General features: G+C 59.6%; 110 protein-coding genes (2 of these 110 running past the window's edge). 31 read left to right on the top strand and 79 right to left on the bottom strand.

Going from position 1 to position 115343, the window contains the following annotated elements; all coding sequences use genetic code 11:
* From nuoL to K3166_RS05785, 15 genes are all read right to left on the bottom strand, one after another.
* A protein-coding gene (nuoL, locus tag K3166_RS05855) for an NADH-quinone oxidoreductase subunit L (protein WP_221423724.1) crosses the window boundary here: on the bottom strand, positions 1-841 show its 5' portion. It extends 1151 nt beyond the left edge of the window; 841 of the gene's 1992 nt are visible here — the first part of the coding sequence; it begins with the start codon at positions 839-841; its stop codon lies beyond the left edge, outside the window.
* Between the two features lie 6 nt (positions 842-847).
* A complete protein-coding gene (gene nuoK / locus K3166_RS05850; protein WP_221423723.1) occupies positions 848-1153 on the bottom strand; it encodes an NADH-quinone oxidoreductase subunit NuoK in 306 nt (101 codons plus the stop codon).
* Positions 1150-1770, bottom strand: coding sequence for an NADH-quinone oxidoreductase subunit J (locus K3166_RS05845; RefSeq protein WP_221423722.1), 621 nt, complete (start codon positions 1768-1770; stop codon positions 1150-1152). Before K3166_RS05845 ends, nuoK begins: the two co-directional genes overlap by 4 nt.
* Before the next feature lie 27 nt (positions 1771-1797).
* The gene (gene nuoI, locus K3166_RS05840) at positions 1798-2283 is read right to left on the bottom strand and encodes an NADH-quinone oxidoreductase subunit NuoI (protein WP_090479327.1); all 486 of its coding nucleotides are present in this window, start codon (positions 2281-2283) and stop codon (positions 1798-1800) included.
* Complete coding sequence (gene nuoH, locus K3166_RS05835; protein WP_221423721.1) at positions 2280-3335, bottom strand: NADH-quinone oxidoreductase subunit NuoH; 1056 nt, start codon at positions 3333-3335, stop codon at positions 2280-2282. Before nuoH ends, nuoI begins: the two co-directional genes overlap by 4 nt.
* Complete coding sequence (gene nuoG, locus K3166_RS05830; RefSeq protein ID WP_221423720.1) at positions 3332-5347, bottom strand: NADH-quinone oxidoreductase subunit NuoG; 2016 nt, start codon at positions 5345-5347, stop codon at positions 3332-3334. The genes nuoH and nuoG overlap by 4 nt, the downstream gene beginning before the upstream one ends.
* Complete coding sequence (locus tag K3166_RS05825; RefSeq protein ID WP_221423719.1) at positions 5340-6122, bottom strand: hypothetical protein; 783 nt, start codon at positions 6120-6122, stop codon at positions 5340-5342. The genes nuoG and K3166_RS05825 overlap by 8 nt, the downstream gene beginning before the upstream one ends.
* Complete coding sequence (nuoF, locus tag K3166_RS05820) at positions 6122-7414, bottom strand: NADH-quinone oxidoreductase subunit NuoF (RefSeq protein WP_221423718.1); 1293 nt, start codon at positions 7412-7414, stop codon at positions 6122-6124. Before nuoF ends, K3166_RS05825 begins: the two co-directional genes overlap by 1 nt.
* Positions 7414-7557, bottom strand: a complete 144-nt coding sequence (locus K3166_RS05815) for a hypothetical protein (RefSeq protein ID WP_221423717.1) — start codon at positions 7555-7557, stop codon at positions 7414-7416. The genes nuoF and K3166_RS05815 overlap by 1 nt, the downstream gene beginning before the upstream one ends.
* The gene (gene nuoE, locus K3166_RS05810; RefSeq protein ID WP_221423716.1) at positions 7554-8225 is read right to left on the bottom strand and encodes an NADH-quinone oxidoreductase subunit NuoE; all 672 of its coding nucleotides are present in this window, start codon (positions 8223-8225) and stop codon (positions 7554-7556) included. The genes K3166_RS05815 and nuoE overlap by 4 nt, the downstream gene beginning before the upstream one ends.
* Positions 8226-8375: 150 nt before the next feature.
* The gene (locus K3166_RS05805; protein WP_221423715.1) at positions 8376-9593 is read right to left on the bottom strand and encodes an NADH-quinone oxidoreductase subunit D; all 1218 of its coding nucleotides are present in this window, start codon (positions 9591-9593) and stop codon (positions 8376-8378) included.
* A gap of 61 nt (positions 9594-9654) precedes the next feature.
* Positions 9655-10542 (bottom strand): NADH-quinone oxidoreductase subunit C, encoded by an 888-nt coding sequence (locus K3166_RS05800; protein WP_221423714.1) that lies wholly within the window; start codon positions 10540-10542, stop codon positions 9655-9657.
* 7 nt (positions 10543-10549) lie between these two features.
* Positions 10550-11116, bottom strand: coding sequence for a NuoB/complex I 20 kDa subunit family protein (locus tag K3166_RS05795; protein ID WP_221423987.1), 567 nt, complete (start codon positions 11114-11116; stop codon positions 10550-10552).
* Positions 11117-11129: 13 nt separating this feature from the next.
* Positions 11130-11504 (bottom strand): NADH-quinone oxidoreductase subunit A, encoded by a 375-nt coding sequence (gene ndhC / locus K3166_RS05790; RefSeq protein WP_221423713.1) that lies wholly within the window; start codon positions 11502-11504, stop codon positions 11130-11132.
* A 176-nt stretch (positions 11505-11680) separates the two neighbouring features.
* Positions 11681-13111 carry a coniferyl aldehyde dehydrogenase gene (locus K3166_RS05785; RefSeq protein ID WP_221423986.1) on the bottom strand — a complete coding sequence of 477 codons (1431 nt, stop codon included), beginning with the start codon at positions 13109-13111 and terminating at the stop codon, positions 11681-11683.
* A gap of 104 nt (positions 13112-13215) precedes the next feature.
* On the opposite strand from K3166_RS05785, the gene K3166_RS05780 reads away from it, so the two are divergent.
* A complete protein-coding gene (locus K3166_RS05780; RefSeq protein ID WP_221423712.1) occupies positions 13216-14412 on the top strand; it encodes a thiolase family protein in 1197 nt (398 codons plus the stop codon).
* Positions 14399-14806: a hypothetical protein gene (locus tag K3166_RS05775; RefSeq protein WP_221423711.1), complete on the top strand. Its 408-nt coding sequence runs from the start codon at positions 14399-14401 to the stop codon at positions 14804-14806. Before K3166_RS05780 ends, K3166_RS05775 begins: the two co-directional genes overlap by 14 nt.
* Positions 14807-14820: 14 nt before the next feature.
* On the opposite strand, the gene K3166_RS05770 is transcribed toward K3166_RS05775, so the two are convergent.
* Complete coding sequence (locus tag K3166_RS05770) at positions 14821-15288, bottom strand: SH3 domain-containing protein (protein WP_221423710.1); 468 nt, start codon at positions 15286-15288, stop codon at positions 14821-14823.
* 81 nt (positions 15289-15369) lie between these two features.
* Between K3166_RS05770 and K3166_RS05765 the strand changes: the two genes are divergently transcribed.
* Together K3166_RS05765 and K3166_RS05760 are read left to right on the top strand one after the other, a co-directional pair.
* Positions 15370-16383, top strand: a complete 1014-nt coding sequence (locus K3166_RS05765; protein ID WP_221423709.1) for a 2-hydroxyacid dehydrogenase — start codon at positions 15370-15372, stop codon at positions 16381-16383.
* 53 nt (positions 16384-16436) lie between these two features.
* On the top strand, positions 16437-16865 hold the full coding sequence (locus K3166_RS05760; RefSeq protein WP_221423708.1) for a nuclear transport factor 2 family protein: 429 nt from the start codon (positions 16437-16439) through the stop codon (positions 16863-16865).
* Between the two features lie 6 nt (positions 16866-16871).
* Here K3166_RS05760 and K3166_RS05755 read toward each other — a convergent pair whose 3' ends face one another.
* From K3166_RS05755 to K3166_RS05735, 5 genes are all read right to left on the bottom strand, one after another.
* Positions 16872-18278, bottom strand: coding sequence for an NAD(P)H-dependent flavin oxidoreductase (locus K3166_RS05755; protein ID WP_221423707.1), 1407 nt, complete (start codon positions 18276-18278; stop codon positions 16872-16874).
* 35 nt (positions 18279-18313) lie between these two features.
* A complete protein-coding gene (locus tag K3166_RS05750) occupies positions 18314-19033 on the bottom strand; it encodes a class I SAM-dependent methyltransferase (protein ID WP_221423706.1) in 720 nt (239 codons plus the stop codon).
* Positions 19030-20157, bottom strand: coding sequence for a peptide chain release factor 2 (prfB, locus tag K3166_RS05745; protein ID WP_221423705.1), 1128 nt, complete (start codon positions 20155-20157; stop codon positions 19030-19032). The genes K3166_RS05750 and prfB overlap by 4 nt, the downstream gene beginning before the upstream one ends.
* Positions 20158-20246: 89 nt before the next feature.
* Positions 20247-22763 (bottom strand): penicillin-binding protein 1A, encoded by a 2517-nt coding sequence (locus tag K3166_RS05740; RefSeq protein ID WP_221423704.1) that lies wholly within the window; start codon positions 22761-22763, stop codon positions 20247-20249.
* Between the two features lie 64 nt (positions 22764-22827).
* Positions 22828-23691 carry an N-acetylmuramoyl-L-alanine amidase family protein gene (locus K3166_RS05735; protein WP_221423985.1) on the bottom strand — a complete coding sequence of 288 codons (864 nt, stop codon included), beginning with the start codon at positions 23689-23691 and terminating at the stop codon, positions 22828-22830.
* 437 nt (positions 23692-24128) lie between these two features.
* Between K3166_RS05735 and K3166_RS05730 the strand changes: the two genes are divergently transcribed.
* Positions 24129-26840, top strand: a complete 2712-nt coding sequence (locus K3166_RS05730; protein ID WP_221423703.1) for an Rne/Rng family ribonuclease — start codon at positions 24129-24131, stop codon at positions 26838-26840.
* A 50-nt stretch (positions 26841-26890) separates the two neighbouring features.
* Here the strand turns inward: K3166_RS05730 and K3166_RS05725 are convergent, their stop codons facing one another.
* The 4 genes from K3166_RS05725 to K3166_RS05710 form a co-directional block, all read right to left on the bottom strand.
* On the bottom strand, positions 26891-27439 hold the full coding sequence (locus tag K3166_RS05725; RefSeq protein ID WP_345719142.1) for a class I SAM-dependent methyltransferase: 549 nt from the start codon (positions 27437-27439) through the stop codon (positions 26891-26893).
* Positions 27440-27589: 150 nt separating this feature from the next.
* Positions 27590-28351: a nucleotidyltransferase family protein gene (locus K3166_RS05720; protein ID WP_221423701.1), complete on the bottom strand. Its 762-nt coding sequence runs from the start codon at positions 28349-28351 to the stop codon at positions 27590-27592.
* Positions 28348-29679, bottom strand: a complete 1332-nt coding sequence (locus K3166_RS05715) for a lipopolysaccharide biosynthesis protein (RefSeq protein ID WP_221423700.1) — start codon at positions 29677-29679, stop codon at positions 28348-28350. Before K3166_RS05715 ends, K3166_RS05720 begins: the two co-directional genes overlap by 4 nt.
* Positions 29680-29792: 113 nt before the next feature.
* The gene (locus tag K3166_RS05710; protein WP_221423699.1) at positions 29793-30464 is read right to left on the bottom strand and encodes an HAD family hydrolase; all 672 of its coding nucleotides are present in this window, start codon (positions 30462-30464) and stop codon (positions 29793-29795) included.
* Between the two features lie 121 nt (positions 30465-30585).
* Here K3166_RS05710 and K3166_RS05705 point away from each other — a divergent pair, with 121 nt between their 5' ends.
* The 4 genes from K3166_RS05705 (at position 30586) to K3166_RS05690 (ending at position 33721) form a co-directional block, all read left to right on the top strand.
* Positions 30586-31368: a succinate dehydrogenase iron-sulfur subunit gene (locus K3166_RS05705; protein WP_221423698.1), complete on the top strand. Its 783-nt coding sequence runs from the start codon at positions 30586-30588 to the stop codon at positions 31366-31368.
* 1 nt (position 31369) lies between these two features.
* Entirely contained in the window at positions 31370-31840 is a 471-nt protein-coding gene (locus tag K3166_RS05700; RefSeq protein ID WP_221423697.1) for a PaaI family thioesterase, read from the top strand.
* A complete protein-coding gene (gene zapE / locus K3166_RS05695; RefSeq protein WP_221423696.1) occupies positions 31837-32952 on the top strand; it encodes a cell division protein ZapE in 1116 nt (371 codons plus the stop codon). The genes K3166_RS05700 and zapE overlap by 4 nt, the downstream gene beginning before the upstream one ends.
* Positions 32953-33022: 70 nt before the next feature.
* Positions 33023-33721, top strand: a complete 699-nt coding sequence (locus K3166_RS05690; RefSeq protein WP_221423695.1) for a pirin family protein — start codon at positions 33023-33025, stop codon at positions 33719-33721.
* Here K3166_RS05690 and K3166_RS05685 read toward each other — a convergent pair.
* From K3166_RS05685 to K3166_RS05630, 12 genes are all read right to left on the bottom strand, one after another.
* Positions 33718-35616: an XrtA/PEP-CTERM system amidotransferase gene (locus tag K3166_RS05685; protein WP_221423694.1), complete on the bottom strand. Its 1899-nt coding sequence runs from the start codon at positions 35614-35616 to the stop codon at positions 33718-33720. The two genes, K3166_RS05690 and K3166_RS05685, sit on opposite strands and share 4 nt — an antisense overlap.
* An 11-nt stretch (positions 35617-35627) precedes the next feature.
* Positions 35628-36623 carry an exosortase A gene (xrtA, locus tag K3166_RS05680; RefSeq protein WP_221423693.1) on the bottom strand — a complete coding sequence of 332 codons (996 nt, stop codon included), beginning with the start codon at positions 36621-36623 and terminating at the stop codon, positions 35628-35630.
* The gene (locus K3166_RS05675) at positions 36613-37827 is read right to left on the bottom strand and encodes a TIGR03087 family PEP-CTERM/XrtA system glycosyltransferase (protein WP_221423692.1); all 1215 of its coding nucleotides are present in this window, start codon (positions 37825-37827) and stop codon (positions 36613-36615) included. The genes xrtA and K3166_RS05675 overlap by 11 nt, the downstream gene beginning before the upstream one ends.
* A gap of 4 nt (positions 37828-37831) precedes the next feature.
* Positions 37832-38893 (bottom strand): FemAB family XrtA/PEP-CTERM system-associated protein, encoded by a 1062-nt coding sequence (locus tag K3166_RS05670; RefSeq protein WP_221423691.1) that lies wholly within the window; start codon positions 38891-38893, stop codon positions 37832-37834.
* On the bottom strand, positions 38890-39762 hold the full coding sequence (locus K3166_RS05665; protein ID WP_221423690.1) for an XrtA system polysaccharide deacetylase: 873 nt from the start codon (positions 39760-39762) through the stop codon (positions 38890-38892). Before K3166_RS05665 ends, K3166_RS05670 begins: the two co-directional genes overlap by 4 nt.
* Positions 39763-39786: 24 nt before the next feature.
* Complete coding sequence (locus K3166_RS05660) at positions 39787-40989, bottom strand: XrtA/PEP-CTERM system-associated ATPase (RefSeq protein ID WP_221423689.1); 1203 nt, start codon at positions 40987-40989, stop codon at positions 39787-39789.
* Positions 40990-41002: 13 nt separating this feature from the next.
* A complete protein-coding gene (locus tag K3166_RS05655; RefSeq protein ID WP_221423688.1) occupies positions 41003-42643 on the bottom strand; it encodes a preprotein translocase subunit YajC in 1641 nt (546 codons plus the stop codon).
* A gap of 7 nt (positions 42644-42650) precedes the next feature.
* Positions 42651-43652, bottom strand: a complete 1002-nt coding sequence (locus tag K3166_RS05650) for a P-loop NTPase family protein (protein WP_221423687.1) — start codon at positions 43650-43652, stop codon at positions 42651-42653.
* A gap of 4 nt (positions 43653-43656) precedes the next feature.
* Positions 43657-45177 (bottom strand): XrtA system polysaccharide chain length determinant, encoded by a 1521-nt coding sequence (locus K3166_RS05645; protein WP_221423686.1) that lies wholly within the window; start codon positions 45175-45177, stop codon positions 43657-43659.
* Positions 45178-45191: 14 nt separating this feature from the next.
* On the bottom strand, positions 45192-45833 hold the full coding sequence (locus K3166_RS05640) for an XrtA/PEP-CTERM system exopolysaccharide export protein (RefSeq protein WP_221423685.1): 642 nt from the start codon (positions 45831-45833) through the stop codon (positions 45192-45194).
* A gap of 161 nt (positions 45834-45994) precedes the next feature.
* Positions 45995-47221 (bottom strand): pyridoxal-dependent decarboxylase, exosortase A system-associated, encoded by a 1227-nt coding sequence (locus K3166_RS05635; RefSeq protein ID WP_221423684.1) that lies wholly within the window; start codon positions 47219-47221, stop codon positions 45995-45997.
* The gene (locus K3166_RS05630) at positions 47218-48768 is read right to left on the bottom strand and encodes an acyl-CoA ligase (AMP-forming), exosortase A system-associated (protein ID WP_221423683.1); all 1551 of its coding nucleotides are present in this window, start codon (positions 48766-48768) and stop codon (positions 47218-47220) included. Before K3166_RS05630 ends, K3166_RS05635 begins: the two co-directional genes overlap by 4 nt.
* Here K3166_RS05630 and K3166_RS13440 point away from each other — a divergent pair.
* The 4 genes from K3166_RS13440 to K3166_RS05610 all read left to right on the top strand — a co-directional run bounded on the left by K3166_RS13440 (position 48761) and on the right by K3166_RS05610 (position 51551).
* Entirely contained in the window at positions 48761-49750 is a 990-nt protein-coding gene (locus K3166_RS13440; protein WP_247714751.1) for a GNAT family N-acetyltransferase, read from the top strand. The two genes, K3166_RS05630 and K3166_RS13440, sit on opposite strands and share 8 nt — an antisense overlap.
* A gap of 39 nt (positions 49751-49789) precedes the next feature.
* On the top strand, positions 49790-50089 hold the full coding sequence (locus K3166_RS05620) for an acyl carrier protein (protein WP_221423682.1): 300 nt from the start codon (positions 49790-49792) through the stop codon (positions 50087-50089).
* 62 nt (positions 50090-50151) lie between these two features.
* A complete protein-coding gene (locus K3166_RS05615; protein ID WP_221423681.1) occupies positions 50152-50781 on the top strand; it encodes a hypothetical protein in 630 nt (209 codons plus the stop codon).
* Positions 50778-51551, top strand: coding sequence for a hydrolase 1, exosortase A system-associated (locus tag K3166_RS05610; RefSeq protein WP_221423680.1), 774 nt, complete (start codon positions 50778-50780; stop codon positions 51549-51551). The genes K3166_RS05615 and K3166_RS05610 overlap by 4 nt, the downstream gene beginning before the upstream one ends.
* Here the strand turns inward: K3166_RS05610 and K3166_RS05605 are convergent.
* The 8 genes from K3166_RS05605 to K3166_RS05570 all read right to left on the bottom strand — a co-directional run bounded on the left by K3166_RS05605 (position 51548) and on the right by K3166_RS05570 (position 60002).
* Positions 51548-52744: a class I SAM-dependent RNA methyltransferase gene (locus K3166_RS05605; protein WP_221423679.1), complete on the bottom strand. Its 1197-nt coding sequence runs from the start codon at positions 52742-52744 to the stop codon at positions 51548-51550. The genes K3166_RS05610 and K3166_RS05605 overlap by 4 nt on opposite strands.
* Positions 52741-54126 (bottom strand): NAD(P)H-hydrate dehydratase, encoded by a 1386-nt coding sequence (locus K3166_RS05600; RefSeq protein ID WP_247714750.1) that lies wholly within the window; start codon positions 54124-54126, stop codon positions 52741-52743. The genes K3166_RS05605 and K3166_RS05600 overlap by 4 nt, the downstream gene beginning before the upstream one ends.
* Positions 54119-54469 carry a hypothetical protein gene (locus K3166_RS05595; protein WP_221423678.1) on the bottom strand — a complete coding sequence of 117 codons (351 nt, stop codon included), beginning with the start codon at positions 54467-54469 and terminating at the stop codon, positions 54119-54121. The genes K3166_RS05600 and K3166_RS05595 overlap by 8 nt, the downstream gene beginning before the upstream one ends.
* Before the next feature lie 47 nt (positions 54470-54516).
* Positions 54517-56373, bottom strand: coding sequence for a dihydroxy-acid dehydratase (gene ilvD, locus K3166_RS05590; RefSeq protein ID WP_221423677.1), 1857 nt, complete (start codon positions 56371-56373; stop codon positions 54517-54519).
* A gap of 115 nt (positions 56374-56488) precedes the next feature.
* Positions 56489-57214, bottom strand: coding sequence for an N-formylglutamate amidohydrolase (locus tag K3166_RS05585; RefSeq protein ID WP_221423982.1), 726 nt, complete (start codon positions 57212-57214; stop codon positions 56489-56491).
* Positions 57214-58020, bottom strand: a complete 807-nt coding sequence (locus K3166_RS05580) for a 4-(cytidine 5'-diphospho)-2-C-methyl-D-erythritol kinase (protein ID WP_221423676.1) — start codon at positions 58018-58020, stop codon at positions 57214-57216. Before K3166_RS05580 ends, K3166_RS05585 begins: the two co-directional genes overlap by 1 nt.
* A 13-nt stretch (positions 58021-58033) precedes the next feature.
* Positions 58034-58354 carry a hypothetical protein gene (locus tag K3166_RS05575; protein WP_221423675.1) on the bottom strand — a complete coding sequence of 107 codons (321 nt, stop codon included), beginning with the start codon at positions 58352-58354 and terminating at the stop codon, positions 58034-58036.
* A 1-nt stretch (position 58355) separates the two neighbouring features.
* Positions 58356-60002 carry an electron transfer flavoprotein-ubiquinone oxidoreductase gene (locus K3166_RS05570; RefSeq protein ID WP_221423674.1) on the bottom strand — a complete coding sequence of 549 codons (1647 nt, stop codon included), beginning with the start codon at positions 60000-60002 and terminating at the stop codon, positions 58356-58358.
* An 80-nt stretch (positions 60003-60082) separates the two neighbouring features.
* On the opposite strand from K3166_RS05570, the gene K3166_RS05565 reads away from it, so the two are divergent.
* From K3166_RS05565 to K3166_RS05545, 5 genes are all read left to right on the top strand, one after another.
* A complete protein-coding gene (locus tag K3166_RS05565; protein WP_221423673.1) occupies positions 60083-60871 on the top strand; it encodes a uracil-DNA glycosylase family protein in 789 nt (262 codons plus the stop codon).
* Positions 60859-62589, top strand: a complete 1731-nt coding sequence (locus tag K3166_RS05560; RefSeq protein WP_221423672.1) for a lytic transglycosylase domain-containing protein — start codon at positions 60859-60861, stop codon at positions 62587-62589. The genes K3166_RS05565 and K3166_RS05560 overlap by 13 nt, the downstream gene beginning before the upstream one ends.
* Positions 62589-63116, top strand: a complete 528-nt coding sequence (gene moaB, locus K3166_RS05555) for a molybdenum cofactor biosynthesis protein B (protein ID WP_221423671.1) — start codon at positions 62589-62591, stop codon at positions 63114-63116. The genes K3166_RS05560 and moaB overlap by 1 nt, the downstream gene beginning before the upstream one ends.
* 42 nt (positions 63117-63158) lie before the next feature.
* Positions 63159-64244: a PA0069 family radical SAM protein gene (locus tag K3166_RS05550; RefSeq protein ID WP_221423670.1), complete on the top strand. Its 1086-nt coding sequence runs from the start codon at positions 63159-63161 to the stop codon at positions 64242-64244.
* Positions 64245-64379: 135 nt separating this feature from the next.
* Complete coding sequence (locus K3166_RS05545) at positions 64380-65627, top strand: NRAMP family divalent metal transporter (RefSeq protein ID WP_221423669.1); 1248 nt, start codon at positions 64380-64382, stop codon at positions 65625-65627.
* 39 nt (positions 65628-65666) lie between these two features.
* Here K3166_RS05545 and K3166_RS05540 read toward each other — a convergent pair whose 3' ends face one another.
* From K3166_RS05540 to K3166_RS05500, 9 genes are all read right to left on the bottom strand, one after another.
* Positions 65667-66101, bottom strand: a complete 435-nt coding sequence (locus tag K3166_RS05540) for a DUF1330 domain-containing protein (protein ID WP_221423668.1) — start codon at positions 66099-66101, stop codon at positions 65667-65669.
* A gap of 10 nt (positions 66102-66111) precedes the next feature.
* Complete coding sequence (locus K3166_RS05535) at positions 66112-66657, bottom strand: pseudouridine synthase (protein WP_221423667.1); 546 nt, start codon at positions 66655-66657, stop codon at positions 66112-66114.
* Between the two features lie 6 nt (positions 66658-66663).
* Complete coding sequence (locus K3166_RS05530; protein WP_221423666.1) at positions 66664-68268, bottom strand: long-chain fatty acid--CoA ligase; 1605 nt, start codon at positions 68266-68268, stop codon at positions 66664-66666.
* Between the two features lie 44 nt (positions 68269-68312).
* Positions 68313-71786, bottom strand: coding sequence for a DNA polymerase III subunit alpha (gene dnaE, locus K3166_RS05525; RefSeq protein WP_221423665.1), 3474 nt, complete (start codon positions 71784-71786; stop codon positions 68313-68315).
* A 75-nt stretch (positions 71787-71861) separates the two neighbouring features.
* Entirely contained in the window at positions 71862-72191 is a 330-nt protein-coding gene (locus tag K3166_RS05520; RefSeq protein WP_221423664.1) for a hypothetical protein, read from the bottom strand.
* Positions 72192-72222: 31 nt separating this feature from the next.
* Positions 72223-72702: a glutathione peroxidase gene (locus K3166_RS05515; protein ID WP_221423663.1), complete on the bottom strand. Its 480-nt coding sequence runs from the start codon at positions 72700-72702 to the stop codon at positions 72223-72225.
* Complete coding sequence (locus K3166_RS05510; protein ID WP_221423662.1) at positions 72699-73223, bottom strand: hypothetical protein; 525 nt, start codon at positions 73221-73223, stop codon at positions 72699-72701. The genes K3166_RS05515 and K3166_RS05510 overlap by 4 nt, the downstream gene beginning before the upstream one ends.
* 108 nt (positions 73224-73331) lie before the next feature.
* Positions 73332-74006: an ABC transporter ATP-binding protein gene (locus K3166_RS05505; RefSeq protein WP_221423661.1), complete on the bottom strand. Its 675-nt coding sequence runs from the start codon at positions 74004-74006 to the stop codon at positions 73332-73334.
* Complete coding sequence (locus K3166_RS05500) at positions 73999-75240, bottom strand: lipoprotein-releasing ABC transporter permease subunit (protein ID WP_221423660.1); 1242 nt, start codon at positions 75238-75240, stop codon at positions 73999-74001. The genes K3166_RS05505 and K3166_RS05500 overlap by 8 nt, the downstream gene beginning before the upstream one ends.
* A 176-nt stretch (positions 75241-75416) precedes the next feature.
* On the opposite strand from K3166_RS05500, the gene purF reads away from it, so the two are divergent.
* The 3 genes from purF to K3166_RS05485 all read left to right on the top strand — a co-directional run bounded on the left by purF (position 75417) and on the right by K3166_RS05485 (position 78066).
* On the top strand, positions 75417-76889 hold the full coding sequence (gene purF, locus K3166_RS05495) for an amidophosphoribosyltransferase (protein WP_221423659.1): 1473 nt from the start codon (positions 75417-75419) through the stop codon (positions 76887-76889).
* A gap of 1 nt (position 76890) precedes the next feature.
* Positions 76891-77601 carry an SDR family NAD(P)-dependent oxidoreductase gene (locus tag K3166_RS05490; RefSeq protein WP_221423658.1) on the top strand — a complete coding sequence of 237 codons (711 nt, stop codon included), beginning with the start codon at positions 76891-76893 and terminating at the stop codon, positions 77599-77601.
* Positions 77602-77718: 117 nt separating this feature from the next.
* Positions 77719-78066, top strand: a complete 348-nt coding sequence (locus tag K3166_RS05485; protein WP_090479507.1) for a PilZ domain-containing protein — start codon at positions 77719-77721, stop codon at positions 78064-78066.
* A gap of 129 nt (positions 78067-78195) precedes the next feature.
* Here K3166_RS05485 and K3166_RS05480 read toward each other — a convergent pair whose 3' ends face one another.
* From K3166_RS05480 to K3166_RS05465, 4 genes are read right to left on the bottom strand one after another with little or no spacing between them, the layout of a single operon-like run.
* Complete coding sequence (locus tag K3166_RS05480; RefSeq protein ID WP_221423657.1) at positions 78196-79395, bottom strand: serine hydrolase domain-containing protein; 1200 nt, start codon at positions 79393-79395, stop codon at positions 78196-78198.
* Between the two features lie 2 nt (positions 79396-79397).
* Positions 79398-80642 (bottom strand): SAM-dependent methyltransferase, encoded by a 1245-nt coding sequence (locus tag K3166_RS05475; protein WP_221423656.1) that lies wholly within the window; start codon positions 80640-80642, stop codon positions 79398-79400.
* 41 nt (positions 80643-80683) lie between these two features.
* Positions 80684-82078: a cryptochrome/photolyase family protein gene (locus tag K3166_RS05470; RefSeq protein ID WP_221423655.1), complete on the bottom strand. Its 1395-nt coding sequence runs from the start codon at positions 82076-82078 to the stop codon at positions 80684-80686.
* 28 nt (positions 82079-82106) lie between these two features.
* Positions 82107-83039, bottom strand: coding sequence for a metal-dependent hydrolase (locus K3166_RS05465; RefSeq protein ID WP_221423981.1), 933 nt, complete (start codon positions 83037-83039; stop codon positions 82107-82109).
* A gap of 46 nt (positions 83040-83085) precedes the next feature.
* Between K3166_RS05465 and K3166_RS05460 the strand changes: the two genes are divergently transcribed.
* Positions 83086-83823: a phosphatase PAP2 family protein gene (locus K3166_RS05460; protein WP_221423654.1), complete on the top strand. Its 738-nt coding sequence runs from the start codon at positions 83086-83088 to the stop codon at positions 83821-83823.
* Here the strand turns inward: K3166_RS05460 and K3166_RS05455 are convergent, their stop codons facing one another.
* Both K3166_RS05455 and K3166_RS05450 read right to left on the bottom strand, forming a co-directional pair.
* Positions 83824-84858 carry a 2-oxoacid:ferredoxin oxidoreductase subunit beta gene (locus tag K3166_RS05455; protein WP_221423653.1) on the bottom strand — a complete coding sequence of 345 codons (1035 nt, stop codon included), beginning with the start codon at positions 84856-84858 and terminating at the stop codon, positions 83824-83826.
* Entirely contained in the window at positions 84855-86792 is a 1938-nt protein-coding gene (locus K3166_RS05450) for a 2-oxoacid:acceptor oxidoreductase subunit alpha (RefSeq protein WP_221423652.1), read from the bottom strand. Before K3166_RS05450 ends, K3166_RS05455 begins: the two co-directional genes overlap by 4 nt.
* A gap of 174 nt (positions 86793-86966) precedes the next feature.
* Between K3166_RS05450 and K3166_RS05445 the strand changes: the two genes are divergently transcribed.
* Both K3166_RS05445 and K3166_RS05440 read left to right on the top strand, forming a co-directional pair.
* On the top strand, positions 86967-87917 hold the full coding sequence (locus K3166_RS05445; RefSeq protein ID WP_221423651.1) for an alpha/beta hydrolase: 951 nt from the start codon (positions 86967-86969) through the stop codon (positions 87915-87917).
* A 32-nt stretch (positions 87918-87949) separates the two neighbouring features.
* Positions 87950-88387 carry an RNA pyrophosphohydrolase gene (locus K3166_RS05440; protein WP_247714779.1) on the top strand — a complete coding sequence of 146 codons (438 nt, stop codon included), beginning with the start codon at positions 87950-87952 and terminating at the stop codon, positions 88385-88387.
* Between the two features lie 4 nt (positions 88388-88391).
* Here the strand turns inward: K3166_RS05440 and K3166_RS05435 are convergent, their stop codons facing one another.
* From K3166_RS05435 to K3166_RS05420, 4 genes are all read right to left on the bottom strand, one after another.
* Positions 88392-88898: a tetratricopeptide repeat protein gene (locus tag K3166_RS05435; RefSeq protein ID WP_221423649.1), complete on the bottom strand. Its 507-nt coding sequence runs from the start codon at positions 88896-88898 to the stop codon at positions 88392-88394.
* Positions 88899-88958: 60 nt separating this feature from the next.
* Positions 88959-90137: an RsmB/NOP family class I SAM-dependent RNA methyltransferase gene (locus tag K3166_RS05430; protein ID WP_221423648.1), complete on the bottom strand. Its 1179-nt coding sequence runs from the start codon at positions 90135-90137 to the stop codon at positions 88959-88961.
* Between the two features lie 3 nt (positions 90138-90140).
* Entirely contained in the window at positions 90141-91604 is a 1464-nt protein-coding gene (gene guaB / locus K3166_RS05425; RefSeq protein WP_221423647.1) for an IMP dehydrogenase, read from the bottom strand.
* Positions 91605-91747: 143 nt separating this feature from the next.
* The gene (locus K3166_RS05420; RefSeq protein ID WP_221423646.1) at positions 91748-92503 is read right to left on the bottom strand and encodes a 3-hydroxybutyrate dehydrogenase; all 756 of its coding nucleotides are present in this window, start codon (positions 92501-92503) and stop codon (positions 91748-91750) included.
* Positions 92504-92580: 77 nt separating this feature from the next.
* On the opposite strand from K3166_RS05420, the gene ypfJ reads away from it, so the two are divergent.
* Positions 92581-93426, top strand: coding sequence for a KPN_02809 family neutral zinc metallopeptidase (gene ypfJ, locus K3166_RS05415; protein ID WP_221423980.1), 846 nt, complete (start codon positions 92581-92583; stop codon positions 93424-93426).
* Positions 93427-93482: 56 nt separating this feature from the next.
* Here the strand turns inward: ypfJ and creD are convergent, their stop codons facing one another.
* The 3 genes from creD to K3166_RS05400 all read right to left on the bottom strand — a co-directional run bounded on the left by creD (position 93483) and on the right by K3166_RS05400 (position 97024).
* Positions 93483-94850, bottom strand: a complete 1368-nt coding sequence (creD, locus tag K3166_RS05410) for a cell envelope integrity protein CreD (protein ID WP_221423645.1) — start codon at positions 94848-94850, stop codon at positions 93483-93485.
* 132 nt (positions 94851-94982) lie between these two features.
* Positions 94983-96638, bottom strand: coding sequence for a M56 family metallopeptidase (locus tag K3166_RS13510; RefSeq protein WP_221423644.1), 1656 nt, complete (start codon positions 96636-96638; stop codon positions 94983-94985).
* Positions 96635-97024 carry a BlaI/MecI/CopY family transcriptional regulator gene (locus tag K3166_RS05400; protein ID WP_221423643.1) on the bottom strand — a complete coding sequence of 130 codons (390 nt, stop codon included), beginning with the start codon at positions 97022-97024 and terminating at the stop codon, positions 96635-96637. The genes K3166_RS13510 and K3166_RS05400 overlap by 4 nt, the downstream gene beginning before the upstream one ends.
* Positions 97025-97238: 214 nt before the next feature.
* Between K3166_RS05400 and K3166_RS05395 the strand changes: the two genes are divergently transcribed.
* Positions 97239-97871, top strand: coding sequence for a peptidylprolyl isomerase (locus K3166_RS05395; protein WP_221423642.1), 633 nt, complete (start codon positions 97239-97241; stop codon positions 97869-97871).
* Here K3166_RS05395 and K3166_RS05390 read toward each other — a convergent pair.
* From K3166_RS05390 to sdhC, 5 genes are read right to left on the bottom strand one after another with little or no spacing between them, the layout of a single operon-like run.
* Positions 97868-98749, bottom strand: coding sequence for a glycoside hydrolase (locus K3166_RS05390; protein ID WP_247714748.1), 882 nt, complete (start codon positions 98747-98749; stop codon positions 97868-97870). The genes K3166_RS05395 and K3166_RS05390 overlap by 4 nt on opposite strands.
* On the bottom strand, positions 98746-99279 hold the full coding sequence (locus tag K3166_RS05385; protein WP_221423641.1) for a hypothetical protein: 534 nt from the start codon (positions 99277-99279) through the stop codon (positions 98746-98748). Before K3166_RS05385 ends, K3166_RS05390 begins: the two co-directional genes overlap by 4 nt.
* A gap of 27 nt (positions 99280-99306) precedes the next feature.
* Entirely contained in the window at positions 99307-101148 is a 1842-nt protein-coding gene (gene sdhA, locus K3166_RS05380) for a succinate dehydrogenase flavoprotein subunit (protein ID WP_221423640.1), read from the bottom strand.
* On the bottom strand, positions 101148-101534 hold the full coding sequence (gene sdhD, locus K3166_RS05375) for a succinate dehydrogenase, hydrophobic membrane anchor protein (RefSeq protein WP_221423639.1): 387 nt from the start codon (positions 101532-101534) through the stop codon (positions 101148-101150). Before sdhD ends, sdhA begins: the two co-directional genes overlap by 1 nt.
* A 9-nt stretch (positions 101535-101543) precedes the next feature.
* Positions 101544-101924 carry a succinate dehydrogenase, cytochrome b556 subunit gene (sdhC, locus tag K3166_RS05370; protein WP_221423638.1) on the bottom strand — a complete coding sequence of 127 codons (381 nt, stop codon included), beginning with the start codon at positions 101922-101924 and terminating at the stop codon, positions 101544-101546.
* A 108-nt stretch (positions 101925-102032) separates the two neighbouring features.
* Here sdhC and K3166_RS05365 point away from each other — a divergent pair, with 108 nt between their 5' ends.
* Genes K3166_RS05365 through K3166_RS05350 form a run of 4 tightly spaced genes read left to right on the top strand, consistent with a single transcriptional unit; the run spans position 102033 to position 105277 of the window.
* On the top strand, positions 102033-102743 hold the full coding sequence (locus K3166_RS05365) for an SDR family NAD(P)-dependent oxidoreductase (RefSeq protein ID WP_221423637.1): 711 nt from the start codon (positions 102033-102035) through the stop codon (positions 102741-102743).
* Positions 102733-103686 carry a subclass B3 metallo-beta-lactamase gene (gene bla, locus K3166_RS05360; RefSeq protein ID WP_221423636.1) on the top strand — a complete coding sequence of 318 codons (954 nt, stop codon included), beginning with the start codon at positions 102733-102735 and terminating at the stop codon, positions 103684-103686. Before K3166_RS05365 ends, bla begins: the two co-directional genes overlap by 11 nt.
* Positions 103683-104585 (top strand): 50S ribosomal protein L11 methyltransferase, encoded by a 903-nt coding sequence (locus K3166_RS05355; protein WP_221423635.1) that lies wholly within the window; start codon positions 103683-103685, stop codon positions 104583-104585. The genes bla and K3166_RS05355 overlap by 4 nt, the downstream gene beginning before the upstream one ends.
* A complete protein-coding gene (locus K3166_RS05350) occupies positions 104582-105277 on the top strand; it encodes a DUF2459 domain-containing protein (protein WP_247714747.1) in 696 nt (231 codons plus the stop codon). Before K3166_RS05355 ends, K3166_RS05350 begins: the two co-directional genes overlap by 4 nt.
* Here K3166_RS05350 and K3166_RS05345 read toward each other — a convergent pair.
* Both K3166_RS05345 and ligA read right to left on the bottom strand, forming a co-directional pair.
* Positions 105274-106374 carry a serine hydrolase gene (locus K3166_RS05345; protein ID WP_221423634.1) on the bottom strand — a complete coding sequence of 367 codons (1101 nt, stop codon included), beginning with the start codon at positions 106372-106374 and terminating at the stop codon, positions 105274-105276. The two genes, K3166_RS05350 and K3166_RS05345, sit on opposite strands and share 4 nt — an antisense overlap.
* A 46-nt stretch (positions 106375-106420) precedes the next feature.
* Positions 106421-108502 carry an NAD-dependent DNA ligase LigA gene (gene ligA, locus K3166_RS05340; protein ID WP_221423633.1) on the bottom strand — a complete coding sequence of 694 codons (2082 nt, stop codon included), beginning with the start codon at positions 108500-108502 and terminating at the stop codon, positions 106421-106423.
* A 74-nt stretch (positions 108503-108576) separates the two neighbouring features.
* Here ligA and K3166_RS05335 point away from each other — a divergent pair, with 74 nt between their 5' ends.
* Complete coding sequence (locus tag K3166_RS05335; RefSeq protein WP_221423632.1) at positions 108577-109074, top strand: DUF2165 family protein; 498 nt, start codon at positions 108577-108579, stop codon at positions 109072-109074.
* On the opposite strand, the gene K3166_RS05330 is transcribed toward K3166_RS05335, so the two are convergent.
* The 5 genes from K3166_RS05330 to K3166_RS05310 form a co-directional block, all read right to left on the bottom strand.
* Positions 109071-109619, bottom strand: a complete 549-nt coding sequence (locus K3166_RS05330; RefSeq protein WP_221423631.1) for a hypothetical protein — start codon at positions 109617-109619, stop codon at positions 109071-109073. The two genes, K3166_RS05335 and K3166_RS05330, sit on opposite strands and share 4 nt — an antisense overlap.
* Positions 109620-109657: 38 nt before the next feature.
* Positions 109658-111322, bottom strand: a complete 1665-nt coding sequence (recN, locus tag K3166_RS05325; protein WP_221423630.1) for a DNA repair protein RecN — start codon at positions 111320-111322, stop codon at positions 109658-109660.
* A gap of 78 nt (positions 111323-111400) precedes the next feature.
* Entirely contained in the window at positions 111401-112588 is a 1188-nt protein-coding gene (nhaA, locus tag K3166_RS05320; RefSeq protein WP_221423629.1) for a Na+/H+ antiporter NhaA, read from the bottom strand.
* A gap of 207 nt (positions 112589-112795) precedes the next feature.
* Positions 112796-114856, bottom strand: a complete 2061-nt coding sequence (locus tag K3166_RS05315; protein WP_221423628.1) for a CapA family protein — start codon at positions 114854-114856, stop codon at positions 112796-112798.
* Between the two features lie 52 nt (positions 114857-114908).
* Positions 114909-115343, bottom strand: partial view of an outer membrane protein assembly factor BamD gene (locus K3166_RS05310; protein ID WP_221423627.1) — the 3' portion only. Its footprint extends 369 nt past the window's final position; the window shows 435 of its 804 coding nt (coding positions 370-804); the start codon falls outside the window, past its right edge — the gene reads right to left on this strand; the stop codon is at positions 114909-114911.

Below are 115343 nucleotides of genomic sequence, written 5' to 3'. Positions count from 1 at the left end.
CGAACATGGGAGACAGGCGGACCACCATGAACACGCCCGCGGTCACCATGGTAGCGGCGTGGATCAGGGCTGAGACTGGTGTCGGGCCTTCCATCGCATCGGGCAGCCATGTGTGCAGACCAAGCTGCGCCGACTTACCCATCGCGCCGACAAACAGCAGGATGCAGAGCACATCCATCGTGTGCACGTGCATGCCGAGGAAGCCGATGGTTGCGCCACTCATGCCGGGCGCTGCAGCGAGAATTTCAGGGATCGACACCGTGCCGAACACCCAGAACGTGCCGAAAATGCCCATCATGAAGCCAAGGTCACCCACGCGGTTGACCACGAACGCCTTGATGGCCGCAGCATTGGCGCTGGGCTTCTTGAACCAGAAGCCGATTAGCAGATAGGACGCGAGGCCCACCCCTTCCCATCCGAAGAACATCTGGACGAGGTTATCGGCGGTCACCAGCATCAGCATGGCGAAGGTGAAAAGCGAGAGATAAGCGAAGAAGCGCGGCTGATCCGGATCTTCGTCCATATAGCCCCAGCTATACAGGTGGACGAGAGCCGAAACGGTCGTAATCACGACCAGCATCACCGCCGTCAAAGTATCAACCCGGAGCGCCCAGTCGAAGCTCAAGGCCCCCGACTGCATCCAGGTCAGAACAGGCACAACCGTTGCTTCCGCACCGCCCATCCAGAACGAGATGAAAATCGGCCAGCTCAGAGCGCATGCAATGAACAATGCGCCGGTGGTTATGCCCTTGGCGAAAACGCTTGGAGCGCTCTTGTTGACGAGGCCCGCGATGATTGAAGCGAGCAGCGGCAGAAACACGATGACGAGAATCGATTGCACGGTCGTTTATCCCTTCATCCGGTGCGCGTCATCGACCGCAATCGTGCCGCGGCCGCGGAAATAGACCATCAGGATAGCAAGGCCGATCGCGGCCTCGGCAGCGGCAACTGTCAGCACGAACATCGCGAAAACCTGTCCGACAAGATCACCGAGGAAGGCGCTAAACGCGACAAGATTGATATTCACCGCGAGCAGGATGAGTTCGATCGCCATAAGAATAATGATGATGTTCTTGCGGTTGAGAAAAATTCCCAGCACGCCGAGCACGAACAGGATCGCGCTCACGACAACATAGTGTTCGATGCCGATCACAGCTCGATCCCCTTGCCCACTTCGGGTTGTTTCATGACGGTCGCTTCATCGGGATTGCGGCGAACCTGCTTGCCAATATCCTGGTGTCCGCGCTTGGATTTGGAAGGACGGTGCGTCAGCACGATCGCGCCAATCATGGCCACGAGCAAGATGATGCCCGCCATTTCGAACAGGAAGACATACCGGGTATACAGGAGCGCGCCGATTGCTGCGGTGTTGCTTTCTGCAGCGACTGCCAGGTCAGCGGCGGGCGGCGTGCCCAGATTGATTGCGCCGACATTATAGGCGCCGATGCCCAGCACAAGCTCTGCCAGCAGGATGAGCGCGACGACGATTCCCAGCGGGAAATTGCGCACGAACCCTGCGCGCATCGCCGCTACATCTATGTCGAGCATCATGACCACGAACAGGAACAACACCGCAACTGCGCCCACGTACACGATGACCAGAAGCATCGCGATGAACTCGGCCCCGACGATGACCATCAGGCCTGCTGCGTTGAAGAATGCGAGGATTAGCCACAGCACGGAATGCACAGGATTGCGGGCCGTGATTACCATCACGGCCGATGCAATCATTATGATCGCGAACATGTAAAAGGCGATAGTCTGGATCATGATGCCCCGGTTACGGTTGCGGCGCGGTTAGCGATAGGGTGCGTCGGCTTCAAGGTTCGCGGCGATTGCCCGCTCCCACTTGTCACCATTCGCGAGCAGCTTGGCCTTGTCATAAAGCAGCTCTTCGCGGGTTTCGGTTGCGTATTCAAAGTTTGGACCTTCAACCACGGCATCCACCGGGCAGGCTTCCTGGCAGAAGCCGCAGTAAATGCACTTGGTCATATCGATGTCGTAACGGGTTGTACGGCGGCTGCCGTCTTCACGCGGTTCAGCTTCGATAGTGATAGCCTGAGCGGGGCACACGGCTTCGCACAGCTTGCAGGCGATGCAGCGTTCTTCCCCGTTGGGATAGCGGCGCAATGCATGCTCGCCGCGGAAGCGCGGGCTCAGCGGGTTCTTTTCGAAGGGATAATTGATCGTCACCTTGGGCTTGAAGAAATACTTCAGCGTGAGGGCATGCGCCTTCACGAACTCCCAGAGGGTGAATGACTTGATCAGATGGGCGACGCTCATGCGGCGGCTCCGAAGTGGCCGGTCGCCATGAGGTAACCGGAAATGACGAGGACGAACATCAGGCTGAGCGGCAGGAAGACTTTCCAGCCAAGGCGCATCAACTGGTCGTAGCGATAGCGCGGAACGGTCGCCATGACCCAGCTGAACATGAAGAAGAAGAAGAACGTCTTCAGCAGGATCCACACGATGCCGGGCACATAATACAGCGGCGCCCAGTCGAATGGCGGCAACCAGCCACCGAAGAACAGGATCGCGTTCAGGATGCACATCAGCAGGATGTTGGCATATTCGCCCAGCCAGAAGAGCGCGAAGCTCATTGAGCTGTACTCTGTCTGGTAGCCAGCAACGAGCTCCGATTCTGCCTCGGTAAGGTCGAATGGTACGCGCTGTGTTTCCGCCAGGCAGGAGATGAAGAACATCACCCAGATCGGGAAGATCAGGGGGTGCACGACGTAGGCGTTGATGAACCCAAGTCCGAAGCCTTCCTGCGCGCGAACAATGTCGTTGAGATTGAACGTGCCAGCAAACAGCACGACGCAGACCAGAATGAAGCCGATGGAGACTTCATAGCTGATCATCTGCGCAGACGCGCGCATCGCGGAAAAGAACGGATACTTCGAATTCGAAGCCCAGCCCGCCATGATGATGCCGTATACCGACAGCGAGCTGATCGCGAGAATGTACAGCAGGCCGACGTTGATGTCCGCCAGCACGGCTGTCGCGCTGAAGGGGATGACCGCCCACGCAACAAGCGCCACCGTAAACGTCACGATCGGTGCGAGCAGGAAGATCCCCTTATTCGCAGCGCTCGGGATGATGGTTTCCTGAAGGAAAACCTTCAGACCATCAGCGAAGCTTTGCAGCAATCCGAATGGGCCGACCACGTTGGGGCCTCGGCGTAGGTTGATCGCCGCCCAGACCTTGCGGTCGACATAAATGATCATCGCCACTGCCAACATAAGCGGCAGAGCGATCAGCAGGATGCCCGAGATGGTCGCGACAAACCACGCCCACTCATAGTTCATGCCGAGGGATTGGAAGAATTCGGTCATTCCGCGGCCTCCGCCAGCTCGCTATTGCCAAGCAATTCCGACGAGCATCGCTGCATCACTTCGCTAGCGCGGGCGATGGGGTTGGTGAGGTAGAAATCCTTGATCGGGTAAGCATTCAAGATGCCTTCCGCCTTCGCCTTCTTGTCCGCTGCAGGAAGCGCGCCGAAGTTTGCAAGGCCTTCTTCGCCCAGCGCCGGAACTTCCGCGATCATCGCTGTTTGAAGCTGAGCGAAGCTGTCGAAGCCGACATCGACCTTCAGCGCATCGGCAAGAGCGCGCAGGATTGTCCAGTCTTCGCGGGCATCGCCCGGAGCAAACACGGCCTTTTCGGCGAACTGCACACGGCCTTCTGTATTGACGTAGGTCCCGTCCTTCTCGGCGAAGCTTGCACCGGGGAGAATGATATCTGCCGCATGCGCACCCTTGTCGCCATGGTGGCCAATGTAGACCTTGAGACTGTCGGCATAAGGTTCAAAATTCATCTCGTCCGCACCGAGCGCGAGAACAACCTTCGGAGCAGCCGCGGCGATGTCGGCCATGCCGCCAGATTGTGCAAAGCCGAGCATCAGCCCGCCCATACGCGCAGCGGAAAAGTGCATGACGTTGAAGCCGTTCCAGTCATCTTTCACCAAACCGAATTTGTCGGCAAGTGACAGGCCCGCACCTAATGCGCCCTTGGCAAGGGCCGCCCCGCCCATGATAATGGCTGGACGTTCTGCATTTTTGATCGCGTCTGCTGCGCCCTTTGGCAGCTTGCCAAGAACCGAAAGGTCTTCACCCAGAAACTCAGCGGGATAAGTCGTTTCCCAATGCGGACCGACCACGAAAACTTTGGCCCCGCGCTTGACCGCCTTGCGAATGCGGACATTCACCAGCGGGGCTTCCCAACGAATGTGGCTGCCAACGATCAGTATCGCATCGGCAGTTTCGATCCCGGCGAACCCGGAATTGAAATTGACCGCTGCAAGGTTGCCCACGTCGTAATCCATACCGGTCTGACGGCCTTCGATCAGCGTCGAACCACAGGCCTTGAGCAGTGCCTTGGCAGCAAACATGGTCTCACAGTCGACCAAGTCGCCAGCGATGGCCGCGATGCTCGAATTGTCGGACTCCAGCTGTTTGGCAATGGCCTTGAAAGCCTCGTCCCAACTGGATGCCTCGAGCTTGCCCCGCCTGCGCATGAAAACCTTGTCGAGGCGGCGCTTGCCAAGGCCATCGACCTGGTAGCGGGCCTTGTCGGAAATCCATTCCTCGTTGACGTCGTCATTCGTGCGCGGAAGTGCGCGCATGACTTCGCGGCCGCGGCTGTCCAAACGGATGTTCGCGCCTACAGCATCCGAAACATCGATGCTGAGCGTTTTCTTGAGCTCCCAGGGGCGCGCTTCGAAGGCATAGGGGCGCGAAGTGAGTGCGCCGACCGGGCAAAGGTCGATCACATTAGCTGAAAGCTCGTGCTCGGCCGCCTGCTCGAGATAGGTTGTGATCTGCATGTCTTCACCGCGACCGACCGCGCCGATTTCATCGACACCAGCGATTTCTTCGCTGAAGCGCACGCAGCGGGTGCAATGGATGCAGCGGGTCATGACCGTCTTGATCAGCGGACCCATGTACTTCTCGGTCACCGCGCGCTTGCTGTCGTGATAGCGGGTCGCGCCGCGGCCATAAGCCACGGACTGGTCCTGCAAATCGCATTCCCCGCCCTGATCACAAATCGGGCAATCGAGCGGGTGGTTGATCAGGAGGAATTCCATCACGCCTTCGCGCGCGGTCTTCACCATTTCGCTATCGGTGCGAATTTCCTGGCCTTCGGTAGCCGGAAGCGCACAGCTTGCCTGCGGCTTGGGCGGCCCGGGCTTCACCTCGACCAGGCACATCCGGCAGTTACCGGCGATGCTCAGTCGTTCATGATAGCAGAAACGCGGGATTTCCTTACCAGCCAACTCACAGGCTTGCAGGACGGTCGCGCCGTCCGGAACCTCGATTTCCTGACCGTCTACGGTGACTTTAGGCATCGTCGTCCTTCGTAATCTCTTCGGCAGCCGCGACCGGAGCGGTCGGGCCATAATGCAAGCGTGCCCACATACCGTCTGCAATCACGGTGCGAACCGCGGAAGTGTCGATTTCGGTGTCGGCAATTTTCTCGCCAGCGCATGTTATGAGCGCTGGAAACAGGGCTTCGATAGCCTCTTCTTCATCAGACGATCCGGGACGGCTGCGGAGCAATGAATCGCCCGCAACTGGTGCGTTCACTGTCAGGCAGTCCGAGAGGCGAGCCATCGCGATTGCCCCGGGATGGCGGCCAGCGGCATAATAGCGGTTTTCGAGATAGTCGGGAGCGTCCGCAGGTATTTCCAGCTGTTCCTTCTGGTCCAGCAGGTAGACTTCCTCTGTCATCAAGTTGCGCAGCGTTCGGAAAGGTATTCTCATGCTGATCGAAAGGGTGCCCCCCTTTGCCGCCCGTCCAAGGCAATCGGCGACATCGAGCTCACCAAACAACTCGTCAGAAGTGAGGTCATCGATCTGGTAGAAATCGATTGACACCGTATCGCTCTTCGCGAGCAATTCTCGTGACAGATCCTTGTTGCGATATACTACACAGCGCGCCACGTCCTTCTGCATCTGACGCGACTGGGTAGCGTTTGCTTGCTCGGCCTTACGCTTGAAGCGAGTGCCAATCCGTTGCTCGTCGCCCCGCATCTGCGGTTCGCTCGCTTGCGCCAATACGGGCTCTGCCACGGGCGCAGACAGCACTGCTCCGATGGACAAAAGAATAGCTGCGCTTCTCATTATTCCGCTGCCTCTGCGAACCTGGCGTTGTGTTCTTCGATCCGGCGCTCCAGCTCGGGGCGGAAGTGGCGGATGAGTCCCTGGATTGGCCAAGCCGCTGCATCGCCAAGCGCGCAAATAGTGTGGCCTTCGACCTGCTTGGTGACTTGCTGAAGCATGTCGATTTCCTCGATTGCAGCATCGCCGGTGCGCAGGCGTTCCATCATGCGCCACATCCAGCCAGTGCCTTCGCGGCAGGGGGTACACTGGCCGCAGCTTTCATGCTTGTAGAAGTAGCTGAGGCGGGAAATCGCACGGACTATGTCAGTCGACTTGTCCATCACGATGACACCTGCCGTGCCGAGGCCCGAGCCGAGTTCCTTGAGGCCGTCGAAATCCATCGGCGCGTCCCAGATTTGCTCTGCCGGGACCAGCGGAACTGACGAACCGCCGGGGATCACGGCGAGCAGGTTCTCCTTGCCGCCGATGATTCCGCCGCAATGCTTCTCGATCAGCTCGCTGAACGGAATGCTGAGGGCTTCTTCGACAACGCACGGCTTGTTGACGTGGCCGCTGATCTGGAAGAGCTTGGTGCCCTTGTTGTTCTCACGCCCGAAACTGGCGAACCAAGACGCACCGCGACGCAGGATCGTCGGGACGACCGCGATGCTCTCGACATTGTTGACCGTGGTTGGGCAGCCGTAGAGGCCCGCACCCGCCGGGAATGGCGGCTTGAGCCGGGGCTGGCCCTTCTTGCCTTCCAGGCTTTCGATCATCGCGGTTTCTTCACCGCAGATGTAGGCGCCTGCACCGCGGTGCAGGAACACGTCGAAGTCGTAACCGGACTTGGACGCATTCTTGCCGATCAGGCCAGCGTCGTAAGCTTCGTCGATCGCCTTCTGCATCGTCTCGGCTTCGCGGATGTATTCACCGCGAATGTAGATGTAGGCGGCCCTTGCCCGCATGGCGTATCCGGCGATGAGTGCGCCTTCGATCAGCTTGTGCGGGTCGTGGCGAATGATCTCGCGGTCCTTGCAGGAACCGGGCTCGGATTCGTCGGCGTTGATGACCAGGAAGCTGGGACGACCGTCCTTCGATTCCTTGGGCATGAACGACCATTTCAGGCCGGTCGGGAAGCCTGCACCGCCGCGTCCGCGAAGGCCTGAAGCCTTCATTTCCTCGATGATATTGTCGTGGCCGCGCGCGATCAGCGACTTGGTATCGTCCCAGTCGCCGCGTTGCTGCGCCGCCTTCAGGCCCCAGTCCTGGAAGCCGTACAGGTTGGTAAAGATGCGATCCTTATCGGCGAGCATCAGAAGCCTCCCCCGAACACTACGATAGCGGCGACAATCAGGATTGCCACGAGCGCCACGGTCTTGACGATGCCTTTCAGCACCTTCCACGCGATGACCACGCCGACGATCGCGAGGATGATGGTGAGCCAGTCAGCGCTCATTTCCACTCTCCCCGGTAATCGTGGTTCGCATCGACCATTTCCTTCAGCGTGGTCGGGCCGCCCTCCGGCTCACTCGTGCGTTTGCCTTCGATCTGCGTACCGGTCTTCGGCTGCTTACCCGCCGCCAACTCATCGAGGATTTCGTCGAGGCGCTCAGGCGTGAGGTCTTCGTAGTTGTCGTCGTTGATCTGGACCATCGGCGCGGTGGCGCAATTGCCCATGCATTCGACTTCCGTGAGGGTCCAGAGACCGTCTTCCGAGACATGTCCCTTGCTCATACCGCGCTTCTTGCAGGTTTCGAAGAGCCCGTCCGAGCCGCGCAGCATGCAGGGCGTCGTGCCGCAAACCTGCACGTGGTACTTACCGACCGGCTTCATATTGTACATGAAATAGAAGCTGGCGACTTCGAGCACGCGGATGACCGGCATATCGAGATAGTCGGCGACATATTCGATCACCGGCAGCGGCAGCCAGCCCTGCGTATCAGTCTCTTCACCGACCTGGCGCTGGGCAAGGTCGAGCATCGGCATCACGGCGGAGCGCTGACGCCCCTCGGGATAGCGCGCAATCGCCTTGTCTGCCTTGACGCGGTAGCTCTCGGTAAACTCGAAAGCACCCCAGCGCTCGCGCAGCTCTGGAGTATCGGGTGCGGGATTACGGTCAGCCATTTGCTTTTCGATTCCAGTTTCTCAAATAGCTCCATGCGATAGCGGTCACGCCACCCGCGAGACCGCAGCTCACAGCCGTCGTAAGATCAAATACGCGGAGGGCCAAAAGGCCGGTACTCAAACCAATCCCAAGAGTAATGAGCAACCTGGTCACCGGTCACACTCCCCGAACACGACATCGATGGCGCCGAGAATGGCGGTGGCATCAGGCAGCATATGACCCTTGCACATGAAATCCATTGCCTGGAGGTGGCTGAAGGCTGTCGGACGGATCTTGCAGCGATAGGGTTTGTTCGACCCATCGCTCACCAGGTACACGCCGAACTCGCCCTTCGGGCTTTCGGTCGCGACATAGACTTCGCCCGCGGGGACGTGGAAGCCCTCGGTGTAGAGCTTGAAGTGATGGATTAGCGCTTCCATCGACTGCTTCATCTCGGCGCGCTTGGGCGGGACAACCTTGCGGTCGCTGCTCGCGATTGGACCAGTGGGCATCTCAGCAAGACACTGCTTGATGATCTTGGCGCTCTCGTAGACTTCCTTCACGCGCACCACGAAGCGGTCATAGCAATCCGAATTGGTGCCGACGGGAATGTCGAACTGCATCCGGTCATAGACATCATAGGGCTGCGACTTGCGCAGGTCCCACGGGATACCGGCAGCGCGGATCATAGGGCCGGAGAAACCCCAGGCCAACGCATCTTCCTTGCTCACAACGGCGATATCGACATTGCGCTGCTTGAAGATGCGGTTGTCGAGCACGAGGCTCATCGCGTCGCCGAAAAGCTCGGGAAGTCGGCCGTCGATCCACTCGCCGATGTCGACCAGCAACTTCTCAGGCACATCCTGGTGGACGCCGCCCGGACGCAGATAGGCGTGGTGCATGCGCGCGCCGCTCATCCGCTCGAAAAAGTTCATGCAATCTTCGCGGAGTTCGAACACCCACAGGTTTGGCGTCATCGCGCCGACGTCCATTACGTGCGCGCCGATGTTCAGCATGTGGTTGCAGATGCGAGTCAGCTCCGCGAACAGCACGCGAATATACTGCGCACGCTCGGGCACTTCGATATTGAGCAGCTTCTCGATGGCGAGAATATAGCTGTATTCCTGCGCCAGCGGCGAGCAATAATCGAGCCGGTCGAAATACGGCAGCGCCTGCAGATAGGTCTTGTGCTCGATCAGCTTCTCGGTGCCGCGGTGCAGCAGGCCTACATGCGGATCGATCCGTTCGATGATCTCGCCGTCAAGCTCCATGACCATGCGCAGCACGCCGTGGGCGGCCGGATGCTGGGGCCCAAAATTGATCGTGTAATTGGTGATCGTCTCGTCGCCAGTGGTTGGCGATTCTTCGATTTGGAAACCCGTGCTCATGCGCAGATCCACTTGCCGGAATAGGGGGCAGAATTACCGCCAGAAAGAAGAGTGAACTGCATCATTCTGCGCCCTTCTTCTTTGCTGCAGGCTTGCGCTTGGCGGCAGGCTTCTTTTTCGGTTTAGTCGCTTTCGCGGTATCGGTCGTCTTGCCGACCCGCTTTGCCCGGCTCTTGCGGTTTTCGGTCGGTTTCGGTGGTGGCGAGTCTTTGCCGCCATCCTTTTCCGCAGGAGCATCCGCGCTGACCTTTTCGGCCGCTTTGGCGTCCGTCTTGGCGCCGGCACCCGTCTGCTTGGGGCTTTCGGTAGTCTTCGGCTCGTCGATCGGCGGCATGTCCGCTTTCTCGTCGCCCGGAAGAACGTAGTCTGCACCTTCCCACGGGCTCATGAAGTCGAACTGGCGCAGGTCCTGCGCAAGCTCGACGGGCTCATAAACCACGCGCTTCTCGTCTTCCGAATAACGCAGCTCGACATAGCCGGTGAGCGGGAAATCCTTGCGGAAGGGGTGCCCTTCGAAACCGTAATCGGTGAGGATGCGGCGCAGATCTGGGTTACCGTCGAACAGCACGCCGTACATGTCGAACACTTCGCGCTCGAGCCAGCCAGCATTGGGCCAAAGCGTCGTGACAGTCGGCACAGGCGTTTCTTCAGAAGCCGTGCACTTCACCATGATGCGGTTATTCTTGGTGACCGAAAGCAGCATGTAGACAATCTCGAACCGTTCATCACGGCTCGGATAATCGACCCCGGCGATTTCCATCAACTGCTGGTATTCGTGATTGTCGCGCAGAGTGCGAAGCACGTTTTCGATTTCGCCGCGCTTTACGTGAAACAGCAGCTCGCCGTGCTCTTCGCGAGCTTCGACCAGCGCATTTCCGATGACGCCGGAAAGCGTGTCCTTGAGCCCGTCGATCAGCGTGAAGCGGGGCGCGGAATGAAGCGTAGCCATGTCGCCCTTACCTCTCGATCGTGCCGACGCGGCGAATTTTACGCTGCAACTGCATCACGCCGTAAAGCAGTGCTTCCGCAGTGGGAGGACAACCGGGCACATAGATGTCGACCGGCACAATGCGGTCACAGCCACGCACGACGCTGTAACTGTAGTGATAGTAGCCGCCGCCATTGGCGCAGCTGCCCATCGAGATCACGTATTTCGGTTCCGACATCTGGTCGTAAACCTTGCGCAGCGCCGGAGCCATCTTGTTACACAGCGTACCGGCAACAATCATCACGTCAGACTGACGCGGCGAAGCGCGCGGGGCGACGCCGAAACGCTCCATATCGTACCGCGGCATGTTCACATGGATCATCTCGACCGCGCAGCAGGCAAGCCCGAAGGTCATCCACCATAGCGATCCCGTACGCGCCCACTGGAACAGGTCTTCCGTGGACGTGACGAGGAAGCCCTTGTCATTCACTTCTGTTTGAAGCGCGTTGAAATAGTCCTGATCCGGATGCAGCACGTCGCCCGACTGTGCCGTCGGCTGGATCAGTGCATCGCGTCCGTGCGGGCTGGAAGTCATTTGCTGGCTCATATCAGTCCCAATCCAGTGCGCCCATTTTCCACTCGTAAGCGAGGCCGATCGCCAGAATGCCGAGGAATACCACCATCGAAATCCATCCGGCCCAACCCGTCACGTCCAGGCTCACCGCCCATGGAAACAGGAAGGATGCCTCCAGGTCGAACAGGAGGAAGGAAATCGCCACGAGATAAAACCGTACGTCGAATTGGCCGCGGGAATCGTCGAACGCGGGAAATCCGCATTCATACTCGCTGAGCTTTTCCGCATTTGGAGCGTGTGCACCTGTCAAACGCGATACTCCCATCGGGAGAAACACGAATGCCGCCGAAAGTACGGCCGCAATGAACAGGAAGATCAGTATCGGTAGATATTGTTCGAGGTCGACCACGAATGATTCCTAAGCGAGGGCTTGGTTCGCGGACGCCTCTAGGCCCCTCGCGTGGCTGGTGCAAGGGTGGGAAAGGCCCAATTCCCGCATGATAGGTTGCACAAAATGCCAATAACTGGCGAATGAAGGTTCGACCGGCGATTTTCGCGAGATAACATCGCCGGTCTTCCCCAACATCACTTCATCATCTTGTCGATCGCCTTCTTCGTGGCATCGCCATAGGGCGGCTTGAAGCCCGCCAGCTTGGCAACGTCGATCTTTGGCTGGGTGTACACGCTGCGGGCGTGGCTGAATTCGCGAAAACCCTCCACCCCGTGGTAGCTTCCCATGCCCGATGAACCGACGCCGCCGAACGGCAGGTCTTCCATAGAAACATGGAACACCACATCATTCACCGTCACGCCGCCACTGATTGTCTTGGACAGGACCTTGGATTGCTCGCCCGAATCCTGGCCGAAATAATACAGGCCGAGCGGGCGATCGTGTTCATTTACATAGTTGATCGCTTCATCGACGTTCTTGTAAGTTTTGACGGGCAGGACCGGCCCGAAAATCTCTTCCTGCATCGCCTTCATGTCCTCGGTGACATTCTTGAGGATCGTGAGCGGCATCTTCCGGCTGTTGGTGTTCGAGAAATCCTCATTGCCAGGATTCACCTCGATGACCTCGGCGCCCTTGTCGCGCGCATCGGCAACCATATCCTGAAGCCTGTCGAAATGGCGATCGGTGACGACACTGGCGTAGTCGTCGTTATCGAGAAGCGTGGGATACATGTTCGCTGTTCCTTGCCACACGCCGTGGATCGCTTCGTCCTGCTTGCTTTCAGGCACATACAGATAGTCAGGTGCCAGGCATATCTGGCCCGCGTTCATCATCTTGCCCATGGCGATGCGTTCCCCCGCCTTGGCGAAGTCGGCACTTTCTCCCATGAAAACCGGGCTTTTCCCGCCAAGCTCCAAAGTCACCGGGACGAGGTTCTTGGAAGCAGCCTCCATCACCTTGCGACCTGTCGGCGTCGAGCCTGTAAATACGAGGTGATCGAATGGCAGTTCGGAAAATGCGGCGGCGATTTCGGGTCCACCAGTAAAAACGGCGCATTCGTCAGGCGAGAAGTATTGCTCAACCAACTCCTTCATCATTTGGCTGGTTTTCTCGGTGAATTCACTCGGCTTGATCATCGCCCGGTTACCCGCTGCAAATATCTGCATGAGCGGGCCGAAGGTGAGGTTGACCGGGAAATTCCACGGACTCAATATACCCACGACGCCCTTGGGTTCATATCGGACCTCGGCTTTTGCACCGAGCAGGCCGAGCGGGAACTGGACGTGGCGCTTGTCGACTTTTGCCCAGCCATCCATGCGTTTCAGGCAATATTTCCCGAAATTGATGGTCCCTACAATGTCGGTCATCATCGATTGCATCGGCGAGCGATTGCCGAAATCCGCGCTCATGGCTTTGCACAGATCCTCGGAATGATCCTTGAGCAGCTTGTTGGCCCGTTCGATACGGTCCTTGCGAAGCGCCATCGGCTCGGGCCGCATCTGATGATGGGCAGCGCGCTGTTTACGCAGAATTTCTTCCATCTCGCCTGTACGCTCGTCCGGCATCATTCTCTCCATTTGATATTGCTGCGATGCAGCACTAGATTATTGGGCAACACATAAGTCGCCATTGGCAACCGATATTCCAGAACCGAAGGATTAGCACAAGCATGACCCAGTTCTCCGCGAACGACCCGATCGTTTTCCTGTCTTACGCTCGCACACCGATGGGGGGTATGCAGGGTGCACTTGCAGACGTTTCGGCAACCGACCTCGGTGCGACCGCGGTCAAGGCAGCGGTTGAACGCTCGGGCGTCGCAGTGGACAAATTCGATCGTACATACATGGGCTGTGTGCTCCCCGCCGGTCTCGGACAGGCTCCGGCCCGGCAGGCTTCGATCAAGGCCGGCCTTCCGAAGTCTGTTCAGGCGACCACCGTCAACAAGGTCTGCGGCAGCGGAATGCAAACCGTCATCATGGGCGCAGAAGCTCTGGCCAGCGGTACCGTCGATTTCGTGGTGGCTGGCGGCATGGAAAGCATGACCAATGCGCCATATCTGCTCAAGAAGCATCGCTCCGGTGCACGTCTGGGCCATGACACCGCTTACGATCACATGTTCCTCGACGGTCTGGAAGATGCCTACGAAGAAGGCCGTGCAATGGGGACTTTCGCACAGGACACGGCGAACGAGTACCAGCTGACGCGCGAGCAGATGGACGAGTATTCAATCGAGTCGCTCCGCCGCGCCAATGCCGCAATCGAAGGCGGCGCTTTTGCTGATGAAGTCGTTCCCGTGACCTTCTCCACGCGCAAAGGCGACGTCACGGTAGAGCATGACGAGCAGCCGGGCAAAGGTCGTCCAGACAAGATCCCTCAGCTTCGCCCCGCATTCGCAAAAGATGGCACAATTACTGCGGCAACCTCGTCATCTATCTCGGATGGCGCAGCAGCAGTGGTGCTGACCCGCGAGAGCATCGCCAAGGCAAATGGCCAGAAACCGGTCGCCAGGATTGTGGCCATGGCTGCGCACGCACAGGAACCGTCGGAGTTCACCGTCGCCCCGGTCGGCGCAATTAACAAGGTCTTGGAGAAGGCCGGCTGGTCGGCTGATGACGTGGAACTTTGGGAGGTCAACGAAGCCTTCGCATGTGTCGCCATGTTCGCCATGCGCGACATCGGCATTCCGCATGACAAGATCAATGTGAACGGCGGCGGCACGGCGCTTGGGCATCCCATTGGCGCCAGCGGAACACGCATTATCGTAACCCTGCTCAACGCCCTCAAGCAGCAAGGCAAGAAGCGCGGTGTGGCCTCGCTTTGCATCGGCGGCGGCGAAGCGACAGCCGTGGCGGTTGAGCTGGTCTGATCAGGAATTGGCGCGGCAGCTTATGGGGCGATTTTACGGCATTCGAGGATTCGAAATAGCGGCTGGTTGCATCCTGCTTGCTGGATGCAACCAGATCGAACCGGAACCCGCCCCTTCGCCCGCCGCACCCTCCCCTGAAGACATCGCCGGGACGTACGAAGCGACACTGCCGGACGGAAGCCGCGTCCGGCATACACTGGGTGCGGACGGTAGCTACAGCGAGCAAGACGGCGACGGCAATCCCATAGAGATCGGGACATGGCGCCTCAACGGCGATCAGATTTGCTATGATCCAGACGGGAGCGAACCAGAAAGCTGCTTTGAAAGCGGGCCGTCAGAGGATGTCGCCAAAGTGGATGAAGCTGCCATCGGCAAGCCACCAGAGCAGCCCTAGGACTCGGAAGGGAATTAAGGTTCTCCGGCGCCCCACAACCGCTGTTGTGGAACATAGCCGGCGCGATTGCCGACTGAAAATTCGCACCATCCCTGTTCGCAATCACCCAGCTTGCCAACAACTCCGGGTTCGATCCGCCACTTGACCTTCGAGGTCGCATTGGGATCGGCGTAAATGGCACTTTCGCCCTCGCCGATAACGATGGCTCCGCGATCGGGGGTCAGGAGCCTCTGGACGACCCAGCCCCTCGTTCCATCGGGATCCTCGATCAAGCGCCAGCCTTCCATCACGCGGATGACTTTCACCGGCAGTCCCTTGCGGCGATAGACCCAGTCGATCTTGTAATCGGCGCTTGGGCCAACACGCAGGTTGAGCTCGGTCGCCCGGATGCTTGCCCAATACGGCACTTCACGTTCTTGCGCGGTGAGCGGCGTAAGCGCGGCCGCGGTAAGCAAGAAAAAGGCAAAAAGGCGTGCAAACATCGCTAATCGTTTAGGTTGACCAGCCATTGGCATCAAGCTCCGCTTGACCGTTTCCCGCACCTAAGCGTAGCGAACGGGACAATGACCTCAAATGACACACCTTCAAAGCGCCTGGATCGCACTCCGCGCGTGTTCGTCACCCGGCACCTCGATGTAAATGTCGAGCAGCGGATGAGCGATCTCTTCGATGCACGCCTCAACCCTGCCGATAGGCCGCTGGACCGCGAAAGCCTGATCGAAGGCTTGCAGCACTGTGACGTGCTGGTTCCGACGGTCACTGACCGCATTGATGAAGAGATTATCGCAGCCGCTGGCCCAGACCTTGGCCTGATCGCCAATTTCGGCGCCGGAACCGAGCACATCGACCTCAAGGCAGCGTCCAAGCGCAAGATCATCGTCACCAATACTCCGGGCGTCTTCACCGATGATACTGCAGATCTAACGATGGCGGGAATTATCGGAGTTCCGCGCCGCGTCCGCGAGGGTGTCGAGTTGATCCGCAGCGGTCAGTGGACCGGCTGGGCACCCACAGCGATGCTGGGCCGCAAACTCGGGGGCAAGAAGCTCGGGATCGTCGGTATGGGCCGGATTGGACAAGCCGTCGCGCACAGGGCGCGGGCTTTCGGCCTTGAGATCCAGTATCACAACCGAAAAAGATTGCCCGAAGCCATCGAGCGGATGTTCAGCGCTCAGTGGGTAGAAACGCTCGATGAACTCGTTGCGACCAGCGACATTCTGACGCTTCATTGTCCGGCTACGCCTGAGACCCGCGGTATGATCGATGCCCGCATCATCGGACTGATGAAAGAAGGTGCCAGTCTCATCAATACCGCCCGAGGCGACCTGGTCGATCAGGAAGCCTTGATCGCAGCGCTCGAGAGCGGGCGCCTTCTGGGTGCAGGCCTCGATGTTTTTCCTGATGAGCCAAACGTCGACCCGCGACTGATCAAGCATCCCAATGTCATGACCCTGCCCCATATCGGCAGTGCCACGCAGGAGGGCCGCGAAGAATCGGGCATCAAGGTCATCGCAAACATCCGCATGTGGGCTGATGGCCATAGGCCGCCGGACCAGGTTCTCACCGGTCTCGCCTAAGCAAAGCGACCAACCGCGTTGCATTGCAACCCGAGCATAGTATTGCTGGGTGCATGGACGAATTTGCCTCGAAAATCGAAGCGCTTGAGCACCTTTGGATGCGCGCATGGATGCAACGTGATCGCAACCAGATGAAGTCGCTTGCCTCGCGGGATTTCATTTTCCTGCTCGGCTCGACCAAGGCCGCAATTCTGGACCGCGCAAGCTGGTTGGAAGCGGCAACCACGCGCTTCAAGCTCATGGAATACCGCTTCGACGAGGTCTATGTGCGAAGGCACGGGTCCGTGGCCGTCTTCGCCACCCAGCTTACGCTGGATGCAAGAATGGGCGACACTCCCTGGACCGGCCAGACCTGGCTGATGGACCTTTGGCGCAAGTCGAAAATCAAACGTAAATGGCAGATCGTCGAACGAACGATCTCGCGTCCTGACACCGACGAAACGATGCCCGACGCGATTCGTGCTATGCAGCTCTGGCGTTGATTGGGCTCAATCCCCGGTAAGGATGCGCTCCACCAACTGCTTCACGCTCGGCGTGTAGTTGTTGGAATAGAACGGGTCCTGCTTGAAGCGATATGCAGCGTGTCCTGCGAAGGCCAGGTTTTCGTCCGGGTCTCCGCCATGGGCGATGTCCTGCAGGGTTTTCTGGATGCAGAAGCTCCGCGGATCAGCCAACCGGCCCGTTGTATGATTGTCATGGTCCTTCCAGCTCGAGAACTGGCAGTGCGACAGACAGCCCATGCAGTTTTGCTGGTCTTCACGGATTTGCTCGGCGCTTTCCGGAGTGGCAAAAACAACCGTTTCGTCTGGCGTCTTGAGTGCTTCGGTAAAGCCTTCTGCCATCCAAGCCTGCGCCTTGCGCTGGTCTCCGGGATGTACGAAGAAATATTTGGCCTTCCCGTGATCGGCCAAGGGGATCGTGCCCTCTTCCTGGTCACGCTTGAAGATAGGAATCTGGCGTTCCGACCGATGCATCAGATCATACAGGAACGGGGTCTTTACCGCGCTGGAATAGAAACCGGTCGGGCTGAATTTGTGGAGTAACACATCACCCGGCTCAACGGTTCGCAGCATGTCTTTCCAGACCTGCGGAATCGGGCTTTCCTCGGTCAGCAATGGACGAGTGCCAAACTGGAACATGATCTTGCCCAGTTCGGGATTGTCGATCCAGTCGTTCCATTCGCGCAGGAACCACACACCGCCGGCCATCACGATCGCGGTATCTTCCGACACGCCTTCTGCGCGCATCGTTTCGCGAAGCGCCTTGACGCGTGGATAGGGATCTTCGGGCTTGCGCGGATCCTCGGCATTGGAAAGACCGTTATGCCCACCTGCCAGCCATGGATCTTCGTAAACGACAGCCGCCATCAGGTGCGGGACTTTCGAATAACTCCGCTTCCAGAGCGCGCGAAATGCACGGGCTGAGCTTACGATCGGCAGGTAGTGGACGTTATACTTTGCAGCGATCTCGGCAAGTTTGTACGGCATGCCAGCGCCACAGGTGACACCGGTCACAAGCCCGGGGCAGTTTTCCAGCACACCTTCGAGAACCTGCTGTGCGCCGCCCATTTCCCACAACACATTGATGTTGATCGCGCCCTTCCCGCCCGAAATTTCATGAGCGCGCTTCACCTGCTCGGTTGCGCCGTCAATTCCGTACCGGACAAGCTGTTCAAAGCGTTCCTTGCGCGTTGCCTGCGGATAGACCTGCGGGATGGGGTTTCCATCCTCGTCATAGCTATCTGCATTGACCGCGCTGACCGTCCCGATGCCGCCAGCGGCTGCCCAGGCACCGGAGCTTGCATGGTTTGTGGCTGAAACGCCCTTCCCGCCTTCGACCAGCGGCCAGACTTCGCGGCCGCCATAAACGATGGGGCTAAGACCCTTGAAACTCATGTAATTCTCTCTCTCGTTGCGGCCCTGGCCTGCGGCTAGTCCAGTTCGATCTCGTCGGTCCGGCAAGGCTTTATGTCTTTAGGCTCTGGCCTGTTAGCGGCTGCCTTGAACTGTGCATAGTACCCCGACAATTCGGGCGCCGCCTTGAACTCGACCAATTCATATCCGACGCGGCGAAATTCGCACGACAAGAGAAGCGGATCGATGCCGTGCTGGTCGGTTGGGCGATCTACGTCGACCACGATAACCTGCCCGCCTTCGCGCAGGCTCGGCCACATATTCCACAGAAACGCGTAGGGCTGCTGAATTTCATGATACATGTGGACCATGAAAATGCGATCAAAACTGTTGGCCGGAAGCATCGGGTCGTCAGGCTGACCCTTGCGGATGGAAATGTTGCGCAAGCCTTCACGTTCGACACGCCGCCCGAGCCGCATAAGCGCATCTCCGTCAATGTCTTGCGCCAAGACCCTGCCTTTGTTCCCTACCCGGGGCGCGAGACGGACGGTGTAGTAACCATCTCCGGCGCCGATATCGGCCACCGTCATACCGGGGCCGATTTCGGCCAGATCCATGACCTTCTGGGCCTCGCCGCGGCTGTCACGGGCGTCTTCGGTCGAGAATTGATTCGAACCGATCTCCGAAACGGGTCTGTCCGGTTCAGGGAAGGTGTTGATGGCCTCATCATCGCCGACAGTCACATCGCATCCGCCCAAGATGAGCACGCAAAGGACGGTGACGATGCGAAACTTCACTCGGTATCCTCCACCTCGACCGTTTCGCCCGTTACGAGCTGGGCGAGTGCTGCGGAGATAAACTGATCGACTGCGCCGTCCAGCACATCGTCCGGATTGGGCGAAGTGACGCCGGTGCGAAGGTCCTTCACCATCTGGTAGGGCTGCAAGACATAGCTGCGGATCTGATGGCCCCAGCCAATGTCGCTCTTTTCCTGGTATTCCCCGGAAGCAACAGCCTCGCGCTCTGCCATCTCGCGCTCGAACAGGCGCGCTTTCAACATGCCCATAGCCGTTGCGCGGTTCTTGTGCTGGCTTCGGTCGTTCTGGCTCGCCACGACAATACCGGTCGGCTGGTGCGTAATGCGCACTGCGGAATCGGTGGTGTTTACGTGCTGACCGCCCGCGCCCGATGCACGGTACGTGTCGATCTTGAGGTCTGACGGATTGATCTCGATGTCGATATCGTCATCGATTACGGGATAGACCCAGACCGAACTGAAGCTGGTATGGCGGCGGGCAGAGCTGTCGTAAGGACTTATCCGAACCAGGCGATGCACACCGCTTTCGGTCTTGGCATAACCATAGGCGTTCTCACCCTTGATCAGCAGCGTTGCCGACTTGATCCCGGCCTGGTCGCCGGCCTGGTATTCCACCGTTTCGACCTTGAAGCCGCGCCGCTCGGCCCAGCGGGTGTACATCCGGAAGAGCATTTCAGCCCAGTCCTGGCTTTCCGTACCGCCCGCACCTGCATGGATTTCGAGATAGGTGTCATTGCCATCCGCTTCACCCGAAAGCAGCGCCTGCACCTTGTCCCGATCCGCACGGTCGGCAAGCTTGGCGAGGCTGGCCAGCCCTTCCTGCACCACTTCTTCGTCGCCTTCCGCATCGCCCATCTCGACGAATTCGACGGCATCGTTCATTTCACTCTCGATTTCGCGAACCGTATTTATCGCGGTTTCGAGGCGTTTCTGTTCCTGAGTGATCGCCTGTGCCTGCTTCGGATCATCCCAAAGCGTGGGGTCCTGAACACGGGCGTCAAGTTCGTCGAGCCGGCGCAGAGCGCGCTCCCAGTCGAGCGACTGGCGAACCAGTCCCAACGCGGCGGCGATACGATCAATATGAGCCTGCCCTTCGGCACGCATAGCGCAAATTCCTTGTAATCCCTTGGCCCGTCCACCTAACGCGCGAGCGCCGATTGTAAAGCGGCGGGCACCTTCAAACGGAAAGCTGTCTAGTAGAGGCCTTCGTTATCCTCGACGAAATCGCCGGCTGGTTCGTCACGACTGGACGAGTTTGACGCGCGGTCTGCCCTCACCCCTTGCCGGGCTCGGCGGATAAGCTCCAAAATCTCGGCGCGCTTTGCAGCGAGTTCATCGGAACGGGTTGAACGCGGTGGTTCCGTGTCTGGCTTGAACGCCTCCCAGATCACAGCGGCATTGGGGTCATTCGATGGAGTGCCTTCGAACACGCGCTTACCCGTACGCCTGTCGATCTTGACCATGCGTATGCCGGGAGGCGCAATAAAGTCCTGCGCTGTCCAGCGATCCTTGGTTTCCTCCACGAACCGCTTCATGATCGGCGCAGCGGTGTTCCCGCCTTGCACCCAGCCACCCAGATTGCGTGGTTGGTCAAAGCCGACATACATCCCGGCAATAATATCCGGCGTGCCGCCTACGAACCACGCATTGGTTGGACCGTTGGTGGTGCCGGTCTTGCCGAACAGTGGTAGCTCCAGGCTGCGCAGCCGCACGGCAGTGCCGCGAGTGACCACGCCTTGCAGCATGTGCACCATCTGGAAAGCTGTGCGCGGATCGAGAACCTGCTTACCCGAAGGTTCGAACCGGGGCATGGGCTGGCCGTCCCATTCTTCCATGCTGCATGATGTGCATTCGCGCTTGTCCGAACGGAAGATGACCTTCCCCCGGCGGTCTTGCACGTAGTCGATCACGCTGCCTTCGTTCTGCCTGCCCCAGTTTGCCAAAGCTGCGTAAGCGTTGACCATGCGCGCGACCGTAGTGTCGCCTGCGCCAAGTGCGAAGGAGTAATAGGGGTCGTAATCGCCTATTCCGACGCGCGCGATCGTACTGGTTACATTCTGCATCCCCGTGTCATCGGCGATGTGAACGGTCATTAGATTGCGGCTCTGCTCAAGGCCCCAGCGCAGGGTATGTTCGCCGCCGCCGCCGCCGCCGAAATTGCGGAAGCACTTCTCACCCAGCTGAGCACCCTGCCAAACGCAGAATGTCTGGTCGGGAACCTGAGTGGCGGGGGTCATTCCATTGTCGAGCGCCGCAGCATAAACGAACGGCTTGATGGTTGAACCGGGCTGGCGCAGCGCCTGTGTTGCACGGTTGAAGCTTCCTAGCCGGCTGTCGAACCCGCCCTGCATTGCCAGGATGCGGCCGGTTTGCGGAGCCTCTGCAAGGAAGGCTCCCGATACCTGCGGCACAGCGCGCAAAAGGTATCCGGAACCCGATTTCTCAGCCGCGACGACATCGCCAATTTTCAAATTATCTGGCGCGCCAGATAGGGGGTAATCTTCACCGTCGGTCAGCCCGATGGTCGGTGATGATCCGCCTGCGGTAATCACCCCAACTCGCCAATCACGGTAATTGATACCGAGGTTGGAAGACGCGAGCTGCGAATGGAGGCTGCCGTTGTCGGGATTGAGGGTCGCGAGCGGGCCGGTGTAGCCGCGATTACCGTGATAACTCAGCAATTGGGCTCTTAGCGCATCGCGCGCTGCGTCCTGCAATTCGGTGTCGAGAGAGGTTCGCACCCAGAGCCCGCCAGAGTAGACACTGTTGCCCCCATCCTCGGCCGTCTCGCCAAAGTCGTCGATCAACTGGCGGCGAACTTCTTCGAGGAAGTATCCAGCATCTGCAGACCGTTCGCTGCGTTGCTGGACGAGGCCAAGCGGTTGAGCCTTTGCGGTATTGGCAGCGGCCTGCGTGACAAAATCGTTCGCGACCATCTGATCGAGCACGAAATTGCGCCGCGTCACCGCAAGATCGCGGTACCGCTCACGCCCGTAACGCTCAGGAGCTTTAGGCAGAATTGCGAGAAACGCGGTTTCATGCAGGTCGAGGTCTGCAACATCCTTGTCGAAGTATGCGCGCGAGGCAGCCTGGACACCGAAGCTCCGCCGGCCCAGCGGAATTTCATTGAGATAAAGCTCGATGATCTCTTGCTTGGTGAGGACCTGCTCGATGCGCTGTGCGAGGAGCATTTCCTTCACTTTGCGCGTCACTGAGTACTCATCACCCAGCAGCAGGTTCTTCGCGACCTGCTGCGTTATGGTGGATCCGCCCACCGCTCGCTCGCCCGATCCGAATTTGACGGCGTAATCGACAACTGCATTGAGGGTGCCGGTGAAATCGACCCCGCCATGGGTGAAAAACGTCTTGTCCTCAGCCGACAGAAAGGCCTCGATCATCGGACGCGGAAAATCCACATACTGTAACTGGACGCGCCGTTCGCGGGCGTAGGAGTGTACGATCTCGCCATCGACGCCGCGCACAACGGTGGGCAGCGGTGTCTCATATTCCAGCAGCGATTCTGCATCAGGAAGATTGCGCGCCAGCGACGCCCACAGAAGGACCAGCAACATGACCGCTATACCGACGAGATAAGTCACCACCCGCAGGCGGCGGCTTTCGTGCCAGTTCTCACGCATCCAGCTGATAAACCGAGCCGGATCGCCGGTCAGGCGCGTGCGCACATATTCGAGATAGGTCGTGTCACTCATATTTCAGCGCGGGCCTTTAGCACGCGATTTCAGCACGGCGCCAGAACAAGAATCGCTTAAAGTGTCAGCTTTCGTCACGCCGCGAGAAATAAAGCGAGATTGCGCGGCCCATCACATCGGCAAATTCCTGCCTGCCATCCTCAGATGCAAGACGCCGCGCGTCAGCCTCGTTGGTAATATAGCCGCTCTCGAAAAGAACCGATGGGATATCCGGGGCTCGGAGGACCTTTAAGGCAGCGGATCGGCGCGGCTGCGGATGAAACGCGAGCGTGCCCTCTCCCGCACGTTCAATCAGGCGGGCGAAATCGTTTGCTTCCTGCTGACTGCGGCGCTGCGACAGCTCGACCAGAATATCGTTCACGCTGTCACTATCGCGAACAAGCTCGACACCGTTGAGGGTGTCGGCGGCATTTTCCCGGGCGGCGAATCTTGCCGCTGCCTGGCTCGATGCGCGGTTTGAAAGAGTGTAAATGCTCGCGCCTTCGACTTCGCCATGCTCCCCGGCACTGTCAGCGTGGATGGACAAAAACAAATCGGCACCAAGGCGCCGGGCCATGTCCGATCGTTCGCTGTGCAAAAGGTAACTGTCGTCATCACGGGTCAGCGCGACACGAGCGATATTTCTCGCTTCCAGCTCATCGCGCAGCGCACGCGCAAGTCCCAGCACCAGGGTTTTCTCGCGATATCCGGATGCAGTCGCACCCGGGTCAAAACCCCCATGCCCCGGATCAATCACAATCAGCGGAAGCTCGTCGCTGCCAAATACTTCGGGCAGCGTGACATCGCCGGCCACGGAAGGCAGCTCCGTGCGAAGGACCAGCCCGGGTTCTTTCCCGGCCAGGCCGCTTGAATATGCAAGTCCCACCGCCCCGGCCAGCGAGGCCAAAGTCACGAAGAGCGGGGGCAGGATTTGCATACGAAGTATCATGGTCACCAAATAGTTAAGGCTTCGTAGGCTTATTGCGCAATACAGTTGCCGTTAGAAACCCACGGTGCTAGCGCGATCATTAACGGCATGGTGCCTCCGATCGGCGCGACACACCGCGACGAAGAGGGATGCCTCCTCCGTTTCTGCCCCACCATCCCGGTGCGGCCCTTATTTGTACAGGTTGATGCAGCACACGCACTCATCCCCTTTCGCGAATGAAGCTCCGCTTGGCGGAAAGGCTTCAGCGACGGCGGGTGGAGCAATGCGAAATACGCGTTGTGCTTCGGCTGCAGACACGAATAACCGGTTGAGCAATCGCAGTGCTCTTTCCCGGTCCGCTAACGCCGCACGCCTGAACTCAGGCGGCGGATTTCACACACAATGGCGCAGCAGGAAGGTCGGGTACGCCCCGCCCCGCCGCGCATGGAGAATTATCAATGGCAACGCGCATGCTAATCGACGCGCGCCACCAGGAAGAAACCCGGGTGGCAGTCCTCAAGGGAAACCGAATTGAGGAATTCGACTTCGAATCTGCCGACAAGAAGCAGATTAAAGGAAACATCTATCTAGCCAAGGTCACGAGGGTCGAGCCTTCGTTGCAAGCCGCGTTCGTCGATTTCGGCGGCAACCGGCATGGTTTCCTCGCATTCAGCGAAATCCATCCCGACTATTACCAGATTCCCAAGGAAGATCGTGCTGCCCTGCTCGAAGCCGAAGCCGAAGCGGCTGAGGAAGAGCAACGCCTGCGCGCCGAAGAGGAAGATCGCGGTGAACTGCCTGGCGACGAGTATGACGCCGAAGATGAAAGCTCTGAAGCCCTCGCCGAAGACCTCGCCGAAGACGGTCTTGAAGAAGTCGACACGTCCGACAAGGACAACGTAGCCACCATCGAAGAAGGCCATCTCGATGGCGATGACGATGATGATGACGACAGCGATTCGGAAGAAAACGAAAAGCAGTCAGGCCGCGGTCGTGGCGAACGCGGTCGCGGTCGTCGTCAGGGCAAGGGCCGCAGCCGCGCCAAGGAAGTCGACGAAGCTCGCGCAAAGCGCATGGCTCTTCGTCGTCGTTACAAGATCCAGGACGTTATCCAGCGCCGACAGGTATTGCTCGTCCAGGTCGTAAAGGAAGAGCGCGGCAACAAGGGCGCCGCACTGACTACCTACCTCAGCCTTGCTGGACGCTACACAGTCCTCATGCCGAACAGCAGCCACGGCGGCGGCATTTCGCGCAAGATCAATTCGGCCAGCGACCGCAAGCGCCTCAAGCAGATCGTCGGCGATCTCAGCCTTCCCAAGACGATGGGTCTGATTGTTCGTACTGCGGGGCTTTCGCGCACCAAGACCGAAATCAAGCGCGATTTCGACTATCTCGCCCGCCTGTGGGACGAGATCCGCGAGAAAACGCTGTCTTCTGCCGCGCCGGCGTTGATCCATTCGGACAGCGACCTGATCAAGCGCGCGATCCGCGACATCTACAATCGCGAGATCGAAGAAGTCATCGTCGAAGGCGAAAACGGATTCAAATCCGCGAAGGCTTTCATGAAAATGCTGATGCCCAGCCATGCGCGCAGGGTGAAGCAGTATGTCGATCCCGTGCCGCTGTTCCAGCGCTATGGCGCAGAAGATCAACTCAAAGCGATGTACGATCCGGTCGTCCAGCTCAAATCGGGCGGGTACCTTGTCATCAATCCGACCGAAGCGCTCGTGTCGATCGACATCAACTCCGGTCGATCGACCAAAGAACACAACATCGAACAGACGGCGCTTCACACGAATCTCGAAGCCGCCAAGGAAATCGCACGCCAGCTGCGCCTTCGCGACATGGCCGGTCTCGTCGTAATCGACTTTATCGACCAGGAGCATCACTCGAACACCCGCAAGGTCGAGCGGGCGATGAAAGACGCTCTCAAGAGCGACCGTGCCCGCATTCAGGTTGGACGAATCTCCAGTTTCGGACTCATGGAAATGAGCCGGCAGCGTCTGCGTACAGGCGTCCTCGAAGCGACCACGCGCGAGTGTCCGCATTGTGATGGAACCGGTCTTGTCCGGACGGCAAGTTCCGCAGGCCTTTCAGCACTGCGTCTGATCGAAGAAGAAGCTGCCAAGGGCAAGGGAACCCGCATACGCCTGGGCGCCAGCACGGAAGCGGCAATCTATCTTCTCAACGAGAAGCGCAACGATCTGATCGAGATCGAAAAGCGCTATGGTGTGACGGCTGAAATCGTGCCTGAAGGCGAAGATGAAGGCGCCAAGATGAGCGTCACCAGCCACGGTCCCAAGCCGAAGGAAGCGCCGAAGTTCGACACAATCGTCGACGACGAAGACTTTGACGACGACGATATCGAAGACGAAATCGTCGAAGAAGAAGCGCAAGACGATGATGATCGCCAGAACAAGAAGCGTCGCCGTCGCCGTGGTGGCCGCGGGCGCAACAAGAACCGTGATCAGGACACCTCGGAAGAAACCGAGGGCGACGACGATGATGGGGTCTCCGAGACCTCACATGCCGATGATGACGACAGCGAGAACAAGCCCAAGAAACGTCGCCGCCGTGGCGGTCGCCGCCGGGGTGGTCGTGGACGCGGAAGCAATTCTGATGAAGTGACATCGGAAGATGCCGCAAATCTTGAACAGGTGTCTGAGCAGGTCGTCGAAGATATGGCTGTGGTGGCTGGACCCGACGGTGCCTCCGAAACAGCAGAGAAGGCCGCTGAGGAAGAGAAACCCAAGCGCAAGCGCGCCCCTCGTAAGAAAAAGGTAGTCGACGACACGCCTGAGACTGAATCCACAGACGAGGTTGCACCTGTGGAGAAGCCCAAGCGCACGCGGCGCAAGAAGGCTGAACCTGAAGCTTCAAATGCCGAGGTTCCCGCTGCAGAAGCGGAAGCCAAGCCCAAGCGCACGCGGAAAAAGAAAGTCGATGCAGAAGCGGAAACGACCGCTGAAGCACCGGCTAAGCCGAAGCGAACTCGCGCGAAAAAGGCTCCCGAAGGCGACGCAGAACAGGCCAAAGAAGCCACGCCTGTCGTTAACGCACCAAGCGAGGCGCCCAAACCCTCTGCGAAAAAAGCCGACGATGCTGACGAAAGCGCGGCGGATGGCAGCAAAGCCAAGCGCGGTTGGTGGCAACGCACTTTCGGTGAATAACTAATTGGGACCGCCCGTCACGCCTCCAGGGCTGGCGGGCGGTTCTGCCATTACACTCCAGCCCGCGTGGCTACGCCCCACTCCATCCATCCCATTACTTTCGGGGTGCGCGGGAGATAGGCTTGCCCCAACGGCGCGACGTCAAACCCAGCACCGCGCAAGGTGGAGCCTACGGTCCTGGTCAGGTGACACCCACCGGCCATGGGTTTCCAGAACGGTTCGATCCGTTCCTGCCATTCTGCCACTTTGGCATCGGGGGCGCGGCCATGCTCAAGAAACAGCAATCGACCCCCTGGCTTCAAAATGCGCCGCATCTCGCTCAGAACCTGTGCCGGCTCCTCCACGGTGCATAAGGTGTAGGTGCAGACTGCCGTATCAAACGAGCCGTCAGAGAACGGAATATCTTCGCCGACGCCTTCCCGAATGTCAGCGTCCCAACCGCGATCGGAAGCACGCTTCCGGGCTGCATCAAGCAACTTCTTGTTGGGGTCGATACCGGCAAAGCCCGTAACCCGCTGGGTATTGTAGAGCGCCTGATTAAGGCCGCCCCCGCAGCCAAGTTCAAATACTCGCCCCTCGGCCAGCGGCACAACTTGCATTCGCCGCTTTTCTATACCCCGCTGACCACAAGCCAAAGTGATCATGCGCGGCATCACGTGTCGATCGTAGAAACTGCGCACTCCCATGCGGGCCTCTCCTACCCAGTCAGGCGCTCACTATGCCTGAAAAGCAGCAGCTGAAAATAGCTTTTAGCTTGGGAACGCACCTTCTTCGAGTAACCTTCGGATATCATTGAGATCTTCCAGCTTGTCCACATCGACTGCCGCAAGCCCGTCTGGCGCTTCGACCAAGGCTGCATTGATACCCATGCGCCTGCCGAGTCTTTCGATGCCGTCTTTCATCGTCAAACGCCCGGTGGCGTATGACATGAGGGTAGCGAGCCCCAACCTTCCCACTATCCGCCATGGGCGCTTGCGATCTCCTTCGACAGCTTGCCAGCTGTCCATCGCCTTTCTCGCGTCCGGCTTTTGCAGCAGGAACAGATTGCAGCCCGACCAGGATCCATCGGCAAACTTGAGATAGGTCCTGCGGCTTTCCGGAAGCCGCTGTTCGATTTTATCACGCCGGGCCAGCATGATCCCCACATCGGCATCCGCGGGGGTTTGTTCGATCAGATACCTGATCCATGCAGCTGCCAAGAGTGCATGATCAGCGGTAGTCACAACCATTGGTGAGCCGATGGCCTCAAATGCCAATGCAGCGCTTTGGCTCGGTCCCGTGCCTGGGGGCATAATTTCCACATCGAGACGCTTAGAGAGATCGATTACCGCAGGGTGATCGCAAGAAACACCTATGCGCTCCGCCCCGGCGTTTTTGAGTGCGGTGACCACCCTTTCAAGAAGTGGTATGCCGCCAATCTCGATCAGGGCTTTGTGCGGCTTCCCTTCCGCGCCGGCCAGCGGATCTCCTCCAGGGCGAGTTCCTGCCAGCACGAGAGCCGAAAACGTCATTCTGAGGCTGCTTTGCTGCGCATTTGGCGCAAGATGATCCAGACGGTGATGCTCATGGCGAGATAGAAGACACTCATGGCCAACGCCACTGCCCAGCCAACTCCAACCGGGCCGTACGAGACAAATGCGATGATCGCTCCGATCAGGACGGCCAGCGAGAGGACCCTCACCCGAAGCGCATACATCGCGTGTCCGGTCGAATAGAGCATCGGTTCATAGGAAACGCTCGCCAATTCGAATGCAGCGCCAACCGCCAGCGGGATCAGGACGACCGCACCCTTCGCGTAATCTTCTCCGCCGATCAGGACCAACAGGGGTTCGCCAAGGAAGATCGCAAGGACGAGCACCACAACGCCGGCGAGAGCAGCTATGTGCGTGACCGTGCGCACCAGACCTTCGAAGCGGTGCGCTTCATCTGCCATCTGCGAAACCGCGAATTCTGGCAGAACGGCGCGCGCAATCAGGACCGCGAACTGTTTCACGCCTTGAGCGAGTTGGTCAGCTAAGCGGTAAAGTCCTGCCGCACTGGTGCCGAGGAAATATCCGACCGCCAGCAGCGGACCTTGCCGCACCGTCGCATCCAGTGTTGTCGCAACATACGTCACGCCAAAAAAGCCGCGCACACCTTCGTTCTCATCGAGCATCTCGCGCCATTGGCCGAAATATTTACGGTCGAATGCTTCGGGCGCCAGACGGCGAGCAGCGATCCAGTAACACAGCGCTGACAGCAGGTCGAAGAAGGCCCATGCAAACAGGAACTTGGCAACACTTGCGCCTGTCAACACGATAATACCGCTGGCGATCAACCTGCCGGTTGGAATTATCGCCTCGATATACATTCCCACGTCGAAGCGCCCCAGCACCCGGACGATGCCGCTCGGAGTGGTCAATCTGGACCACATCAACGCGCAGGCGAACAGGAAGCCCATCATCGTATATTGCGGGTTCAAATCCAGTATCTGGGCGAACCCGAAATAAAGGATCGCCGCGATCCCGCATCCTGTCACCGCACCCAGCACGTCTGCCGAAGTACAGAACCATATTAGTCGACCGAACCGGGGATGGTTTTTCTCGAGGACTGGCTGCGCGCCAAAACGTACCAATGTCTGCCAGGTCTGGAAACCGGCGACCGCGACCAGGGCCTGTGCTGTGCCGAATATCAGCGAAAAGTGCCCGAAGTCCTTTAGCCCTAGGGAACGGGCAAGGATCGCAAGGTAGAAGAAACTGCACACGGCCCCGAAGCCCTTGCCCCCGAGGATCCAAGCCAGGTTTCGCAAGATATTGGACAACCCGTCGCGGCGCTGCGCAGGTTCATTGAGCGGCTGCATGGGCGGTCCTTTGGACGAAATGTGACAAGCGTGCAATTGCGCGCTTCGAAGCAGCCGACACCGCGCACTCTGGCGGGCCTCTGGAGAGCGGAGTTACTCCCTGATCCAGCTTGTTAGCCTTCGGTACTCGGTAGTCCATAGCGCGGGTCTATCACCCGCCAGCCTCTTGCTTTCGCTTTTGCCGTCTCGGCGGGCGATCCCGTGGCGAAGATTGGTTCATCTGACCAGTCAAGCATCGGGCCATCGGCGAAACTATCGCTGACGAACCGCACGCTGCAGGCAGATCGGTCGATGCCCTCCTCGGCGAACCAGTCGAGGACTCGGTCCTTCTTGGTTTCGCCATAACAGTTGCCGCCCGGGATGGTCGAACCATCCCATCGCGTTGCGACAAGCGCTTCGAAGCCCAATCGTTCTGCGAAGCTCGCAGCGTAAAAGTCAAAGGCCGCAGTCGCAATCATGAGCCGCGCACCCGCCGCGCGGTCCTCATCCAGCAGTTGCATCGTCCCGGACATGAGGCCGGGTGCTGCAATCCGCGCTCGAGCATAATCCTCGCCGACCTCATGCAGTCTCCGAACGTCCACATTGCCGAGCATCGTTTTCATGCCAAAGCGCTTAAGCGCAGTGCGAGAATAGAGGCCGATCCGGTAGCCCACCATCGCGAGGATCCAAACCGGCATAAAACCCAGACGCCACGGCGCGACCTTGCTCGCGCCAAAGGCAAGGAAAGGCGTGAATGTCGGGCTCCGGGTCAGGGTCCGGTCGAGATCGTATATTGCAATTCGCACGCGCGACCGCTGCCATGATGAGCCCTCGCAGGCAAGGGAACCTGGAATTGCGGGATCGAACCCTTGCGCCACACGCGCGAAACGCTAGATGGGTTGCGTAAAGCAACAGGATCGCTTCGAAATGGCAACTTTCACCCTCCCGAAGAACTCTAAGATCAGCGGCAAGGGCCGTGCGCACAAAGCCGATGGCGCGGGCCGGGTGAAGAAATTCAAAATTTATCGCTATGATCCCGACACCGGCGAAAACCCACGCTACGATACGTTCGAGCTGGATCTGGATGATTGCGGTCCGATGGTCCTGGACGCCCTGTTCAAGATCAAGAACGAGATCGACCCAACGCTGACGTTCCGCCGCTCGTGCCGCGAGGGTATATGCGGGTCTTGCTCGATGAATCTCAACGGCAAGAACGGCCTGGCCTGCACGACAGCCATTGATGATCTGAAGGGTGAAATTCGCATCACCCCCCTGCCCCACATGGATGTGGTGAAGGATCTGGTACCCGATTTCACTCATTTTTATGCCCAATATGCCTCGATCCGGCCCTGGCTCCAGACGGTCAGTCCGACCCCCAGTGGCAAGGAGCGGCTGCAGTCACCCGAGCAGCGCGAGAAGCTGGACGGCCTATACGAATGCATCCTGTGCGCATGCTGCTCGACGGCGTGCCCGAGCTATTGGTGGAACTCGGACAAGTTCCTCGGGCCGGCTATCCTGCTTCAGGCCTATCGCTGGCTTGCTGACAGCCGTGATGAAATGACGGGCGAGCGTCTTGACCAGCTAGAAGACCCATTCCGGCTGTATCGCTGTCACACCATCATGAACTGCGCGAATGTCTGCCCCAAGGGCCTCAGCCCTGCCAAGGCCATCGCCGAAACGAAGAAAATGATGGCCGAACGCGCAATCTGACGTGAGGCTCTCTGATACAGTTTTCGAACACGGTCCTGATCCGGAGAATCCGGGTTGGCGTCACTGGAATCTAAAAGACGATACGCTGTTTAATGGCGCCGTGATGGGCAAGCTCATCACACGGGTCGACGACGACGGCCGCGCACGCCTGCGCATGTTTCCCGAGCGGCGTCATGAAAACCTCCAGCGTATCATCCATGGGGCGGTAACGCTCTCGCTCATCGACATATCGCTTTTCACCACGATGCATACGATTGGCACCGGCAATGCCGGACCGTCGGTGACGCTCGAACTATCCACGCAATTCGTCGGCGCAGGCGATCCTTCGAGGTCGCTGGATGCGGTTTGTGAGTTGATCCGCGAAACCGGCAGCATGGTCTTCATCCGCGGAACCGTGGTGCAGGAAGACGACGTGGTTTGCGCGTTCTCCGGCATCGTCAAGAAAATGCGCCCACGCCCCGAACCGCAATGAGCGGAATGCTCGCCCGTTACGAGCGGCTGGTAGCCGCAGATGAGCTGCAGCCCGATCCCGATCAGCGCCGTGCAGCAGAACGGCTCGACCGTCTCCAGAAAGACTTGGAGTCCGATGAGCCGGGCGGCCTCCTGTCTCGTCTGTTTCAGGCGAAGAAGACCCGCCCACAGGGCGTTTACATGTGGGGCGGCGTTGGGCGCGGCAAATCGATGCTAATGGACCTGTTCGTCGACAGCTTGTCGATCAAGGAGAAGCGGCGCGTCCACTTTCATGAATTCATGTTGCAGGTTGATGCAATGATCCGCGACGAGCGTGCCAAGGAGGCCGGCAATCCGATCGCTCCGGTCGCACGTCGCATTGCCGATGAGGTCCGCTGCCTCGCTTTTGACGAGATGGTCGTGAACAACACTGCCGATGCGGCTATCATGGCGCGGCTCTTCACGGCGCTGATTTGCGATGAAGGTGTCACCGTCGTCACGACCAGCAACCGGCCTCCCAAAGATTTGTACAAGGACGGACTGAACCGGTCGCTCTTCTTGCCGTTCATCGATCTGGTGCAGGAGGAACTGGATGTCGTTCCTCTCAACGGACCAACCGATTACCGGCTCGACCGGCTCGGAGATCTGGACAGTTGGCATACCCCCATTGGCGAAGATGCCACGGCGCAGGTTCGGGAGGCCTTCTTCCGCTTGACGGACTATGCTCCGGAAGACGCCGACAATGTGCCGAGCGGCGAGCTTGATCTTGGCGGAGGGCGCACACTTCACGTCCCGAAGAGTTTCAAAGGCGTCGGCGTATTCAGCTTCAAACGCCTATGCGGAGAAAACCGCGGTGCTGCCGACTATCTGGCGATTGCCCATGCATACCATACCGTCATCGTGGTCGGCATCCCGCAACTTTCGCCGGAATATCGCAACGAAGCGATCCGGTTCACAAAACTTATCGATGCACTGTACGAAAATAACGTGAAGCTGTTCGCTGCGGCAGCAGCAGCGCCGGAAGATTTGTACCCCTCGGGTGACGGTTCATTCGAGTTCGAACGCACAGTCAGCCGCCTCAAGGAAATGCAGAGCCAAGACTACATGGCGCGGGGCCACGGCCAAGGCACTTGATCGAGCTGAATGTAACCCTATCTCACGGTCATTCCGGCGGCTCATCATCCCCGCCGATGAGAGATTATCCATGATTGATATTCGACCTTTCAAAACGCTCGGCCACGCAGACCACGGCTGGCTGGACGCACGCCATCATTTCAGTTTCGCGAGCTATCATGATCCCGACCGCATGGGTTGGGGTAAAATTCGCGTCTGGAACGACGACACGATTGCAGCGCAAAGCGGCTTCCCGCCCCACCCCCACCGCGACATGGAAATCGTGACCTTCGTCCGGAAGGGCGCGATCAGTCACCGCGACAGCCTTGGAAACGAAGGCCGCACCGGTGCCGGGGACGTCCAGGTCATGAGCGCGGGCACGGGTATTACCCATGCAGAATTCAATCTCGAAAGCGAAGAGACCACGCTTTTCCAGATCTGGATCCTGCCCGATCGGCAGGGTGAGAAACCAGGCTGGGGCCAGCGTGAATTTCCGAAAGCGAACCGCGATGGAGGTTTCGAGATCCTGGCCAGTGGTACACCGGACAAAGACGATGCGCTTTCCATTCGCACCGACGCAAAAGTCGCTGCCGCAACGCTCTCTGCGGGTCAAAGCGCGATCTGGAAAACCGACTCCAGTCGTCACCAGTACCTGGTCGCGCCCACCGGCAAGATCAGGGTCAACGGCAAAGACGCCCAGCCCCGCGATGGCATTGCCGTGACGGGTGAGAGCGAGATTGTCGTCGAAGCGCTGGAAGACGCTGAAGTCGTGTTGGTAGACGCCGGTTAAGCGCCAGGCTGCAAGTGAACGAGCGACCGTTCGAGCATCAGCAATTGCCACAGGGTGCGTCCGTGATCGGACCGCCCGGAAATATGGTCGTCCGCAAGTCGTGAAAGCGATTTGCGGGCGAACCATCCGCTATCGACAAGCAGGCTGCTGGAAGAAATGCGCCGCGCCTCGCTTGCGAGCGGTCCTCGGAACCACTGGGCCAGGGGGGTCACAAAACCCTGTTTCTGGCGGTAGAGTATGTCTGCCGGAAGGTAGCGTTCCATTGTGTGCTTCATCAGCCACTTGCCGGTCTTGCCCCTGATCCGTTCGCGGACAGGCAGGCGAGCAGCAAACTCTATCATGCGGTGATCCAGCAAGGGTTCGCGCGCTTCCAGACCGACCGCCATGCTCGTGCGATCTGTCTTGGTCAGGATGTCGCCCGGCAGCCAGAATTTGAGATCGGCATACTGCGCGCAGTCGAGCCCGCTCCGTGCTGGTGCGTTCCGCATCAGTTGTTCGAAAGGTTGCTCCGCCCGATAGTCTCGGCGCGCCTTGAGCATTTCCTCACCAAACAGCGCAGCACGCTGTTCCGGCGCAAGGATTGCCAGCGCCCTGGCATATCCAGCCTCTCCGCTTTGCGCGAGCGACAGGAACGTGGTCTTTGCACGCAGCGGTTGCGGTGCCCAGTCGGCCTTGGGCCAAAATCGGCCGAGACTGCCGAATACCGGCTCGCGCAATGCCGACGGGATCATTGAGCGAGCCTGTTCTTCGCGCAGCTGGAAAATTTGCCGACGATACCCCGCCAGCGCTTCATCCGCTCCATCACCTGACAGAGCGACGGTGACGTGCTCGCGCGCAAGCTCGCAAACCCTGAGTGTCGGCAGTGCGCTGGCATCGGCGAATGGTTCGTCAAATATCTTGGCGATCCGGTCAATTTCGCTGAACTGGTCGGCGGACACGATGCGTTCGTGATGATCGGTATCGAACAATTTGGCGACCTGCCGGGCGTAGGTCGTCTCATCCACACTCTCGACATCGAAACCGATCGAGCAACTTGTGACCGGCCTCGTGCTGGCCTCGGACATCAGGGCCACGACCGATGAGCTGTCGACCCCGCCTGACAGGAACGCGCCCAACGGCACATCTGCTACCATCCGGCTGGTGACACCTTCCCGCAAGTGATGGAGGAGCTGCGCGGAATGATCTTCGAGACTTCCCTTCTCGCGCTCCGCAAAAGACACATCCCACCATTTCTGCGGCGCCGGCACAGGTTTGCCATGATCCAGCAGCATGAAATGGCCGGCAGGCAGCTTGTCGACATTTTTGAGGACCGCACGATGATCAGGGACATAACCCCAGGTCATGTAGTCTTCGATGGCCAGAGGATCGATCTCGCGCCGCATCAGCGGATGGGCCAGCAGCCCCTTTAGCTCGCTCGCGAATGCGAGTGCGCCGCCCGGCATACGCGCCATATAGAGCGGTTTGACCCCCAGCCTGTCACGGGCAAGGAACAGCTGTCTGCGGCCCAGATCGTAAAGCGCGAACGCGAACATCCCGTCGAGCCGCGAAAGGCAATCCGGACCCCACTTCTGCCAAGCGGCAAGGATAACTTCGGTATCGCCTTCGGTGTTGAACCTGGCGCCAGCCTGCACCAACTCGCGGCGCAATGACCGGTAATTGTAGATCTCGCCATTGAAGACGATCACCGCGCGTCCGTCAGACGAATGCATTGGCTGCGGCGAGCCTTCCAGATCTATAATCGAGAGGCGGCGATGGCCCAGTCCGATACCTTGCCCTGTCCAGACACCGGCACCGTCAGGCCCGCGATGCGCAAGCGCATTCGTCATCACCTCGACCCGCTTGGGATCGACCGGTTTCATCGTCTCGTAATGGAAAACACCCGCGATCCCGCACATGGCGGCAAGCCCTAGACCAGTCGCGCCAGAACGGCAAAAGCCGAAGTGATCAATAGGACTGCGGCGAAGACCAGCTGTGTTGCGGGTGCGGCCCGTTGACGCTGGACCAGCTCAAGGCCGGCGACCTGCGCGGCGCTGAAGCCCGCATCCTCAGGATCACGTTCAAACCAGCGCCACGCGACGCCCAAAACCATCGCAATAACAATGCCGAAGAAAAACCAGCCATAGACGACATGATCGAAGCTGCCCGCGGCCTCGGCACCGATATACTGCGCTATGAAAATCGTCGCCCATGCGCGGATGCCATTGGCAATGATCGGCACCACGATACAGGCCAACATCAGCAGGGCCCGGCTTCTCCAGCTCATGAAACACGTATGTGCCACCAGCACACCGAGTGCGACCATCGCGATCAGGAATTTCACCCCGGAGCACGCTTCCGCCACGATAAACAGGCCCGCCGGTGTATCGATATAGATACCGTCCGACACAGTATCGATCCCGCTTGCAATGGTCAGCCAGGTCGTGATGTGAGCGGTTATTGCCTGCAATTGAGGGATAATCTCGTCACCGAACGGTACCAGAAAGAACGAGTAGAAGAGCGGGAACGCAAGCAGCAGGCTCGCGCGCAGGCCCAGAATTGCAATCACCGCGCCCTGGAATGCTGTCACGGTCCCTGTCTGCGCAATCAGGTTGATATCCAGCCCACGTCCAACCGTCCAAAGGCCCAGCCCAGATACAAGCCAAAGGGCACCTGGCCACCACCCTTGCGGGCTGACCCGAGCAAGCTCTGCGCGCCGCAGCCAGGTCAACCAAGCAATAATCGGCGGGATCAGGAGGATGTGGCTATAGGTGTCTATGTTCCACCATTGATGGGCCATCTCGGCCCACTCGGCGAAGGTCACGGCAAACAGCAGCGCCCAAGCAACGGCGAGGCGCAGGCAGGCCGATTTCCACTGGCCAAGCTCGGCTTGTCCGGGTTGATCGATGGCCGCTTCAGGCAGCATCGCTCTTGCTTTGCGATGTATCGACGATCTCCGCTAAGGTGCGGTAAACTGCATCCCAGCTCATCGAATTGAGGACGTAAGTGCGGGCGGCTTGACCGAGTGCGGCTCCGTCCACCTCACCATTGTGAAGGGCCGCTAAAGCGTCTGCGAATGCCTCATCCTCGCGGCGCACCAGAAAATGGCTCCCATCGGCAGCGCCAATCCCGGTAGCCGCCTCTGGCGTCAGCACGACGGGACGAGCCATAGCCATCGCTTCAAGGACTTTGTTTTGCACCCCGCGCGCGATCGTCAGCGGCGCGACAACCGCTGTTGCGACAGCGATGAACGGGCGGACGTCAGCAACCTCTCCCCATACTGTCACATGCGGAAGCTGGCCCAATCGCAAGACTTCCGCGGATGGCGCGCGGCCCACGATGTGGAATTGCGCCGCGATTTCTCCGCCCACCTTCGGCAGGATCGACCGGGCAAACCGCGTAACTGCCGCGACATTCGGCGGGTAGTCCATCTGTCCCGTGAAGACGAAATGCGCGGCGTCTGATGAGAGCTCAGGATGTGGCTGCGTCTTTCCCGGATCGAAGAATGAAGCATCGATCCCGTTTCCGACCGCACGGATTTGTGCCTGATCATTTACGCCAATTCGATCTGCCAGCAGGCGCGCTTCTTGCTCGCTGATCAGGATCGTTGCATCTGCCAAGCCTACTAGTCGCGCCTCTTCTGCGCTCAGAAGTTCAGCCTCGCGGCGGTTGATCCACACCCGCTGACCGTCTGCCGCATAGGCAGCAAATTTCGCACTGTCGACGTCGCACAAATCCACGATCACGCGTCCACGAAAATCATGCGGCACAAACTGGCCCATCTGACCTGAAAAAACCACGATGGTATCAATCGGCCTTGTCGCCAGCGTGGCTGCGATCCAGTCGCGCAGTTTGCGGCTGTCGAATGCTGCCAAGCTCACCGGTCTTTTGGATAAGATTGCCTCCATCCCGGCAAGAGCTAGGGGCTTCGTTCGACCCAGCAGGCAATGCGAAGCGGAAACTTCTGCCAGCTGATCTTCGCAGGCACGGTCTTCCGCCGTCTCGGCAAATGTCGCGACATGGACCGGCTTGATCTGCGCGAGCGCATTGAGCAGATGGTGCGAGCGTATCTTGTCACCACGGTTAGGCGGAAACGGAATGCGGTGCGCCAGGAAAAGTATCTCGCCCATGTCTTCAGCCAAGTCCGCGGGCGATCCAAGGGCCGATCAGGTTCGCTACCGGTAGCGGCAGCTTTTTCCAAAGCTTGATCTTGGCCGAATACCCTTCATCTGTCGGGTCAATATTGCGCGCCTTCTGGCTTGAGGCAGCCCATGTCCGGTAGGTCAGCGGCTGCGGTTCGAAGCCCCAGTTCTTCTTGAAACTGTATGGACCGCTGCCGAGTTTGGAGCGGCCGAAGTCGAACTTCACACAGCCGCGTCGGCGCGCGTGACACATCAACTCGTAATACATGCGCTCGTTGGCTCGCAGACTGCGTGCCGCCAAGCCTCCTCCGCCCCAGTAAGGCATCACGGAGCCTTCATGATACAGTGAGAGAACACTTGCGATGGGCATGCCCTGGTGGCTGACGGTGAGAATGTCAGCGTCATCGCCAAACTCTTCGATCACGGCCGCAAACAAAGACTTGGGAAAGACGGGCGTACCCAGATTCCGGACGCTTTCGGAATAGCAGGCATAATGCGCAGCCAAATCCTTTGGAGAACGTCCCGTGGTTATCTCGAGATTGTTCTTCAGGCCCTTGCGAACTTCAGCGCGTGCTTTGCGCGGGATCGCGAGTAGCTGTGCTTCGTCATCGCCCGCTAAGCCCGCCTCGAACCCAGCGTGCTTGCCCTCGACGAATTGCCAATCTTCGACTGCTAACTCGCTGCGTAGTTCGATCGACGTCGCACCATGGCGCTGCGCCAATTCTACAGCTGCGGCGCAAAGCGGGGCGACCGAACCTTCATCTGCACAAAGAACACCGCCGCCGACCCCGAATCCGCTGGACACCAGCGCGCGTCCGAAAAGCGGCGAGTGAATATCGCTTAGCGGCAGCCAGCCCGTGATGGCTCCAGTCCTCTCAGTCACAAGGCCAAGTGCATTCTGGCCCGTCCCGGTTTCGATAGCGCGCAGCCATGAAGGGCGGTGAAACGCGGTACCCGAAAGCTCAGCTACGAAAGCTTCGATCCGCTGCACCTCTAACTGATCCGTTAGATCAGCTTGGCGAACGGTTTCTTGCAAGGCCAGCGGAGCGTTCACGCCGCCCAGTCCAGTGCGCGCGCCTTTTCCCGCTCGGCCAGTTCATCCATCCGGCCCCAGGCAAAATCACCGAGCAAATCGCTCAGCTTGCCGGCCATCTTGGAAAGGTTTGTGTAATGCCGCAGCCGAGAGCGTAGCGGAGCATTCGTAACGCGCGGCTGGTCCGGATCGACTTCCCATGGATGGAAATAAAAGACCGCGGGCCGCCCGTCTGTGCGGTTGACCTGTTTGATGGCCCAAGTGCTGAATCCGTAGGGCAGCACTCTGAAGAAGCCGCCCCCACCCGCTGCAAGACGGCGATTTGCAAGCAGGGCGGTCGTGACCGGGATTTCCACGAGGTCGCTTCCCGGAACCGGATTGAACGCGAACCGAGGCGCTTCCCGCCAACCGTAGTGATCGTGAACTACCGGTGCCACGCTTGAAGAATAGACATAACCGTGCTCGGCCAGCACTTCATGTGCCCAAGGGTTGCGGGCGTCGATGGAGAAGCTTGGCGCACGGTAGCCATTGATGGGAGCGCCGCCGGCGTCCTCGAGGATCGCCTGCGCTCTTGCGAGGTCTTCGCCAAATTCCTGGCGGGTAAACTTGAATACGCGCGTGTGATCATAGCCGTGGCTGGCGAGCTCGTGACCGCGGTCAACGATGGCGCGCATGGCCTGCTTGTTGCGTTCTGCCACCCAGCCAAGCGTGAAGAACGTTGCCTTCACTCCGGCTTCATCAAAAAGGTCGAGAATACGGGCGACATTGTCACCGACCCGCAATTGGAGGCTATCCCAATCCTCGCGTTTCAGCGTGTCTTCGAAAGCGCCGACTTGAAACCAGTCCTCGACGTCGACCGAAAGGCCGTTGACGATGCTGCTTTCTCCCATGGTCTGCCCCCGCCCCCAGCGCCGTCAGGCAGCTTCGCGGGTGCTGGCCGACTCGAAATAGTCGATCATCATCGCAAGCACATGCCGTAGCGAGCGTTCCTGCTCGTCGAGGCGCGCTTCGATAGCAGCCAGACGGTCACCAAGGTCACCTGGCATTTCGCCGCCATCGGCGCGAGTGGCCGCAAGCTTCTGTACTTCGCTGCGAAGCGAAACCATTTGCTTGTCCCGCTCGGCGAATGCCCCCTCAATGGCCTCGATCTGCGCATCGAGAAGGCCCTTTTGCCGCGCTTCACCATCCGCTTTAGACATTGCGGCAGGAGGCGCTGCTTGTGTGCGCGCCCTTGCGATAGCGTCGCTGGCTGGAAGATTTCGATCTGGCCTTACGCGCGGGTCGGCAGAGCCGTCGTCAGCAGATGCATCGACCGCCATCTCTTCAATGACCGCGTCGAGCATATCGACTTCAAGCACAGCCTGCTCTTCGAGCGAACCCATCAATAGCAGGCGGTTCATCACCTGGTTGACCTTGCGCGGAATACCATGCGTGGCCTTGTGAAGGCGCGGCCACACGCCGCTGGCAAATTCCGGATTTCCGGTCCAGCCTGCATGCTCTAGGCGGTGGGAGACATAAGGCTCCATCTCGCCTGGCTGCATCGCTTCGAGATGATGCGCTGCAATCACGCGCTGGCGAAGCTGTTCAAGTTCGTCAGACTGAGCGAGCAGGTGTTTGAATTCCGGCTGGCCAAGCAGCAGGGTCTGCAACAAGGGATGCGATCCGAGCTGGAAGTTCGAGAGCATCCTGAGCTCTTCCAGCGCACCGATCGAGAGGTTCTGCGCCTCGTCGACGATGAGCAAAACCCGGCGGCCTTGGCGGGCCTCTTCATGCAGGAACTGTTCAATCGCAGCGAGCGCGCTCGCCTTGTCGCCGCCGTCGACGTCGAGGCCGAAACTGCGCGCTGCAACGTGAATCATTTCTTCGCCGTCAAGCGCGCTGGTCACCACTTCACCAACAGTCATGCGGCGATCATCGAGCTTTTGTTTGAGGTGGGCGACCAGCGTGGACTTACCGGCGCCGACTTCACCGGTGATGACAACGAAGCCCTCGCCCTGGTTCAGGCCATAGCCGAGGTAGCTCAGGGCCTTCCTGTGCGTGATGCTTTCGAAATAGAACGCCGGATCCGGTGTTAACTGGAAAGGGCGCTCAGAGAAGCCGTAGAATTCCTCGTACATCGAAACGTCCTTATCAGAAATCGTAGCGCAGGCCGAGAAGTGCACTCGCCGCGCGAATATCGGCGTCGGTAATCTCGTTGTCGACTGCGTAGATAGACAGTGCAGCGCGCGCCGACAGGTTCCGCCAGACGCTTTGCTGATATGTCGCTGCACTGCCGTAGCTGAAGGTATCACCCAGATCGCCGATACCGCTGTCGAACCAATTGGCGAAGCTGTTCACCGAGAAGCTACCGCTCCAGATCGGGCCGCTCACTCCGGTCGTGATATAGTAGGATTCGTCGACGATATCATTGGCGATGGCCAGCACCGTCTCGGGCGCTGCAATGAATTTGCGGTTGTCGTAACCTGCTGCAATTCCCGCCGTCATGAGGCCGACCTGCTGGGTATAGCTGGCTGCGACACCGCGTCCGCGAAACACGGACGAGCGGACCGAGCCCAGCAGACCCGACAGGCAATTGCTGCCGATTGTCGGGCTGGTGCATCCCGTGATGTCACCGGTGATCGGATCGCGAATGACTTCGAAATCGGTAGGTAGTGCCGACAGGGCATTGGTCACTGTGCCGCCGAAGCCCTGGATGGAATCATATACTGCAATGCCCAGGTTCGAGCGACTGGTAGGCTTCCATGTGAAGCTGCCGTAATAGGTGTCGCTGTCGTACCGGCGGCCGAAGCTTGCCTGCAATTCGGTACGGCTGCTCGGGCGCCAGATAACGCCGACATCCCAAATCAAGCCATCTGCTTCATATGCGATGCGGCGCGGACTGTCGGAATCCACGAGAAAGCGGCCATCGGGGCCGATAATCGGGTTGCCTTCAACGTCGCGCACGGCATCTCGCGCAGAGACCTCGACGTTTTCCAATCCGGCCCCCGCCACGATTGCAAGCGTCGGATTAACCGGGACTGTCAAATCGCCGCGGACATAGGCATCGCGTACGCGCTGGTCGAGATTGTCGATGTCTTCCTGATAATAGCCTGCGCCCACACCGACGCCGATTGGAAACGGAACACCCACCGAGGTTGCAGCGCGAACCATCGCTGATTGCGAGATGCTTTCGTCAAACACATCCACGGCATTGCCGCCGAGTGTCACAAAATCCGGACCCTCAACACGGGTATAGCCGATACGGTAGTTGGCATCGATTTTGACGTCGTCCACGCGAGTGGTGAGAGTCGGCCCGGCGTAGAGCGCGTAGGTCTGGGAGACATTGTCATCGTCCCCTACGATTGGCGCGAGGACCGAGCCCCCGGCACGATCGACACGCGTCCTGCTGGCGAGCGCACCGGCTTCGATCTGGAGGGTGCGCGGCACTATCGCGGTATAACCGCGGACAATGCCGGTCAGAGTATCATTGTCGCGAGCATTCTCGTTCCAGGCAAAATTGCGCTCATAGCGAAGCGCGACGGCGGCCCCGCTGTTGCGGCCGCGAATTTGCGCATCCACACCGGCGGCCAGCTGGGTGTAGGTGACTAGCTCGTCGACCGGGTAAAACTGCCAGGTGAATATCTGGGACGCCTCGATATACGGATCGATGCGCGTGCGGTCCGCCTGCTGAGCCGAACCCCGCGAACTATCTTCATCTCCCATCTCCTGCGCCGCGGCCGGAGAAGCAAAGGCGAACGCGAGAATCGCTGCCAGGTTAGTGATCCGCTTCATCGCCAGATCACTCCCCATATCCGTAATAACTGCCGAACTTTCGCCCGCTTGGGCTGAACGTGGCGTCGTTGAGAAGGAGGCGGATGTCGGGGCAGGCAGAGAGGAGGTCGATTGCATCCTCCAGGGCAACCTGTCCCGTGGAATCGGCGCGAGCCACCAGCAATGCTTGCCCGACATGCTTGGCCAGTTCGCTAGCCGGAGTTGCGGCAAGCGCCGGAGGACTGTCGAAAACAATCATACGATTGGGCGCGCCGCGCGTCAGGCGGTTCAGCACTTCCCATGTGCGCTCGCTGGCCAGATATTCGCTATCACGGCCAGTCCGCGCACCAGCGCCTAGGACCCAGAGGCCGGGTATATCGGTCCCCACGACATGATCCTCGACATGGGCCGAAGGGTCGGCAAGCACGTCCATAAAACCGGTATCGCTATGAAGCCCGAGCTTCGAGAGAATGGAAGGTTTTCCGAAATCGGCGTCGATGAGCAGGACTTCGCCGTCACGTTCGGCGGCCATCGCCAGAGCAAGGTTCAAAGCGCAGAACGTCTTGCCTTCGTTCGGATGCGGCGAACATACCAAAACCCTGCGCGAAGCGGCGGAGCCCTCGACCTTGGCAGTCGCAAGAACCTGCCGTTTCACAATGCGGAATTCTTCAAGGAGCCGCGACGCGCCGCCATCCGGATCAATCAGTCCCTGATCTCGCAGCAATTCGCGCGCAACTGTTTGTCTGTCGCCAGAGAAAGCCACTGCTGGCACTTCGGCAGGTCGTTCCAACTTCGTAGGCGTGTTTGCGGAAGGCGACGGAACCGGTTGATCGGCAATCGCTGGTTGCTCAGTTACTTTTCGCTTCGAAGCGAACTTCTTCGCCTTGTCGCTCTCCAGCATGACGGGAACCGCCGCCGGGGAAAGGTTGTCGAGACCAAATGCGTCGCTCGCCTTTTCGAGAAGCGAAGCGCGTTTGGCCGATTTTTCCCGATCGTCGGCAGAGATATTGGTGGGCTTGTTCACGCTCATCTCCTCAAGCCACCGAGCCGACTTGGATGATCTCGACCAGCAGCAGCAGAAGACAGATGCCCGCCAAGCCTGCCGATCCGGCCAGGAATTGCTTCAACCGAAGTTTCTCAAGGATGCGGGTTTTTTCCGTTGGCGAACGCGAAACCGTGCCGATTACCGGCAGCTCCAGCGCTTTTTCCAGGCGCTCGGCAGTCGTGAAGCTCGAACGGAGCAAACCCAACATGAACGCAATCCCTGCTCCGGCGAGCAGGCCCGCCAGAAGAACCCCAATCAGCAATATCGGTCGGTTGGGGGCTGCAGGCTTCTGCGGCAGGATCGGCGGATCAATGACGTCGAACTGGAAAGAGTTGCGATTGGTCTCGTAATCTCCCCGCACGCGCATCCTCTCGCGGCTTTGAAGAAGTTCGTCGTATTTCTCTTTCTGGACTTCATAGTCGCGGCTGATACGGCGCGCTTCAGCCGCTACGGCGGGTTCCTGAGCCTGCGATGCAATCAATGCGGAAATATCGGATTGAAGAGCGACCTTACGTGCCTGCAACGCTTGCACGTTAGCCTGACGTTCGGTCCGTATCGAGACGAGCGAGCTATATGCCGGGTTGAGCGAGCCACCAGCATCCGCAGGTTCTGCAGCCGTCTGGCGACGAAGTGCTTCGACCTGCCGCGTCTGAGAAATCACGTCGGGGTGGTTGTCAGTCAGTCCGCGGGATCTCATGCTCGAAAGCTGTGCCTCGGCCTGCATCAATGCACCGCGTGCGCCGCCGCCCGAACCGGGCATGACGATTGTGCGCGGCGTGCCGGCAATCTGACCGTTGATTGCTGCTAAAGCGCTTTGAGCGGCAGAAATATCGGCATCCACATTACGCATTTCACTGCGCATGTTCTGCAATCGCAAAGCGCTGGCCCCCGCTCCCACAACAGCTTCTGGATTAGCGGCTTCAAACGCAAGGCGGCGTTGCTCGATCGTCTCGAGCTCTTTCTTGCGCTCTTCGAGCTGCTGCTCGAGGAAGATCATCGTCTGCGCCACGTCTCCGCGGTTGTCGGCGATGTTCTGTTCGCGGAACAGGTCGATCATCCGCTGGACGACTTCCTGGGAAAGCTTGGCATTTTCTGCGTCAGACAAGCTGCCCTGCCCGATGGTCGCAGTGATTTCGAACAGATTGTCCTGTTGCAGGCTGACTCGGATCTTGTCCGACAGGTTGGCGATCGCCGACTGCATCTCGATATCGGTCTGGACCTTGTCACCTAGCTGGGTCGACCGGATGATTTTTTCCAGATTGTTCGCGCTGGTCAGGGTTTGGCGGACGCGAGTAATCGCCTCTTCACCGCCGTTGGCAATGTCGAGTTCCTCACCCAGTACATCGTCAAGCTCGACGAAAATGCGGGCGCGGCTCTCATAGCTGTTCGGGATCATTGCCACGGCCAGCCATCCAAGCACGCAAACGGCCCAGGCCACCGCCAAGGCTATCCAGCGGCGGTTCCAGATCGTGTGCAGCGCGCTGCGAAACTGGTCGATAATGTCCTGCATGCCCCCGCTCTTCCTTAGAAGGCGCTTTCGGGAATGATGATGACGTCTCCGGGACGCAGCAGAACATTGGCGTCGCTGTCGCCCCGCTTGAGCAGATCAGTCAGGCGCAGCGCATATTCACGCTGTGTGCCCGCCTCCTTATCGAAACGGATCAGCTTGGAACGGTTGCCCGCGGCAAATTCGCTCAATCCACCGACCGAGATCATGGCATCAAGCACGGTCATGTTTGCACGGTATGGAAGCGAAGCAGGCTTCTCTGTCGCACCGACAATGCGAATTTGCTGACTGAAGGTGCCAGCAAACTCGTTTACGATGACCGATACAAGCGGATCTTCGATATACTGGCTCAGCTGGAGACGGATATCTTCTTCCAGCATGGACGGCGTTTTGCCGACGGCTGGCAGATCCTTGACCAAGGGGATCGTGACACGCCCATCAGGACGAACCTGGATCTTCTCGGCCCCGAGTTCGGGATTGCGCCAGACGTGGATGGTCAACTCGTCGAGAGGACCGATTACGTATTCTTCGCCGGGCTCTTCCTGCAAGGCGACAAAAGTCGCCGGTGGCAGTTCGTCACCGCCGGTGGTCGCGCAGCCGCCCAGCGAAAGGCCGGCGCAAAGCACGGCAATCGAGGCAGTGAAACGGATCGAACGCATTCGCAAATTCCCTGTCGTAACCTGCACGGCACACACATTGCACGCCGCGCACTATTCCCAATTTCACATGCCGTGTTGCCGGAAAAAGGTGAACATACCGTTAGTCATAGGTGTCGGAAGCCGCGGAATCGCTTGGCTTTACCACGAAAATCGCAGGCGTCTCAAATCAGGACTTCTTTTGCAGGCCCTTGTCCAAGAAATGCGCTTGGAGAGGCGCTGGCGCCGTATGCACCGGCGCAGAACACGGCAACGAGGTCGCCTACCTCGGCCCGGGGCAGATGCGCCTTGTCCGCCAATCGGTCCAGCGGAGTGCACAGGCAGCCGACAATGTTAGCAATTTCAGTAGGTTCTGACCCGAAGTGCGATGCGATTGCTACCGGATAGTTCCGCCTTACAACGGTCCCGAAATTGCCCGACGCCGCCAATTGATGATGGAGGCCACCGTCAGTTACGAGATAGGTCTCCCCGTGGCTTACTTTCCGGTCGATGATCCGCGTCAGGTACACCCCAGCCTCGCCCACCAGATACCTGCCAAGTTCAATGAAAAGCTCCGCGCCATCGAGGCTTTCTGGTAGATTCTCCAGTCTCTTAGAGAGCGAATGACCAACAGATTCTATGTCCAGTGCGGTGTCACCGGCGAAATAGGGAATCCCGAAACCCCCGCCCATATTGAGTTTCGGCAGTTTCAATCCTGCCTCTTTGGCAATCCTGTCCGCCAGATCGAGGATATTGTTCTGAGCCTCAATTACGGCATCCGCCCCTAGCGCCTGGGATCCGGTAAAAATGTGTAACCCGCGCCACTCGCAGCCTGCATCGGTAATTTCCTTCGCGAGTTTCGGCACACGTTCCGCATCGATTCCGAAGGGTTTCGCACCGCCACCCATTTTCATTCCAGAGCCTTTGAGCTCGAAATCGGGATTAACCCGGATCGCAAGCCGCGGTGTGATGCCAAGCCGCTCGCCAATGGCCAAGGCGCGCGCCGCCTCGTTTTCGCTTTCGAGATTGAGGGTTGCTCCGGCAGCAATCGCAGCCTCCAGCTCCGCATCCCGCTTTCCGGGCCCGGCGAAACTGATACGCTCGCCTGCGATACCCAGTGCCTGGAGTATTTCGAGCTCTCCGCCCGAAGCGATATCAAGCCCTTCAACTTCTTTGGATATGAACTCAAGAAGTGGTGCAAAGCTATTGGCTTTTATAGCATAATTGACCTTTATCCTGCCCGGCATAGCGCCCCGCAGGTGGGCCATTCTTTGAGCAATCAGGTCTTTTGAATAAACGAATAACGGAGTCCGGCCCGCCTCTTCGACAAGCTGGGAGACGCGCCTCCCACTGATCGCGAGCTCGCCATCAATTGCCGAATAGCCTTCGGGAATCGGACCCACCGGTTTCATGCCCCAAGTTCCTTTGCCAGCGCAGCGCGGTCAATCTTGCCGTTGGGATTGATCGGCATCGTCTCACGCCAATGAATGGCGTGGGGTTGCATGAAATTGGGTAGCTCACGGGCCAAGAGGCGCTTCAGTTTCGTTTCCACACCTGCCTCCTCTGCAGATTTCGCCCTGAGGACAAGGTGGATCGCTTGGCCAAGCGCGTAGTCAGGGACGCCGATTGCGACCGCTTCAGCGACGAGATTGGTCGCCATGGCAGCGCTTTCGATCTCGTGAGGACTTATTCGGTTGCCTGAGCTCTTGATCATCGCATCGCGGCGGCCGACAAAATACAAAAGGCCATTCGCATCACGCCGAACCCGGTCGCCCGACCAGACAGCAGTTCCCCCGTATGCCGAAGCAACTGGAGCGGGTCTGAACCGCTCCGCAGTACGCTTTGAGTCATTCCAGTACCCTTGCGCCACCAGCGGCCCGCAATGAACGAGTTCCCCCTCCGCACCCGGTTCGGCAATCTTGCCCTGATCATCAATCACCAGGATCTCTGCGAAAGGGATCGCTGTCCCCATAGACGTCGGATGCTCCATCACCAGATCCGGGTCGAGAAAGGTCGAGCGGAATGCTTCGGTCAGGCCATACATCGGAAAAATTCGAGTTTTCGGGAATATACCGCGCAAACTTGTGATCAATTCGGGCGTCAATGCGCCGCCGCTATTAGTGATCCTCCGCATCGAGCGGCTCGCATCTTCTGACCATTCAATCTCGCACAGTTGCACCCACAAAGGGGGAACTGCAGCAAGCGTGGTGACGCGATGCTTTGCACAGGCTTTCGCCACGTCTTTCGGGAACAGGTAATCCAGCGGCACGGCGCAGCCACCGGCGTACCACGTGCTGAGCAATTGGCTTTGCCCATAGTCGAAGCTTAGCGGAAGCACCGCAAGCGTTACATCGTCGCTGGCCATGCCGAGGTAATGGGCCACGGAAACGGCGCCGAGCCAGAGGTTCGCGTGACTAAGCATCACGCCCTTGGGCCGTCCGGTAGATCCGCTGGTGTACAGTATGGCGGCAAGATCAGCCGGATCATGGCTGGATGGTTTGAGGGACCGTCCGTGATCCACCGCCATCGGAAAGATATCTTCTTCGGAAACAAGTTCGCAGCTGTCCGCTGCATCGCCGACCTGAAGCGATTTCAGGCGGGCTGGCGTGGCAATCAACCCCGCTGAACCGCTGTCCTCGAGGATATGGGCCACCTGCGCGCGCTTCAGCAGGGGATTGATGGGAACATGAACTACCCCTGCTCTGGCCGCCGCCAAAGGCATCAGGCAGGTCAATTCACCCTTGGCTGCCCATGTTGCAATGCGCTGTCCATGGTCGAATCGATCCGCAAGCCATCCAGCGAGGAGGCTGACTCGCTCACGCAGCTCGCCGAAAGTCAGCGTCCGATCGCGAAGCACCAGCGCCCGCGCCTGTGCATCGCCGCGCTCCGCCAGTTGATCCAGTGGATAGGGCATGGGATCAGGCTGCAAATTTCCGGTCGGGGGATATCCGGTGGTCATCAGTGTCAGCTATCACGACACCGTTACGAAACTGCAAGAGGTGTCGCATGAACCCGCGGGACCTTTCGACCGCTTTGATTGGTATGCGCTTTTACAGGATTACGGGACCAGGCCGGTAATCGCACTGGGTGAAAGCGAATACAGGCGGGTCGCGCTTCCTCTGATGGAAGGCCCCAACGGCCTGGAAAGCCTGTCGAACTGGTTCACCTTCTCCTGGCGGATTTGGGGCAGCAATGACGAATGGGCTGACGAAACGCTTAGGGCCATCGCAAGGGACCTCAGGAAACGAACCCGTCGGATCGATCTTCGACTTGTGCCTGGAGAAGACGATTGCGTGGACCGTCTGCAATCAGCGTTTCGGTCGGCCGGCTGGATGGTGTTCCGCAAACCCTGCGATGAAAATCATATCCTATACGTCGATGGTCGAAGTTTTGCCGAGTACTGGTCCTACAGATCCGGCCAGATGCGCACTACCCTCAAGCGTAAAGGCAAGAAGGTCGATATCGAGATAGATACGGTATTTCATGAAGATAATTGGCGTATTTATCAGGATATCTACGCCAAAAGCTGGAAACCTTCCGAGGAACGAGAAGACCTCCTCGAAGCGTTCGCTCGCCGCGAAGGCGAACTTGGGCACCTGCGTCTCGGCATCGCGAGAGCAGATGGCAAACCGGTCGCCGCGCAATTCTGGACCGTGGAGAAGGGCACCGCCTACATCCACAAGCTTGCCCATATCGAGGAGGCGAATCCGCTGTCGGCAGGCACGACTTTGACTGCCGCCATGTTCGAGCATGTAATAGACACTGATAAGGTGACCCTGGTCGACTTCGGCACAGGCACTGATGCATATAAAAGCGACTGGATGGAGCATCGCCGACCACGCTACGCCCTCACCTGCCTCGATTGGCGCCAGCCTTCGTCCTGGGGCGCGATCATCAAGCAGTCCATACGCCGCCTTGCACCGCAGAAACTGCGCAGCTAAGGCGACAGCCGCTTTTCAGCAGGGAATGTTTTGATACCTATGTCCGAGACCGCAACAGCCGAGGCCACCGGGCCGAGCCGCAGCTCGATCGATACGACGCTGCGCGGTATCTTGTGTGACGTCCTGGCGCTGGATGCGCAGCAGGTCGAGGAGTTTGACGGCGACACCGGCTTGTTCGGACACCTTCCCGAACTGGATTCCATGGCCGTAGCGACGCTTCTGACCGAAATGGAAGATCGTCTTGCGATCATCATCGAAGATGATGACGTCGACGGTGAAATGCTGGAAACATATGGCGGCCTACTGGCCTTTGCCGAAGCCAAGATCATCGAAGGCTGAGCCGCAATCATATGTACGAAAGCTGGCCTGCCCCCCTCTGTGATGGTGGGACAAGCGAGGAAATGGCTTACATCGCCAAAGGTTCTGGCTCCAGCAGACTGTTGATACTCCCGCCGCTATTCGATGAGGCCAACAAGCTGCGGCGGCTGCTTTTCGGGGTCGCGCAGCAATTATCCGAACAACACATCACCAGTGTCATTCCTGACCTTGGAGGCTGGAATGAAAGCCTTGCCGCCCAGGGCAATCAGACGCTTTCGGGTTGGCAGCATGCCGCACAAGCGGCAGCTGTCCAATTCAATGCTACTCACGTGCTTGCGGTACGCACGGCGTCAATTCTGGCGCCTCGGTCCTTGCCAGGCTGGGTCTACGCCCCTGCCGCTCCTTCCCAGACGCTTCGCACGATGGCCCGCGCGCAAAGTCTTGCGGCAAGCGAAGCGGGCTCTCCGCGCAGTGCGTCGGAAATTGTCGAGACTGCCGCGCGCTCTGGCGGTCTGATTGCTGGCTGGGACCTTGGAGGGGACATGGTGCGCGAATTGATTGAAGCGACGGACGCCACCTCGGCAACCCACGCAGAAATCGCACATGCGCAAGTCGCCGGAAGCCCTCCTTGGCTACAGTCGGAATCATCCGACAGCGCCAGGCAAGCCGCGTCAATCGCTGCCATCATCGCAAGCGAGCTCGCAGCAAAATGAGCCGCCACCACCTCGCTTTTCATTGTAGCGGACTGAACCTCGCCGGGACGCTCGACAATGCACCGGGCACGTCCGGATTGCTTATTGTGACGGGCGGTCAGGAACCGCGAGCTGGTGCCTTTGGCTGGCAATCTCGCCTCGCCGCAGAAGTGGCCAAGGCAGGCTTTCCGGTGTTCCGCTTTGATCGCCGCGGGATTGGCGATAGCGACGGTGAAGACCGCGGCTATCTCAAGTCACGCAAGGATATCGCGGCGGCCCTGCAATCTTTCCGCGCCCTTGCCCCGCAAATGTCACGTGTGGTCGGTTTCGGGAATTGCGATGCCGCAACTGCGCTGGCGATCGCAGGGGGAGCGGGTTGCGACCGGCTCGTGCTGAGCAATCCGTGGACACTTGCCGATCATGATGATGCGTTGCCCCCGCCCTCGGCAGTTCGCTCGAGGTATCGCGGTAAGCTGGTCGACCCGAGTGAAATCTGGCGTCTGCTGACCGGCGGAGTGGATTTCCGCAAGCTGAAGAATGGTCTCAAACAGGCTTCCAGTATTGGGACCAGTACATCGCCGCTGACCGAGGAAATGAAGGCCGGCCTCGAGGCTTTCAGTGGGCAAATCCGGTTCCTGCTGGCCGAGAACGACCGTACAGCACAGATCTTTGCAGAGCACTGGGGTCCCGATGAGCGGATACATCTCTGCTCGGGTTCAGGGCACTCCTATGCAGAGCCGCACGCGAGAGAATGGCTGCTAGCCCAGGTCTTGGAAGCGCTGCGCCGCTAGCGGGTAAAGAGGCTGGTCAGCTCGACGTGGGTCGACCAGCGGAACTGCCCGACGGGACGCAATTTCTCGATCCGGAAGCCCGCCTCGACCAATGTCTTCGCATCGCGCCCCCAACTTGAGGGATTGCAGCTGACATAGACCACACGGTTTACCTCGCTCGCTGCAATTTGAGCGACCTGTTCCCGTGCTCCTGCTCGCGGCGGATCAAGAAGAATGGCCGAGAAACGCGAAATCTCGGCGCTCTCCAGCGGATTGCGGAACAAGTCGCGGTGCATCGCGTGAACCGGCAACCGGCGGGCATTTGCCGCGCCCTTGCAAGCCAGATGGGCATCGCGGGCAGCCTCGACCGCCAGCACCTTGGCAGGATCGGCGAGTGCAAAAGCAAAGGTTCCGAGACCTGAAAACAGGTCGGCAATAGTCTGCGCACCGCTTAACCAGTCGCGCGCATCGGCAAGCAGTGCAGCTTCTCCGTCGCGGGTCGGCTGCAGAAACGCGCCAAACGTCAAAGGCACCGCGACCCCGCCCAAGGTCACCGTAACCGGTTCGGGCTCCCACACCGTTTCAGGTCCGTAACCCTGGTCGAGCGAAAGGCGCGCCAGAGAATTGGCTTTTGCAAATTCCAGCATTTCTTCGGTTGCCTGAAGTCCAGAAGTCTCGATGCCCTTGATCGCGCAATCGATCCCTTGGTCCGCCAGGGTCAGGGCAATATCAACCGGACCCTTGCCGGCATATTTCGCGATCAGATTGCGACATGGCGCGACCAGCGCGAACAGTTCGGGTGCGAGCACAGGGCATTCCCGCATATCGACGATCCGATTGCTGCGTCCTTCGCGGAAACCAAGGACAGCGCCCTTGCCCGCCCGCTGGCCATGCAAAGTGGCACGGCGCCGGCTCAGTGGCGGGGACAGGTGGGTCGCGAGCAGTTCGCCAACCTCCAGGTCCTGGCCCTCCGCAGAGAGCGCAACCCGCTCCGTCACGAAGCGGCGCAACGCATCATCGTCGGCTTGCTGCAACTGGCAGCCGCCGCACTTGCCGAAATGACGGCAGGGTGGCTCGACATGGTGCGGTCCAAGCGTGATCGAACCGTCCGGCGCGACGACGTCACCGGTGACCGCTCCGGAGATATGCCTGCCAGACGCGGTGACGCCATCACCCTTGGCTGCAATGCGCAATATCGTCTCAGTTTCGCTCACAAAAATGCTCCAAAGGCTTGCCCTACCGCGCCGGCAAGATCGCTCGCGCAAAAAGCCGGGCCTGATCTGCGCGCAGCCTCGTTATGCAGCCAGACTGCCTCCTGCGAGGCTGCCAGCGGATCGTGATGATGAGCGAAGCGTGAGGCCAATATGCCGGCCAATACATCGCCTGAACCGGCGACGGAAAGCCAACTTGAGCCGCGCGGGAAAAAGATCGTCCGTCCGGACCCGGTCAGGATCGTATCCGGTCCTTTCGCCAGAACAGTCACGCCTGCCGCATCATGCAAAGCCCTCGCTCTGCCAAGTTTGTCCAGCGCCGTGACGTCAAACGCTTTGCACAGCGCCGCCAATTCGCCTTCGTGCGGCGTCACGATTATCCTGGCTGGATTGATGCCAGACAAAGATGCCCTGTCGAGCAGGTGGAGCGCATCTGCATCGATGACGCAGCGTTTCCCGCTTGAAAGAACAGCCTGCAATTGTTCGCGTGATTGCCGTGTCCGGCCGAGCCCCGGTCCGGCCAGAACACAGCCTATACGCTCGTCAGACAGCAACTCATCAAGATCGCCCGATTCCAGAACCAGATCAGCGGGAGCATCAGGGTGCGAGTGATCACCAAGCAGTTTTACGTAACCGGCGCCTGATCGCATCGCTGCCATGCTCGCAAGCAGGCCAGCGCCCGGCATTTCACCTTCAACAACAGCAACCAGACCGCGCTTGTATTTGTGCGTGTCAGCAGCCGGTATTGCGAAGGATGGGCGATGCGATAGCTCGGCAGCCCCTTCCATCATCGGCAAAGCGAGCGGGACAAGCCGTTTGATGCCCATGATAGCGGCTGCCGGCATCAGGAAATGTGCCGGTTTCCAGGCGCCCAATGCCAATGTCAGGTCATAATCAACGCATGGGCCTAGCAACTTGCCATCATCACTCGCCACCGAACTGGGCACATCTATAGCTATTTTAAAACAATTAGATGACTTGAGCTCTTCAAGCAATTTCGTGAAGTCACCGCTGACTTCCCGATCAAGTCCATAGCCAAACAGGCAATCCACCACGACCGGTGCCGCAAGCGATCCGCTGGGTACCACGGTGCCCCCGAATTTCGTCTTCGCCGTCGAGGCAGTTTCGGTCTTAGGATCGATGGGCGCGATTACCGTTACGTTGTATCCGTCCATCCGCAGGGTTTCGGCAATCACATAACCGTCGCCGCCATTGTTTCCGGGTCCGCAAAGGACCGTCACCGGGCGACCCGCAGCCATCCGGCTTACCCATAGCGCAGCGCCTGTGCCAGCGCGGTGCATCAATTCCCACTCACTGGTGCCATGGTCCATGACGGCTTGCTCGGCCGCCCGCATCTGAGCGACGGTCAGGACAGGATCACTCATCAAGCGGCTCTTTCCACCTGTACCGGTCACCTTCGATGGTCAGCACGACCCAATCTCCATCCCGCTCACTCAAAGAAACGGCTGCTCCGTCGTGAGCCTCAAAACCGGTCGGACTCTCAGAAAGTGCTAATAGACGAAAGCCGCCATCCGGATGACGGACCACGAACTTCGTGTCGGTCCCGGCCTCCGCTTCAACCAAAAAGCATTCGGATGAAAATTTCTCCGTCCCGCCGAGCGCGCATTCGACCGAGACGCCGCCCTGCTCGGCGACCTCTGGTGCTGGGGCCGGTTCGGATGAGCACGCGCCCATCCAGATTGCCGCGAAAATGACTGTTTTGCGCATGAACCACGCGCTGCCACTTCAGCGTCTCGATCGCAAGCTTGTCGGCCTTAGCGCCGCTTCAGCTGAGAAACATCGCGGATCGCACCCTTCGCCGCAGATGTCGTCATTGCGGCGTAAGCCTGAAGGGCTGGCGAGATCGCCCGGTCCCGCTTGCTCACAGGCATCCAGGCCGTGTCTCCCTTGGCATCCATTGCCGCGCGGCGGCGATCCATTTCCGCGTCGCTGACGGCAAGGTGGATAGTGCGGTTCGGGATATCGATCTCGATGCGGTCACCATCTTCCACCAGCGCAATTGCGCCGCCCTCAGCTGCTTCTGGAGAGACATGGCCTATGGACAGGCCGGAAGTTCCGCCAGAAAACCGGCCGTCGGTCAGGAGTGCGCAGGCCGCACCGAGGCCCTTCGATTTGAGATAGCTGGTGGGATAGAGCATCTCTTGCATCCCGGGCCCGCCGCGTGGTCCCTCATAGCGGATCACGACGACATCGCCCTCGACCACCTGCTCGGTCAGGATAGCGGTGACGGCATCGTCTTGGCTTTCATAGACCTTCGCAGAACCGGTGAATTTGAGGATGCTCTCGTCCACGCCGGCGGTTTTAACAATGCAGCCGTCACGGGCGATATTGCCATAGAGCACTGCCAGGCCGCCATCCTGACTAAAAGCATGTTCTGCGCTGCGGATCACACCATTTTCGCGGTCGGTATCCAGCGATTCCCAGCGACGCGACTGGCTGAACGCAGTCTGCGTGGGGACGCCGCCCGGTGCAGCGGAGAAGAATTCGCGAACCTTGTTGTTCTTGGTGCGACCGATGTCCCAGTCATCCAGGGCATCGCCCATCGTTGGGCTGTGGACCGTGGGAAGCGCGGTATGCAGCAAGCCAGCTTTCTCGAGCTCACCAAGGATCGACATGATCCCGCCCGCACGGTGCACGTCCTCCATGTGAACATCGTCCTTGGCCGGGGCTACCTTGGACAGGCATGGCACCTTGCGGCTCAGGCGGTCGATATCTTCCATGGTAAAATCGACTCCAGCTTCGTGCGCAGCTGCGAGCAGGTGCAAGACGGTGTTGGTCGAACCGCCCATCGCTATATCGAGGCTCATCGCATTCTCAAACGCTTCAAAACTCGCGATTGTCCGGGGCAAGACGCTCTCGTCGTCCTCCTCATAGTACCGTTTCGCGAGAGTGACGACGAGCCGCCCTGCCCTTTCGAACAAGCCCTGCCTGTCGGCGTGGGTCGCGAGGGTCGAGCCATTGCCCGGAAGCGACAGCCCAAGCGCCTCGGTCAGGCAATTCATGGAATTTGCCGTGAACATCCCTGAACACGAACCGCAGGTCGGACAGGCCGAGCGTTCGATTTCCAGCACCTGTTCGTCGGTATAGGATTCGTCGGCCGCCGCGACCATCGCATCTACGAGATCGAGCGCCTTTTCCTTGCCGTCCCAGACCACCTTTCCGGCTTCCATTGGACCGCCAGAAACGAACACGGCCGGGATGTTGAGGCGCATCGCGGCCATCAGCATGCCAGGTGTGATCTTGTCGCAGTTGGAAATGCAGACCATCGCATCGGCGCAGTGGGCGTTGACCATATATTCGACGCTGTCTGCAATCAGATCACGGCTGGGGAGCGAATAGAGCATCCCGTCGTGGCCCATCGCGATGCCATCATCGACTGCGATGGTATTGAATTCCTTGGCGACGCCGCCCGCTTGTTCGATCTGGCGAGCTACCAATTGGCCCAGATCCTTGAGGTGAACGTGTCCCGGCACGAACTGGGTGAAGCTGTTGACCACGGCAATGATGGGCTTGCCGAAATCTTCGTCCTTCATGCCCGTCGCGCGCCATAGCCCTCGGGCGCCGGCCATATTGCGGCCATGGGTGGTAGTACGTGAACGATAGGCAGGCATGGCAATCCTCGCGGTCTGGAGCTTTCACTCCTAGCAGACAGATCACCGGAGCATAACGGGTATCACGCGGCAGAATTACCGCAGATTGCCCAAGCTCGCCTTTAGACGCCGGAAGTCAGACCTCGAGAGCGACACGCCCCATGACGTCGGCAAGCATGACCGCCCAGCGGGCCTGCCCGGCCTTGTTGGCGATATGGTCCTGCCGGATCTCGACAGTGCAATAGGGAATGCCTGCGGCCTCCGCATGACGGTCCATTGTCGCGTTAAGCTGCTTGCCCGAATATGGCACGTTGTCGCCCACGGTGAGGCCCTGTTCCGAAAAGAGCCTGATTGCATGGCGGGCCGCCCGATCATCCTGGTTGTGAAGCAGCGACACTTCCCACGGCCGCTCTTCATCGCTTGTTTCAAGTGATGGCGTAAAGCTATGTAAAGCTACGATCATTCGCGGCTTGGCCTTCTCGATCAATTTGGACATGGCTTCGTGATATGGCCGGTGGAAACGATTGAGGCGATCTTCCACGTCCGCACCGATGTTCCCGGCAATCAGACGGCCATCGCTTTCCGTCGGGACAACGGCGCGATCATCTTCATTGCGGTGGAAATCACAAACGAGCCGGCTGACGCAGGCGATGTGAGCGGGGATACCGTGCCGCCGGGCCAGCCGGTCGGCAATACCTTCCACCCCGATGTCGACAGCGATATGCTGGTCAAGCAGCGAGCGGTCGATGCCAAGTTCGATATCGTCAGGCACGAAATTCGATGCGTGGTCGGCTACACAAAGTAGACCGCCGGTTCGCAGGTCGTCTGTGCCGACCTGGCGATAGGGCAAATTGTCGATCATCATCGAAGAGCGCCTCTTAATTGCCACCATCCCGGCTGCTTTGCGGCAATCCAGTCGGCTGCCGCATCTCTGGCGGCAAAATCCTTGAACAGCGCAAAACACGTCGCGCCCGAGCCCGACATACGGGCGAGGAACGGGTCTGTTCCGCGCAGTTCATCAAGTACCCGGGCAATAACTGGGCAAAGTTCGATCGCGGGCGCTTCAAGGTCGTTGCGCCCCGCCTTTGCAATTTGAACCACCGTGCCGCCAGGCATTGGCCCGCGGTCCTTGCCATCCCATTGCTTGAACACAGGTCCCGTGGCCAAAGCCTCCCTAGGGTTCACCAACAGGACCGGGGTGCCGGCTAGGCTATCATCGGCACGCTCCAGATGCGTGCCGATCCCTCGGCCAATGCAAGTCCTGCTCTCGATACAGGCCGGAACATCAGCCCCCAAGGAGGCCGCACGTTCCTGCCAATCTTCCGGGAGGCTGAACATCTCACGCACGATGCGGAATACCGCTCCAGCATCCGCCGAACCGCCACCAAGGCCCGCTGCAACCGGCAGGTTCTTCTCCAAAGATACTGAAAGGCCGCTTGCTCGCGGCAGCTTGCCAAGCGCCTTGGCGACAAGATTATCCAGTGGATTGTCGAGGGCCGAAGCAAACTCGCCGAAGTTCTGCACCCGGTCCACATCGGCAATCGTCGCTGTCAGGACATCGCCTGAATCGACGAACGCGAAGACGGTTTCCAACTCATGATAGCCATCCTCGCGCCGCCTGCGGACATGCAGCGCGAGGTTGATTTTTGCGTAGGCGGTTTCGTGCAAGGTCTTTCCGGGCTCAATCAATTACAGCAGAATCTTCGCGCCAGATGATGCGGTCGCCCCAATACCTGATGCTTTTCGGTTCAGGCGAGCAAATGATTTCGAACCAGAAAACGTCGTTCCAAATCTCTTGAGTCCCCGAAGTGATGCCGCAGACACTTAGACTAGTGCCCTCCTGCTCGGCGATTTCTACGCCCCACCACATTTCATGCGAGGCAATATTAACGCGGACGAGGCCATCGTCCCACTCACCACGAGGCACGTAGCTAGCGGAATAGCGCCCTTCAGGACCTTCAAAGCTCGCTTCGAACGGTGGTGGGAGCGGAATACGTGCCATCTCACATATTCGGATAGTTCGGTCCGCCGCCGCCTTCGGGCGTGGTCCATTCGATGTTCTGGTTCGGGTCCTTGATATCGCAGGTCTTGCAGTGGACGCAGTTCTGCGAATTGATCTGGAACCTTGGCTCCTGGCCCTCTTCCTCGATCCATTCGTAGACGCCTGCCGGGCAATACCGCGTCGATGGTCCGGCGAATACTTCCAGCTCGCTTTCTCGCTGCAATTCACGGTCGCAGACCTGTAGGTGGACTGGCTGGTCCTCGGCATGATTTGTATAACTGTAGGCGACGTTGGTCAGGCGGTCGAAGCTGAGCACGCCGTCGGGCTTGGGATACGCGATCTTCTTGTGAAGATCGGCACGCTCGAGCGTTTCATAGTCTCGGTGGTGCTTCATCGTGAAGGGAAGCCCGATCTTGAGCGTTCGCATCCACATGTCGGCTCCTGCCAGGATCGTACCGATATCGCCGCCGAATTTGGCCACGGCGGGCTGGGCATTCTTCACCAGCTTGAGCTCATCCGCGATCCAGCTTGCTCGCACGGCGGCATCATAGTCCATCAGCTCAGTATGCTCGCTTCCCGCGGCAACAGCGCTAGCTATGCTTTCGGCTGCCAGCATCCCGCTCTTCATGGCGGTGTGGCTGCCCTTGATGCGCGGCACGTTCACAAAGCCAGCCGCACAGCCGATCAGCGCCCCTCCCGGGAAAGCAAGCTTCGGGACACTCTGCCAACCACCCTCATTAATGACGCGTGCGCCATAGGCCACGCGCTTGCCGCCTTCGAGCAGTTCAGCAATCGCCGGGTGATGCTTGTAACGCTGGAATTCCTGATACGGCGAAACGTAAGGGTTCTTGTAATCAAGCGACGTCACGAAGCCGATCGCAACCTGTCCGGCGGCCTGGTGGTAGATGAAACCGCCGCCCCACGTATCGCTCTCCGACAGGGGCCAGCCCTGCGTATGGATCACCTTGCCCGGCTCGTGCTTGGCGGGATCGACGTCCCACAATTCCTTGATTCCGAGGCCGTATACCTGCGGCTGGCAATCCGCCTCAAGGTCGTATTTCGCCTTCATTTTCTTGGTCAGGTTGCCGCGGGCACCTTCTGCGAACAGTGTATACTTGGCGTGGATTTCCATCCCCGGCTGGTAATCGCCCTTGTGACTGCCATCCTCCGCGATGCCCATGTCCTGCGTGACGACACCGGTCACCGCACCCTTATCGTCGAACAAGACTTCCGATGCGGGGAAGCCCGGGAAAACCATGACGCCCATACCTTCGGCCTGCTCGCCCAGCCAGCGCGACAAGTTGCCAAGCGATCCGGTGTACTTGCCCTTGTTCGACATGAAGGGCGGCATCATGAATTCTGGAAGGTCGGATTTGCCGTTGGCGGACAGAACCCAATGATGATTTTCGGTCACCGGCGTTTGCGCCATCGGGCAGTCCATATCGCGCCACTCGGGCAGGAGTTCGTCCAAGGCCTTGGGATCTACGACTGCGCCCGAGAGAATGTGCGCCCCGATTTCGCTGCCTTTTTCGAGGACAACGACTTCCAGTTCCTCGTTGATCTGTTTCAACCGGATCGCCGCAGCGAGGCCGGCAACGCCGCCCCCGATGATGACGACGTCGCAGGGCATGGATTCACGTTCGCTCATGTCTCTCTCTTTTCGTCGCTATTCGCTTGCGCGATGCCTTGATTGTTGAGGCGTTCGAGGTCAAGACCTTGAGCAGACGGATGATGGACGAAAACCCCTCACAAAACGGCGATTTTGCCTCTGCCGACGCGCTCGAAGCTGCCTTCGACTGGTGGCGCGAAGCGGGTGTCGACCTGGATTATTCCGATGAGCCGTCAAGCTGGCTAGCTGAACCGGAAACGGAACAGGCCGTAGCGGCGCCCAAGCCCGTCAAACGGGTCGAGGAACCAAAGCAAACGCCAATTGAACGTGCGTTTGAGAAAGCGCCCGCAGCCGGGACGATCGGCGGCACTCCGGACGCGTGGCCGCAAGACCTGGCAAAATTTCGCGAGTGGTGGCTGAGCGAGCCTTCACTGGCTCCTGCGGGACCCGAAGGTCGGCTTCCTCCGCGCGGAGTCGCTCAATCGCGTCTGATGGTGCTGGTCGGCGAGCCATATGGTGATGATGGCGATGCATTGCTGTCGGGAAGCGCCGGCCAATTCGCCGGTGCAATAATGCGCGCCATGAACATCGCGCCCCATGAGGTGTATCTGGCCAGCGCCCTGCCCGCTCCCGCTACGCTTCCCGAATGGAGCGAGCTTGCAAGCGGCGGCATGGCCGCAATCACCAAGCATCATATCGCGCTTGCCGCTCCCCAGCGGGTGCTCGTGTTCGGACGCGGACTTGCGCCCCTGTTCGGAATTCCTGCGCAACAGTCGCACGAACCGGTTGGGATGGACATCGGCGACAACACAGTACCGCTGCTGCTTGCGCCCGACCTCGCCGAACTTTCTCGATCGGCGCAGCGCCGCCGCAATTTCTGGAACCGCTGGCTCGAATGGACCACATGATCAAACGCCTGCTCCTAAGTGCAAGCGCGGCTGCAATTGTCGCTGTCGCCCCCTCTGCTGCTACCGCGCAAGGCTCCGACAGCCTTGCCTATTTTACCCGTTCTCATTCGGCAGCCCTGCCGCAGCTTCTCTCGCAGGAAGATCGCCTGTATTATGCCTCGTTGTTCGAGGCGATCGAAAGCCGGAACTGGGACCGCGTCGAGGTGATGCTTTCCCAGCGCGGGAGCGGTCCACTCCACGGCTCGGCGCTGGCCGCGTATTATCTGCATCCTGAAAGCCCGCGCATTGAACTGCCCAGAATAGAAGCTTGGCTGAATAGCTATGCGGGACTCCCCGAGGCTGAAGGCATCATCCGTCTCGGCCAGACCCGCGGCCTGCAAAATGCGCCCTCTCTCCCAGCGGAGCGCCAGCTCATCCGGCAGCCCGGTTCCACCAAGCGTATCCGCCCCCGCTCGGTCGACGACGGGACCATGCCCGAGCCGGTGAAAAGTGCGATCCTCGAGAGGATTTCCAATGACGATCCCGACGGCGCAAGGTTACTTCTGGACGGTGTCGATGCCTCCCTCTCGCGCGAGGCCCGCGCCGAATGGCGGCAGCGGATCGCGTGGTCCTATTACATCGAGAACCGCGACATCGAAGCCTTCGGGATGGCCCAGCTTGTCGGTCAGGGTTCAGGAGCCTGGGTTGCGGAAGGCGACTGGGTCGCTGGTCTTGCCTCATGGCGTATAGGCGACTGCGCAACCGCCGCCGACTTTTTCCGCCGGAGTGCCGGAGGTTCTACCAATTCATCGCTCACCGCCGCTGCCCACTACTGGGCAGCGCGCGCATTGATCAGGTGCCGCGAACCCGACAAGGCAGATGAGCAGCTACGCGGCGCTGGACGCTTTTCCGAAACACTTTACGGAATGCTGGCGCTTGAGCAATTGGCGCAGCAACTGCCCGGCGACCATGCTTCCCCGGACCTCACCTCGCAAGACTGGCAACGCCTGAGCACCCAGAGCGCAGTCCGCGAAGCGGTGATGCTCGCTGAAGTCGGGCGGCGTGACCTGGCAGATGAAGCGCTTCGCTGGCAGGCTCGCCGGGTTTCGCCCTCCGATTTTCCTGCACTGACCCGGCTTGCCCGTGCTCTGGGCTTGGCACAGACACAAACCTTCATGGCCTATAACGCGCCGCGCGGCGCTGCTTCTCCGCCAAACCTTCGCTGGCCGGTCGCGTATCATCAGCCATCGGGAGGCTGGAAGGTGGACCCCGCCCTCGCCTTCGCTCACGCGCTTCAGGAATCCAATTTCCGGGAGACGGTCGTCAGCCCTGCGAATGCGATCGGTCTCATGCAGATACGTCCCATTGCTGCGCGAGAATACGCTGCATCGATCAACATGAGTTCCGGCGCAGATCTCAAGGATGCCCGCGTCAACCTCGCTTTTGGACAACGCGCGCTGCAGGCTCTGGCGGAGGCGGGATACACTCGCGGTCATTTGCCCAAGGTAATGGCAGCATACAACGCGGGGCCGACACCTGTGGCGCGCTGGAATACCGAGATCAATGATCAAGGCGATCCGCTGCTCTGGATGGAATCGATTCCCTATTGGGAAACGCGCGGATATGTCTCGATCGTGATGCGCAATTACTGGATGTATTTGCGCCAGGCCGAAGCCGTCGCCGACAGCCGCACTGCGCTGGCCCAGAATGATTGGCCCCAATTTCCAAGGACGCGCTGATGGCGATTGACCAGACACTCGCTTTCAAGCCAATCAATATCGCGCTCCTGACCGTTTCGGACAGCCGGCAATCGGACGACGACACTTCCGGCGATATTCTTGCCTCGCGGATCGAAGCGGCTGGTCACACCCTTGCTACCCGCGAAATCAGCAAGGACGACAAGAACGAGATCGCCGCGCACCTCCATCGCTGGATTGACGATGACCAGATCGATGCGATCATCACGACCGGTGGGACTGGCTTGACGGGCCGCGATGTCACACCCGAGGCGCTTGACCGGGTAAAGGACAAGGACATTCCCGGCTTCGGTGAATATTTCCGCTACATCAGTATCGAGAGCATCGGCACCAGCACGATCCAGAGCCGGGCATGTGCAGTGCTTGCGCGGGGAACCTATATATTCGCGCTTCCCGGTTCGAACGGCGCGGTCAAAGATGGCTGGGACAAGATCCTCGCGCACCAGTTGGACAGCCGGCATCGGCCCTGTAATTTCGTCGATCTGATGCCGCGCCTGCAGGAACGCTGATACCCCTTCCGGAATTCTTTTGTTCCATGTATGTTCTCATGCATGGAGCCAACCAACGAATCGCCAATTTCAGGCCGCGGCGCGCAATCCGCGTCTGTTCCAACGCGCTTCGGATTGGCCGAGCGCGCGGTAGATGGTGATTGGCGCGATCATATGGAGGCGCTGGACGGTCCGCCGACAAAACTGCGCACCTTCGTTACGGAGGAGAAGCCCAGGACCATCCTCAGCTTCAACCAGTCGCCCGACATCTTCTTCGATCGTTCGATCAATGCCTATCGCGGGTGCGAGCATGGCTGCGTCTATTGCTTTGCCCGGCCGACGCACGCCTATCATGACCTTTCCCCGGGTCTCGACTTCGAGACTCGGCTTTTCGCTAAGCCAAACGCGGCAGAGCTGCTGCGAGCAACGCTGGCGAAGCCGAAGTACAAGCCCAAACCCATTGCGATAGGGACCAACACCGATCCCTACCAACCGATTGAGCGGCAATATCGCATCACGCGGCAGCTGCTCGAGGTGTGCCTTGATGCCCGGCATCCGGTAACCATTACAACCAAATCGGACCGGGTTATCGATGACCTCGATCTCATTGCTGATATGGCCAAGCGGAGGCTGGTTGCGGTCGCAATCTCGGTAACCAGCCTCGACCCCAAGCTTTCCGGCAAACTGGAACCGCGCGCCGCTTCCCCTGCCAAGCGGCTCTCTGCATTGCAAAAACTGGTGGAAGCAGGCGTGCCGACACACTGTTCGGTGGCACCGGTAATTCCTGCAATAACCGACGAATTCATGGAAGAAATCGTCCAGCGCGCTTCTGCAATCGGTGTCGAGAGCGTGGGCTGGATTCCATTGCGCTTGCCACACGAAGTGGCCCCGCTATTCCGCGAATGGCTGTCGGTCCACTATCCCGAACGCGGGGATAAGGTCATGAGTATCGTGCGTTCAATCCGCGCCGGGAAAGACAACGACCCTAACTTCTTCACTCGCCTGAAACCGACTGGTGTGTGGGCCGATCTTTTCCGCGCGCGGTTCCGGGTCGCGTGCAAGCGGGCAGGTATGAGCAAGGCGAAATTCGAGCTGGATTGCACGCAATTCAGACCTCCTGCGGTTGGCGGGCAGCTGCGCTTGTTATGAATTCTTGATTGGGAAACGCCAAATAGCCGACAATACTCTTGAATCTGAACAAGACTGATTGCCTATAACGTCTTTCGCAGTCTACGCTTCCCAAGTTGCTTGGTCGCTCAGCAAACCTAATTCTGTGGGGGCACTATGAAATTTAGCGACTGGCAACGAGCTGCCGGGCCGGGACTGGTCTTTTCAGGCTCGGCTATCGGTGTATCCCATCTGGTCCAGTCCACGCGGGCCGGAGCGATGTTCGGGCTGGCACTGGTATTGGTGATCGTGCTGATCAACTTCCTGAAATACCCTGCCTTTCGGTTTGGGATGGATTACGCCCATGCAACCCGCAAAACCATTATCGGCGGGTACCGCGAACTGGGCGTATGGGCGGTTATCCTCTATGCCGTAACATCGCTGACCATCGCACCCATCGGCCTCGCCGCGGTCAGCGCGACTACGGCGGCCATCCTTGCAGCCGTTACCGGATTGGACCTGCCGATCCTGCTGCTGGCAGTAATGGCAATCGGAGCGACCTTGATGCTGCTAATGATCGGCGGTTACGGCTGGCTTGATCGCGTCAACAAGCTGCTCATTGCATTCCTGACCGTGGCCACGATTGCAGCTTCAGCAATTGCACTTCCGCGCGTTCAATTGCCAAGTCTGACGAATTTCGAATGGATGGCCGACCCGCTGGCCCTGATGTTTGTGGTCGCGCTGGCGGGCTTCATGCCCAGCCCCATTGGCCAATCGGTCCAGGTTTCATTGTGGACTTTAAAGTCACAGGAGAAAGAGGAAGAGCGTGACCGGCTGCCGGTCAAAACGATGAGGTCGGGATTCCTCGGCTCCTATTTGCTCACCGGCTTCCTGGCTGTCTGCTTCTGCGTCATGGGTGCAGGGGTCATGCATTCCGGGAATGTTGCTCCAGAATCCGGCGCTGCGGACTTGGCGGCGCAGATCATCAATCTTTACCGTGAAACTCTTGGCCCGATACCTGCGTATCTGGCGGCAATTGCTGCCCTGTGCGTCATGGCGACGACCATGATCGCGTCATTCGACGGCGCCGCCAGAGGGTTTGGAGCAGTCCATCAGGAATATTTGGGAAATGTCGGGGGAAGAGCCTCGGAGCGCAGCTACGCAGTTTTCCTCGGTCTGATCGCAGCGCTCACAGTTCTGATCCTGGCTTCGATGATGCAAAGCTTCAGCGTCTTCATCGATCTTGTTACGTCGATCTACTTCGTAGTGGGACCCGTCATCGCGCTGCTGAATCACCTCGTGATCACCCGCTGCGACATGCCTGACGATGCGCGGCCTAGTCGGGCGATTAGGTTGCTAAGCCTCAGCGGTATCGTGATTATGTCGGCGATGGCTATCGTGTTCTTTGTCCTCAAGTCGAGCTGAAGCAAAAGGGCGCAGTCCCCTCGCCGGCAGCGCCGACGATCAGCCGAAACCCTCACCAGCGGAAACAGGCTTGAAGCGCACCAACCTGCTATCTGTTAGTGCCGCCGTCCGGTTGACCACTGCCTTCTGGTAATCCGGGTCCTTGATCATCTCGAAGAAAGCGCCCGAGTTGGGATACTGCGCCACGAACCCGTCGTGCCAGTGCATGTCTTCCGGCCCTGTTACAACCGTCTCGAACGTGCCTCGCCAGACAATGCTGCCGCCTACGCGCTGGAAGATCGGGCCGCTGGTCTTGCCGTATTCCTGATACGCGCGGCGACCGGACCAGCCATTTCCATGATGCAAGTGCCCTTCCGGATATTCGGCCTTATCGCGATACAGCAGGAGGTTGAGCATCTGGATTGGCTCGTCGCGCGGAAGATTCTTGAACGCCTCGAAATTTGCGCGGCTCGGGTCGATATAGCTCTGGCTCATCTGCCTCTCCTCATACGTCCAATTCCTGGTATTCGCCTGGTGCAATTCCCTCGACGCTCCAGTCGCCGATCCGCCAACGGATCAGGCGGAGTGTCGGCAGGCCAACTGCCGCCGTCATACGCCGCACCTGGCGATTGCGGCCTTCAGTGATTTCGAGCGCAATCCAGCTGTCCGGCACGCTCTTGCGGAAACGGACCGGGGGCTCGCGGTCCCAGACCGGCGGTGCATCGATCCGCTTGACCCGTGCAGGAGCGGTGATCCCATCCTTCAGCTCCACACCGCGCGCGAGTTTTTCCAGCGCTGCATCATCTGCCGCACCTTCGACCTGGACGAGATAGGTCTTGGCCGTCTTGTAACGCGGTTCGGCGATACGCGACTGCAGCCGCCCGTCATCGGTCAGCAACAGCAGCCCTTCGCTATCCTTGTCGAGCCTGCCAGCGGGGTAGACACCCGGCACATCGACCAGATGCGCCAGCGTGTCTTCAACACCTTCCTTGCCGCCGGTAAACTGCGAGAGCACTCCGAAGGGCTTGTTGAGCAGGATCAGGCGGCTCACTTGTGCCTACTGCACATCGGCCAGTTTGTAGTCCGAGAACCTCTCGCGCAGGTCTTTCTTGCTGATTTTGCCAGTGGCTGTGTGGGGAATGTCGTTCACGAACTCAACCGCATCGGGCAACCACCATTTGGCGATCTTGTCCGACAGAAAATTCACGACCTGCTCGGCCGAGACATCCTCGCCTTCCTTTTTTACCACAAAGAGCACCGGGCGTTCGTCCCACTTGGGATGATACATCCCGATGCAGGCGGCCTCGGCGACAGCGGGATGACCAACTGCAGCGTTCTCAAGCTCGACCGAGCTGATCCATTCTCCGCCCGATTTGATCACGTCCTTGGTCCGGTCGGTCAGTTGCAACGTGCCGTCCGGGTGGAGCATCCCGACATCGCCGGTGTCGAACCAGCCATCCTTGTCGGTCGCGTCTTCTTCGGCCTTGAAATAGCGCTTCACAACCCATGGGCCGCGAATTTGCAGAGCGCCGCTGGTCTTGCCATCGCGCGGCAACACCTTGGACGGATCGTCGAGATCGATAGTGCGCAGCTCCACGCCGAATATCGGGCGTCCCTGCTTCATGGTCTGCGTGACCTTCTCATCGAGGCTGAGGCTATCCCAGTCCCGGGTCGGACCACCTACCGTGCCGATGGGCGAAGTTTCGGTCATGCCCCAGGCATGCTGGACGCGGGTGCCATTTTTCATCAGCCGCTCGATCATGAACCTGGGCGCGGCCGAACCGCCGATGGTCGCCGCTTTCAGCGGAGGAAGATCGATGCCTTCCTTGTCGCAATATTGGAAATGGGCCAGCCAGACGGTCGGGACCCCTGCGCTGTCGGTCACCTTCTCACGCTTCATCAAATCGTCCAGCACTGCCGGATCATTGACTGCGGAAAAGACAAACTTGATGCCTGCCATCGCGCCTGCATAAGGCAGACCCCAGCTGGCCGCGTGGAACATCGGAACAACCGGCAGCATCACGGATGATGCGCTGAAATTGAATGCTGCGGGCTGGAGGCCAGCCATGGCATGCAGAACCGTGCTGCGGTGCTCGTATTGAACGCCCTTCGGATTGCCGGTCGTGCCGCTGGTGTAACAGATCATGCAAGGATCGCGTTCGCTGCCTCCGACCCATTCGAATTCGCCGGATTGTTCGCCAATCCAGTCTTCGAAAGCGGTCGTATGCTCTCCGCTATCGAAGCAGATGTAATGCTCGACCGTCTTCCAGCGGTCGCGCATCTTGTCGACGATCGGCTGGAACGCCGCGTCGTATATCATCACGCGGTCTTCGGCATGATTGACGATATACTCGAGCTGGTCATCGAACAGGCGCGGGTTCACGGTATGAAGTACCCCGCCCATGCCCGCCACGCCGTACCAGCTCACGAGATGGCGCGAATGGTTCATCGCCAGGCTGGCGACCTTGTCACCTTCCTTGAGACCAAGTGCCTGAAGCGCCTGCGCCATCTTCAATGCGTCAGTGCGGATGCCTTCCCAATTGGTCCGGGTTTCGCTGCCATCGGCCCAACGGGTCACGATCTCGCGGTCCGGGGCTTCGCGTGCCGCGTGATCGATCACGTGGGTAACGCGCATCGTCCAATCCTGCATCGCTCCGAGCATTCAGTCTCTCCTCTCGTCTCCGCCCCGCTTTCGGAGGCTGAAAATCAGCTGACGAGTCGGAGATGTGCCCCGCCGCGCCGCTTGTCCAGCTGCACCTTGGCAAGGCTCGGCACGCTTGCCAAGCGTTCGGCGAGGTCACCATCGAGCGCGAATTTACGGCCCAGGCGCATGACCGGATCCTCGTCCCCGCCAGTCCGTAGCGTCACAAGCACTTCATCCTGCCCTCCGGTGGCTTCAAGCAATTCCAGCTTGAGTGCTTCCAGTGCCTCCACGTCCAGCACATCGACGGTCATTATCATCGGCATCGAGCCGCGCACTTCGGCAAGCGGAGTGCCGCCGCGAACCGTAATCCGGGGCGGTTCGTCAGGGCTCGGGGAATCGAGCTCCACCTGAAGCAGGATGCAGGTCTGCTCTTCCGCCCATTTGAGGAACTTCTCGACCATGGTTTCTTCGAAGCATGCCGCACTGAACTGACCCGATGCATCGGAGAAATCGGCACGGACAAATGGTTTGCCCCGCCTCGTCGTACCCTTGTTCACCTTCTCCACCATGGCGGCCATGACCGCGTTCGACCGGCCGCCTGTGGGTGCGCCGCCCGACATGAGCGAAGCATAGGTGCGTGCGCCATTGGCAGAAGCGACTTCCTTCCATGCCGCAACTGGATGAGCCGAGAAATAGAACCCGAAATTCTCTCGCTCGCGGGCCATACGTTCTGCGCGCGGCCAATCTTCGACTTCTTTCAGACGCAGGGTCTCGCCCTGCTCTTCTTCCCCGCCGAACAGACCCGCCTGCCCGCTCGACCGTTCCCGTTCAGCGGCATCGGCCACTGCCAGCAGCAGGTCGGCGTTTGCGAACACTTTGGCACGGTTGGGTTCGAGCGCATCGAGGGCGCCCGCGCTTGCCAAAGCTTCGAGTTGGCGCGAATTCAGCGCGCCCTTGGGTATGCGCTCGAAAAGGTCCTGAAGGCTTTCGAATTTGCCCGACACCTCGCGTTCCTCGACCAGCGATTCCATCGCCTTCTCACCGACGTTGCGAATTCCGGCCAGTGCATAGCGAACGGCATATCCGGTATCGGTCTGTTCGACCGAGAATTCCGCCTCGGAATTATTGAGACACGGAGGGTGCACCGCCACTCCCTGACGGCGCGCGTCGTCGACGAAGATCGTGAGTTTTTCCGATTGGTGCATATCGAAGCACATGGATGCAGCGTAGAATTCTTCCGGGTAATGCGCCTTCATCCAAGCAGTTTGATACGCCAGAAGTGCGTAAGCGGCCGCGTGTGATTTGTTGAAGCCGTAGCCTGCGAACTTGTCGATCAAATCGAACAGTTCGTTGGCCTTTGCTTTCTCGATCCCGGAGACCTCCTTGCAGCCGATCACGAAACGTTCGCGCTGCACGTCCATTTCCGCCTGCACTTTCTTACCCATCGCACGGCGCAGCAAGTCTGCGTCGCCAAGCGAGTAGCCGGCCAGGATCTGGGCTGCCTGCATGACCTGTTCCTGGTAGACGAAAATCCCGTAGGTTTCCGCCAGGATGCCCTCGAGCTTCTCGTGCGGATATTCGATCGGGACCTCACCCGCCTTACGCTTTCCGAACAGGGGGATGTTGTCCATCGGGCCGGGACGGTAGAGCGAAACAAGCGCGATAATGTCACCGAAATTCGTCGGCTTCACGGCGGTCAGCGTGCGCCGCATACCTTCGGATTCCAGCTGAAACACACCCACGGTATTGCCGGATTTCATCAGCTCGTAGACGGACGGATCATCCAGCTCGAGCAGCGACAGATCAATTTCGATCTCGCGCTGCTTGAGCAGGTCGGTCGCCTTTTTGAGAACCGAAAGCGTCTTGAGGCCGAGGAAGTCGAACTTCACCAGGCCGCTGCTTTCGACATTCTTCATGTCGTACTGCGTCACGGGCATATCGGAACGCGGATCGCGGTAAAGCGGGACAAGCTGGGCCAGCGGGCGGTCACCGATAACGACGCCGGCGGCGTGCGTAGAGCTGTTGCGAGGGAAGCCTTCCAACTGCATTGCCAGATCGATGAGGCGTTTGACCTCCGCATCGCTGTCGTATTCGGCCTTGAATTCGGCAGAACCGTTGAGCGACCTTGGCAGTGTCCACGGGTCGGTCGGATGGTTCGGCACCATCTTGCATATCCGGTCCACGTGCCCGTAGCTCATCTGCAGGATACGTCCGGTATCGCGGAGCACCGCGCGGGCTTTCAGCTTACCGAATGTAATGATCTGGGCGACGTGATCGTGTCCGTACTTCTGTTGCACATACCGGATCACCTCGCCGCGGCGCGTTTCACAGAAATCGATATCGAAGTCAGGCATCGACACACGTTCCGGATTGAGGAAACGCTCGAACAGCAAACCTAACTTCAGCGGATCGAGATCGGTAATCGTAAGCGCCCACGCGACCACGCTGCCCGCACCCGAGCCACGGCCCGGGCCCACGGGAATATCATGGTCCTTGGCCCATTTGATGAAATCGGCAACGATCAGGAAGTAGCCGGGGAAGCCCATCTGGTTGATGATGCCGACTTCGTATTCCAACCGATCGAAATAGGCCTTGCGATCTTCGGCCGACATTTCGCCATATGGCTCCAGCCGCGCGGACAGACCCTTGCGCGCATCGGCTTCCAGCATCCGCGCTTCGCCTTCCACGTCGCCCGCCAAGCTGGGCAGGATCGGATCGCGATAGGGCGGCGCATATGCACAGCGCTGGGCGATAACGAGAGAATTGGCAGTCGCTTCGGGGAGGTCGGCAAAAGCCTCCTCCATCATGTGAGCGGTCTTGACGTAGCTCTCGGAATTGGAGCGTGGCCGCTCATCGGCATCGACGTGGGTCGAGTTGGCGATGCACAGCATGGCATCATGGGCCTTGTGCATATGCGGCTCGGCATAGTTGGCCGGATTGGTCGCGACCAGCGGAAGGTCCCGATCGTAGGCAAGATCGATGAGAGCTTCTTCGGCACCTTCCTCAATCTCGTTCCCGCGCCGCGCAAGCTCGATGTAGAGGCGCCCAGGGAACAAGGCCTGCAGCTTGTCCAACATGGCAACAGCGTGGGTCACCTGTCCTTCGGCCAGCAACCGGGTCACCCCGCCTTCGCTTGCGCCTGTCAGGGCGATCAATCCCCCGGTTCGCCCTTCGAGGTCTTCCAGACGAATGTGCGGTTCGAATTCGAGCGGCCGATCGAGATGCGCGCGGCTGACCAGGTGGCACAGATTGTCATATCCCTGCTCATCCTGGGCATAGAGCGGCAGGTAATCGACGATGCGCCCTTCTTCGTCGCGCGCAATGCCCAGCAGCGTACCGGTCAAAGGCTGAATGCCTTCCGCCTTGCATGCATTGGCGAACATGACCGCGCCATAAAGGCCGTTGCGGTCAGCGATTGCTATGGCCGGAAAGCCCCGCTCCTTCGCCAGCTTGGCCATTGCCTTGGGATCGATGGCACCTTCGAGCATCGAATAGGCAGACAGGACACGCAGCGGAACGAAGGGCTTATATGGCATCACGCTAGAGTAGGAATTTACACCCCGCTCGGGAAGCCGTCAGCCATGCTTATTCTCCACAGATGGAGAAGAAAATCAGTCTTCGTCAGGTGCGGCGATCTTGCGGCGCGTATCGCGGATTGTGGACCAGGCCCCGTAGACGATCAGCGCGGCAAGGAAGATCCACACCCAAGCCGGAATATTCCGTCCAGCGATTGCGAGATAGATGTAAGCCGATACGAAGCAGAACCCGGCGCACAGAGTTGGAACGACAGTTGAACGGCCTGCCCTCGCGCGCTTCACCAGCCACGCAATGGAGGCAAGGAAGAACGGTATCGCACCGACATAGATGCCGCCGAATATATATGGATTGACCCCGTATTCCGCGCCAAGCGAAAGGAACCACTGGTTGATGTCTGCAATCATGGGATGACCTTCGTCGGCAACCTGCGCCAGGTTACAGGAGCTTCTCGATATCCTTGGCAATAGTCTTGGGCGCATCGGCCGAGCCGTAACGCTTCACCACATTGCCTTCGCGGTCGATCAGGAACTTGGTGAAGTTCCACTTGATCGATTTCGATCCCATCAGACCGGGTGCCTCCGCCTTCATCCAGTCAAACAGCGGACTGGCGTGATCGCCGTTTACGTCCACCTTGCCCATTAGCGGGAAGGTCAGGCCGAAGTTCACTTTGCAGAACTGCTCGATCTCGTCAGCATCACCGGGTTCCTGGCCCCCAAACTGGTTGCAGGGAAATGCGAGGACCTCAAAGCCCTTGTCATTGTACTTTTGGAACAGCTTTTCCAGACCATCATACTGCGGCGTGAAGCCGCATTTGCTTGCCGTGTTCACCACGAGCAGGACCTTGCCGAGCTTATCGGACAAGTCGACTTCCTGGCCCTTGTTATTGGCTACGGTGAAATCGGCAATTGTGGTCATTCAGATGCGTCCTTGCGGCGGTAGATGAGATCGAAACTGTCGCTCCAGCTTAGACCGTGATCAATGCTGGATTGCCCGTGCTGACGGACAGAACCGTCGCTTTGCACCGAGTAGGTCATGCGCACAAGCTGTGCGTTGCCCTGCGCATCTTTCCCCCAATATCCGGTGAGTACCATCTTGCCCTCGTGCGGTCCTCCATCAAAGAAAACGCGGCCCGGCTGTGCGCCGACCCAGAGCTGGTGCCAGTTTCCAGTTTGCGGATCATATGCAGAAAGGCTTGTACCGTGCCCGCCGCGATAGGGCATCCATCTCTCGCGGATTGCGCAACCGGCGCTTACCTTTTCGATCTTGCTGTCTGCAATGGGTTCGCTCCCCGATGCAGGTGTCACCGTCCATTCACCGACCCAGAAGTCGAAGGCTTCGAATTGCGCACCCTCACAGCGAGGGGGTGCGGGTGCTGGCGCCGGTTCGTCTGTGCCCGTAGCTTGGGCAGCAATCAGCGCGATAGTCGCGGTAAACATCGATGGTCTCCTCCCGGTAAGGGGCTTGGCAGACCGCTACCAGCGACGATACTGCCTATCGATGGAGGAGCAATGCTGCCCTGCGAATGAACGCTTACTATGCGTTCGCTATTCCAGAACGCCTTCGTGAAGACGGACGACCCTATCCATGCGTGCAGCGAGCCGCTCATTGTGTGTCGCGACGATCGCTGCACTGCCTTCGCCGCGCACCAGGGCAAGGAACTGTTGCAGCACCTTGTCCGAAGTTGCTTCGTCGAGATTGCCGGTCGGCTCGTCGGCGAGCACGAGTGCAGGCTTGTTCGCCAAGCCGCGTGCAACGGCGACGCGTTGCTGCTCGCCGCCAGAAAGCTGGTTCGGACGGTGGGTCAATCGGTGCCCAAGTCCCAATGCGGTAAGCAGTTCGTCTGCCCTCGCCTCTGATTCTTCGCGCGGCCTGCCCGCCACCAATTGCGGCAGCACTACATTCTCGCGTGCATCGAAATCGGGCAGCAGGTGGTGGAATTGATAAACGAATCCAAGATGATCACGGCGCAGTTCGGTCCGTGCATTCGCATTGGATTTCTCAGCCGAGTGGCCGGCAATCACAATCTCGCCGCCGAAACCGCCTTCGAGCAGACCGACTGCCTGCAGCAAGGTCGACTTGCCCGAGCCCGAGGGGCCCAGCAGCGCGACAATCTCGCCCGGCATGATCTTTAGGTCGACGCCGCGCAAGACATCGATGCGCTCGCCTCCCTGCTCGAAACTGCGGGTCAGACCTTTCAATTCGACGACCGGATTATTCATAGCGCAGCACCTGTACCGGATCCGTGCTGGCCGCCTTCAATGCAGGATAAAGAGTAGCCAGGAAACTCATGACGAGCGCGAGACCAACGATCATCGCAATTTCTACAGGGTCGACCTTGGCAGGAATAGTGCTGAGGAAACGCACCTGCGGGTCCCATAGATCCGCGCCGGTCATCCAGCTGATGCCTGTAACGATCTGCTCTCGGAAAGTGAGGACCAGCGCACCCAGCAAAAGCCCGGCGATTGTCCCCAACGCTCCGACCGTGAAGCCGGTCGTAACAAAAATCTTGGTCAGGCTTCGCTTGGTCGCACCCATGGTGCGCATGATTGCGATGTCGCGAGTTTTTGCCCGGACCAGCATAACAAGGCTGGAAAGTATATTAAATGCGGCAACCAAGACCATGAAACTAAGTGCAAATGCCATAGCAACGCGTTCAACCTGAAGTGCCTCGAACAAGGTCGAGTTGATGGTCTTCCAGTCCTGGACGACTGCACGACCAGTTAAGCTTGCCGTGACCGGCTCCAGGATTTCTCCGACTTTATCCGGATCCTCCACCTTGACTTCGATCATGCCTACGGTGTCGCCAATCAACAGCAGGGTCTGCGCATCCTGCATCGGCATGACAACGAAGGCACCGTCGTAGTCGTAGATCCCTATCTCGAAGATCGCGCCAATTTCATATCCAACTTGGCGCGGGACCGTGCCGAATGGTGTCGAGCGGCCTTGCGGATTGATGATGGTAATCGTGTCACCCACTCGCGCCCCGATATTCTCGGCAAGGCGAGCACCAATCGCGACCTTGCTCGCGCCGGGCTGCAAGGCGTCCATGTTACCACTGACCGTCTTTTCGCCCAGCTCGCGCAGATCCTGGACAGTGTTTCCGCGAAGCAGGATCGCTTCCACCCTGCCATTGAAGGTGGTTAGCAGCGGCTGTTCTATGAGCGGTGAAGCCTCAGTGACACCAGGCGTTTCGCGCACTTCCTGCAAGACGTTTTCCCAGTCATCGAGCTTGCCGCCATAGGCCTGCACGATTGCATGGCCGTTCAGACCCACGATTTTGTCGAGCAATTCGGCGCGAAAACCGTTCATCACGCTCATGACAATCACCAGCATGGCGACCGACAGCATGACGACCGTAATCGAAATGCCTGCGACCAGCGCGATGAACGCCTCGCTCCTGCCCGGAAGCAGGTAACGCATGGCGATAGTCCGTTCGAATGGAGAGAGGATCAAGGCTGGCCTTGCTTATCGTTGTACGGTGCGGTTTTCACGGACCCGCGTTTAGGCACACAATTCTGGCCACGCAATGAATTGCCGCTGTCGGTCCACGATTGTAGCGCTCATCACCCTTGTAATAAGGCTGCAACATCGCCATTGGACCGGCACCGGTTGGCAGCGTGGATGGCAAGATGAATTTAACTCACCCATTCCTCGATGAGGACGGCGACAAGCTGCGCGAAGAGTGCGGCGTCTTCGGCGTCATCAACGCAGCCGACGCGTCTGCGGCAACCGCACTCGGTCTTCATGCCCTTCAGCACCGCGGACAAGAGGCCGCAGGCATCGTCGCTTTTGACGGTGCAGAATTCCGCGCCCGCCGCGGATTGGGCCATGTCGCGGAGAACTTCTCATCAGCCGACGCCATTGCGGAATTGCCTGGCAACATGGCGGCCGGTCACGTGCGATATTCAACGACCGGCGGTGCAGGCCTGCGCAATGTTCAACCGCTCTACGCAGACTTGGCGAGCGGCGGATTTGCGGTTGCGCACAACGGCAACATCTCGAACGCGGGCAAGCTGCGCGAGGAACTGGTCCAGCGCGGTGCGATCTTCCAGTCCACCTCCGACACCGAGGTCATCATCCATCTCGTCGCCACGAGCCGGTATCCGACAATCGTCGACCGGCTTGTCGATGCGCTTCGCCTGCTTGAAGGCGCCTACGCCCTTATCGTGATGACCCCGGAAGGCATGATTGCCTGCCGAGACCCGCTCGGCATTCGCCCGCTGGTTATGGGCCGCATCGGAGACGCCATCGCCTTCGCCAGCGAAAGCGTCGCATTCGACGTTGTTGGTGCTGCAATGATACGCGAAGTGGAGCCCGGCGAGCTTATCCGCGTCGATTTCGACGGTAACGTCAAATCGCTCCACCCCTTCGGCAAGCACAGCCCCCGCCCCTGCATTTTCGAACACGTCTATTTCAGCCGCCCCGACAGCTTTTTTGCCGGACGCAGCGTGTATGATGCGCGCAAGGCAATCGGCGCCGAACTGGCCAAGGAACGCCCGGTCGAAGCGGACCTCGTCGTCCCAGTCCCCGACAGCGGGGTTCCGGCAGCTATCGGATATGCGCAGGAATCTGGCATTCCGTTCGAGCTGGGCATTATCCGCTCGCACTATGTCGGTCGCACCTTCATCCAGCCTTCGGACGGCGCGCGCCACGCAGGCGTCAAGCGCAAGCACAACGCCAACCGAATGCTGGTGGAAGGCAAACGCATCGTCCTGATCGATGATTCCATCGTCCGCGGCACCACATCGATGCAGATCGTCGAAATGATGCGCGATGCAGGCGCCAAGGAGGTGCACTTCCGCGTTGCCAGTCCGCCGACGGCACACAGCTGCTACTACGGTGTCGACACGCCGGAACGTTCAAAGCTGCTGGCCGCCCGGATGGACGTCGAACCGATGCGTGAATTTATCAAGGCGGACAGTCTCGCCTTTGTCTCGATCGACGGTCTCTATCGCGCGGTGGGCGAAAAACCTCGGGTGAAGGAGTGTCCGCAGTTTTGCGATGCCTGTTTCACGGGCGATTACCCAACGTCCCTGACCGATATCGCGCGCCGCGAAGACAAGCAGAAACAACTCGCATTTCCGGTAAACAAGGTCGCCTGACATGACGAAGCCGCTCGATGGAAAGCTTGCCCTGGTCACGGGAGCGAGCAAGGGTATCGGTTCGGCAACAGCCGTTGCACTGGCGGCAGCGGGTGCGCATGTGATTTTGACCGGACGCGACGTGCGCGCTCTGGAGGCGGTCGAAGACCGTATTCACGAAGTAGGCGGGTCATCCACAATCGCTCCTGTCGACCTTGCTGAAAGCGACGGGATAGCGCGGCTGGCATCGGCCATCGCCGGGCGCTGGGACAAGTTAGATATTCTCGTTATATCAGCGGCTTATCTTCCGACTTTAACACCCGTTACGCAGATCGACGGCAAGCAATTCAGTCAGGCGATGACGGTCAATGCCCTTGCTACGCAGGCCCTGCTCGCCAACTTCGATCCGCTCCTGAAGCGCGCTGATGCCGGCCGGGTCATTGGCCTCACCAGCAGTGTTGGAGAGAACCCCCGCGCATATTGGTCCGCCTATGGCAGCACCAAGGCGGCCTTCGACAATCTGCTCGATGCCTATTCCCAAGAGGTCGAGAAGATTTCCAGTGTCCGCGTCGCAACGATCGATCCAGGTGCGACTCGCACATCAATGCGGGCAAAAGCTTATCCCGGGGAAGACCCGCAAACGGTCAAAGCGCCCGAAGAGGTTGCGAACCGCCTGATCGAGCTAATCGTTAACGATTTCCCGACTCGCCACCGAGAGCGCATCGAAAGTTAGGTTAACCAAGTTCCGCGATTATTCCGTAATCCTGTTGAGCGACACTCTACTAAATAACGCGCGCGCCTTTTACCCGGGTGTGCGGGTCGCTAAATCCAACTCGATAAGGTGCCGGACATGACCTACCAGACACAGGATCGCTACTCAGTAGCTGCCCAAGAAGACCGGTGCGCACCGCGTACCAAACTCACCATTCCTGGCCAGCTTCGCGCCAGCGGTGGCCGCGCCTTCCAGACGGTGGTCCACGATCTGTCGATTTCCGGCTTTTCCGCTGCAGCCATCAACCGGATGCACGAAGGCCAGATGTGCTGGCTTACTCTGCCAGGCCTTGAATCACTTCAGGCGCAAGTTGTCTGGTGGGAAAACTGCATGGTCGGCTGTGCATTCAGCGAGCTGCTCAGCCCGATCGTCCACGACAACATCCTCGCCCGTTACAGCGGCGAAGGGGCTTACCGCCCTTACTAATCCCTAGGGAAAGGCGACCGTGCCGACGTGTTGGCGGCGACCGCTGGGCGCTGGCCTGAACCTTCGTCCGGTATTCGTCGTCGGTGGCGGTGCGCCCCTGTGGCCTCCGCCACCACTTGGTTCGGACTGCTACTGAACCTCTGCCGCAATCATCGCGGCGATTTGCCGCGCCTTCGACCTGTTCTCACTGCTGGTTGCAGTCGGCCAATTGCTGACGACGGCAACAACAAGGTCACTTTCCGGAACCAGTGTAATCGATTGCCCAAAAATACCCTGAGCGCCGTAGGAACCCTGCGGATAGGCCCACCATTGGTACCCATAGCCAAACCCCGGAGCGTTGGGTCCGAATGAAACCTGTGCCTTGCCGGATTCTGCGAACCAGTCCGCCGGAACGACGCCCTCGCCGCCTTCCATTACGAACTGGCCAAACCGTGCGTAGTCGGACAGGCGGAGCGACAGGCAGCAGCCCCCGATATTCCCGCCGGTAAGGTCCTGCATCCAGAACATGCCGCCAGCAAACCCGGCTGGCTCCACAATCTTTTCAGCAGCATAGGCAGCAAGCGATTTGCCGGTCGCCTCCTCGACGATCAGTCCCAGCAAATTGGTTTCGAGTGTCTTGTAGACCCATTTTTCCCCCGCAGGAGCCTCTCGCTCCAAGGTGCGGGCATAGGTCACCGCCTGAGATTCGCCAGCCACCGGGGCAATCGCCAACATCTTGGCAACGTCGCTGTTCGGGTCGGAATAATTTTCATTCCAGGCTACCCCTGACGTCATCGTGGCAATCTGGCCAACGGTCACACCTTCGTAAGCGGTACCTGAAAGCGCCGGGATGATGGATGTCACAGGTGTTTCGATGCTTTCTACGTGGCCGTCCTCAATGGCAGCGCCGAGCAGCGTCGACGTAAAGCTCTTGGCAACGGAGAAGCTGGTCCAGCGATCTTCTGCGCCAAGGCCAAGAGTGTAATCCTCGAACCTGACCTTGCCATCCTGCAGAACCATGACGCCGGCTGCCTGCGTTTCATCCATGAATGCACGAATGGCCGACACGGTCGCAGCAGACATCGGCGCGCCGGGCTCAAGAACGCGCACCGCATTCGCTGGTGCTACTTCCAGCCCCGCGAACATCGATTCCATGTCGCGGAAAGCAGCCGACCTGCGGTCATCGCTCCAGAAGAGTATCGAATCGCTGGGATCGAGGCTGGCCATCTGCGCTGGCATGCTCTGGGTTACCGCTGGCGGCGGTGCATCTGCGATTTCTACCGGGCCTGAGTATGCCCCTGCGCAACCGGCAAGCGCCAGCGCGGCAATCGAAGTAAGAACCATTCGCATTCTCAATCTCCCTCTTTCACCAGCGTGACCTGGTGCACATCGATACCGCCACCACGGAAGCCGCCTTCGCAATACATCAGGTAATAGCGCCACAGATCGCTGAACTGAGCGTCAAAACCAATTGGCAACTCGCCAGCGGCTACGGCGTGATCGAAACTCTCCCGCCAGATGCGAAGCGTTTCCGCATAATCGAGAGCAAAATCGGCCTGATCTTGCCACGCGAGGCCGCGCTCCTCTGCCAGACGCCGGAATTCGTTGGTACGGATCAGCAATCCGCCCGGAAAAACGTATGCCTGAATGAAATCGGCGCTCTTGGCATACTCGTCGAACAGCTCATCACGCATCGAGATATACTGGATCGCCGCGCGCCCGCCCGGTTTCAGGTTTCGCGCGATGCAGTCCATGAATGTAGGCCAGTATTCGCGGCCGAGCGCCTCTACCATCTCCACGCTGACGATGGCGTCATATCGTCCGGCGGTATCGCGGTAATCCTGCTTGCGGAAATCGACCGCGGGATCGTGGCGCGCCCTCGCCCACTCCAACTGCTCGTCGGAAAGGCTGATCGCCGTGACGTCACTGCCTCGCGTCGCAAAGAAATCAGCCAATGCGCCCCAGCCGCAGCCAATTTCGAGCAGTCTTTCGGGCTCGCCAAGTCGTGACGCCAACGCGTCCCACTTCTTACGCTGTCCCGCTTCCAGCTCGTCACCCTCGACGCCAAGGGCGGAGGAATAGCTCATCGTCGGATCGAGCCACGAGGCGTAGAAATCGTTGCCGAGGTCGTAATGCGCAGAGATGTTCTTCTGCGCGCCCTTGTGAGTGTTGCGGTTGACGAGATGCGCCAGCTTCAAGCCGTGGCGAAAAGGCCCCTTGGCCCGTGCCGTATCGCCCAGCAATTCAGCATGCTGGACGAAGAGTGCAAACAGGGGGACCGGATCCGGGCTCCACCACTCGCCCGCTTCCCATGCCTGGTACCACCCGACCGAACCATTGCTGGCAAGCCGCACCAAGGCGTTGAAGCTGCGCAGTTCGACGGTGCATTCAAACCCCGGCGCACGTCCGCCCAGCACACGCGGGGTGCCATCGGGCAAGGTGCCATGAATGGTGCCGGTCACCATCGCATCGTCGATCTTGCCCAGTATTTTCTCGAAGCCGGGAGCGATCATCCGCGCGAGAAACCCTGGCTTGCGGGCAAAGGGTTTTGCCGCGTCGAGAAGATCGCGTCCGCGCTGGCTGGTTGGCATGTCCATAGGGTGCGCTATGCCGCGCTGTAGCGGGTGCGACAAGCCTACTAAGTTTTACTTGCCCGGTATGCTTCCAGAGCCCGTTCGCGGGCAGCCTTGTGTTCGATCATCTTGACCGGATAGTCACCGCGCAGGTCATCTGGCGGGTCATGGATGCAATCGTCGTCCATATCCGCGAGCTCCGGGACATATTCGCGGATATAATCCGCCGCACCGAATTTCACGCTCTGCGTAAGCGGCGCCATGATCCGCACAAACATATTGCTGTCCACCCCGGTTCCCGACACCCATTGCCAGTTGACGCCATTGCTTCCGTAGTCGGCATCAACAAGGCAATCCCAGAACCACTGTTCACCAAAGCGCCAGTCGATCAGCAGGTGTTTAACCAAGAAACTGGCGCAGATCATGCGGACGCGGTTATGCATCCATCCCGTCTTCCAGAGCTGCCTCATGCCCGCGTCGACAATCGGATAGCCGGTCATGCCTTTTTGCCAGCATTCGAGATCCTGCTGGATCAGATGCCCCGCATTGGGATTACGCCACAGGGTGCGTTCGTCATAGTCACGGTAGCTTTCGCGCGGATAATCCGGGAACTGGTCGATTACGTTTTGCGCGTAATCGCGCCAGATGATCTCCTTGGCATAGGTCTTCCACCCGTCGGAGCGCTTGTCTTTCAGCTTGTGCCAGACTTGGGCCGGACTGATTTCGCCCCAATGCAAATGCGGTGAGAGGCGCGAGGTGATGTCATCCGAAGGCAGGTTTCGGCCCTCATCATAGTCTGCGACATGATCTGTCCACCAGTCGAGGCGATCATGCGCGGCAGCTTCGCCGACTTCCCAGAACTCGCGAAAACCGCCCGCCCAATCGGGCTTGCTGGGGAGCAGATTCCAGTCTGCCAGATTGTCGCTTTCCGGCCAATGATCGGGCGACGAAACCGTTTGCGGTTCTCCCAGCGTGTCGCGCGGGGGCATCCGTTCGAGCATCGACTTGGAAAACGGTGTGTATATTTTGTACGGATCGCCAGATCCGGTCGTCACCGCGCCCGGGGGCAGCAGATAATTCCCGTCGTAAAGGCACAGCTTCTGGTCTTCACCCAGAGCATCTCGCAGTTCATCCTCCGCCTCTTTCCACCATGGCTCGTAGTGGCGAATGGCATGCACGCACTGAGCGCCGACCTCGTCAGCGATCGCTGCGAGCACTTGGGGAGCATCGCCCCTGCGCAGCACGATTTGTGAGCGGCGGCTGCCGAGCGACTTGCCCAGATTTTCCAGTGAGTGATGCAACCACCATAGCGATGCTTCGCCATAAGCATGATCGCCCGCACGCTCGTCATCCAGCACATAGACTGGAATGACAGGCCCAGCTTGCGCGGCGGCATGAAGGGCGGGTTGATCCGCCATGCGCAAATCGCGACGCAGCCAGACGATCTGTGGTGAAGTCATAATGTCCCCTTTTGAGAGAGAAACGGCGCTACCTCGGGCTCGGTTCCGTCCGAACTTGTGGACAGGCGCTGGCGGGAATTTGGACAGAGAACCTGTCCCGCGCGAGGGGATCATAGAAGCGCGCATCGCGGAGCCACAATGTCCCGTCTTCCTGCGGTTCGACGAATGGCGTGCGCGACCATATCAGGAAGGCATCGACCGATGCGTCCTCTGCTCTTGCACGCCGGAAATCACACCGGTCCAGAGGCACGCCGGGCAATGTCTTGTCATCGACCGTATAAAGACCATTCCCGCCGCTGATCAGTTCGCGCCTGAATGAAAGAAAAGGCGAAGGGCTGGCGATGACAATTTCAGTGCCCGTCGGACTGCTCGTGAGAGATTGTGCCGCCTGATTGGAGACCATTCCATTCACGCCAATATACCCGAGCGCCACCGCCATCGCGATCCGCGCAGGCTTCCTCCACTCCCCGCCCCGCTTCTCACGCCGTAGCGAGAACCAGGTTGCAAAACCCATCAGCGCCCATAGCCAGATATCGATGATGAACAGCGTGTCACCGTAGAACCACTTGTCTGAAAACGGTTCGAGCAGGCGGATGCCATAGACGTTCAGCCAGTCGAGTGCCGGGTGCGTGAGACAGCCGATAAAACTCAGCAGGAACAGCCATTTGAAGCTTACCGGCAAACGTCGCGCGGGGCGTTTTCCTCGCTTTGCCTGCCACCGGTCGAACCCATAGAGCAAACCGGCCAAAATCAGCGGCAACAGGACCAACGCGGGCGGCCCGTGGGTAATGCCGCGCCGGAAACCGAGGTGCTGCACGCCTTCAAGCCAGAACAGACACGCCGCGTCGATATCGGGCAAATTCGCTCCGATGATCAGGGCGGGCATTGCCAGCCCGGTCTTCTTCTTGAGTCCAGCCTGCCCGATCAACGCCCCGACGAGGCTATGAGTAAGATTATCCAGCTTTCGAACTCCTGACCGGATAGCATTGCGCTACCGTGCGTTACCCGTGCGAAACCACAAAGGCCGCACCATGCCGATATCCATCCTCAAGACTTATATCCACCGCGAACAACGCCTTTTAATTGGATTGGTTATCGGCACGGCCCTGGCGGGCGGTTTTATCAAACTCGCCGGGGAAGTCAGTGAAGGGGATACAAAGGCCTTCGATATCTGGTTCCTGCGCAGCCTGCGGGTTTCCGGTGACTTGGACACTCCGATTGGTCCGACCTGGCTGCTGGATGCGATGAAAGACATTACTGCTCTGGGCGGCGTGACCGTACTGACGCTTATCTCTTTTCTGGCAGTCGGTTTCCTGCTGGCACGTGGCCGCATGCATCAGGCGGCGTTCACTGCGCTTGCCACCGGGGGCGGTGCGGTCATGGGCAAATTGCTCAAGGACCTTTTTGCCCGTGCCCGACCCGAAGTCGTCCCTCACCTCGTCGAAGTGACATCGCTCAGCTTTCCCAGCGGACACTCGATGAACAGTGCAATCATTTACCTCACACTCGCCGTGATGATCTCGCGCAGCTTCGAAGAGCGCGGCGCGCGTATCTTTACGCTGGGCGTGGCAGCCATGCTGGTGCTGACGATCAGTTTCAGTCGCCTCTACTTAGGCGTGCACTTTCCCAGCGACGTGCTTGGCGGATGGACCGTCGGCGCGGCATGGGCACTGACAATGGGGCTTGTCGCTTCCAAGCTCCAACAGAACCGACAAATGGAACAGCCGGGTCAAGTCCCAACCTGATCAGATAGGATCCTGTCCCGTACCGCTGACCGTCCAAGTCTGGCCCTGTGCCAGCAACTTGGCGAGATTGGCTTCCTTGCCGGCGCTCGCTTTCTTGCGTTCTTCGATGACCGCATCCTCAAATGTCGGGCGCGGGTCGTCATAGAGCACGCCAAGCGCCATGGGGAACGGTCCGAATGGCATTTCGATCAGCATATGCGCGACCGAGCGATTGGTGACGTCGTGAACGATTACCCCTGCGCTTTCCCAGTCGCCATCGGTAACATCGACGACTTCAAGGCTGAGCGTCTCGCGGTTGAGAGCGATGCCCTTGGTGTCCTTGGCGAACGTCATCGGCTTGCCGTCTTCCAGCCAGAGCTGGCGGTCCTCGGCGCCCTTGGGCGCGGCGAAGTCGTCGAATACATCCTTGTTGTAGACGATGCAGTTCTGGAAAATCTCGATGAAGGCGGCGCCTTTGTGGGCGTGCGCAGCCTTGAGCACATCGGTCAGATTCTTGGACACGTCGAACCCGCGCCCGATGAAACGGGCACCGCTTCCCAGGGCAAATGCAGCAGGGCGTGCCGGATGGTCATAGCTGCCGATCGGTGTCGAAGGCGACTTGGTGCCTTCACGGCTAGTCGGCGAAGCCTGGCCCTTGGTAAGGCCGTAAATCTCGTTGTTGAACAGCATGATCTGCATGTTCACGTTGCGTCGCAGGACATGCATCATGTGATTGCCGCCGATGGAAAGCCCATCGCCATCACCGGTGATCAGCCAGATATCGAGTTCTGGATTGGCCAGCTTTGCGCCCGTCGCAAATGCAGGCGCACGGCCGTGGATCGTGTGGAAGCCGTAGCTTTCGATGTAATAGGGGAAACGGCTGGAACAGCCGATGCCCGAAATGAATACCGTGTTGGCAGGATCAGCGCCCAATTGCGGCAGTGTGCGCTGCACGGCCTTCAGGATCGCGTAATCGCCGCACCCCGGACACCAGCGAACTTCCTGGTCGGTTTCCCAATCCTTGAGCGTCGTTTCGATCTTAACGGGAGCGTTCATTTCGCACCTCCATCTGTGCTCGGAAGCTGCTGGTCGTTAGCCGGCACCTGCCCGCCTTCGTTGCCTTCGATACCATCGAAGAACTTTGCAATCTCCGCTTCCATTTCGGCGATCTGGAACGGCTGGCCACTGGTCTTGGTGAGCGGTTGAGCGTCAACAAGGAACTGGTCGCGCAGCACGGTCTTGAACTGCCCGGTGTTCATTTCCGGCACGAGCACGTGGTCGAAACCGCGCAGCAGGTCGCCGAGGTTCTTCGGCAGCGGCCAGATGTGGCGCACATGGATGTGGCTCACATCCATGCCCTTGGCGCGGCTGTTGTCGACCGCGCGGTGGATCGGCCCGAAAGTCGAGCCCCAGCCCACCACGGCAAGCTTGCCCGAAGCACCCCCGAGAGAGACTACCTGGTCCGGTACCGCGATATTATCGATCTTCGACTTGCGCGCATCGGTCATTCGCTGGTGGTTGTCGGGCGAGTAATCGATATTCCCGGTCAGCTCATGCTTCTCGATGCCGCCGATGCGGTGCATCAGGCCGGGTGTGCCGGGCTTCACCCAGGGACGCGCGCCCTTTTCGTCGCGCTTGTATGGCAGGAAGTTCTCGCCATCATTCGGCTGATCAAGGAACTGGGCCGGGAACGGCTCGAACGTGGACGGATCAGGCACCATCCACGGTTCGGCAGCATTGGCGATGTAGCCGTCGGTCAGCAGCATGACCGGGGTCATGTACTGCACCGCGATACGGCACGCTTCGATAGCCACCTCGAAGGCATCGGACGGGCTACATGCGGCAATGACCGGCATCGGCGCGTCGCCGTTGCGGCCATAAACGGCTTGGTAGAGGTCGCTCTGCTCGGTTTTGGTTGGCAGGCCGGTCGATGGGCCGCCGCGCTGCGAGTTCACAATCACCAGTGGCAATTCGGTCATGATGGCAAGGCCCATCGCCTCGCCCTTGAGTGCAATGCCCGGACCCGAAGACGAGGTTACACCCAGCTGGCCCGCATAGCTCGCGCCGATAGCGGCGCAGATCGCGGCGATCTCGTCTTCTGCCTGGAAGGTCGTGACACCGAATTCCTTGAGCCGTGCGAGGTGATGCAGGATCGCGGACGCGGGCGTGATCGGGTAGCCGCCGAAGAACATCGGCAGTTCGGCGAGCTGCGCACCGGCGACTAGGCCAAGGCTGACAGCCTCCGCGCCCGTTACCGTGCGATAGAGGCCCGGGGTGCTTGGCGTGGCAGCGATATGGACCTGCTTGAGCGGCCCCGCGAGTTCCGCTGTCTCACCATAGGCATGACCGGCATCGAGCGCCGCGATATTTGCATCCGCAATGTCGGGCTTGGATTTGAATTTCTGCTTCAGCCAGTCATGGATCGGATCGCGCGGACGGTCGAACATCCACAGCGCAAGGCCCAGCGTCCACATATTCTTGGAACGCAGGGCGTCCTTGTTACCCAGACCGAACGGCTTCACGGCTTCAATCGTCTTTTCGCTGATATCGAACGCCAGCACGTCGAATTTGCCGAGACTTCCGTCTTCGAGCGGATTGGTCTCGTAATGCGCCTTGTCGAGGTTGCGCTTGGTGAACGCGCCCGTATCGGCAATGATCAGGCCGCCGGGTTTAAGCGCGGCGAGGTTCACCTTCAGGGCTGCCGGGTTCATGGCCACCAGCACATCGGGCGCATCGCCTGCGGTGTTGATTTCGCGGCTACCGAAATTGATCTGGAATGCCGATACGCCGAACAGCGTGCCCTGGGGCGCACGAATTTCAGCGGGGAAATCCGGGAAGGTCGCCAGATCGTTGCCTGCAAGCGCCGTGGACAAGGTAAACTGCCCCCCGGTCAACTGCATCCCGTCACCGGAATCTCCGGCGAAGCGCACAACAATGGCTTCGGGGTTCGCGGGGAGGCCGCTGTGCGGCTCGGTGGCGGCTGTGGCCATCCAGTCAATTCCTTGTCGCGCACCGAGTTTCACGGTGCATTGTCATCGGGAGCGCCACCTAAGGGCCGCCCCCGCCTCTCGCAATGAAGTTTCTCTGCTAGCGACAAAAAGCGCAGTGGAAAAGCTTAGCCGACACGCTAAGTCTCTTTTTGAAACGAAGAGGAGAGATGAGCGATGGCCGACACAGAACATTTCGTGCGCGATGATGTCCGCGGGTTTCTCGATATGCTCGAGCAGATTGGCGGCAAAGGGGTCGAGGAAGTCGGCGCCGTAGAAGGCCGTGTGCAGATGAAGACGATGGGGCAGCTTGCCGAAGCCCCTCCGCGCGACCTTGCCGTGAAGAAAGATCTGTCCTGCCCCGGGCCGGCGGGCGATATTCCGCTGCGCCTTTACGACACCAGGGAAACCCGCGAAGCTGGTCCCTGTGTGGTCTTCATCCACGGCGGCGGTTTCGTGATCGGCGATATCGAAGTCTACGATTCGCTCTGCACCGAATTCTCGCATCAACTGGACCTGCCGGTTGTTTCGGTCGAATACCGACTCGCTCCGGAGCACCCCTTTCCCGCAGCGCCCGACGACTGTGAAGCAGCCGCGCGGTGGATTGCGTCGTCCCCCGAAGCGCTCGGCCGCGAGGTAAGCGGTCTCATCATTACCGGCGATAGTGCCGGTGGAAACCTGACGATCGTCACCACGAACCAGCTCGTGAACGAACCTGCAGATGTGCCGGTAATCGTACAGGCCCCGATCTATCCCGTGGCCAGCGATGTATCCCAGCACCGCAGCCTGAAAGACTTTGCTGAAGGCTTCTTGCTCACTGGTGCCGCGATGGCCTGGTTCACCGAGCAATATGGTGCCGACCCGAAGGACCCGCGCAACACTCCGATGGTTGGCGATTGTTCAAACACGCCGCCAACCGTGGTGTGCACCGCAGGCTTGGACCCGTTGCGCGATTCCGGCCGCGAATATGCTGCCCACCTTATCCAGCAAGGCACAGAAGTAGTGTATCTCGAGTTTCCCGGGATCATTCATGGCTTCACCACGCTTAGAAAGGCGATACCAAGCGGACAGAAGGACTTGGAAGCCTTTATTGATGCGATCAAATTGATGCTGGAGCGATATCGGTGAGTGAACTTGGTTACCGTCCCTGCGTGGGTGTGATGCTAGTCAACGAGGATGGGCGCGTTTTCGTCGGACGCAGGATCGACAACAAGGAAGGCGACTGGTGGCAGATGCCCCAGGGCGGCGTCGACGAGGGTGAAGACCTTGAAGCCGCAGCCTTGCGCGAATTGGCAGAAGAGACCGGCGCGCGCGCAGAGCACGTGACCATCATCGACCGCATGGCAGACACCATCCGCTATGACCTTCCCGAAGAGCTCATTGGCAAGCTTTGGGGCGGCAAATATCGCGGACAGGAACAGGTCTGGTATCTGGCACGCTTTTCCGGCGCAGACGATGATATCGACCTCGAAGCGCACGACCCGGCTGAATTTTGCGATTGGAAATGGGCTGACCCCGAACAGCTTCCGCAACTGATCGTGCCGTTCAAGAAACGCGTTTACCGCGCTGTCGTGGAGGCTTTCCGGGAACTCGTCTGAGGCGTCAGTTGGCCTGGACAGGCTGTGCTTCTGGCAGGGTCGCCTCGGCAGTCATAACGGCTGCGCGCGGCCCGGCATCTATGGCTGCCACCAGCTGCCGCGTTTCAACGCAGCTGTCACCGCACAGCGATTGCACTTGTGCCAGTTTCTCGCGCGCTTTCACAAGTGCGCCCTTCTCTGCCAGCGCTGCACCTTCGCCTGAAAGAGCTGCCAGGTTCTTTGGATCGCGCACCAGCGCTTCGCGGTAGTAGCGAATTGCCTTTCCCTGAAGGTCGTCTGCACGCGCAGCTTCCGCAAGCATGATAAGGATCGGGGTGTACCCCGGATCCAGCGCAAGGGCGGCTTCGAATGCGTCGATTGCCGCCTGCGTTTCGCCCGAAGAAAGTGCCGATTGCCCCTCGGCGATCAGTACACCCGCACGGGGTGCCGGATCACGTTCATTGCCCCAGCTGACGCTCGCCGTAAGCGCAAGCGCAAGCGAAAGAGCGGCGGCGGCGGGAGCGAAACGCATGATTGTCTCCGAAAACGACTTAGACGCAGAAGGGCGCGGACTGGCCATTTACGCAGGCTATCACGACTTTTCTGCACGGGCGATGAAAAATCCGTCGGTGCCGTCATGGTGCGGAGTAAGGCGTGTGCCCTGCCCGCGCGATACGCCGACAGCCAGATCCGGCCTACTGGCTGCAAAGTCCTCGTGTCGCGACAAGAAGGCATCGAATTGGGAAGCACCTTCTTCGTCCAGCAGAGAGCAGGTGACGTAGATCAGGCGGCCGCCCGGTCGAACCAGACCTGCCGCGAGATTGAGCAGGCGGGACTGTAATTCGGTCAGCCGCGCCAGTTCCTTGTTATCGAGCCTCCAGCGCGCCTCCGGATTGCGACGCCACGTACCGGTGCCAGAGCATGGTGCATCGATCAGCACCGCATCGGCCCGGCCGATCAGGTCTGACAATACTTCCATTTCGCGGTCAGGGTTGAGCAACCGGGTTTCGATGTTGGTCGCGCCCGCACGCTCTGCCCTCGGAGCCAGCGCCTGAAGCCGGTTCCGGTCGGTGTCAGTCGCGATCAGCTTGCCGAGATTGTCCATCGCTGCTGCTAGGGCGAGCGTTTTGCCTCCGCCTCCGGCGCATAGATCAATAATTGTCTCACCCGGCCGCGCACCGACAGCAAGGCACGCGAATTGCGAGCCTGTGTCCTGGATTTCCAGCTTGCCTTCGCGCCACTCGGGCCATTGATCGACTTGGGTGCCGGTCGGGATCCTCAAGCCATGTGGCGCTTGCGTGGGCTCTGCTTCTACCGGCAGCTTCAGGGTCGCGCGTTCGGCCTTGAGCGTGTTGACACGAATATCCAGCGGGGCACGGTCCAGCAGCGCTTCTGCTTCCACGCCGTCAATCTCCGATTTCGCGAGGCGTTCTTCCAGCCATCTCGGAGCGATGCCGTCTTCGGCCACAGGTTCGTCTTCTGACAGCACATCTGGCCCGTATTTCGATCCATCGAACACGGCCCGTATAAGCTCATCCTGCTCGGCCAGGCGGAGCATTGCAGCACGGCCTGTTGTCGGCACGGGGCCGCAGGCGCGGATGGCCGCATAGACAAGCTCGCGTAGCGCGCGCCGGTCCTTGGACCCGGCAAAGCGGTTATTGCGAAACCATTCGGCTAGGATGCGGTCGGCAGGTGCGCCTTTCGATTGGGCGGACTGGATGATCCGATCGAGCAGTTCGATAGCAGTCTGGACACGCGCAGCGGGTGTCATGGTCTAGCGCGTCGGATAGTTTGGCGCTTCGCGAGTGATCGACACGTCATGGACATGGCTTTCGGCGAGACCGGCGTTGGTGATCCGCACGAACTGGGCGCGCTTGCGCAAATGCTCGATTGTCGCGCTTCCGGTATAGCCCATGGCCGCCTTGATACCGCCGACGAGTTGATGGATCACGGCTGCTGCGGGGCCTTTGTACGGCACCTGGCCTTCAATGCCTTCGGGTACCAGCTTCTGCTGGCTGACGTCGGCCTGGAAATAGCGGTCGGCGCTGCCGCGCGCCATCGCGCCCACGCTGCCCATGCCGCGATAGCTCTTGTAGCTGCGGCCTTGATAAATGAACGTGTCGCCGGGCGCTTCTTCGGTTCCGGCAAGCATCGAACCGACCATGATCGAGGACGCACCGGCAGCAAGCGCCTTGGCCGCATCGCCGCTCGTCCGCAGGCCGCCGTCACCGATGATCGGAACGCCGTGCTTCTCAGCCGCTTCTGCGCAGTCCATGATCGCGGTCAACTGCGGTACGCCGACACCGGCGACAACGCGCGTGGTGCAGATCGAACCGGGACCAATTCCGACTTTCACCGCATCCGCGCCCGCACCGCACAAAGCGCGCGTGGCTTCGGCTGTTGCGACATTGCCTGCGATGACCTGAACCTTGCTGGAAAGCTTTTTCACCCGCTCGACCGAGCGTGCCACGTCCTTGTTATGACCGTGGGCGGTATCAATCACGACGATGTCGACTTCGGCGTCGATCAGCGCTTCGGTGCGCTCGAACCCCTTGTCGCCAACCGTCGTTGCCGCAGCGACGCGCAGGCGGCCGGTGGCATCCTTGGTGGCGTGAGGATAGGCGACCGCCTTCTCGATGTCCTTGACCGTAATCAGCCCAACGCAGCGTCCATCATCATCGACGACCAGCAGCTTTTCGATGCGGCGCTGGTGCAGCATCCGGCGCGCCTCCTCCTGACCAGTGCCAAGCGGAACGGTGGCGAGGTTTTCGGTGGTCATCAGTTCGGCCACCGGCTGATTGGGATTTTCCGCAAAACGCACGTCGCGGTTGGTCAGGATGCCGACCAGCTTCCCGCCGCGATCCGTTACCGGAATGCCGCTGATGCGGTTCGCAGTCATGATCTGCTGGGCATCACCCAGCGTTGCGTCGGGAAGGATGGTGATCGGATTGACGACCATGCCGCTTTCATACCGTTTCACCGCGCGAACGGCGAATGCCTGGTCGGCGACTTCGAAGTTTCTGTGCAGCACCCCGATGCCGCCAAGCTGCGCCATGGCGATGGCCATGTCGGCTTCGGTAACGGTGTCCATCGCGCTGGAAACGACCGGAATGCTGAGCTGGATATCCCGCGTCAGGAAGGTCGACGTATTCGCCATCGAGGGCAGAATATCGCTTTCGGCCGGACGCAGCAGTACGTCGTCGAAAGTAAGGCCGAGGGGAATGTCGAGATGTGCCACGTGGAGAATCGCCTGCCGGAAGGAATGTGGCGGCCCATGTAACGACGGAATGTGAAACTAGCTAGAGGGCGAACCCTCTAACTTGCCTGACAGCTTGTCACCACGCCCACTTCCAAGGAGAAAGGATCGGAGACAGTGGGGGCTCACTCCGCCGTCCAGCCACCATCTACGCTCCAGTTCGCCCCGTTCACATTCTGCGCCTCATCGCGGCACAGGAACACGGCCAGCGCGCCAATTTCGGAAGGCTGGACGAATTTCTTGGTCGCCTGTTTTACGAGCAGAACATCGTTGATCACCTCGTCGCGGGTCATTCCGCGCGCCTTCATCGTATCGGGGATCTGGTTTTCCACCAACGGGGTCCAGACATAGCCGGGACTGATGCAATTGGCGGTAATGCCGTCTCCGGCCAGTTCCAGCGCGATCGTCTTGGTAAAACCGTCGAGGCCATGCTTGGCCGCGTTGTACGCGCTCTTGAAGGGGCTCGCGACCTTTGAATGCGCGCTGGCGGTGTTGATTATCCGGCCCCAGCCCGCTTTCTTCATATGCGGCACGGCAAGGCGCGTCGTGTGGAATGCAGCGGTCAGATTGAGCGCGATAATCGTGTCCCACTTGTCGAGCGGGAATTCCTCGACCGGGGCGACATGCTGCATGCCGGCGTTGTTGATCAGGATGTCCACCCGGCCAATCCCGGCCATCATGTCTTCGATTTGGGAAACATCGGTGAGGTCCGCCCCGCTGTGGGTCGCCCCTAACTCTTCGCACAGTGTGGCAATCTCGTCCGCATCGCCAAAGCCGTTCAGGACGATCTGCGCGCCCTCGTCCGCGAGGGCCCTCGCCGTTGCAAGTCCGATGCCGGAAGTAGATCCGGTAATAAGTGCGCGCTTTCCTTCGAGAAACATTTCGGGCCTCAAGTGTTGTGACTAGCAGGAGTGCCATCGCGCAGCAGCGCGGCACGGTCAATTGCGGGGAGGCAGGAATGCGGCTCAATCCATTTAATACTGACAATATCAAAGTACGCTCGAGCAGCGGCGGCGCGGGCAAGGCGAGCGGCATCGGCTGCGGGACGATCATTATCGCTGCAATTGGATATTTCGTTTTCGGCCTGGACCCGATGCAAACTGCCGCCACCGTCGAGGGGATGCAGCAAAACACCCAAGTTTCGGGGACGACCAATACGAATGAGGAGGAGGTCTGCAATTCCAGCCAGTATTCGCGGGAAGCCTGCAACGGGCTCCAGTCGCTCAACCAGACGTGGAGCCGCACCTTCGCCGAACAAGGGTATTCGGACACCTTCAAACAGCCGGAGCTTGACCTTTTTAGTGGCAATGTGCGCACCGCCTGTGGCGGCGGAAGCTCGGCGATGGGTCCATTCTACTGTCCGGCAGACCAGACAATTTACATCGACACCAGCTTTTACGATCAACTTGCGAAGATGGCTGGAAACCGCGGCGACTTCGCCCGCTATTACGTCCTAGCTCATGAGTATGGCCACCACATCCAGACGCTTACCGGCGTGTCCTCTCAAATCCGGTCAATTCAGCAGTCGCGTCCGGGTCAGGCGAACCAGCTCAGCGTGCTGATGGAACTACAGGCGGATTGCTATGCCGGCGTCTGGGCTGGCAAGAACCGAAATCTGATCGAACCCGGCGATATCGAAGAGGGTATGCAGGCAGCTGCTGCCATCGGTGACGATACCCTGACGCAAGGCCGCGTTTCCAAGGAAAACTTCACTCACGGGACCAGCGCCCAGCGCAGCCAGGCTTTGCGCCTGGGCTTGCAGGGTGACGATAGGAAATGTGACGCGATCACCAACGTCGGCTGATCTGAAAATAGAGGGCGCTGACCACAGTGGCCCGCGCCCTATTACTCACGCCAGGATCACTCCGCGGACGGTTCGGGATCCGCGCGAGAAGTCGCTTGCGACCAATCGAGATTGCGGGTCGCATACATCACCGCTGCCAGCGCAAAGAACATCGCGGTCGCTCCGACGATCAACGATGCTTCTTCAAGGCTGAGCAGCACGTAAAGGCCTGCATACAGGGCCGACAGCAGCCCGCCTATGAAGCCCGCTCGCTTCCATCCGCCCAGTACAGCCGCGCTATATGCCGTGAGCAATCCGATGATCGCGAAGCTGGCGATGACATAGGCCAGCGCAAATCCGGTCATTTCGGCAAATGCCAGCAGCAACACGAAGAACAGCACCAGCCCCGCCCCGGTCAGCAAGTATTCCGCCGCCGCAACGCGCGCGCCGCCTACGACATCGAACAGCAGGAAGGCGAGGAAGGTGAAACCGATAAACAGGAAACCGTATTTTACGCTGCGATCCACCTGCGCATAGATATCGGCAGGTTCGACCAGGTTGATTGTTGCAAATGCACTTTCCGATTGCTCGGCAGCTAGGCTCTCCGGCGCGTAGGCTTCCGCTTCGCGTACGTCAGGGTCGTTGGACTGCTGGCCCAGTGCAAGGTTGCCAATCGACCAGTTTGCTGAGAAGCCCTCGTCGCCGATCTCGCTGGAATCAGGCAGGAAGCGGCCCGCGAAACCCGGATGCTGCCATGCAGAAGTGACCTTCCAGTTGGTGTCACCCCCATTCGGATTGAGAGAGAGTGCGCGGCTACCGCACAAGTCGTACGAATATTCGAGATCAAGCTCTTCAGCGTCTGACCAATCGATCATACCATGAAAACCGCCACGGCGATTGGCTAAGTCGCTACCCGGATCGAGGTTGATACGCTTGCCGCCAATCTTGACGCTGGCATCACCGCGAAGACCGCGCGGATCGGAAATGCCAAACCGGATCACCGCTTCAGACAGGATCAATTGGTCGCGGCTTACCCCGAAGCTGGAGAGATCATCGGGCAATTCGAAACGCGCCTCACCGTCCATGCCGGCCTGAAATACGACAGTTTCGTAGATTGCCTTGCGCTTACGCTCGGTATCGAGAACGGTCGAAAGTGAGTGCTGAACAGGCTCAATTACCAGTTCGGAGCGCACTTCCTGGGTTCGCATCTCGGTCACACCGTCGACGAGAACAGGCGTTTGCTTTGTGCTCAGGTAAGGCACCGCGAGCACGGGGTTTGCAACAACCTGAGGGCTGCCTGCACCTGCCGTTATAGCCTCCTGTGCTACCCGCGCCTGATGCTGGCGATCTGTGACCAGCCCGTAGACCATCAGCATCGGAATGAGCAGCACAAGGCCGACTAGGCCCGCGATGACCAATTTCACTGTGGGGGATTTGTCCCGCATCGTTTCGTCTCCTTTTCGTACGACGAAACGTGCATTGTGAGCGGTGAATTGAATTTCGGGTGAACGTTTGGCATAGACAGGGGCGCCCGGAACTTTCGTGCCGGGCGCCCCCCTCTGTCCATGTGCGCAGGGCTACTGGCGCTTCAGGTCGGAAATTTCCTCGTCAATAGCTCGCAGCGCTTCGGCGCGCTCGCTGGCGGTTAGGTTGCGATCGGCAGCCACTGCCTTGCGCGCCGATTTCACTGCTGAAAGCGCAATCCGGTTAGCGTTGGCCTCGCAGACGAACATGGTCGTCCGCCCCTTTGCATCGACTTCAGTCGCAACGATATTCGTCTTGTCCTTGCAGCGCAGGACTACCTTCGGCGCGGACTCATGAGCCAAGGCCGCTTCTGCGCGCGCTTCGGTGACCGCTTCCATCGCTTCGGCCCGGGCTTCGGCGGCATCGGCATGTGCCTCGGCAATGGAGATCGAGATCTCGCGCTGCATATTGGCCCTGCTCATCGCCGACTCGGCGAGATCAGCCTGCATTTCAGCAAGGTCGGCTTCGAGCTCGGCACGTTCCTCGGCTGTCATGTCCCGGCGATAGCGGCGCACAACCCGGCGTTCGCCGTCCTTGTCGACAATGACCTGTTGCTCCACGCGAACATCTCGGTCGATGTCGATGACCGCATCGAGGTCCTGGTCCACATCCGGCGCGGGCGGTGCTTCAGGCGGCGGCGGGGCGAGCGGAGCCGCAGATACCGGCATGACCCACTCCGGCGGCGCCTCGGGAGCAGACGGAGGGGCAGGCGCGGCCGTGGCTTCGGCAAAGCAGAACGAAGCGGTCAGCGGGACAGCCAGAAATGCAGAGGCCACAGCGGCACGGCCCGTAAGGCGGCGACGCGGCGAAATATCGGACATGGATAAACTCCTGAGACGATGGATTATCGATTTGTCCCCTAGAACTGGGCAGGCCATCGGCGCAGCGAGCGCAGGGCGCGGCGCTATTGCCGGACGGCGAGCAAAATCTGCGATTACGCCCGCATAAGCGGCGCGCTCATCGGGCGAACGGGCCGAGACGACACGGGCGTCACAATAGGCCTCCTGGTCGCGGCGCAGTGCACTCCAACCGAGCCAACCCAGCGGATTGAACCAGTGAATGGCAAATAAAGGCTGCACGGCCATATTGACCACGAGGTCTCCACCGCGGTGGTGCGAAAGTTCATGCTCGATGGCGAGATCGCGAACTTTCCGCGCCCGGCTTGCCATGAAGCCCTCGGGAAGCGCAATAACGCGGTCAATCACGCCAAATGCCATAGGGCCGGAAATTGCCGGGGTTTCGATCAAGCGGATCGAGCCGACTTCGCCAACAGGAACGGCATCTTCGAGCAGTTCGCGGCGCAGCTCGAAATAGAGCCAGAACCGGCGAACCAGCATAACGGCCGCGCCGCCAAGCCATAGCAATAGCAGCGGCGTGAGAAAGTCAGCGGGCTGCGGCGTGCTTGCGAGAACCACGGGCGCAGTTGCACTGGTGTCTGCTAGAGGCATGGCGATGGTGTCAGGCTGCAAGGCAAAGCTCGAACCCACACCTTCTACTTCCGGCGCCAGCGGACGCATCCAGCTGGGTAGCGTGAACGGCGGTATCAGCAGCCGGGCGAGCGGCAGGAACCACAGGGCATAAGCCGCCCCGGCGCCGAAATGCCGCGAGACGGGCCGCCGCAAGATCATTACCAAGGCGATCAGCACACCAGTCCAGACCAGCGTATCGAACAGGAACCAGTCCCAATATTCGCGCAAGAGATCGATCATTTCCGCATCTCCTTCAACAATGCCTCGATCTCTTCCAGATCGGCATCCGTGAGAGCTTCATTCTCGGCAAGTTGGGCAAACAGCGGGGCCGCGCGGCCGCCGAACAGGCGATCGACCAAACGGCGAGATTCGCCGCCGACGTAATCGGACCGTTCGATCAGGGGATGATAGAGAAATTTGCGCCCCTGCGGCTCTGTGCCGATCACGCGCTTCGAAACAAGCCGGCCCAGCAGGGTCTTCACAGTTGGGATCGACCAGTCATTTGCAGCGCAGACACGGTCGCAGACTTCGGAAGCCGACAGCGGACTTTGCGTCCAGAGCGCTTCCATGACTGCGTGTTCGGCTTCGCTGATCCGGTCGCCCAATGCCTGCTTGCGCTTCGTCAATTTCCCATCTCCCAGACTCGAATTTCGATTCCGACTACGTTTGTAGACGTAAAGACTACGGTTGTAAACAGTCGGGCTAAATCCCGGTTATATCCACCAAACAGCGCCCGAAAAATTCGCGCAATCGTTCATCTGTGCAGGCCGCCAGAAAATCGACCAACAGCGACCCACTGGGCAATTTCATATTGCGGCGATGTGCGTTATCCCCTCACCCATGCTCAAGCTTCTCATCGCACCGCTCGCCCTGATTTCCGCTCAAATCTCCGCTCAGGACGCTGCCGAGCCTCCTCAATATGAAACAACGCTGGTCATTCTGGAGACGACGGCGGGGGACATTACTGTGGAGCTTGAAACACAAAGAGCGCCGATAACCGCGAACAATTTCCTGCGCTACGTCGATGAGGACCGGTTTGACGGTACCGTGTTTTACCGCGCCATGACGCTGGACTGGGATGCGCCGAATGGTCTCATCCAGGCCGGTGCACAACATGATCCTGACCGGGTGCTCCCCGCCATCGCGCACGAGCCGACCAGCCTAACCGGCGTCCTGCACACCGAGGGGGCGCTCTCGATGGCGCGAAACGCTCCGGGCAGTGCGAACGGAGATTTCTCCATCATATTGCGGGAACAGCCCTTCATGGATGCCGATCCTGACAATCAGGATCCCGAACGCCAGGCAGGCTACTCCGCTTTCGGCAGGGTCGTAGATGGATGGGATGTGGTGCTCGCGATCCATGCGATGCCGACCGACCCCGAAGCGGGCGAAGGGTGGATGAAGGGCCAGATGCTTGCTGAACCCGTCACCATCGTTGACGCGCGGCGGGTAGAAGCCATTTCAGCGGACTAGCATTCCTCGGCAGTATTATCCGGTATGGGTCCGGGCGGAATGCGGGCAGCGCTCATGTAAAACGGATCGGACCTGAGCTTGTGCCCGTCGCCATACGCTTCGCCCAGAGCAGCGTAAAGCGCGGGGTCATACGCCGCCAAGTCACCGTGGTTGAGAATGCGCGTGCCATCCACCACCACCAGCCTGTTCGAATTGAACCAGATCTGGGTGCCCTCGGCCCAATATTCCTGAATAGTCGTGGTCGCATATTCGTTGAGCCACAGATCGGTCGACAGCGCGTTGGCATACGCCGCCTCGATCCGGGCAAATAACCCTGCGTCGACCGCCTGGATCGCGAACAAGACGTTGTGCGCCATCTCATGCACGAAGATCGTCTCGCCATAGTAGCGCGATGAGGGGAGGCCCAGCACGTCCTCTTCCGATCCGGCAGTGCGTTCACCCCCGATGCCGCGTGCGCGTTCGTCCCAATATTGCCTGTCTGTTTTGGCCCCGATACGCACATCATAGTGTTTCAGCTCGCACCGTGTGAGGCGGGGGTCGTCACGGGCTGGCCTGGTCCAATGCGCCTTGTCCGGGAGGTCGAGTAGCGCCTCGTCTTCAGCAATAATTGCGACGCGGTAGTCGTTGCCGGCGAGCCACGCGGCGAATTCAGGTCGATGGGAAAGCATTCCCCGCGCCATATCGCGTGCGGCGATCAGCGCCTTCGGTTCCACCTTGCTTGAGGAAAGCACCGGGATGCCGCGCGCCGAAAGGTACTGGGTATAGAACTGCTCTGCCCCTACCGATTGCGGCGGGGGAGCTACGGTGGCGCACGATGTCAGGCCCGCGGCGGCACCGATCACGATCAACTTCGATCCCAACTGGCGCAGTATCGTCACACCCCCTTCGCCCGATACCTTGCCAAATCCACTGCCATCTGTGCTGCGCGGAAACCCTTTCCTGCGAGCAGCCGCTTGAAGTCCGCCGCATGATCGAAATGCTGCAACTGGCGTCGATAGTAATTTACGTATTCGAGACCGGCGAGAGCAGCACAAACGCTTGCTGCCAAGCGGTCGGCAAAGGATGCGGAAATTGAAGGATATATCCAGCTGGCGGCAGCGAAGCCGACAGCCAAAATGCTGCCAGCCAGCAGAGGCTTGTCGAGCTTGTCAGCCAGCGCAAGGCTGGACTGCAAGTTGCCGGGCCGCCCCTCGAGAGCGTGAAGTTTTCCGCGCCAGTAGAGGCCGCCCACCAGCAAGAGCCCGCACATGGGCAGAAATACAAGCCAGGTCAGTGGGCCCAGCCCACCGCCGGTCGCATAAGCCAAATACGTAACGGCCGCTGGCACGAACACGACATTCGCCAGCTCGAGCTTCCAGTATTGCGAGAGGCGTCTGCGCAGCTTTTCGCGGGAAGTTGTTTTCCCCATACGCCGACGCCCTTCGCTCGCCCTACTCTAGTAGACCCGCTTCTTGGGTTCGATATAGTCGACGTCGTCGGTGAGCGTGTATTCGTGCACCGGACGATAGTCGATCTTCACACCGCCGCCGTTTCCGCCCCAGCCATCGAACCATGCGATGGTGTGCTTCATCCATTCGCTGTCGTTGCGATCAGGGAAGTCCTCATGCGCGTGGGCGCCGCGGCTTTCCTTGCGGTTTTCAGCCGAAGCGATGGTAACATTGGCCTGCGCCATGAGGTTGTCGAGCTCGAGCGTCTCGATGAGGTCGCTGTTCCAGATCAGCGAGCGGTCGTAGACTTTCACGTCTTCCATCCGCTTGTTGACGTCCTGTAGCTGCTTGACGCCTTCGCTCAGCAGCTTGCTGTCGCGGAATACGGCAGCGTGCTTCTGCATGCTCTTCTGCATGTCGGAGCGCAGCGTTGCGGTGGGTATATCGCCGTCAGCATAACGGAAATGGTCAAGACGCGTCAGCGCAAGATCGGCGCTGTCCTTGGGCAGTTCATCATGGCTGACGCCAGGCTTGACGATTTCCTTCAAGCGATGGCCGGTCGCGCGGCCAAATACCACGAGGTCGATCAGCGAGTTCGAGCCAAGGCGGTTCGCGCCATGGACCGACACACAGGCCGCCTCGCCAACAGCGAACAGGCCAGGGACGATCTTTTCCGGATCCTTGGGATCGCCTGCCATCACCTCGCCGTGATAGTTACAGGGAATGCCGCCCATGTTGTAATGCACCGTCGGCGTAACCGGCAGCGGCTGCTTGGTCAGGTCGACGCCGGCAAAGATTTTGCCGCTTTCGGTAATTCCCGGAAGCCGTTCGCCAAGCACCTTGGGGTCGATATGGTCGAGGTGCAGGTAAATGTGATCGCCATCGGGGCCGACGCCGCGGCCTTCCCGCATTTCAAGTGCCATCGAGCGCGACACAACGTCGCGTGATGCGAGGTCTTTCGCCGAGGGAGCATAGCGTTCCATGAACCGCTCACCTTCGGAGTTGGTCAGGTAACCGCCCTCGCCGCGCGCACCTTCGGTGATGAGTACACCTGCACCGTAAATGCCGGTGGGGTGGAATTGCACGAATTCCATGTCCTGCAGAGGCAGGCCAGCACGCAGCACCATGCCGCCGCCGTCACCGGTGCAGGTATGGGCAGAAGTCGCGGTGAAATAGCAGCGTCCATAGCCGCCCGTGGCCAGCACGACAGCATGGCTGCGGAACCGGTGGATAGTCCCGTCGTCGAGACACATGGCGATGACGCCGCGGCAAACCTTGCCGCCCGGACCGTCTTCCATGATCAGGTCGAGCGCGAAATATTCGATGAAGAAGTCCGCGTCGTACTTCAGGCTCTGCTGGTAGAGCGCGTGGAGCATGGCATGACCGGTGCGGTCGGCAGCAGCGCAGGTGCGCTGAACCGGTGGGCCTTCGCCCATGTTCTGCATGTGGCCGCCGAAGGGGCGCTGGTAGATCGTGCCGTCGTCATTGCGGCTAAAGGGCACGCCTGCGTGTTCAAGCTCGTAAACTGCCTGAGGTGCTTCGCGGACCATGTATTCGATCGCGTCCTGATCACCGAGCCAGTCGGAACCCTTGACCGTGTCGTACATATGCCACGACCAGTGATCGGGGGTGTTGTTGCCGAGGCTGGCAGCAATGCCGCCCTGCGCCGCAACGGTGTGCGAACGGGTCGGGAAGACCTTGGTGATGCAGGCGGTGCGCAGGCCGCTTTCGGCGCTGCCCATCGTGGCGCGAAGTCCAGATCCGCCAGCACCTACGACGACAGTGTCATAGGTATGGTCGATAATCGGATAGCTACGGCCGCCAATTTCAAACGTGTCGGTGCGGGCCATCAGGCGGCTCCTCCGAAAGCGAAGCGCGCGATCGATACGAGACCGAAAGCTGCGCCGCCAATTGTTACAAGGTTGAGAAGTGTAAGCACGCCGAACTTGGTGCCGGCGTTATGGACATAATCCTCGATCAGGACCTGAAGCCCCAGCCGCGCGTGCCAGAATACGCTGACAATCAGCAGCGCCAGCGCCGTGGCTGGCAGTGTCTGCGATGCCCATCCGGTCATCGTCGCATAATCGTAGGACGGCAGCAGCGCGAGGCTGACAAGCAGGAAGAGCATCAGCACGAGATTGCCGATGGCGGTGAAGCGCTGCACCAGCCAATGATGCGCGCCTTCATGCGACGGGCCCAGCCCGCGCACGCGTCCGATGGAAGTTCCGTTACCCATGGGTCAGGCTCACTTGAAAAGGATGAAGGCCCAGAACAGGGCCGTGAAGAAAATTGCGAGGATCGGCGAGAGCACGGACCAGAATTTGTTCGTGTCCAGTTCGTAACCCGCGCCGATATCCAGCACGAAATGGCGCAAGCCGCTCATCATGTGGGTGAAGAAGGCCCAGCTAAGGCCAACCAGCACGATCATGCCGATGGGCGAACCCATCAGATCAGCGAAGGTCGCATAACTTTCCGCGCCGCCTGCCATCGCGCCCAGCCACCAGAGCAGGACACCGAGGCCGACCACTGCCAGCCCATCACCGGTAACGCGGTGCAGGATGGATACCGCCATGTGCGGTCCCCATTTCCAGATTTGCAGATGCGGTGAGAGCGGGCGATTTGCCATGCGACACTTCCATAACCATGAATTTGAGCCGCCTCCTTAGCGTAACAGCAGTGCAAGGCAAGGCGTGCAGCCTCGACAAAAGGCGCAAATTTTCGAATAGCGTGATGCATGACATGCATCTTACTCACCGGCTCGTCCCGCGGCATAGGGGCTGCTGCCCGTACGGCACTCGAAGCGCGCGGCGCGAAAGTGATCGGACAATCGACCTCGGGCGAGGGTTTCGGAACTCTTGCTGCGGATTTTCGCGATCCCGATGCTCCGCATCAATTGTGGGACGCTGCACTCCGGCAAGCTGGAGGTGAAATCGATGTTCTCGTCAACAATGCGGGCCTGTTCGATCCCAATCCCATAGATCAATCCGACGAAGACTGGCTGCAAGGCTGGGAGCAGACCATGCGGATCAACCTGACCGCCTCCGCCCAATTGAGCAGGCTGGCAGTGCGGCACTGGATTGAACGGGGGACGACAGGCAGGATCGTCCACGTGGCCAGCCGCGCCGGACATCGCGGCGATTCGCCCGCGCACTGGCATTATGCGGCCAGCAAGGGCGGGATGCTGGCGATGCACAAGACCATCGCGCGGCAATATGCGGCGAACGGCATCCTCAGCTTCGCCATTACGCCTGGGTTCACCGATACCGCGATGGCGGGAGACTACTTGGACAGCCGCGGGGGCGAAGGCCTGCTGGCTGACATACCGCTGGGCCGCGTGGCTGAGCCGGAAGAAATCGCACGCATCGTTGAATTCCTCTCGCTGGACGCCCCGCCATCGCTTACTGGCGCGACGCTCGACGCGAATGGAGCCAGTTATGTTCGTTAAGGCTTTCGCCGCCGCGTTTTCCCTGTGCCTCGCTGCCTGCACTGCGGTGCCCTTGTCGGAACCAGAAAGCGCGGGCCCTCTTGCCGAGCCCTCGCCCCCTGCGGTCGTAAAAGGTCACGAAATGCAGATGGCGTTTCTCGGTGCGTGCGAACGCTGGGATGAATGGGCCAAACCGGCCCCGCCGTTCCAGTTGATGGGCAACAGCTGGTATGTCGGCACCTGCGGCATATCGTCAGTCCTCATAACAGGTGAAGACGGGCATATCCTTATCGACAGCGGCGTTCCCGAAGCCGCCCCGCTCGTGCTCGCCAACATCGCCGCGCTCGGCTTTGACGCCAAGGACATTCGCTACATCCTGATGAGCCATGAGCATTTCGATCACGTCGGCGCGCACGCAGCCTTGAAGGAGGCGACAGGCGCGCAGATCGTGGCATCGCAAAAGGCCAAGCCGGTGCTGGAAACCGGTGTGATCGCCGCTGACGACCCACAGGCCGATGCGGGACACCCGGACATGACCCCCGTGAAGGTCGATCTTGTGGTCGAGGACGGCGAAGTCCTGAGCCTCGGCCAATTGCAGGTCACAGCCCATGCCACGCCCGGCCATTCACCCGGAGCGCTTAGCTGGACATGGTGGTCCTGCTCGCTGCCCAGCGAACCGCCAGTGTGCAATCGCTTCGCCTACATTGACAGCCTCTCCGCCGTCTCAGCCGACGATTACCGCTTTACCGATCACCCCGAGATGGTGCGAGCGTTTCGAACCAGCATCGACAAGGTCCGGTTATTGCAATGCGATTACTTGGTGACACCCCATCCATCGGCCGGCTCGATGCTTGATCTGATGAGCGGAGAGTACGGCCTGTTTCTGCACAAGGGTTGCGGCTTTTATGGAGAAAGGTTGAGCCAGCGCCTCGATGAGCGCCTTGCAAAGGAAACCGCGAAATGAGCGCCTGGAAGCTATCGACCGAAGCGCCAAAGCCTGTGGTGCAGGCAGCTCTGCTCGCGCATGACGAGGCTTGGGACTTCCCCGAAGAGCTGGTGGTCTCTGGCCGGGAAATCCAGGAGGACAAACCTGATGACTGGATCCTTGAAGTCTGGCTGGAGCGCAAACCGACGGCGGCGGACAAGCGCGCGGTCACGGCGCTGTTCGAGGGGCGATCCTGCAAGTTCCAGACTGAGCAACTGCCGGATCAGGACTGGGTAACACTAAGCCAGCAAGGGGTGGAGCCGATACGCGCTGGGCGATTCCACGTTCGCACTCCGGACCACGATCCCGATCCCCAGATGGTCGATTTTGCCATTCCCGCCAGCCAGGCCTTCGGGACTGGCCAGCACGAAACCACGGCCGCCTGCCTGGCCATGCTCGACCTGATGAAGCGCGAAGGGCTGTCCGTTCGCAACCATGCCGATATCGGGACCGGGACAGGCCTGCTGGCGTTTGCCGCCATGCACCTTTGGCCCGCGGCACTGGCGACCGCATCCGACATCGACGAAGTCTGCGCCGAAGTGGTCGAGGAAAATGCCATGGCCAATGGGGTGCCCCTGGGCGGAGGGGGCGGCGAGCTCACCATGATCATTGCACCCGGCATGGATCACCCCTTGCTAAGGGCGCGCGCGCCGTATGACCTGTTGATCGCCAACATCCTTGCCGGGCCGCTGGTTGAGCTGGCACCGGACTTTGCACAGTCGATCACGCCAGGTGGCAGCTTGCTCCTGGCAGGGTTGCTGCAAACACAAGAGGCAGAAGTACGCCGCGCCTATCGCGCTCAGGGGCTTCGGCTTGCGCGCCGCGTCACCAATGGCGACTGGTCGATACTCTGGCTCCGCAAGAGCCGTGTTCGGTGAAGCGGCGCGGTGCGGTCAGGATTGCGGGCGCCCTGTTGGCCGCGCCCTTCGCACTGGCCGCGCTCTTTTTCGTGACTGCCTGGATCGGCAGCTCAGTTCCTCGCAATGCAGACTGGACGCAGGCCGAAGACGGCATCGTCATCATGATCGAAACGAACGGTGTCCACACAGGTATCGTCATGCCGGTCGTCAGCGAAGTCAAAGATTGGCGTGAGACTTTTCCTTCGGCCGGAATGCCGCGTGAAGACGGGAGAATCCCCACTCACATCGCCATCGGTTGGGGCGAGAAAGAAGTGTTCCTCAACACCCCCACTTGGGGTGATCTGAAGGCATCCACAGCATTGCGGATTGCCTTTCGCGGCGGGGAAGGCCTGATGCGCGTTGGCCACTACGTCTGGCCGCAGCCTTCTGAATATCACCGGCCGATGGTGCTGCGTCCTACTGAGTACCGAATCCTCGTATCGGAAATAGAAGCGGCCCTGCCTCCTCTGGCTGCGGGCCAAACTAGGTTTAGTCACACCAGCTTCGAGACAGGCGCGCGAAATTACGATGCGCTCGGCCGCTATACCTTGTCCAATACCTGCAATCAGTGGGTCGGCGATACTCTGGCAAAAGCGGGCATGAAGATCGGCTACTGGACTCCGCTTGCCGGCGGCGTGATGAAGTGGGTTCCGAAGCCAGAGACCCGTTAGACGCCGCTCTGGGCAGTAACGCGTTCGTGGTAGTCGACCACCGCCCTCGTCACAGATTGCATCATCTCGAAACGAGCCTGGTAAGACGTGCGTGTACGGCCGATCAATACCGCGAGGGCATACCGTTTGCCATCAGGTGCCGTCAGTACGCCCACATCGTTGTAGCCCGAATGGTCACCGGCATAGACTTGCCCGGTCCCTGTCTTGTGAGCAATCGTCCAGCCGCTCGGGACCCCGCCCTTCAGCCTCTGCGGGCCGCTTCTGGTCTTTTCGAGCGTCGACAAGATAAGCCGTGTCGATCCTTCCTTCAGCAATTCGCCCCGTGCCAACCGCGCCAGGGCCGTGGCTATACCAACCGCGCTGGCACCATCGACCGGGTCAGCCAGATAGCCTTCAAAAGCGCTCTGCCTGACCGCATCCGGAACATCGTCCCTCACATCGAAGAAGGTATTGCCGACCGAGTAACGCTGATCCCATTCTAGCCCGGCAATGGCGCTCTGTTTCGCACGTTCATCGACGCCGAACCGTACACCGCCGATCTGCTTGCGCTGGAAAAATGCCTCGACGGATTGCGGGCCGCCGATCCGGCGGAGCAAGCGGTCATTCGCCGTATTGTCACTCTGTGTGAGGGCGCGCTCGAACAGGTCGCGGTAGTCGGTGGCGTATTGCCCCTGCACCGTCACGATGTTGCGCACAGGCTGGTAGAACACTGTCAGGTCTTCGCGCCGGATGGTGACTGGCTCGGAAAGGTCCAGTTTCCCCCTATCGACACGGTCCAGCGCCGCGAGTGCGACCCACAGTTTCGTCACGCTCTGCTGGGGGAACAGAGTTTCGCCATTGAATGCCATTTCCGCACCGCTAGCTAACTCGACTACACCTATCCCAAATTCGCCAGCGAAGCCCTCCCCGATCTCGGATAACCGTGCCTCGAGCGCTTTCTGCTCTGCGCTTAGTGGCGGGGCGACCTCGACGGTTTCAAGTGCAGGAACGCTCTGTTCAACCTGCGACGCACGTTCGGCCGGCTGCTGAACGCACGTCGCGAGCAGGAAGAAGCCGCAAACCAGCAGCAGGGTGATCGTTACGAAGGGGCGGGTCACATTCAAGGGAACACTGGCCAGCGTGCAAGTTTCCGAAAAGTCTGGATTATTCTGCTGCCGCGACGATAGCGGCCCATTCCGCCTCGTCGATTACCTCGATCCCCAAGTCTGCCGCCTTCTTGAGCTTGCTGCCGGCACCGGGTCCAGCCACGAGCAAGTCGGTCTTGGCACTGACCGAGCCGCTCGCCTTGGCGCCGAGACGTTCGGCCTGCGCCTTTGCCTCATCACGGCTCATGGTTTCCAGCTTGCCGGTAAAGACGACGGTCTTGCCTGCGACCGCGCTGTTTTTCGTTTCAACCTCATATCGCGGGGGCGAAACCTGCGAGAGGATATCCTCCCAAACTTCGCGATTGTGATCTTCATGGAAGAAATCGCCCAGCGCTTCGACGACAGCGGTTCCGATACCGTCGATCGAGGTCAACGATGCCGCGGCATCTGCATCACCTTCGCTTGCTGATTGTGCAATGGTCCTCAGCGCCGGAAGCTCGTGGAAATGTTTCATCAGATCGCGCGCCGTGACCGCCCCGACATGACGGATACCAAGACCGAAGAGCAGGCGTGCAGCGTCCGGCTCGCGCCGCGCTTCGATGCTGGCAAGGAGGTTGTCGACCGACTTCTCCTTCCACCCTTCGAGCGCAAGGATTTCTTCGCGGCGCTCTCTGAGGCGGAAGATGTCGGCGGGGCTTTCCAGCCAGCCAAGAGCGAAGAACTGGTCGATGGTTTTTTCGCCCAATCCATCGATATCGAGCGCGCCCCGGCTGACGAAATGCTTGAGCCGTTCAGTCCTTTGCGCAGGGCAGATAAGGCCGCCGGTGCAGCGCACGTCGACTTCGCCGTCCTCGGCGACCGCTTCGCTACCGCATTCGGGACAATGGTCCGGGAATACGAACGGCTCGCGCGCCGCATCGCGGGTCAAATTCTCGACGACTTGCGGGATGACATCGCCTGCTCGCTGAATGACAATCCGGTCGCCGGGACGCACGCCAAGGCGTTCGATCTCGTCGCGGTTATGGAGCGTGACATTGGTTACCGTCACTCCGCCGACCAGCACCGGCGCCAGCCTGCCGACCGGTGTCAGCTTGCCAGTGCGGCCAACCTGGATATCGATTTGCTCGAGCGTCGTTTCCGCGCGCTCTGCGGGGAATTTGTGGGCCAGCGCCCAGCGCGGTGCCTTGGCAACGAAGCCGAGCCGTTGCTGGTAATCAAGCCGGTCGACCTTGTAGACCACGCCATCGATTTCGTACCCAAGGTCGGGCCGCGCCCTGCCGATGGTTTCGTAATGTGCGATCAATCCCTCTACGCTGTCCACGCGGGTGAATAGCGGCGAGATCGGGAAACCCCATTGCCGCAAGACCGCAACCATATCGTACTGCGTTTCGGCGGGCACTTGCGAAGCAGCGCCCCAGCCATGTGCCCAGAACCGCAACGCCCGCTTGGCCGTGACGCTGGCATCCTTCTGGCGCAGCGATCCGGCAGCGGCATTGCGCGGGTTCGCGAACAGCTTCGCACCGGCTTCTTGCTGCGCAGCATTTAGCGCAGCAAAAGCCTGTTTTTCCATGTAGACTTCGCCGCGCACCTCGAACACCTCAGGCGGGGTTTCGGTGACCAATTGCTGCGGTATATCTGAGATATGCGCGACGTTCGGCGTGACGTCTTCGCCCACCTGCCCGTCGCCGCGCGTGGCCGCCACGACCAGTTTACCGTTTTCATATCTAAGCGAGCATGAAAGCCCGTCGATCTTGTCCTCCGCCGTGAAAGCCACGGGATCGCTATCATCAAGCGCAAGAAAACGCCTGACGCGCGCAGCCCATTCCGCGACTTCTTCCGCGTTGAACGCGTTATCGAGGCTCATCATCCGAACCTCGTGGGTGACCTTGCTCAGCGGTGATGCAGCGATAGCAAAGCCGACCTTGCGCGAAGGCGAATCGTCACGGACAAGGTTCGGGAAAGCAGCCTCAATCGCCGCATTTCGCCGCACCAGCGCGTCATATTCCGGATCGGTGATCTCCGGCGTGTCTTCCGCATGATAGAGCCGGTCGTGATAAGCGATCTGTTTTGCCAGCCGCATCAGTTCGTTGGCCGCGTCGGCTTCGCTCATGTCCACAGGTGCGGTTTGCTTGATTCCCATGCTGCGCGCTATGCATCAGCGGAGGCACGGGGAAAAGTGCCACGCGGTCGCATCGCCAAATTGGGGGAAATTTGATGATCGATCGTATCTTGAAAGCAGGCATTACTGCGAGCGTCGGCCTCATGGCCCTGCTTTATGTTGCGCATAATATCGCGAACCTGCAGCAGGCCCATGATTTCTTCGTCTACACGACCAGCCACGCCGATCAGGAGGCTTACCCGGTTACCCTTCTGCCAGTTCCGCCGGGTTTCCTCATTGTCATCGCGATGGTTATCGTATTCGCCCTGGAGGGTGCGGCCGGACTGCTTGGCCTCTACGGGGGTTGGAAGTTACTGAGCTTGCGCAATGCCGACGTCGCCACGTTCGAAGCTGCGAAAAAATGGGCCAAGATAGCAATGGGCCTTGCTGTGCTGAACTGGTGGGGCCTGTTCCAGGGCGTCGCGATTGCAGGATATCAACTCTGGCAGATGCCGCTTGGCCAAGGGCCCTTCGATGGGTCCTGGGTTTACGGCGCGATGGCCATGATGACGCTCATTTACGTCAGCATGAGAGAGCCTGACCCGGCAAGTTAACGCGCTTCGCTGCCGGTAAGCACGATATTAAGCGGCTCTGGCTTGATCTGCCATTCGCCGCGATCGAAGTTCATGCGGTAATAGCTCCAGCCGTGCGGGCCATTGGCGTAATAGCCGCCCCATCCAAGGCACTCTGCGGGGCTGTCGCAAACGAATTCGTGTACGTCAAAAATGGCAGCCGCCTGCCCTGTATCGGTAGCGACAATGTCGAGACCGTCACGCTTGCACCGCGATAAAGGTGACAGCTCGGGAAAGCGCGCGATCAGGGCCCGCTCGACGTCCGGATCGAGTGGGCGCGGCAGCGAGTCCGAAAAATGCGGATGCACATAGCCCGCCGCAGCGCAGACAACGGGATATGGCCGCTTTTTCTGTGCGAAATATTTGCCCAGCCGGTATTCAAGCAAGGCAAGGCGCGGCCTCTGGATATTCTCGTAATAGCCGGTCTCCGCCGATGGCAGAGGTGCGGAGTAACGAGGCAGATATTGCGAGCAGGCCGCCAGAAGCCCGGCGCTCGCGATTGCGAATATTGTCCGGATCGTCGTCATGCGGGCAAAACGCGCAACCTGCCGACAAGTGCCTGCGATCAGGCTTTTTCCAGCAACCTGTCCGCCTGCGCGCGCGCTTCGGGAGTCACCTCGGCGCCGCTGAGCATCCGGGCGATTTCTTCCTGACGACCGCCATCGTCGAGCAAGGACACACTTGTCTTGGTAACCGTGCCTTCGGACGATTTGGCAATCATGTAATGCGTGTCCCCGCGCGCCGCGACTTGCGGGCTATGCGTGACAGCCAGCAACTGTCCATTGCTCGCCAACCGAGCGAGGCGTTCGCCGATCGCGCTGGCGACCGCGCCGCCGACACCGCGATCAATCTCGTCGAAAATGATCGTGGCCGCCCCGCCCTGCTCGGCCAAGGCGACCTTGAGCGCGAGGATAAAGCGCGACAATTCGCCGCCGCTGGCAATCTTGTTGAGCGGGGCAAAAGCGGCGCCCGGATTGGTGGCGATGAGGAATTCCACGCTGTCCATCCCGTGCGCGCCCCAGCGCTCTTCCGGAAGCGTTACAATGTCCGTCTTGAACCGCGCCGCGTCGAGTTTGAGCGGAGCAAGCTCGCGTGCGACCGCTTCATCCAGTCGCAGCGCTGCCGCAACACGGCTGGCATGGAGCGCCTCGGCCTCGGCCTTGTAACGATCGCCGGATGTCTTCGCCGCCTGTTCAAGCGCATCAAGCTCGGCTTCGCCGCCTTCGATGGAATCGAGTTCGCTGCGCATCTCGCGCATCTTGTCGGGCAATTCGTCCACTTCGCAGCGGTGCTTGCGGGCCAGAGCGCGCAATTCGAACAGCCGCGTTTCCGCTGCATCGAGTGCCTGCGGATCATGCTCCATCGCTTCTGCCGCGGACTGGAGCTTGTCCTCCGCTTCGCCCGCTTCGATTACCGCCCGGTCGAGGGCCTGAAGTGCTTCGGCCAACAAAGGATGTTCTTCGGCAATCCGGTCAAGCCTTCTCGCGGCGACGCGCAGGGATGCCAGGGGAGAATCCGAACCTTCCCAGATATGCCGCAGCTCTTCCAGATCGCCCGCAAGCTTCTCGCCCTTTTGCATGGAGGCCCGGGTTTCTGCGAGGCGTGCTTCTTCTCCCGCTTGCGGTTCCAGCGTTGTGAGTTCCGAAAGATGGGCAAGCAGCAGGTCCTGGTCCAGCTTTGCCTGCTCCAGCGCATTCTTCGCCTCGGCCAGCTGCTGTTCGGCGGCGCGCCATGTGGTCCATGCCTTGCTGACCCGCACAGCGTCAGCACCGGCAAAGCGATCGAGCAGCGCGCGGTGGCCGCGAGGGTTCACCAATCCGCGATCATCGTGCTGTCCATGCAGTTCGACGAGGTGGCCCGCCATCTCGCGCAGCAAGCCCACGCTGACAGGCTGATCATTGACGAAGGCCTTGCTCTTGCCATCGGCCTTGAGCTGTCGCCGGACGATCAGCGGTTCGCCTTCCTCTACGTCGATATCTGCGTCGTCGAGCAGTTCGGCAAGCAAGTCAGGCAGAGCCGCGAATTCAAAACTGGCCGTGGCGCTGGCCTTGCCTTCACCACCGCGAACAAGACCACTGTCGGCACGGTTGCCCAGCACCAGGCCTAGCGAATCAAGCAGGATCGACTTGCCCGCCCCCGTCTCTCCGGTAAGCACACCGAGCCCGCGCCCAAAATCAAGGTCGAGCGCTTCGATGAGCACGATATTGCGGATGGCCAGCCTGGTGAGCATCGCTGCACGGTCTAGACGACGTGCAAGGCTACGTCATCCTCCCTTTGTTCTTTTCGAACAGCCTTGATGCTCAGCCGGTCAAGCGAGGCTTTCCTTGAGTGCTTCTTTCGGCAGAGCCCTGCTGAGGAGGAGGTAGCCTGCGATCGCCGCGATGACCGAACCGGACAGCACCCCGATCTTCACCTGGTTCATTAATGCCGGGTCAGCGAAGGCAAGATTGCCTATAAACAGGCTCATCGTGAAGCCGATTGCAGCAAGCAGGCTCATCGCGTGAAGCTGGCGCCAGTTCACGTCTTCCGGCATTTCGGCAATGCCGGTTTTGATGGCGAGCCAGCCGAAGCCGAAAATCCCGAGCTGTTTGCCGATCAGCAGTCCCAGCGCGATACCCAGTGGGAGCGGCGCGATCAGATCGGAGAACGAAATTCCGCTCAATGAGACACCCGCATTGGCGAAACCGAAAATCGGGATGATCAGGAACGCTACATAATAGTGCAGCGCATGTTCCATCCGGATAAGCGGTTCCTGCCCTCGCGCGGTTAGCGGGATCGTCATCGCCGCAGCAACACCTGCCAGCGTGGCATGGACGCCCGATTTGAGAACGAAGACCCACAGCACGACGGTCAGGATAACATAGGGCCAGCTGTCAGCCACCTTCGCGCGGTTGAGGCCGATCATGGCCGCAAGCGTAATCGCTCCGCCGATCAGCATGTCTGTCTGGACGCTCTCGGTATAGAACAGTGCAATCACGGTGATGGCGCCAATGTCGTCGATGACGGCAACCGCAAGCAGCAGCGCCTTCAATGCGACGGGCACCCGGCTACCCAGCAGCGCGAGAACGCCTAGCGCGAACGCTATGTCGGTGGCTGCGGGAATGGCCCATCCGCTGATCGTGGTCGGATCACCCCAATTGAGTGTGGCATAGATGATTGCCGGAATGCCCATACCGCCGATTGCCATGATCAGCGGGAGCGAGGCCTGACGCCAGCTCGATAGCTGGCCGGTCATGATCTCGCGCTTAACTTCAAGACCGACGAGGAAGAAGAATACAGCCATCAAGCCGTCGTTGATCCACAGCAACAGGGGCTTATCGATAACTGCGCCGCCGATGCCGGCCACCACCGGCAGATCCAGCCACCCGCGATACAGCTCAGCCAAGGGGGAATTTGCAACGACTACGGCAAGCGCAGCGGCCACCATCAGCAATATGCCGCCAGCGGATTCCTTCTGCAGGAAGTCGCGCAGCGTAGGGGCGATAGCTTTGACCATTGACGGCTCCGTAATCGATTTGGATCGATCGGACGCCCGATGGCACCGGTAAGCTGGGAGGGAGGGGGAAAGAGCCTACCAGTGCGCATCGGTTGTCCGATGCGGTCCGACATCACGTGGGCAAGTATGCACACGCCAGAGGGGCCCGGTCCGCAGTGTTTAAATGCGACAAAATCGATCCGGTTTCAAGTGATCGAAAAAAAGTTTTTAGCGGGCGGCCAGTTTTTCGCCCGCTTTGGCGCGGGAATGCGTCCAGCGCCAGGCTTGCGTTGGATCCGACTGGTCGTCTGCGCCGGGCCATTCGATCAATGCGAAATCGTCAATGTCGATCGTCTTCTCGCCCCCATCGCTAGCGTCGGAAAACCGGAATTTCAGAATAAACCGGAAAGCCCGTGCCTTGCCCAGCGTTTCTTCAGGCCGAGTGAACGGGAGGCGAAGATCTTGCCAGTCGTCCGATGCCGACAGGCGTGCAGCGGCGACCACCTCGCCTTTGACTGACGACGTTGGCTTGTCGGTTTCGTGCGGACGGGCTTTGGCGATCAGCTCGATCTCGACATCGCGCGGCACCCTGATCCGTGTTTCCAGCGTGAAATCACGTGCTGAAACATCGCGGATATAGCTGTTGGAATAAAGGTAGGAGGCTTTCGAAGCGCCCTCAGGCAGCAGAGCCATATAGCCATCGCTCTCGGATTCTCGCCGCCGGAAATCTACCCCTGCGTTACGGCTGACCCAAAAGCGATCTGTGGCTTCTGACACGCGCGTATTCTCGAAGTCGCCGCGCGGCACCAGATTGCGCCCGTATTCGATTTCCGGATCGACGCAGGCGGGCGCAAAACTGGCAAGATGCCACGGGCCCGGCGCTTTGCACTCTGGCTCGCTTTCGCGAGGTCGCTTGTGCCAGACCACCGCATGTCCGCCAGAGCGATCGAGCTTCGTACCCATCTCTGCTGAAAGCCAATAGAGCCGCCGCAGAACCGCCTCGCGCATGGTTCCGGTGGCAGGTACCGGGCGATAGTCGAGCATCTGGATCGGCAGCACCTCGGCGCGCAGGAATTTCCCGTTCTCCAGCCATACCTTGAGGCCATAGGTCACATGGGTATGTGGATGCTCCTGGTCGAACAGGAAATTGCCGAGAGAATGGGCGATCAGACCGCCCCGGTAAATCTCGAGCCCATGAGTGACATGCGGATGGTGTCCGATTACCAGCGGCGCGCCTTTCTCGATAGCCGCACGGAACCGGGGAAGTGACATCTCGCTGGGACGGTCGGCATATTCCATGTTCCCATGGAATTGCATGATCGGCGTGTAACCCGCCTTGCGTTCGCGCCGGGTGACTTTTTCGACCACGCTGCGGAGCCCCCATGCAGCCCCGCCCTTGGTCTCGGTGGCGGTCTGGTTGGGCGTCCATGTCCCGCGCCAGCCAACAAAGCCGTAGATCGAGAGCTTCTCGGCAGCGATTTTGAACCGCGATGCGCGCTCGGCCTCCGTCACGTCCATGCCGGCTCCGGACCACGCGACATCGGCCGCGTCGAGCGCGTCAAAGGTCGTACGCAGCCCGGCATCGCGGTAGTCGGCGGTGTGGTTGTTGCCCAGCGAGACATGATCGATACCCGCCCTCGCCAATGCCTGCGGCAATTCAGGGGGCGAGAAAAACAGGTATTTCTTGGGCGCAGGCGGTCCCGGCTGCTCGGCTGCAACCACCGATTCCAGATTAATTGATGCAAGGTCGCTGTGCGCGAAATAGGGTTTGATCGCAGTGAACAGCTGGTCGAGATCCTGGTCCAACGTGACCCGGTCGAGCACCGCTTTCTCGCCGCGACGGGCAGAAAAATAGCGGCGGCCAGCCATTGAATCGCCGCCGAAGAACAGCTCCACCCTGCCCTTTTTACGCGCGACCAATTCGATCGCCGGGATCGCCAGACAGTGGCACGAATCGTCCGCTATCTCGGCATTCCCGAAAGTCTGCATGCTGCGAAAAATTCGTTCGCCGCTAATCTGGACGAAGTAGTAGGCAGACCGGGGAACGCTCGCGGCGAAGTGTCCCTGTGCATCGGTTTTCGCAATTTTACCGTTGATGCTCACATCGACCGAGGAGAGATCGATCCGGTCGCGCCTGCCGTCGAGCATCCCCTCTACAAGGATTTCCCCCGGCCGGATATCCTCTCCGCCAACGAGGGAATGTTCCGGGTGCGCGTGTGCATCCTCGGCCACCGTAAATGTCGCCAGCGCAATTACGCACACCACCCAACGAAAAAGCGCCCCCATCATGGGAGCGCCTTAGCGTAGGATATGCCTAAATTTCGTTAATCGTGATCGCGGATCAGCTGGCGCTGACGCCTGCCGCGTGATCCTCGATCAGTTCGAAAGCCTTCTCGTACCATTCGCTGCCCGGATAATTGGCACCGAGGACGGCTGCATATTTCACAGCTTCGGGACGAACACCAAGAGCGAGGCTGGATTCTGTGAGGCGGTAGAGAGCTTCCGGTGCGTGGCTGGTTGTCTGATATGTTTCGACCACGTTCTGGAACCGGATTTGCGCCGCGATCCACTTGCCGGAACGCTGGTAATATCGGCCGATTTCCATCTCCTTGCCAGCGAGGTGATCGCGCACAAGGTCAATTTTCAAACGAGCATCTGCCGCATAGGAAGTCTGCGGAAAACGGCGGTCCACTTCGCGCAGGGCAGTCAGTGCCTGCTCGGTTACCTTCTGATCGCGCTGAACGTCACTGATCTGTTCGTAATAGCTGAGGGCGAT

Source organism: Qipengyuania psychrotolerans (genome assembly GCF_019711355.1).
In the GTDB taxonomy this organism is placed as follows: Bacteria; Pseudomonadota; Alphaproteobacteria; order Sphingomonadales; family Sphingomonadaceae; genus Qipengyuania; species Qipengyuania psychrotolerans.
Note: the sequence above shows the minus strand (reverse complement) of the source record. Positions and strands in the feature narration are given on the sequence as shown.

Bases quoted from the DNA above. Each gene is read 5' to 3' on its own strand.
- K3166_RS05845 (WP_221423722.1), bottom strand. From the start codon at position 1,770: ATGATCCAGACTATCGCCTTTTACATGTTCGCGATCATAATGATTGCA.
- nuoI (WP_090479327.1), bottom strand. From the start codon at position 2,283: ATGAGCGTCGCCCATCTGATCAAGTCATTCACCCTCTGGGAGTTCGTG.
- nuoH (WP_221423721.1), bottom strand. From the start codon at position 3,335: ATGACCGAATTCTTCCAATCCCTCGGCATGAACTATGAGTGGGCGTGG.
- nuoG (WP_221423720.1), bottom strand. From the start codon at position 5,347: ATGCCTAAAGTCACCGTAGACGGTCAGGAAATCGAGGTTCCGGACGGC.
- K3166_RS05825 (WP_221423719.1), bottom strand. From the start codon at position 6,122: ATGAGAAGCGCAGCTATTCTTTTGTCCATCGGAGCAGTGCTGTCTGCG.
- nuoF (WP_221423718.1), bottom strand. From the start codon at position 7,414: ATGCTCGCCGATAAGGATCGCATCTTTACCAACCTGTACGGCTTCCAG.
- K3166_RS05815 (WP_221423717.1), bottom strand. From the start codon at position 7,557: ATGAGCGCTGACTGGCTCACCATCATCCTCGCGATCGTCGGCGTGGTC.
- nuoE (WP_221423716.1), bottom strand. From the start codon at position 8,225: ATGGCTGACCGTAATCCCGCACCCGATACTCCAGAGCTGCGCGAGCGC.
- K3166_RS05805 (WP_221423715.1), bottom strand. From the start codon at position 9,593: ATGAGCACGGGTTTCCAAATCGAAGAATCGCCAACCACTGGCGACGAG.
- K3166_RS05800 (WP_221423714.1), bottom strand. From the start codon at position 10,542: ATGGCTACGCTTCATTCCGCGCCCCGCTTCACGCTGATCGACGGGCTC.
- K3166_RS05795 (WP_221423987.1), bottom strand. From the start codon at position 11,116: ATGACTTCCAGCCCGCACGGACGCGATGCACTGATCCAGCCGACGGCA.
- K3166_RS05785 (WP_221423986.1), bottom strand. From the start codon at position 13,111: ATGCCGGACGAGCGTACAGGCGAGATGGAAGAAATTCTGCGTAAACAG.
- K3166_RS05780 (WP_221423712.1), top strand. From the start codon at position 13,216: ATGACCCAGTTCTCCGCGAACGACCCGATCGTTTTCCTGTCTTACGCT.
- K3166_RS05770 (WP_221423710.1), bottom strand. From the start codon at position 15,288: ATGTTTGCACGCCTTTTTGCCTTTTTCTTGCTTACCGCGGCCGCGCTT.
- K3166_RS05765 (WP_221423709.1), top strand. From the start codon at position 15,370: ATGACCTCAAATGACACACCTTCAAAGCGCCTGGATCGCACTCCGCGC.
- K3166_RS05760 (WP_221423708.1), top strand. From the start codon at position 16,437: ATGGACGAATTTGCCTCGAAAATCGAAGCGCTTGAGCACCTTTGGATG.
- K3166_RS05755 (WP_221423707.1), bottom strand. From the start codon at position 18,278: ATGAGTTTCAAGGGTCTTAGCCCCATCGTTTATGGCGGCCGCGAAGTC.
- prfB (WP_221423705.1), bottom strand. From the start codon at position 20,157: ATGCGTGCCGAAGGGCAGGCTCATATTGATCGTATCGCCGCCGCGTTG.
- K3166_RS05740 (WP_221423704.1), bottom strand. From the start codon at position 22,763: ATGAGTGACACGACCTATCTCGAATATGTGCGCACGCGCCTGACCGGC.
- K3166_RS05735 (WP_221423985.1), bottom strand. From the start codon at position 23,691: ATGATACTTCGTATGCAAATCCTGCCCCCGCTCTTCGTGACTTTGGCC.
- K3166_RS05730 (WP_221423703.1), top strand. From the start codon at position 24,129: ATGGCAACGCGCATGCTAATCGACGCGCGCCACCAGGAAGAAACCCGG.
- K3166_RS05725 (WP_345719142.1), bottom strand. From the start codon at position 27,439: ATGCAAGTTGTGCCGCTGGCCGAGGGGCGAGTATTTGAACTTGGCTGC.
- K3166_RS05720 (WP_221423701.1), bottom strand. From the start codon at position 28,351: ATGACGTTTTCGGCTCTCGTGCTGGCAGGAACTCGCCCTGGAGGAGAT.
- K3166_RS05715 (WP_221423700.1), bottom strand. From the start codon at position 29,679: ATGCAGCCGCTCAATGAACCTGCGCAGCGCCGCGACGGGTTGTCCAAT.
- K3166_RS05705 (WP_221423698.1), top strand. From the start codon at position 30,586: ATGGCAACTTTCACCCTCCCGAAGAACTCTAAGATCAGCGGCAAGGGC.
- zapE (WP_221423696.1), top strand. From the start codon at position 31,837: ATGAGCGGAATGCTCGCCCGTTACGAGCGGCTGGTAGCCGCAGATGAG.
- K3166_RS05690 (WP_221423695.1), top strand. From the start codon at position 33,023: ATGATTGATATTCGACCTTTCAAAACGCTCGGCCACGCAGACCACGGC.
- K3166_RS05685 (WP_221423694.1), bottom strand. From the start codon at position 35,616: ATGTGCGGGATCGCGGGTGTTTTCCATTACGAGACGATGAAACCGGTC.
- xrtA (WP_221423693.1), bottom strand. From the start codon at position 36,623: ATGCTGCCTGAAGCGGCCATCGATCAACCCGGACAAGCCGAGCTTGGC.
- K3166_RS05675 (WP_221423692.1), bottom strand. From the start codon at position 37,827: ATGGGCGAGATACTTTTCCTGGCGCACCGCATTCCGTTTCCGCCTAAC.
- K3166_RS05665 (WP_221423690.1), bottom strand. From the start codon at position 39,762: ATGGGAGAAAGCAGCATCGTCAACGGCCTTTCGGTCGACGTCGAGGAC.
- K3166_RS05660 (WP_221423689.1), bottom strand. From the start codon at position 40,989: ATGTACGAGGAATTCTACGGCTTCTCTGAGCGCCCTTTCCAGTTAACA.
- K3166_RS05655 (WP_221423688.1), bottom strand. From the start codon at position 42,643: ATGAAGCGGATCACTAACCTGGCAGCGATTCTCGCGTTCGCCTTTGCT.
- K3166_RS05650 (WP_221423687.1), bottom strand. From the start codon at position 43,652: ATGAGCGTGAACAAGCCCACCAATATCTCTGCCGACGATCGGGAAAAA.
- K3166_RS05645 (WP_221423686.1), bottom strand. From the start codon at position 45,177: ATGCAGGACATTATCGACCAGTTTCGCAGCGCGCTGCACACGATCTGG.
- K3166_RS05640 (WP_221423685.1), bottom strand. From the start codon at position 45,833: ATGCGTTCGATCCGTTTCACTGCCTCGATTGCCGTGCTTTGCGCCGGC.
- K3166_RS05635 (WP_221423684.1), bottom strand. From the start codon at position 47,221: ATGAAACCGGTGGGTCCGATTCCCGAAGGCTATTCGGCAATTGATGGC.
- K3166_RS05630 (WP_221423683.1), bottom strand. From the start codon at position 48,768: ATGACCACCGGATATCCCCCGACCGGAAATTTGCAGCCTGATCCCATG.
- K3166_RS05620 (WP_221423682.1), top strand. From the start codon at position 49,790: ATGTCCGAGACCGCAACAGCCGAGGCCACCGGGCCGAGCCGCAGCTCG.
- K3166_RS05615 (WP_221423681.1), top strand. From the start codon at position 50,152: ATGGCTTACATCGCCAAAGGTTCTGGCTCCAGCAGACTGTTGATACTC.
- K3166_RS05610 (WP_221423680.1), top strand. From the start codon at position 50,778: ATGAGCCGCCACCACCTCGCTTTTCATTGTAGCGGACTGAACCTCGCC.
- K3166_RS05600 (WP_247714750.1), bottom strand. From the start codon at position 54,126: ATGAGTGATCCTGTCCTGACCGTCGCTCAGATGCGGGCGGCCGAGCAA.
- K3166_RS05595 (WP_221423678.1), bottom strand. From the start codon at position 54,469: ATGCGCAAAACAGTCATTTTCGCGGCAATCTGGATGGGCGCGTGCTCA.
- ilvD (WP_221423677.1), bottom strand. From the start codon at position 56,373: ATGCCTGCCTATCGTTCACGTACTACCACCCATGGCCGCAATATGGCC.
- K3166_RS05585 (WP_221423982.1), bottom strand. From the start codon at position 57,214: ATGATCGACAATTTGCCCTATCGCCAGGTCGGCACAGACGACCTGCGA.
- K3166_RS05575 (WP_221423675.1), bottom strand. From the start codon at position 58,354: ATGGCACGTATTCCGCTCCCACCACCGTTCGAAGCGAGCTTTGAAGGT.
- K3166_RS05570 (WP_221423674.1), bottom strand. From the start codon at position 60,002: ATGAGCGAACGTGAATCCATGCCCTGCGACGTCGTCATCATCGGGGGC.
- K3166_RS05565 (WP_221423673.1), top strand. From the start codon at position 60,083: ATGATGGACGAAAACCCCTCACAAAACGGCGATTTTGCCTCTGCCGAC.
- K3166_RS05560 (WP_221423672.1), top strand. From the start codon at position 60,859: ATGGACCACATGATCAAACGCCTGCTCCTAAGTGCAAGCGCGGCTGCA.
- moaB (WP_221423671.1), top strand. From the start codon at position 62,589: ATGGCGATTGACCAGACACTCGCTTTCAAGCCAATCAATATCGCGCTC.
- K3166_RS05550 (WP_221423670.1), top strand. From the start codon at position 63,159: ATGGAGCCAACCAACGAATCGCCAATTTCAGGCCGCGGCGCGCAATCC.
- K3166_RS05545 (WP_221423669.1), top strand. From the start codon at position 64,380: ATGAAATTTAGCGACTGGCAACGAGCTGCCGGGCCGGGACTGGTCTTT.
- K3166_RS05540 (WP_221423668.1), bottom strand. From the start codon at position 66,101: ATGAGCCAGAGCTATATCGACCCGAGCCGCGCAAATTTCGAGGCGTTC.
- K3166_RS05530 (WP_221423666.1), bottom strand. From the start codon at position 68,268: ATGCTCGGAGCGATGCAGGATTGGACGATGCGCGTTACCCACGTGATC.
- dnaE (WP_221423665.1), bottom strand. From the start codon at position 71,786: ATGCCATATAAGCCCTTCGTTCCGCTGCGTGTCCTGTCTGCCTATTCG.
- K3166_RS05520 (WP_221423664.1), bottom strand. From the start codon at position 72,191: ATGATTGCAGACATCAACCAGTGGTTCCTTTCGCTTGGCGCGGAATAC.
- K3166_RS05515 (WP_221423663.1), bottom strand. From the start codon at position 72,702: ATGACCACAATTGCCGATTTCACCGTAGCCAATAACAAGGGCCAGGAA.
- K3166_RS05510 (WP_221423662.1), bottom strand. From the start codon at position 73,223: ATGTTTACCGCGACTATCGCGCTGATTGCTGCCCAAGCTACGGGCACA.
- K3166_RS05505 (WP_221423661.1), bottom strand. From the start codon at position 74,006: ATGAATAATCCGGTCGTCGAATTGAAAGGTCTGACCCGCAGTTTCGAG.
- purF (WP_221423659.1), top strand. From the start codon at position 75,417: ATGAATTTAACTCACCCATTCCTCGATGAGGACGGCGACAAGCTGCGC.
- K3166_RS05490 (WP_221423658.1), top strand. From the start codon at position 76,891: ATGACGAAGCCGCTCGATGGAAAGCTTGCCCTGGTCACGGGAGCGAGC.
- K3166_RS05485 (WP_090479507.1), top strand. From the start codon at position 77,719: ATGACCTACCAGACACAGGATCGCTACTCAGTAGCTGCCCAAGAAGAC.
- K3166_RS05480 (WP_221423657.1), bottom strand. From the start codon at position 79,395: ATGCGAATGGTTCTTACTTCGATTGCCGCGCTGGCGCTTGCCGGTTGC.
- K3166_RS05475 (WP_221423656.1), bottom strand. From the start codon at position 80,642: ATGGACATGCCAACCAGCCAGCGCGGACGCGATCTTCTCGACGCGGCA.
- K3166_RS05470 (WP_221423655.1), bottom strand. From the start codon at position 82,078: ATGACTTCACCACAGATCGTCTGGCTGCGTCGCGATTTGCGCATGGCG.
- K3166_RS05455 (WP_221423653.1), bottom strand. From the start codon at position 84,858: ATGAACGCTCCCGTTAAGATCGAAACGACGCTCAAGGATTGGGAAACC.
- K3166_RS05450 (WP_221423652.1), bottom strand. From the start codon at position 86,792: ATGGCCACAGCCGCCACCGAGCCGCACAGCGGCCTCCCCGCGAACCCC.
- K3166_RS05445 (WP_221423651.1), top strand. From the start codon at position 86,967: ATGGCCGACACAGAACATTTCGTGCGCGATGATGTCCGCGGGTTTCTC.
- K3166_RS05440 (WP_247714779.1), top strand. From the start codon at position 87,950: ATGCTAGTCAACGAGGATGGGCGCGTTTTCGTCGGACGCAGGATCGAC.
- K3166_RS05435 (WP_221423649.1), bottom strand. From the start codon at position 88,898: ATGCGTTTCGCTCCCGCCGCCGCCGCTCTTTCGCTTGCGCTTGCGCTT.
- K3166_RS05430 (WP_221423648.1), bottom strand. From the start codon at position 90,137: ATGACACCCGCTGCGCGTGTCCAGACTGCTATCGAACTGCTCGATCGG.
- K3166_RS05420 (WP_221423646.1), bottom strand. From the start codon at position 92,503: ATGTTTCTCGAAGGAAAGCGCGCACTTATTACCGGATCTACTTCCGGC.
- ypfJ (WP_221423980.1), top strand. From the start codon at position 92,581: ATGCGGCTCAATCCATTTAATACTGACAATATCAAAGTACGCTCGAGC.
- creD (WP_221423645.1), bottom strand. From the start codon at position 94,850: ATGCGGGACAAATCCCCCACAGTGAAATTGGTCATCGCGGGCCTAGTC.
- K3166_RS13510 (WP_221423644.1), bottom strand. From the start codon at position 96,638: ATGATCGATCTCTTGCGCGAATATTGGGACTGGTTCCTGTTCGATACG.
- K3166_RS05395 (WP_221423642.1), top strand. From the start codon at position 97,239: ATGCTCAAGCTTCTCATCGCACCGCTCGCCCTGATTTCCGCTCAAATC.
- K3166_RS05385 (WP_221423641.1), bottom strand. From the start codon at position 99,279: ATGGGGAAAACAACTTCCCGCGAAAAGCTGCGCAGACGCCTCTCGCAA.
- sdhA (WP_221423640.1), bottom strand. From the start codon at position 101,148: ATGGCCCGCACCGACACGTTTGAAATTGGCGGCCGTAGCTATCCGATT.
- sdhD (WP_221423639.1), bottom strand. From the start codon at position 101,534: ATGGGTAACGGAACTTCCATCGGACGCGTGCGCGGGCTGGGCCCGTCG.
- sdhC (WP_221423638.1), bottom strand. From the start codon at position 101,924: ATGGCAAATCGCCCGCTCTCACCGCATCTGCAAATCTGGAAATGGGGA.
- K3166_RS05365 (WP_221423637.1), top strand. From the start codon at position 102,033: ATGACATGCATCTTACTCACCGGCTCGTCCCGCGGCATAGGGGCTGCT.
- bla (WP_221423636.1), top strand. From the start codon at position 102,733: ATGTTCGTTAAGGCTTTCGCCGCCGCGTTTTCCCTGTGCCTCGCTGCC.
- K3166_RS05355 (WP_221423635.1), top strand. From the start codon at position 103,683: ATGAGCGCCTGGAAGCTATCGACCGAAGCGCCAAAGCCTGTGGTGCAG.
- ligA (WP_221423633.1), bottom strand. From the start codon at position 108,502: ATGGGAATCAAGCAAACCGCACCTGTGGACATGAGCGAAGCCGACGCG.
- K3166_RS05335 (WP_221423632.1), top strand. From the start codon at position 108,577: ATGATCGATCGTATCTTGAAAGCAGGCATTACTGCGAGCGTCGGCCTC.
- K3166_RS05330 (WP_221423631.1), bottom strand. From the start codon at position 109,619: ATGACGACGATCCGGACAATATTCGCAATCGCGAGCGCCGGGCTTCTG.
- recN (WP_221423630.1), bottom strand. From the start codon at position 111,322: ATGCTCACCAGGCTGGCCATCCGCAATATCGTGCTCATCGAAGCGCTC.
- nhaA (WP_221423629.1), bottom strand. From the start codon at position 112,588: ATGGTCAAAGCTATCGCCCCTACGCTGCGCGACTTCCTGCAGAAGGAA.
- K3166_RS05315 (WP_221423628.1), bottom strand. From the start codon at position 114,856: ATGATGGGGGCGCTTTTTCGTTGGGTGGTGTGCGTAATTGCGCTGGCG.